At 71.5% G+C, this 114,069-nt stretch carries 100 protein-coding genes and 1 pseudogene (2 of these 101 cut by a window edge); 55 read left to right on the top strand and 46 right to left on the bottom strand.

The features are described 5' to 3' along the window. The 6 genes from OHB01_RS19420 to OHB01_RS19395 form a co-directional block, all read right to left on the bottom strand. Positions 1 to 1,170, bottom strand: the 5' portion of a protein-coding gene (locus OHB01_RS19420; RefSeq protein WP_328855784.1) for a glycosyl hydrolase family 28-related protein. 807 nt of this gene lie to the left of the window's left edge; only the first 1,170 of its 1,977 coding nucleotides appear in the window; its start codon is at positions 1,168 to 1,170; its stop codon lies off the left edge, out of view. Further along, a complete protein-coding gene (locus OHB01_RS19415) occupies positions 1,170 to 2,735 on the bottom strand; it encodes a glycoside hydrolase family 13 protein (RefSeq protein ID WP_142647217.1) in 1,566 nt (521 codons plus the stop codon). The genes OHB01_RS19420 and OHB01_RS19415 overlap by 1 nt, the downstream gene beginning before the upstream one ends. 41 nt (positions 2,736 to 2,776) lie before the next feature. After that, positions 2,777 to 3,754 (bottom strand): carbohydrate ABC transporter permease, encoded by a 978-nt coding sequence (locus OHB01_RS19410; protein ID WP_328855783.1) that lies wholly within the window; start codon positions 3,752 to 3,754, stop codon positions 2,777 to 2,779. A gap of 11 nt (positions 3,755 to 3,765) precedes the next feature. Then, positions 3,766 to 4,692, bottom strand: coding sequence for a carbohydrate ABC transporter permease (locus OHB01_RS19405; RefSeq protein ID WP_142647219.1), 927 nt, complete (start codon positions 4,690 to 4,692; stop codon positions 3,766 to 3,768). A gap of 174 nt (positions 4,693 to 4,866) precedes the next feature. Continuing rightward, positions 4,867 to 6,246, bottom strand: coding sequence for an extracellular solute-binding protein (locus tag OHB01_RS19400; protein ID WP_142647220.1), 1,380 nt, complete (start codon positions 6,244 to 6,246; stop codon positions 4,867 to 4,869). Positions 6,247 to 7,308: 1,062 nt separating this feature from the next. Beyond that, entirely contained in the window at positions 7,309 to 8,319 is a 1,011-nt protein-coding gene (locus OHB01_RS19395) for a LacI family DNA-binding transcriptional regulator (protein ID WP_142647221.1), read from the bottom strand. Positions 8,320 to 8,664: 345 nt separating this feature from the next. On the opposite strand from OHB01_RS19395, the gene OHB01_RS19390 reads away from it, so the two are divergent. Next, entirely contained in the window at positions 8,665 to 11,523 is a 2,859-nt protein-coding gene (locus OHB01_RS19390) for a discoidin domain-containing protein (protein WP_142647222.1), read from the top strand. A gap of 81 nt (positions 11,524 to 11,604) precedes the next feature. On the opposite strand, the gene OHB01_RS19385 is transcribed toward OHB01_RS19390, so the two are convergent. Further along, complete coding sequence (locus OHB01_RS19385; protein ID WP_142647223.1) at positions 11,605 to 12,597, bottom strand: LacI family DNA-binding transcriptional regulator; 993 nt, start codon at positions 12,595 to 12,597, stop codon at positions 11,605 to 11,607. 130 nt (positions 12,598 to 12,727) lie between these two features. On the opposite strand from OHB01_RS19385, the gene OHB01_RS19380 reads away from it, so the two are divergent. Next, a complete protein-coding gene (locus OHB01_RS19380) occupies positions 12,728 to 13,099 on the top strand; it encodes a hypothetical protein (RefSeq protein WP_142647224.1) in 372 nt (123 codons plus the stop codon). 408 nt (positions 13,100 to 13,507) lie between these two features. On the opposite strand, the gene OHB01_RS19375 is transcribed toward OHB01_RS19380, so the two are convergent. From OHB01_RS19375 to OHB01_RS19355, 5 genes are all read right to left on the bottom strand, one after another. After that, positions 13,508 to 13,717: a hypothetical protein gene (locus tag OHB01_RS19375; protein ID WP_142647225.1), complete on the bottom strand. Its 210-nt coding sequence runs from the start codon at positions 13,715 to 13,717 to the stop codon at positions 13,508 to 13,510. A 145-nt stretch (positions 13,718 to 13,862) separates the two neighbouring features. Further along, the gene (locus OHB01_RS19370; RefSeq protein ID WP_142647226.1) at positions 13,863 to 14,090 is read right to left on the bottom strand and encodes a DUF6158 family protein; all 228 of its coding nucleotides are present in this window, start codon (positions 14,088 to 14,090) and stop codon (positions 13,863 to 13,865) included. 12 nt (positions 14,091 to 14,102) lie between these two features. Continuing rightward, entirely contained in the window at positions 14,103 to 14,249 is a 147-nt protein-coding gene (locus tag OHB01_RS19365; RefSeq protein ID WP_168065849.1) for a hypothetical protein, read from the bottom strand. A gap of 121 nt (positions 14,250 to 14,370) precedes the next feature. Next, entirely contained in the window at positions 14,371 to 14,592 is a 222-nt protein-coding gene (locus tag OHB01_RS19360) for a DUF397 domain-containing protein (protein ID WP_030510575.1), read from the bottom strand. Next, positions 14,589 to 15,440: a helix-turn-helix domain-containing protein gene (locus tag OHB01_RS19355; protein WP_142647227.1), complete on the bottom strand. Its 852-nt coding sequence runs from the start codon at positions 15,438 to 15,440 to the stop codon at positions 14,589 to 14,591. Before OHB01_RS19355 ends, OHB01_RS19360 begins: the two co-directional genes overlap by 4 nt. Before the next feature lie 151 nt (positions 15,441 to 15,591). Between OHB01_RS19355 and OHB01_RS19350 the strand changes: the two genes are divergently transcribed. From OHB01_RS19350 to OHB01_RS19285, 14 genes are all read left to right on the top strand, one after another. Then, positions 15,592 to 16,035, top strand: a complete 444-nt coding sequence (locus OHB01_RS19350) for an ATP-binding protein (RefSeq protein WP_142624765.1) — start codon at positions 15,592 to 15,594, stop codon at positions 16,033 to 16,035. A gap of 61 nt (positions 16,036 to 16,096) precedes the next feature. After that, complete coding sequence (locus OHB01_RS19345) at positions 16,097 to 17,536, top strand: MFS transporter (RefSeq protein ID WP_185948958.1); 1,440 nt, start codon at positions 16,097 to 16,099, stop codon at positions 17,534 to 17,536. 121 nt (positions 17,537 to 17,657) lie between these two features. After that, positions 17,658 to 17,789 carry a hypothetical protein gene (locus OHB01_RS19340; protein ID WP_260617211.1) on the top strand — a complete coding sequence of 44 codons (132 nt, stop codon included), beginning with the start codon at positions 17,658 to 17,660 and terminating at the stop codon, positions 17,787 to 17,789. A 216-nt stretch (positions 17,790 to 18,005) separates the two neighbouring features. Continuing rightward, positions 18,006 to 18,845, top strand: a complete 840-nt coding sequence (locus OHB01_RS19335) for an LLM class flavin-dependent oxidoreductase (RefSeq protein WP_328710832.1) — start codon at positions 18,006 to 18,008, stop codon at positions 18,843 to 18,845. A gap of 125 nt (positions 18,846 to 18,970) precedes the next feature. After that, complete coding sequence (locus OHB01_RS19330; protein ID WP_260617213.1) at positions 18,971 to 19,438, top strand: PH domain-containing protein; 468 nt, start codon at positions 18,971 to 18,973, stop codon at positions 19,436 to 19,438. Then, a complete protein-coding gene (locus tag OHB01_RS19325; RefSeq protein WP_205830115.1) occupies positions 19,435 to 21,012 on the top strand; it encodes a PH domain-containing protein in 1,578 nt (525 codons plus the stop codon). The genes OHB01_RS19330 and OHB01_RS19325 overlap by 4 nt, the downstream gene beginning before the upstream one ends. A gap of 42 nt (positions 21,013 to 21,054) precedes the next feature. Continuing rightward, positions 21,055 to 22,068 (top strand): agmatinase, encoded by a 1,014-nt coding sequence (speB, locus tag OHB01_RS19320; protein ID WP_142647231.1) that lies wholly within the window; start codon positions 21,055 to 21,057, stop codon positions 22,066 to 22,068. A 74-nt stretch (positions 22,069 to 22,142) separates the two neighbouring features. Then, positions 22,143 to 23,186 (top strand): hypothetical protein, encoded by a 1,044-nt coding sequence (locus OHB01_RS19315; RefSeq protein WP_205830116.1) that lies wholly within the window; start codon positions 22,143 to 22,145, stop codon positions 23,184 to 23,186. 97 nt (positions 23,187 to 23,283) lie between these two features. Continuing rightward, the gene (locus OHB01_RS19310; RefSeq protein ID WP_168065851.1) at positions 23,284 to 24,318 is read left to right on the top strand and encodes a rod shape-determining protein; all 1,035 of its coding nucleotides are present in this window, start codon (positions 23,284 to 23,286) and stop codon (positions 24,316 to 24,318) included. Between the two features lie 35 nt (positions 24,319 to 24,353). Next, positions 24,354 to 25,127: a rod shape-determining protein MreC gene (gene mreC, locus OHB01_RS19305; protein WP_142647232.1), complete on the top strand. Its 774-nt coding sequence runs from the start codon at positions 24,354 to 24,356 to the stop codon at positions 25,125 to 25,127. Then, entirely contained in the window at positions 25,127 to 25,657 is a 531-nt protein-coding gene (mreD, locus tag OHB01_RS19300) for a rod shape-determining protein MreD (RefSeq protein WP_328855782.1), read from the top strand. Before mreC ends, mreD begins: the two co-directional genes overlap by 1 nt. After that, positions 25,650 to 27,698 (top strand): penicillin-binding protein 2, encoded by a 2,049-nt coding sequence (gene mrdA / locus OHB01_RS19295; protein WP_328855781.1) that lies wholly within the window; start codon positions 25,650 to 25,652, stop codon positions 27,696 to 27,698. The genes mreD and mrdA overlap by 8 nt, the downstream gene beginning before the upstream one ends. Further along, entirely contained in the window at positions 27,695 to 28,861 is a 1,167-nt protein-coding gene (rodA, locus tag OHB01_RS19290; RefSeq protein WP_147943852.1) for a rod shape-determining protein RodA, read from the top strand. Before mrdA ends, rodA begins: the two co-directional genes overlap by 4 nt. A 15-nt stretch (positions 28,862 to 28,876) precedes the next feature. Beyond that, positions 28,877 to 29,920 carry a DUF2293 domain-containing protein gene (locus OHB01_RS19285; RefSeq protein WP_142647235.1) on the top strand — a complete coding sequence of 348 codons (1,044 nt, stop codon included), beginning with the start codon at positions 28,877 to 28,879 and terminating at the stop codon, positions 29,918 to 29,920. A gap of 27 nt (positions 29,921 to 29,947) precedes the next feature. On the opposite strand, the gene OHB01_RS19280 is transcribed toward OHB01_RS19285, so the two are convergent. After that, positions 29,948 to 30,850 carry a serine/threonine-protein kinase gene (locus OHB01_RS19280; RefSeq protein ID WP_142647236.1) on the bottom strand — a complete coding sequence of 301 codons (903 nt, stop codon included), beginning with the start codon at positions 30,848 to 30,850 and terminating at the stop codon, positions 29,948 to 29,950. Positions 30,851 to 30,960: 110 nt separating this feature from the next. Continuing rightward, positions 30,961 to 33,087 carry an N-6 DNA methylase gene (locus OHB01_RS19275; protein WP_142647237.1) on the bottom strand — a complete coding sequence of 709 codons (2,127 nt, stop codon included), beginning with the start codon at positions 33,085 to 33,087 and terminating at the stop codon, positions 30,961 to 30,963. Positions 33,088 to 33,145: 58 nt separating this feature from the next. Here OHB01_RS19275 and OHB01_RS19270 point away from each other — a divergent pair, with 58 nt between their 5' ends. After that, on the top strand, positions 33,146 to 33,880 hold the full coding sequence (locus OHB01_RS19270; protein ID WP_142647238.1) for a PP2C family protein-serine/threonine phosphatase: 735 nt from the start codon (positions 33,146 to 33,148) through the stop codon (positions 33,878 to 33,880). Positions 33,881 to 34,298: 418 nt separating this feature from the next. On the opposite strand, the gene OHB01_RS19265 is transcribed toward OHB01_RS19270, so the two are convergent. The 3 genes from OHB01_RS19265 to OHB01_RS19255 form a co-directional block, all read right to left on the bottom strand. Next, complete coding sequence (locus tag OHB01_RS19265; RefSeq protein ID WP_205830119.1) at positions 34,299 to 34,529, bottom strand: hypothetical protein; 231 nt, start codon at positions 34,527 to 34,529, stop codon at positions 34,299 to 34,301. 80 nt (positions 34,530 to 34,609) lie between these two features. Beyond that, positions 34,610 to 35,350 carry an SDR family NAD(P)-dependent oxidoreductase gene (locus OHB01_RS19260; protein ID WP_205830150.1) on the bottom strand — a complete coding sequence of 247 codons (741 nt, stop codon included), beginning with the start codon at positions 35,348 to 35,350 and terminating at the stop codon, positions 34,610 to 34,612. 141 nt (positions 35,351 to 35,491) lie between these two features. Beyond that, complete coding sequence (locus OHB01_RS19255) at positions 35,492 to 36,034, bottom strand: CGNR zinc finger domain-containing protein (protein ID WP_312845733.1); 543 nt, start codon at positions 36,032 to 36,034, stop codon at positions 35,492 to 35,494. A gap of 98 nt (positions 36,035 to 36,132) precedes the next feature. Between OHB01_RS19255 and OHB01_RS19250 the strand changes: the two genes are divergently transcribed. The 3 genes from OHB01_RS19250 to OHB01_RS19240 all read left to right on the top strand — a co-directional run bounded on the left by OHB01_RS19250 (position 36,133) and on the right by OHB01_RS19240 (position 38,885). Beyond that, the gene (locus OHB01_RS19250; RefSeq protein WP_142647241.1) at positions 36,133 to 36,897 is read left to right on the top strand and encodes a class I SAM-dependent methyltransferase; all 765 of its coding nucleotides are present in this window, start codon (positions 36,133 to 36,135) and stop codon (positions 36,895 to 36,897) included. Between the two features lie 75 nt (positions 36,898 to 36,972). Next, on the top strand, positions 36,973 to 38,091 hold the full coding sequence (locus OHB01_RS19245) for an acetate/propionate family kinase (RefSeq protein WP_142647242.1): 1,119 nt from the start codon (positions 36,973 to 36,975) through the stop codon (positions 38,089 to 38,091). An 11-nt stretch (positions 38,092 to 38,102) separates the two neighbouring features. Then, positions 38,103 to 38,885, top strand: a complete 783-nt coding sequence (locus OHB01_RS19240; RefSeq protein ID WP_147943849.1) for a PhzF family phenazine biosynthesis protein — start codon at positions 38,103 to 38,105, stop codon at positions 38,883 to 38,885. A gap of 139 nt (positions 38,886 to 39,024) precedes the next feature. On the opposite strand, the gene OHB01_RS19235 is transcribed toward OHB01_RS19240, so the two are convergent. Further along, entirely contained in the window at positions 39,025 to 40,032 is a 1,008-nt protein-coding gene (locus tag OHB01_RS19235) for a carboxymuconolactone decarboxylase family protein (RefSeq protein WP_328710836.1), read from the bottom strand. Positions 40,033 to 40,229: 197 nt separating this feature from the next. On the opposite strand from OHB01_RS19235, the gene OHB01_RS19230 reads away from it, so the two are divergent. After that, positions 40,230 to 41,666, top strand: coding sequence for a sensor histidine kinase (locus tag OHB01_RS19230; RefSeq protein ID WP_328710837.1), 1,437 nt, complete (start codon positions 40,230 to 40,232; stop codon positions 41,664 to 41,666). After that, a complete protein-coding gene (locus tag OHB01_RS19225) occupies positions 41,663 to 42,337 on the top strand; it encodes a response regulator (protein ID WP_142647245.1) in 675 nt (224 codons plus the stop codon). The genes OHB01_RS19230 and OHB01_RS19225 overlap by 4 nt, the downstream gene beginning before the upstream one ends. Before the next feature lie 20 nt (positions 42,338 to 42,357). On the opposite strand, the gene metE is transcribed toward OHB01_RS19225, so the two are convergent. Together metE and OHB01_RS19215 are read right to left on the bottom strand one after the other, a co-directional pair. Then, complete coding sequence (metE, locus tag OHB01_RS19220; protein ID WP_328855780.1) at positions 42,358 to 44,586, bottom strand: 5-methyltetrahydropteroyltriglutamate--homocysteine S-methyltransferase; 2,229 nt, start codon at positions 44,584 to 44,586, stop codon at positions 42,358 to 42,360. 112 nt (positions 44,587 to 44,698) lie between these two features. Next, complete coding sequence (locus tag OHB01_RS19215) at positions 44,699 to 45,556, bottom strand: helix-turn-helix transcriptional regulator (RefSeq protein WP_142647247.1); 858 nt, start codon at positions 45,554 to 45,556, stop codon at positions 44,699 to 44,701. A gap of 88 nt (positions 45,557 to 45,644) precedes the next feature. Between OHB01_RS19215 and OHB01_RS19210 the strand changes: the two genes are divergently transcribed. Next, entirely contained in the window at positions 45,645 to 46,454 is an 810-nt protein-coding gene (locus OHB01_RS19210; protein ID WP_328855779.1) for a glucose 1-dehydrogenase, read from the top strand. Between the two features lie 155 nt (positions 46,455 to 46,609). Here the strand turns inward: OHB01_RS19210 and OHB01_RS19205 are convergent, their stop codons facing one another. The 3 genes from OHB01_RS19205 to OHB01_RS19195 all read right to left on the bottom strand — a co-directional run bounded on the left by OHB01_RS19205 (position 46,610) and on the right by OHB01_RS19195 (position 48,439). Further along, positions 46,610 to 46,951 carry an MmcQ/YjbR family DNA-binding protein gene (locus tag OHB01_RS19205; protein ID WP_168065853.1) on the bottom strand — a complete coding sequence of 114 codons (342 nt, stop codon included), beginning with the start codon at positions 46,949 to 46,951 and terminating at the stop codon, positions 46,610 to 46,612. A gap of 171 nt (positions 46,952 to 47,122) precedes the next feature. Further along, the gene (locus tag OHB01_RS19200; RefSeq protein ID WP_168065855.1) at positions 47,123 to 47,275 is read right to left on the bottom strand and encodes a hypothetical protein; all 153 of its coding nucleotides are present in this window, start codon (positions 47,273 to 47,275) and stop codon (positions 47,123 to 47,125) included. Between the two features lie 258 nt (positions 47,276 to 47,533). Then, the gene (locus OHB01_RS19195) at positions 47,534 to 48,439 is read right to left on the bottom strand and encodes a MerR family transcriptional regulator (RefSeq protein ID WP_142647249.1); all 906 of its coding nucleotides are present in this window, start codon (positions 48,437 to 48,439) and stop codon (positions 47,534 to 47,536) included. Positions 48,440 to 48,554: 115 nt separating this feature from the next. On the opposite strand from OHB01_RS19195, the gene OHB01_RS19190 reads away from it, so the two are divergent. The 3 genes from OHB01_RS19190 to OHB01_RS19180 all read left to right on the top strand — a co-directional run bounded on the left by OHB01_RS19190 (position 48,555) and on the right by OHB01_RS19180 (position 52,634). Continuing rightward, a complete protein-coding gene (locus OHB01_RS19190; RefSeq protein WP_142647250.1) occupies positions 48,555 to 49,376 on the top strand; it encodes an SAM-dependent methyltransferase in 822 nt (273 codons plus the stop codon). Positions 49,377 to 50,283: 907 nt separating this feature from the next. Further along, positions 50,284 to 50,529 (top strand): hypothetical protein, encoded by a 246-nt coding sequence (locus tag OHB01_RS19185; RefSeq protein ID WP_328855778.1) that lies wholly within the window; start codon positions 50,284 to 50,286, stop codon positions 50,527 to 50,529. After that, positions 50,508 to 52,634, top strand: coding sequence for an HNH endonuclease signature motif containing protein (locus OHB01_RS19180; RefSeq protein WP_328855777.1), 2,127 nt, complete (start codon positions 50,508 to 50,510; stop codon positions 52,632 to 52,634). The genes OHB01_RS19185 and OHB01_RS19180 overlap by 22 nt, the downstream gene beginning before the upstream one ends. A gap of 231 nt (positions 52,635 to 52,865) precedes the next feature. On the opposite strand, the pseudogene OHB01_RS19175 reads toward OHB01_RS19180, so the two are convergent. Then, positions 52,866 to 53,072: pseudogene (locus OHB01_RS19175) on the bottom strand (S-adenosylmethionine--2-demethylmenaquinone methyltransferase); the annotation flags it as partial. 166 nt (positions 53,073 to 53,238) lie between these two features. Here OHB01_RS19175 and OHB01_RS19170 point away from each other — a divergent pair. The 8 genes from OHB01_RS19170 (at position 53,239) to OHB01_RS19135 (ending at position 59,538) form a co-directional block, all read left to right on the top strand. Beyond that, entirely contained in the window at positions 53,239 to 53,364 is a 126-nt protein-coding gene (locus tag OHB01_RS19170) for a hypothetical protein (RefSeq protein ID WP_328855776.1), read from the top strand. 193 nt (positions 53,365 to 53,557) lie between these two features. After that, on the top strand, positions 53,558 to 54,229 hold the full coding sequence (locus tag OHB01_RS19165; RefSeq protein ID WP_142647252.1) for a class II aldolase/adducin family protein: 672 nt from the start codon (positions 53,558 to 53,560) through the stop codon (positions 54,227 to 54,229). Further along, a complete protein-coding gene (locus OHB01_RS19160; protein ID WP_328710842.1) occupies positions 54,226 to 54,630 on the top strand; it encodes a carboxymuconolactone decarboxylase family protein in 405 nt (134 codons plus the stop codon). The genes OHB01_RS19165 and OHB01_RS19160 overlap by 4 nt, the downstream gene beginning before the upstream one ends. After that, on the top strand, positions 54,627 to 55,613 hold the full coding sequence (locus OHB01_RS19155; protein WP_328710843.1) for an aliphatic sulfonate ABC transporter substrate-binding protein: 987 nt from the start codon (positions 54,627 to 54,629) through the stop codon (positions 55,611 to 55,613). The genes OHB01_RS19160 and OHB01_RS19155 overlap by 4 nt, the downstream gene beginning before the upstream one ends. Beyond that, positions 55,610 to 56,374 carry an ABC transporter permease gene (locus tag OHB01_RS19150; protein ID WP_328710844.1) on the top strand — a complete coding sequence of 255 codons (765 nt, stop codon included), beginning with the start codon at positions 55,610 to 55,612 and terminating at the stop codon, positions 56,372 to 56,374. Before OHB01_RS19155 ends, OHB01_RS19150 begins: the two co-directional genes overlap by 4 nt. 2 nt (positions 56,375 to 56,376) lie before the next feature. Next, positions 56,377 to 57,192 (top strand): ABC transporter ATP-binding protein, encoded by an 816-nt coding sequence (locus OHB01_RS19145; protein WP_328710845.1) that lies wholly within the window; start codon positions 56,377 to 56,379, stop codon positions 57,190 to 57,192. Between the two features lie 12 nt (positions 57,193 to 57,204). Continuing rightward, entirely contained in the window at positions 57,205 to 58,326 is a 1,122-nt protein-coding gene (locus tag OHB01_RS19140; RefSeq protein ID WP_142647253.1) for an LLM class flavin-dependent oxidoreductase, read from the top strand. 24 nt (positions 58,327 to 58,350) lie between these two features. After that, the gene (locus OHB01_RS19135; protein WP_142647254.1) at positions 58,351 to 59,538 is read left to right on the top strand and encodes an Rrf2 family transcriptional regulator; all 1,188 of its coding nucleotides are present in this window, start codon (positions 58,351 to 58,353) and stop codon (positions 59,536 to 59,538) included. A gap of 52 nt (positions 59,539 to 59,590) precedes the next feature. On the opposite strand, the gene OHB01_RS19130 is transcribed toward OHB01_RS19135, so the two are convergent. After that, on the bottom strand, positions 59,591 to 59,767 hold the full coding sequence (locus OHB01_RS19130; RefSeq protein ID WP_222709735.1) for a hypothetical protein: 177 nt from the start codon (positions 59,765 to 59,767) through the stop codon (positions 59,591 to 59,593). A gap of 152 nt (positions 59,768 to 59,919) precedes the next feature. Between OHB01_RS19130 and OHB01_RS19125 the strand changes: the two genes are divergently transcribed. The 9 genes from OHB01_RS19125 to OHB01_RS19085 all read left to right on the top strand — a co-directional run bounded on the left by OHB01_RS19125 (position 59,920) and on the right by OHB01_RS19085 (position 71,869). Further along, complete coding sequence (locus OHB01_RS19125) at positions 59,920 to 60,357, top strand: ester cyclase (protein ID WP_142647255.1); 438 nt, start codon at positions 59,920 to 59,922, stop codon at positions 60,355 to 60,357. A gap of 17 nt (positions 60,358 to 60,374) precedes the next feature. After that, positions 60,375 to 61,271 (top strand): LysR family transcriptional regulator, encoded by an 897-nt coding sequence (locus OHB01_RS19120; RefSeq protein ID WP_168065859.1) that lies wholly within the window; start codon positions 60,375 to 60,377, stop codon positions 61,269 to 61,271. Between the two features lie 556 nt (positions 61,272 to 61,827). Next, positions 61,828 to 62,277, top strand: a complete 450-nt coding sequence (locus OHB01_RS19115) for a DoxX family protein (protein ID WP_142647256.1) — start codon at positions 61,828 to 61,830, stop codon at positions 62,275 to 62,277. A 161-nt stretch (positions 62,278 to 62,438) separates the two neighbouring features. Next, positions 62,439 to 62,975 carry an RNA polymerase sigma factor gene (locus OHB01_RS19110; protein ID WP_328855775.1) on the top strand — a complete coding sequence of 179 codons (537 nt, stop codon included), beginning with the start codon at positions 62,439 to 62,441 and terminating at the stop codon, positions 62,973 to 62,975. Then, positions 62,972 to 63,457 carry a hypothetical protein gene (locus tag OHB01_RS19105; protein WP_328710847.1) on the top strand — a complete coding sequence of 162 codons (486 nt, stop codon included), beginning with the start codon at positions 62,972 to 62,974 and terminating at the stop codon, positions 63,455 to 63,457. The genes OHB01_RS19110 and OHB01_RS19105 overlap by 4 nt, the downstream gene beginning before the upstream one ends. 398 nt (positions 63,458 to 63,855) lie before the next feature. Continuing rightward, positions 63,856 to 66,339: a glycoside hydrolase family 9 protein gene (locus OHB01_RS19100; RefSeq protein WP_147945095.1), complete on the top strand. Its 2,484-nt coding sequence runs from the start codon at positions 63,856 to 63,858 to the stop codon at positions 66,337 to 66,339. Positions 66,340 to 66,352: 13 nt separating this feature from the next. Next, a complete protein-coding gene (locus tag OHB01_RS19095; RefSeq protein WP_328855774.1) occupies positions 66,353 to 69,079 on the top strand; it encodes a glycoside hydrolase family 9 protein in 2,727 nt (908 codons plus the stop codon). A 65-nt stretch (positions 69,080 to 69,144) separates the two neighbouring features. Beyond that, complete coding sequence (locus OHB01_RS19090) at positions 69,145 to 70,995, top strand: cellulose binding domain-containing protein (protein ID WP_328855773.1); 1,851 nt, start codon at positions 69,145 to 69,147, stop codon at positions 70,993 to 70,995. Positions 70,996 to 71,101: 106 nt separating this feature from the next. Next, positions 71,102 to 71,869 (top strand): ribonuclease HII, encoded by a 768-nt coding sequence (locus OHB01_RS19085; RefSeq protein WP_328855772.1) that lies wholly within the window; start codon positions 71,102 to 71,104, stop codon positions 71,867 to 71,869. Positions 71,870 to 71,892: 23 nt separating this feature from the next. On the opposite strand, the gene OHB01_RS19080 is transcribed toward OHB01_RS19085, so the two are convergent. Continuing rightward, the gene (locus OHB01_RS19080) at positions 71,893 to 72,273 is read right to left on the bottom strand and encodes a MerR family transcriptional regulator (RefSeq protein WP_147945098.1); all 381 of its coding nucleotides are present in this window, start codon (positions 72,271 to 72,273) and stop codon (positions 71,893 to 71,895) included. A 93-nt stretch (positions 72,274 to 72,366) separates the two neighbouring features. Between OHB01_RS19080 and OHB01_RS19075 the strand changes: the two genes are divergently transcribed. Beyond that, a complete protein-coding gene (locus OHB01_RS19075; RefSeq protein WP_142647263.1) occupies positions 72,367 to 73,155 on the top strand; it encodes an amidohydrolase family protein in 789 nt (262 codons plus the stop codon). On the opposite strand, the gene OHB01_RS19070 is transcribed toward OHB01_RS19075, so the two are convergent. The 9 genes from OHB01_RS19070 to OHB01_RS19030 form a co-directional block, all read right to left on the bottom strand. Next, positions 73,085 to 73,552: a DUF6247 family protein gene (locus tag OHB01_RS19070; RefSeq protein ID WP_328710851.1), complete on the bottom strand. Its 468-nt coding sequence runs from the start codon at positions 73,550 to 73,552 to the stop codon at positions 73,085 to 73,087. The two genes, OHB01_RS19075 and OHB01_RS19070, sit on opposite strands and share 71 nt — an antisense overlap. Before the next feature lies 1 nt (position 73,553). Continuing rightward, positions 73,554 to 73,979: an aspartate 1-decarboxylase gene (panD, locus tag OHB01_RS19065; RefSeq protein ID WP_142647265.1), complete on the bottom strand. Its 426-nt coding sequence runs from the start codon at positions 73,977 to 73,979 to the stop codon at positions 73,554 to 73,556. 132 nt (positions 73,980 to 74,111) lie between these two features. Then, positions 74,112 to 74,705: a sarcosine oxidase subunit gamma gene (locus OHB01_RS19060; RefSeq protein WP_147945101.1), complete on the bottom strand. Its 594-nt coding sequence runs from the start codon at positions 74,703 to 74,705 to the stop codon at positions 74,112 to 74,114. Further along, positions 74,698 to 77,550 (bottom strand): 2Fe-2S iron-sulfur cluster-binding protein, encoded by a 2,853-nt coding sequence (locus OHB01_RS19055; RefSeq protein ID WP_142647267.1) that lies wholly within the window; start codon positions 77,548 to 77,550, stop codon positions 74,698 to 74,700. Before OHB01_RS19055 ends, OHB01_RS19060 begins: the two co-directional genes overlap by 8 nt. Further along, positions 77,547 to 77,825 carry a sarcosine oxidase subunit delta gene (locus OHB01_RS19050; RefSeq protein WP_142647268.1) on the bottom strand — a complete coding sequence of 93 codons (279 nt, stop codon included), beginning with the start codon at positions 77,823 to 77,825 and terminating at the stop codon, positions 77,547 to 77,549. The genes OHB01_RS19055 and OHB01_RS19050 overlap by 4 nt, the downstream gene beginning before the upstream one ends. Positions 77,826 to 77,842: 17 nt before the next feature. Then, entirely contained in the window at positions 77,843 to 79,090 is a 1,248-nt protein-coding gene (locus tag OHB01_RS19045; protein WP_142647269.1) for a sarcosine oxidase subunit beta family protein, read from the bottom strand. Next, positions 79,087 to 80,352: a serine hydroxymethyltransferase gene (gene glyA / locus OHB01_RS19040; protein ID WP_328710912.1), complete on the bottom strand. Its 1,266-nt coding sequence runs from the start codon at positions 80,350 to 80,352 to the stop codon at positions 79,087 to 79,089. The genes OHB01_RS19045 and glyA overlap by 4 nt, the downstream gene beginning before the upstream one ends. Before the next feature lie 26 nt (positions 80,353 to 80,378). After that, positions 80,379 to 82,817 (bottom strand): FAD-dependent oxidoreductase, encoded by a 2,439-nt coding sequence (locus OHB01_RS19035; protein WP_328710853.1) that lies wholly within the window; start codon positions 82,815 to 82,817, stop codon positions 80,379 to 80,381. A 133-nt stretch (positions 82,818 to 82,950) separates the two neighbouring features. Next, the gene (locus tag OHB01_RS19030; RefSeq protein ID WP_147945104.1) at positions 82,951 to 83,736 is read right to left on the bottom strand and encodes an IclR family transcriptional regulator; all 786 of its coding nucleotides are present in this window, start codon (positions 83,734 to 83,736) and stop codon (positions 82,951 to 82,953) included. A gap of 109 nt (positions 83,737 to 83,845) precedes the next feature. On the opposite strand from OHB01_RS19030, the gene purU reads away from it, so the two are divergent. Then, positions 83,846 to 84,712: a formyltetrahydrofolate deformylase gene (gene purU, locus OHB01_RS19025; protein WP_142647272.1), complete on the top strand. Its 867-nt coding sequence runs from the start codon at positions 83,846 to 83,848 to the stop codon at positions 84,710 to 84,712. A 15-nt stretch (positions 84,713 to 84,727) separates the two neighbouring features. Here purU and OHB01_RS19020 read toward each other — a convergent pair whose 3' ends face one another. The 3 genes from OHB01_RS19020 to OHB01_RS19010 form a co-directional block, all read right to left on the bottom strand. Beyond that, positions 84,728 to 85,378 (bottom strand): response regulator, encoded by a 651-nt coding sequence (locus OHB01_RS19020; RefSeq protein ID WP_142647273.1) that lies wholly within the window; start codon positions 85,376 to 85,378, stop codon positions 84,728 to 84,730. Continuing rightward, the gene (locus OHB01_RS19015) at positions 85,375 to 86,625 is read right to left on the bottom strand and encodes a sensor histidine kinase (protein WP_328855771.1); all 1,251 of its coding nucleotides are present in this window, start codon (positions 86,623 to 86,625) and stop codon (positions 85,375 to 85,377) included. Before OHB01_RS19015 ends, OHB01_RS19020 begins: the two co-directional genes overlap by 4 nt. Positions 86,626 to 86,721: 96 nt before the next feature. Further along, positions 86,722 to 87,081, bottom strand: a complete 360-nt coding sequence (locus tag OHB01_RS19010) for a hypothetical protein (RefSeq protein ID WP_142647275.1) — start codon at positions 87,079 to 87,081, stop codon at positions 86,722 to 86,724. Positions 87,082 to 87,264: 183 nt separating this feature from the next. Here OHB01_RS19010 and OHB01_RS19005 point away from each other — a divergent pair, with 183 nt between their 5' ends. Continuing rightward, complete coding sequence (locus OHB01_RS19005) at positions 87,265 to 88,050, top strand: IclR family transcriptional regulator (protein WP_205830122.1); 786 nt, start codon at positions 87,265 to 87,267, stop codon at positions 88,048 to 88,050. A 7-nt stretch (positions 88,051 to 88,057) separates the two neighbouring features. On the opposite strand, the gene OHB01_RS19000 is transcribed toward OHB01_RS19005, so the two are convergent. The 5 genes from OHB01_RS19000 to OHB01_RS18980 form a co-directional block, all read right to left on the bottom strand. Then, positions 88,058 to 90,355 (bottom strand): FdhF/YdeP family oxidoreductase, encoded by a 2,298-nt coding sequence (locus OHB01_RS19000; protein ID WP_142647276.1) that lies wholly within the window; start codon positions 90,353 to 90,355, stop codon positions 88,058 to 88,060. 18 nt (positions 90,356 to 90,373) lie between these two features. Then, positions 90,374 to 91,465 (bottom strand): aromatic ring-hydroxylating oxygenase subunit alpha, encoded by a 1,092-nt coding sequence (locus tag OHB01_RS18995; RefSeq protein WP_142647308.1) that lies wholly within the window; start codon positions 91,463 to 91,465, stop codon positions 90,374 to 90,376. A gap of 115 nt (positions 91,466 to 91,580) precedes the next feature. Further along, positions 91,581 to 92,666 (bottom strand): S-(hydroxymethyl)mycothiol dehydrogenase, encoded by a 1,086-nt coding sequence (locus OHB01_RS18990; RefSeq protein ID WP_142647277.1) that lies wholly within the window; start codon positions 92,664 to 92,666, stop codon positions 91,581 to 91,583. 126 nt (positions 92,667 to 92,792) lie between these two features. Then, a complete protein-coding gene (locus OHB01_RS18985) occupies positions 92,793 to 93,377 on the bottom strand; it encodes a hypothetical protein (RefSeq protein ID WP_168065861.1) in 585 nt (194 codons plus the stop codon). After that, positions 93,374 to 95,839, bottom strand: coding sequence for an ATP-dependent Clp protease ATP-binding subunit (locus OHB01_RS18980; RefSeq protein WP_328855770.1), 2,466 nt, complete (start codon positions 95,837 to 95,839; stop codon positions 93,374 to 93,376). Before OHB01_RS18980 ends, OHB01_RS18985 begins: the two co-directional genes overlap by 4 nt. Positions 95,840 to 95,945: 106 nt before the next feature. Between OHB01_RS18980 and OHB01_RS18975 the strand changes: the two genes are divergently transcribed. From OHB01_RS18975 to OHB01_RS18960, 4 genes are all read left to right on the top strand, one after another. After that, positions 95,946 to 96,557, top strand: a complete 612-nt coding sequence (locus tag OHB01_RS18975) for a TetR/AcrR family transcriptional regulator (RefSeq protein ID WP_147945490.1) — start codon at positions 95,946 to 95,948, stop codon at positions 96,555 to 96,557. 175 nt (positions 96,558 to 96,732) lie between these two features. Next, on the top strand, positions 96,733 to 97,818 hold the full coding sequence (pdhA, locus tag OHB01_RS18970) for a pyruvate dehydrogenase (acetyl-transferring) E1 component subunit alpha (RefSeq protein ID WP_328855769.1): 1,086 nt from the start codon (positions 96,733 to 96,735) through the stop codon (positions 97,816 to 97,818). A gap of 20 nt (positions 97,819 to 97,838) precedes the next feature. Beyond that, positions 97,839 to 98,000, top strand: a complete 162-nt coding sequence (locus tag OHB01_RS18965) for a hypothetical protein (protein ID WP_187280854.1) — start codon at positions 97,839 to 97,841, stop codon at positions 97,998 to 98,000. 144 nt (positions 98,001 to 98,144) lie between these two features. Continuing rightward, positions 98,145 to 102,893, top strand: coding sequence for a ThuA domain-containing protein (locus OHB01_RS18960; RefSeq protein WP_328710855.1), 4,749 nt, complete (start codon positions 98,145 to 98,147; stop codon positions 102,891 to 102,893). 301 nt (positions 102,894 to 103,194) lie between these two features. Here OHB01_RS18960 and OHB01_RS18955 read toward each other — a convergent pair whose 3' ends face one another. After that, positions 103,195 to 103,488 carry a hypothetical protein gene (locus OHB01_RS18955; RefSeq protein WP_328855768.1) on the bottom strand — a complete coding sequence of 98 codons (294 nt, stop codon included), beginning with the start codon at positions 103,486 to 103,488 and terminating at the stop codon, positions 103,195 to 103,197. Positions 103,489 to 104,285: 797 nt separating this feature from the next. Between OHB01_RS18955 and OHB01_RS18950 the strand changes: the two genes are divergently transcribed. Together OHB01_RS18950 and OHB01_RS18945 are read left to right on the top strand one after the other, a co-directional pair. Then, positions 104,286 to 104,537, top strand: coding sequence for a hypothetical protein (locus OHB01_RS18950; protein ID WP_168066106.1), 252 nt, complete (start codon positions 104,286 to 104,288; stop codon positions 104,535 to 104,537). Further along, the gene (locus OHB01_RS18945; protein ID WP_328855767.1) at positions 104,516 to 107,050 is read left to right on the top strand and encodes a DUF222 domain-containing protein; all 2,535 of its coding nucleotides are present in this window, start codon (positions 104,516 to 104,518) and stop codon (positions 107,048 to 107,050) included. Before OHB01_RS18950 ends, OHB01_RS18945 begins: the two co-directional genes overlap by 22 nt. 227 nt (positions 107,051 to 107,277) lie before the next feature. On the opposite strand, the gene OHB01_RS18940 is transcribed toward OHB01_RS18945, so the two are convergent. Then, positions 107,278 to 108,519 carry a Gfo/Idh/MocA family oxidoreductase gene (locus OHB01_RS18940; protein ID WP_328855766.1) on the bottom strand — a complete coding sequence of 414 codons (1,242 nt, stop codon included), beginning with the start codon at positions 108,517 to 108,519 and terminating at the stop codon, positions 107,278 to 107,280. Further along, on the bottom strand, positions 108,516 to 109,532 hold the full coding sequence (locus OHB01_RS18935; protein ID WP_328710860.1) for an aldo/keto reductase: 1,017 nt from the start codon (positions 109,530 to 109,532) through the stop codon (positions 108,516 to 108,518). Before OHB01_RS18935 ends, OHB01_RS18940 begins: the two co-directional genes overlap by 4 nt. Before the next feature lie 101 nt (positions 109,533 to 109,633). Between OHB01_RS18935 and OHB01_RS18930 the strand changes: the two genes are divergently transcribed. From OHB01_RS18930 to OHB01_RS18920, 3 genes are all read left to right on the top strand, one after another. After that, complete coding sequence (locus tag OHB01_RS18930; protein ID WP_147944863.1) at positions 109,634 to 110,068, top strand: MarR family winged helix-turn-helix transcriptional regulator; 435 nt, start codon at positions 109,634 to 109,636, stop codon at positions 110,066 to 110,068. A 179-nt stretch (positions 110,069 to 110,247) separates the two neighbouring features. Further along, on the top strand, positions 110,248 to 112,044 hold the full coding sequence (locus OHB01_RS18925) for a discoidin domain-containing protein (RefSeq protein WP_328855765.1): 1,797 nt from the start codon (positions 110,248 to 110,250) through the stop codon (positions 112,042 to 112,044). 17 nt (positions 112,045 to 112,061) lie between these two features. Then, positions 112,062 to 114,069, top strand: partial view of a discoidin domain-containing protein gene (locus OHB01_RS18920; protein WP_142649339.1) — the 5' portion only. Its footprint extends 1,493 nt past the window's final position; 2,008 of the gene's 3,501 nt are visible here — the first part of the coding sequence; its start codon is at positions 112,062 to 112,064; the stop codon falls past the right edge of the window.

Below are 114,069 nucleotides of genomic sequence, written 5' to 3'. Positions count from 1 at the left end.
GATGTTGCGCATCGGGCCGTCGAACCACATGCCGACCTTGGTGTGGCGGATGTAGAGCCCGTCGATGGTCGAGTCGCTCATCGCGCCGCCGACGCCGTTGACCTGGTCGGTGTCGATGCGCTCCCGTACGTCGCCCTCGATGGCGAAGCCGGACAGGTGCACGTTGCGGCTGCCGCCGGCCGCGGCGTCCTTGCCATAGAAGCCGACACCGGTGTGCACCGAACCGTCCGGGGCCGGGGTGGCCAGGTCGACCTGACGTCCCTTGATGATCGTGTACCAGCTTCCGGCACCGGTGATCGTCACGTCGTCCACGACGATGTGACGGTTCACCTGGTAGGTGCCCGGCGGGATGTAGACCTTCAGGTGCGTACGCTTCGCGAACGCGATCGCCTTGTCGATCGCCCCGGCGGAGTCGCGCCTACCTGTGGGGTCGGCGCCGAAGAGCAGCACGTTCGCCGCGAGGACCTCGACGCGCGGCGGCCCGACGAGGTGCGAGTCGAGCAGGTCGACGACCGTCCAGGCCGCCTTGCTCCCGGCAGGCACCGTCAGCCGCACCGTGTCGCCCGCCCGGTACGTACGGTCGAGCAGGAGGCGCTGCTCGTCATAGAAGTGGTTCGGGCGGAACGGCTTGGTGATCTCCGGCGTCGGGGTGGTGGCATCCGGCACGCAGGAGCACTCGGTGATCCACCAGTCGGAGTGCAGCAGCCCGGCGTTCGGATCGTTGGAGAACGGATATTGGTTGTAGAGCCAGGCGTACTGCGACGTGAGGGTCATCGTGGCGCGCTTGTGGCCGTTCACCGCGACGTCGAGCGGCGCGGTGATGCCGCCGCCACCGGGCGCGTCCGGGATGCTGTAGCGCACGGTGATCGCGTTGGCCGCCTTGGGCAGCCGGAACTCGACGTACTGCCCGGGGGTCAGCTTGACGGCCTTGCGGCCGGACGCCTCCGCGGGCAGCGTGTAGGCGTCGCGGCCGGGGCCGATGACCGTGCCGTTCGTCGCCGCGTTCTCCGCCTCCTGTTCGGCGAAGTCGACGTCGGCTCCACGTCCGGCGACGAGCGCCGGGTCGAGAGCGGCCCGCGTCACGACCGTGGGCTTCACCGTGGCGGACGCGGGCGTGGATAAGACCACGAGCCCGGTGGCGGCCAGGGCCGCCGCCAGCAGGATTCTCATCAGGCCTCCATGATCCAGATGGCGGTGTCGGACGGCAGCAGGCCGCCGTCGAGGGGGCCACTGGCCAGCAGCACCGAGCCCGTCTCCGGGAGCGCGACCGGCTCGGCGCCGAGGTTGACCACGCACACCAGGCCGGAGTCGCGGCGGAACGCGATCACCTCGTCCCCGTATGGCAGCCAGGTCAGCGTGCCGTCGCCGAGCAGCTCGCGGCGCAGCCGCAGGGCCGAGCGATAAAGGGAGAGCATCGAGTCGGCGTCGGCCTCCTGGGCCTCCACGGTGAGGTCGCGCCACCCGGCCGGCTGCGGCAGCCAGGGCTCGCCGGTGCTGTAGCCGAAGGGCGGCTCGCTGCCCGACCACGGCAGCGGCACCCGGCAGCCGTCGCGGCCGCGGACCTTGCCGCCGGAACGCTCCCACATCGGGTCGTCGATGAGCTCCTCGGGGATGTCCTCGACCTCGTTGAGGCCGAGCTCCTCCCCCTGGTAGACGTAGACGCTCCCGGGCAGCGCCATCGCGAGCAGCGCCGCCGCCCGCGCCCGGCGGCGGCCGAGCTCCAGGTCGGACGGCATGCCGTCGCGGCGCTCCGCGTTGTCCCAGGACGTGACGGCCCGGCCATAGCGGGTGACCGGACGGGCGACGTCGTGGTTCGACAGCACCCACGTCGCCGGCGCGCCGATCGGCACGTGGGTGGCGAGGGTCAGGTCGATGCTGTCGCGCAGCGCGGCCGGCTCCCACGCGCTCGACAGGAAGTCGAAGTTGAACGCGGTGTGGAGCTCGTCGGGGCGCAGATACTTGGCGAACCGCTCCTGGTCGGGCAGCCACACCTCACCGATGAGGATCCGCGCGTCGTAGGAGTCGGCCACCCGCCGCCACTCGCGGTAGATCTCGTGGACCCCGTCGTGGTCGGTGTACGACTCCTCGACGCTGTCGAGGTCCTTGACGATGACGGCGGCCGAGTCGATGCGTACGCCGTCCACGCCCCGGTCGAACCAGAACCGCAGCACGTCGAGGAACTCCTCGCGTACCTCGGGGTTGTTCCAGTTGAAGTCGGGCTGCTCGGGGGCGAACAGGTGGAGGTACCACTCGCCGTCGGGCACCTGCGTCCACGCCGGGCCGCCGAAGATCGACTTCCAGCCGTTGGGCGGGCCGTCGCCGACGCCGGGGCGGAACCAGAACCGCTCCCGGGCCTCCGAACCGGGACCGGCCGCCAGCGCCTCCTGGAACCAGGCGTGCTGATCGGACGCGTGGTTGGGCACGACGTCGATGATCGTACGGATGCCCAGGCCGTGGGCCTCCTCGATCAGCTTCTCCGCCTCCGCCAGGGTGCCGAAGACCGGCTCGATGCTGCGGTAGTCGGCGACGTCGTAGCCGCCGTCGGCCATCGGCGAGGGATACCACGGGTTGAGCCAGATGGCGTCGACGCCGAGACCCGCCAGGTAGGGCAGGCGTGACCGCAGCCCCGCCAGGTCACCCGTCCCGTCGCCGTTCCCGTCGGCGAAGCTGCGCAGGTAGACCTGGTAGATAGCGGCCCCGCGCCACCATTCGGGGGTCGAGGTGTTGCCGGGCATGCTGAATACAACTCCTTACGGGTGTTAGCGGCGGGGGACGTTCAGCCCTTGAGGCTGCCGGCGGTGAGACCGGCCATGATGTGCCGCTGGAACAGGAAGAACACGACGATGGTCGGGATGCTGGCGATCACCAGGGAGGCGACCAGCACGTTCTGCGGCATCTGCGAGGAGAGCGAGGCGATGCCGATGCTCACCGACATCTTGTCGCTGTCCGGCAGGACCAGCAGGGGCCAGACGAAGTCACGCCAGACGTTGACGACGGTCAGGATCGAGACCACGCCGAGGATGGGCCGGGAGATCGGGATCACGATCGACCACAGGATGCGGCCAGGCGACGCGCCGTCGATCTCGGCGGCTTCGAGCAACTCCCTCGGGATCGAGTCGAAGAACCGTTTGAGCAGGAAGACGTTGAAGCCGTTGGCCGCCGCCGGCAGCCAGATCGCCCACGGCGTGTTGAGCAGGTTCCAGTGGAGGAACGGCACGTCCTTCACCGTCAGGTACGCCGGGAGCATGATGACCATGGGCGGGATCATCAGCGTCGACAGCATCAGAGCCAGCACGACCTTGCCGAGCGCCGGGCGGAGCTTCGACAGGGCGTAGGCCGCCGAGACGTCCACCGCCAGGGTCAGCAGCCAGGCGCCGCCGGCGTACAGGGCGGTGTTGCCGAGCAGCGTGCCCAGGTCCAGCAGATCCCACGCCTCCAGGTAGCCGTCCAGGGAGAAGTGCGACGGCAGGAACGTCGGCGGGATCGAGTTGAGTTCCTCGGTGGACTTCATCGCACCGGTGATCATCCAGTAGAGCGGGAAGACGAACGCGGCGGTGAAGCTCACCACCACGACCACCAGCACGATCCAGTAGATGATCCGGCCCCGCGTCGTGTTGAGCTGGTGCGGCGACACGGCAGTGCGGAACTGCGTGTTCATCGGCTTGCGCGGCCGCCGCGGCCCGCGGCGCTCCTGCCGGGAGGAGATGGCCGGCGCCCCGGCCGAACGGTCGGGCATGACGGTGGTGTTCGACATGGTCGCTCCCCTCACACCGTGTTGTCGCGCGAGACGCGCAGGTAGATAGCGGAGAACACCATGAGCACGATCATGAGCATCAGGCCGAGCGCGTTGCCCGCGTTGAGATTGCCGAAGTTGAAGGCGTACTGGTACATGAGGTAGACGACGCTGACCGTGGCGTTCTCCGGGCCGCCGCCGGTGAGCAGGTAGGGCTCGATGAACACCTGCATGGTCGCCACGATCTGGAGCAGCAGCATCACCAGCAGGATGAGCTTGGTCTGCGGGATCGTGACGTGCCAGATCCGCTTGAACAGGCCGGCGCCGTCGAGTTCCGCGGCCTCGTACAGCTCGCTCGGGATCGTCTGCAGGGCGGCGAGATAGATGAGCGTGCCGCTGCCCATGTTCATCCAGGTGGAGACGATGACCAGCGAGATCAGCGCGGTGCTCGTCGAGTTGAGCCACTGCAGGCCGGGCAGGTGCACCAGGCCCAGGACCTGGTTGAACAGCCCGTAGTCGGGGTTGTAGAACCACTGGAACAGCAGCACGCTCACCGCGGGCGGCAGCATGACCGGCAGGTAGACCACGAAGCGCAGGTAGGCGCGTGCGTGCCGCAGCTCGTTGAGGACGATCGCCGTGACGAAGGGGATCCCGTAGCCGCACAGCAGGGCGAGCACCGTGAACAGCGCGGTGTTGAGCCAGGCCGGCCCGAAGGCCGGGTCGCTGACGACGGTGCGGAAGTTCTCCAGCCCCACCCACTTGGGCGGGTCCACGAAGTTGGTCTTCTGGAAGCTGAGGATGACCTCCCGGATCATCGGATACCAGGAGAAGAACGCGAAACAGATCAGAGCGCCGCACAGGAAGCCGTAGGCGGTCACGTTGCGCCGCACGGCGCGCCGTAGTTTCGTCGGCTGCCGCTGCCGCCTGCCGCCCGCTGCCGGAATGCTCGCTGTGGTCATCGTTGTGAATCCGATCTCGACGTGATTGCCGGGGCGCCGGCCGCACACGTACGGCGGCGGGCGGCGCCCCGGGGTTTAGGTCGTGGCTGACAAATCATGGCCCTGCTGCGCGTGGCCCAGGCTCGCGACGGGCGGCGTTTGTCAGCCACTCCCTAGGCCCGGATCATCAGGGCGTCAGCTCTTCGAGGCCAGCAGGGAGTTGACCTTCGACTCGGCATCGGACAGAAGCTGGTCGATGTTCGCGTCCTTGCGGGTCAGCACGGCCGACATCGGGGTGTCGAGGATCTTGTAGATCTCCTGCGCGTACGGCCCGGGCTCGGCCTTGGGCGGGATGCCCTTGGAGCCCTCAACCCAGCCGGCGAACTGGGAAGCGTCGATGTTCGCGTTCTGCTGGCGCAGGTCGTTCACGGCCTTGCCGGACTCGGTGTCCGGGCGGTACAGGTCCGGGTACGGCTGGCCGACGGTCAGGTTCGCGCCCTTGGCCCGCACGTAGTCGAACTGGCCCTTACCGGGGGTGAGGAACTTGTACTCGATCCACTTGAGGCCGGCCTTGATCTGCTCAGGGGTGGCCTTCGGGTTGATCATGTAGCCGGCGCCGCCGTTGAACAGCGCCTTCGCCTCCGGCTGCGCGGTGATGGCGTAGTTCTCGAACTTGCCGCCGAAGTCGTTGCGCAGCGAGATGAGCACGTCGGGCGCGCCCAGCATCATGCCCATCTTGCCGCCGGCCATGGCCTTCATCAGGGCCGGCCAGTCGATGTAGAGCTGGGAGCCCATGCTGTTGTCGACCCACCGCATCTGGTGGAGGTTCTCCAGCACGGCCTTGCCCTCGGGGGTGTTGAAGGCGGCCTTCTTGCCGTCGTCGGTGAGGACCGACCCGCCCCGGCCGTAGAGGGAGGCGGTGAAGTGCCAGCCGCCGACGTTGTTGCCGCTGTACTCGCCGTACCCGACGTAACCGGGACCGAGCCCGGCGATCTTCTTCGCGGCGGCCTGCACCTCGGCCCAGGTCTTGGGCGGGTTGTTCGGGTCGAGCCCGGCCTTGGTGAAGACCTCCTTGTTGTAGACGAGGCCCATGCCGTAGCCGTCGGTCGGCAGGCCGTAGATCTTGCCGTCCTTCTTGAACAGGTCGATCGAGTTGTTGTAGTCCTGGAACGTCTTGATCTCGTTGACGTACGGCGTGATGTCGGCGGCCTGGCCGCTTTCGATCAGACGGGCCACGTTGGGGAAGTTGACGTAGAAGACCGTCTCCAGGTCACCGCTGGCCAGCTTGGGCTCGAACGTGCGCGGGTCGTAGCAGGGGAAGGCGTCGGTGACCTTCGAGATCTTGATGTTGGGGTTCTGCTGCTGGAAGGCCGCAAGGTCCTCCTCGAAGGTCGCCCGCTCCGCCTTGTTCGTCTTCGGCGGCTCGCAGTTGACGCTGATCGACACCGGCCCGGCGTTGCCCGGCGCCGCACTCGCCTTGTCGCCACCGCTACCGCTGTCGTCGGTGCCGCACGCCGCGGCCGCTGCAATGGCAAGTCCCGAGACCAGCAGTATCGAGAGCTTGTGGGATTTCATCCTCGTTCCCTTCTGGAACCGCGCACCACGACCCGTCGAAGCACACGGCTCGGGGCCGACTGGAGCGCCCCGATCCGCTCGGTTGCGAGAAACATACAGAGGCATGCAGGAGTGAGCAATAGTTCGTCATTAACTGTGCAAAAAAGTGACAGTGATCGCTCTGCAACTGGCAGGCCATGATCGGCAAGCTGGCACGACGGCCGCAAGCGCGTTCACGAGCATGCTCGTGAGGCTAGACCCGGCTTGTACGGCTGGTCGTGCTCACGGCTTGTACGGCTGGTTGTGCTCGCGAGCCTGGTTGGTTCCTTGAGGCTCGTGGGCAGGCTTTGCTCTACCCGTCGCTCCACCACTCACGGGCGCACTCACGGGCGGGCTTCGCCCCACCCGTTGCTCCACCCACCCTGTGCTCGACCACATCGCTCCCACCGCTCATGGCCAGGCTTTGCTCTACCCGTTGCTCCAACTCATCCTTTGCCCAACCACATTGCTTCCACCGCTCATGGCCAGGCTTTGCTCTACCCGTTGCTCCACCCACCCTGTGCTCGACCACATCGCTCCACCGCCGCTCACGGGCGGGCGGGTGCTCCGGCCGGCCGTGATAGTTGCGGTCTGGTGAGCCTCGGGAGCGGCCATCGCGGGCGCGGTGGTACAGGGCACGGTCTTACGCCGGCCTCCGCACCCGCCCGCCCCCGCGCTCCGCGTCATCATCGATGTGCCGGGGAACCCCACCACGCTGCCAGAGCACCGGGGTGGAGGGAGCGGAGCGGAAGGGAGCGAGGACCGCAGCGAAGGCCCAGCGGAGCGGGTTTCGCGAGGACCGGAGGTTCCTTCCGGCGCAGTGACCGACTTGCCCAAGGTCCATGCGCTGGCCGGCACCGCCAACATCCAGCACGCTGAACAGCACCGCCAAGGTCCCCCATGCTGACCAGCACGCCCAGGGTCCATGCGATATCCGACCCCACCAAGGTTCATCGCCCTGACCAGCACGCCCAAGGTCCATGCGCTGAACGGCATGGCCAAGGTTCCCCACGCTGACCTGTGGCCAAGCCTGTGCGGCCGGGCTCAGGGGCGGGGGGCGGGGGCGGTGGAGGCGCGGACGACGAGTTCGGGCTCGAAGAGCAGCTCGTCGCCGGGCACCACGGCCGCGTCGATCTGGGCGACGAGCAGCTCGACGGCGGCCCGGCCCATGGCGTCGATGGGCTGGCGGACGGTGGTCAGGGGCGGGTCCACGCAGTTCATCAGCGCGGAGTCGTCGTAGCCGATGACGGAGACGTCTTCGGGCACCGACAGTCCCGCCCGGCGGGCCGCCCTGATGGCGCCGAGGGCGAGCACGTCGCTGGCGCAGATGATGCCGGTCACGCCCGCGGCGACCATGCGCGCGGCGGCGGCGTGGCCGCCTTCCAGCGAGAACATCGTGTGCTCGACGTGGTCGGGGCCGAGTTCCAGGCCGTTGGCGGAGGCGTACGCGCGGAACGCGGCGAGCTTGCGCTGGGACGGCACGTGGTCGGGCGGGCCGAGCAGCATCGCGACCTGGCGGTGCCCGAGCGCCATGAGGTGGGCGAGCGCGATCTCGGCGGCGGCGACGTCGTCGCACGAGACCTGCGGAAACCCGAGATGCTCGACCGCCGCGTTGACCAGCACGGTCGGCAGCTTGCGGTCGAGGACCCTGCGGTAGTGGCTGTGGGAGGCGTCCCCCTGGGCGTACAGGCCGCCGGCGAAGACCATGCCCGAGACGTGCTGCTGGAGGAGCAGGTCGACGTAGTCGGACTCGGAGACGCCGCCCACGGTCCGGGTGCACAGGACGGACGTGAACCCCTGCTGGGCCAGCGCGCCTCCGACGACCTCGGCGAACGCCGGGAAGATCGGGTTCTGCAGTTCCGGGAGGACCAGGCCGACGAGCCGGCCTCGGTCGCCGCGCAGCTGGGTGGGGCGTTCGTATCCCAGCACGTCGAGCGCGGTGAGCACGGCCTCTCTGGTGGCGTCGGAGACTCCCGGCTTGCCGTTGAGGACGCGACTCACCGTCGCCTCGCTCACGCCCACCTTCTTGGCCACTTCCGCAAGCCGTCGTGTCATGGACGCAACTATACGACAGCGCGCGCAAACATTTTCATCCACTTGCGCATGCGCGGAGGATCAGCAGGTCAGGCCACCGTCTTGCGACCGCGGGGCTCCCGCCGCTGACGTGATCGGCACGGGACGAGTCCGGCGATCCTCGGGGTGATATGGGGAGCGTTCCAGGGGCCCGAGTGCTGGGGAGATGTGATGACGTAACGCGCATGTCATCTTGCGAATTCTCGTCGCAATATTGCAGTTGGATGTTCGTCAACTTATCGTGTGGGCCACTCACCTTCTTCGGAGGTGTGGCGGTCCAGCGTCCACGCCGCATCTCCCGGGTCTCGCATGCGGGAAAGGAAGCTCATGAGAAGATCCGGAGCCGCCGTCGCGGTGGCGGGGGCGCTGATCGCCGTGGGGACCGTGGTGGCGTTCCCCGGCACCTCGTCGGCCGCGACCTCGCCGTCGCCCTTCTCCATCCCGGGAAGAGGCGCGACCGTGCCGTTCACGGAGATCGAGGCCGAGGCCGCCGCGACCAACGGCGAGCAGATCGGCCCGGACCGCGTCTACACCCACCTGCCGTCCGAGGCGTCGGGCCGCCGGGCCGTACGGCTCGACGCGCCGGGAGAGTACGTCGAGTTCACCCTGCCCAAGCCCGCCAACGCGATGACGGTGCGCTACAGCGTGCCGGACAACGCGGCCGGAACGGGCATCACGGCGCCGGTCGATCTGCGGATCAACGGGACGAAGCTCAAGGACCTGCAGTTCACCTCCCGGTATGGCTGGTTCTACGGCGGCTATCCGTTCGGCAACTCGCCCGGCGACAAGCCGCACCACTTCTACGACGAGACGCGGACGATGTTCGGGTCCACCTTGGCGGCGGGGACCAAGGTCAGGATTCAGGTGGCCTCCACCTCGACAGCGCCGTGGTTCGTCGTGGACGTCGCCGACTTCGAGCTCGTGCCGGACGCGATCCCCCGGCCCGCCGGGTCGCTGTCGGTCGACGACTTCGGCGCCGATCGCAACGGCACGAGCGACTCGACCGCCGCCTTCCAGGCCGCCGTCGACGCCGGGAAGGCCCAGGGCAAGGAGGTCTACATCCCGGAGGGGACGTACACCCTGTGGGATCACGTGGTCGTGGACGGGGTCACGCTGCGCGGCGCCGGGCCCTGGTACAGCGTGCTCACCGGCCGCCACCCCACCCAGCGCAACCGCGCCGTCGGCATCTACGGCAAGTACGTGAGCGGCGGCGGCTACACCGGCCCGATCCGGCCGCACGAGGCGGGCGGGCCGAGCCGCAACGTCACCCTGCGGGACTTCGCGATCATCGGTGACATCACCGAGCGGGTGGACGATGACCAGGTCAACGCCCTCGGGGGCGCGATGACCGACTCGGTCGTCGACAACCTGTGGATCCAGCACACCAAGGTCGGGGCCTGGATGGACGGCCCGATGGACAACTTCACGCTGAAGAACAGCCGCATCCTCGACCAGACGGCCGACGGCGTGAACTTCCACACGGGAGTCACCAACTCGACGGTGACCAACACCTTCGTGCGCAACAGCGGCGACGACGGCCTGGCGATGTGGCCCGACCGGATCGCCAACGTGAACAACGCGTTCACCCACAACACCGTGGTCGCGCCGGTGCTGGCCAACAACATCGTCACGTACGGCGGCCGGGACATAAAGATCACCGACAACGTGGTGAGCGACACCGTCACCAACGGCGGCGGCATCCACGTCGCCAACCGCTATCCCGGGGTGAACTCCGGTCAGGGCACGGCCGTCGCCGGCACGATCAGCGTCGCCCGCAACACCCTGATCCGGGCCGGCAACAGCGACTACAACTGGAACTTCGGCGTCGGCGCGATCTGGTTCGACGCGCTCAACGAGCCGGTCAACGCCACGATCAACGTGACCGACACCGACGTCATCGACAGCTCCTACGAGGCCATCCAGTTCATCGAGGGCAGCACCCAGACCGTCAACTTCTCGAACGTGAACGTGGACGGCACCGGGACGTACCTGATCCAGGCGCAGGCGGCGGCGAAGGCGACCTTCACCAACGTGAGCGCGGCCCACATCGGCGCGGGCGTGGCCATCCACAACTGCGTCGGCACCGGGTTCGCCCCCGCGTACGGCACGGGCAACTCCGGCTGGAGCCTGAGCTCCACCGTCTGCACCGGCCAGTGGCCCGAGCCCAACTACATCTACGACGGCAGCGGCCCCAGCCCGAGCCCCTCGCCGTCCGCCTCCCCCAGTCCTTCTCCCTCGCCCACCCCGACGACGTGCGCTCCCGGCAGCGGCGACCTCGCCCGGGGCAAGGCGGTCACGGCGACCAGCAGCACCCAGACGTACGCCCCGGCCAACGCCACCGACGGAGACACCTCGACCTACTGGGAGTCGGCCAACAACGCCTTCCCCCAGTCGATCACCGTCGATCTGTGCGCGGTGACCCCGATCCAGCGGGTAGTGCTCAAACTGCCGCCGAGCTCCGCCTGGGCCACCCGCACCCAAACCCTGTCCATCCTCGGCAGCACCGACGGCTCCAACTACACCACCTTGTCCCCCTCGGCAGGCCGCACGTTCGACCCCGCCTCGGGCAACACAGTGAGCATCCCGTTCTCCACCGCCAACGTCCGGTATGTCCGGGTAACGGTCACCGGGAACACCGGCTGGCCGGCCGGGCAGCTGTCGGCCTTCGAGGTGTACGGCACCGGCGCCACCCCCGGCCCGAGCCCCTCGCCGTCCGCCTCCCCCAGTCCTTCTCCCTCGCCCACCCCGACGACGTGCGCTCCCGGCAGCGGCGACCTCGCCCGGGGCAAGGCGGTCACGGCGACCAGCAGCACCCAGACGTACGCCCCGGCCAACGCCACCGACGGAGACACCTCGACCTACTGGGAGTCGGCCAACAACGCCTTCCCCCAGTCGATCACCGTCGATCTGTGCGCGGTGACCCCGATCCAGCGGGTAGTGCTCAAACTGCCGCCGAGCTCCGCCTGGGCCACCCGCACCCAAACCCTGTCCATCCTCGGCAGCACCGACGGCTCCAACTACACCACCTTGTCCCCCTCGGCAGGCCGCACGTTCGACCCCGCCTCGGGCAACACAGTGAGCATCCCGTTCTCCACCGCCAACGTCCGGTATGTCCGGGTGACGGTCACCGGGAACACCGGCTGGCCGGCCGCCCAGATCTCCGAGTTCGAGGCGTACGCCTCGTAACCCGGAACGGGACGCCCGGAGGAGGAGTGGACGCCTCCTCCTCCGGGCTCCCCCACACAGCATGACCCCCTCGGTGGGCCGTCAGGAGACGGGGACGCCGACGCGGCCGGTGGAGGAGCGGACGACAAGCTCCGGCTCGAACAACAGCTCGCCGGTGGCGACGGCGGCGCCCTCGATCTGGCTGACCAGCAGCTCCACCGCGGCCCGGCCCATCGCCTCGATCGGCTGACGTACGGTAGTCAGCGGCGGGTCCACGCACGTCATGAGCGCGGAGTCGTCATATCCCACGACAGAGATGTCCTGGGGCACGCGCCGGCCGGCCCGCCGCGCCGCGCGGATCGCCCCGAGGGCCAGCGGGTCGCTGCCGCAGATGATCCCGGTGACGTCCTGCCGCACGAGCTTCAGCGCCGCCGCGTGGCCGCCCTCCAGCGAGTGCATCGTGTGCTCGACCAGCTCGCCGCCCGCGGCCCGGAACGCCTCCAGCTTGCGGATGGACGGCATGTGGTCGGCGGGGCCGACGACGAGGCCGATCCGCTGGTGGCCGAGCGCGCGCAGATGACCGAGCGCCTGCTCCACCGCGATCGTGTCGTCGCAGGAGACCCGGGGGAAGTCCCAGTGATCGGCGGCCGCGTTGACCAGCACGGTGGGCAGCCGCCGTTCGACCAGCCGCAGGTAGTGCTCGTGGACGACGCCGGTCTGGGTGTAGAGCCCCCCGGCGAAGACCACGCCGGACACCTGCTGCTGCAGCAGAAGATCGACGTAGTCGGCCTCGGAGATCCCACCGACCGTACGGGTGCACAGCACGGGGGTGAACCCCTGCTGGGCCAGCGCCCCGCCGACGACCTCGGCGAACGCCGGGAAGATGGGGTTCTGCAGCTCGGGCAGGACGAGCCCGACAAGGCGGGCACGCTCGCCGCGCAACTGCGTGGGCCGCTCATACCCGAGCACGTCGAGGGCCGTCAGCACGGCCTCTCGGGTGGCCTCGGATACCCCGGCCTTGCCGTTGAGGACGCGACTCACCGTGGCCTCGCTGACCCCGACCTTCTTCGCAACCTCCGCAAGCCGTCGCGTCATGGCGGCAAGCATACGACGCGGAACGGCCGTGCCAAGGATCTTCGATGACACGGTTGCAAGCGGGCTGAAAGCACTGTGAAAGAGGTGATTCCTAGCGTCTGCCGTGTTGCAGATCTCCCAGGAAGGCACCATGAACATCCTCAGGAACAGCCTCGCCGTCGTCGCGGCGTCCGCCCTTCTCGGTCTGACCGCCGCCTGCAGCGGGGGCCAGACGGCCGTCTGCGAGGAGGCGACCAAGGCGTTCACCGACTACAGCTCCAAGGCGGCCGGCGCGGCCGGCGACATCAAGGGCCTCAACGCCGCGACCAGTGATCTGGCCGCGCAGCTCAAGGAGCTGTCGGGCAAGGCCGACGGCGACCTGAAGGTGACGCTCACCGGTCTGGCCGACTCGTGGGGGTCCTTCAAGATCGACCTTTCGGACCCGGCCGCCGCGACCAAGCTCGCGGAGTCGGGCCAGAAGGCCATCCAGGCGACCCAGCAGCTCGCCTCCGCCTGCTCATGATCTTTACGGCCCCGCCCCGCCACGCCGCCGGCGCCTGCGCCGGGGGCGGGCGGGTGCGGAGGCCGGCGTAAGACCGTGCCCTGTACCACCGCGCCCGCGATGGCCGCTCCCGAGGCTCACCAGACCGCAACTATCACGGCCGGCCGGAGCACCCGCCCGCCCGTGAGCGTCGCGGTTGGGCAATGTGGTCGGGCAAAGGATGGGTGGAGCAACGGGTAGAGCAAAGCCCGCCTGTGAACACGAAGCGGAGTGCGGCTACGAATCAAAAGGGCTCTTGAGCACACCCACCTTTGCCGGCCGCGAGCACAACCAGCCTCGGTGTAGCCCTCCGCTTCACGACAGCCTCACGAAGCCCAGCACGCGGCACCCGCCCCGTCCCGCAGCACCACTTCGACGCCGTCCCTGCGCTCAGTATTCGAGCCCCCAGTCGTGGGTGCCGAGGGTGTAGGCGTCCCCTTCCGGCACCAGCCTGCCGCCGTCGGTCAGCGTGCCGAGGCATCGCCGTACGGAGTCTTCGGGAAACCCGGTCATCGCGGCGACGGCGGCGACGGTCGCGGGCCGGTTTTCCATGTTCAGAGCGGCGACGGCCTCGTAGACCGTCATATCCGCCGTCGTCATCTCCTGGACGTCCTCCAGGCTGTCCTCATCAGGCGTCCCGCTCTCCCCGCCAGGCGCCCCGCTCTCCCCACCAGGCGCCCCGCTCTCCCCACCAGGCACCGCGCTCTCCCCGCCAGGCACCGCGTCAGGCGCCGCGCTCTCCTTGTCAGGCACTGCGCTGCCTCGCCCCCTCGCGGAGTCGCTCCGGATCGACCTGCCGGTCCGGGTAGCGTTCGAGGTATTCGCGTTCCAGCTCCTGCATACGCGAGGTGTGGTGCTCCAGCGCGTCGTCCGATCCGTGGAAGAGCGTGTCAGACCGGGTCTCGTGCAGGTGGCGCAGCTCGCGGATCAGGTCCTCGTCGCTCAGGTCCCGCGGGTCGACTCCCATGGTCATGGCGGTCCTCCTTCACACCTCTGTCGGCTTGTCCCAGCGCTCGTCGGGGTTCTTGTCGTCCGGCTCAGCGTTCGGCGGGTCGGTGGCGGACGGAGTCCACTCCTCGGCGAAGTCCGGCTCGCCCTCGGTATCGATGTATCGGTCGTCTTCTCGTCGCATGCCAGGTCTCCTGCCCGGCGAAGCGCCACCCATTCCCACCCGAGCCCCACCGCATCCCCCAGCAAGCCGTACGGCCCGCTCCATCGAGCGACGGAGACGGGCCCTACGGGGACGGGAGTGCTCAGGACAGGTCGAACTCCCCGCCCTTCACCCCTTCGATGAACGCCTCCCACTCCCCGGGGGTGAACATCAGCCGGGGTCCCTGGGGATCCTTCGAGTCGCGCACGGCGACGCCGTCGCGCAGGCGCGCGACCTCCACGCACTGGTTGCCGACGGTGTTCGAGCGCGCCGCCTTGCGCCAGACCGCGCAGGCCAGGTCGTCCGCCGGTACGAGTCCCCTCATCGTCCTGCCATCTCCTTCTCGACCGAGTTGATCATTTCCATGGACTTCTCCGGGCCGAGCGCGGCGGCACGAAGATGATCGAAGACCTGGACGTATCCGCGGATCTCGGCGGGGTCCTCCAGGTAGAGCTCGCCGCTCATGTTCTCCAGGAGCACGACGGCGGCGTCGCCGGGATCGGGGAAGGCCAGGATCGCCGTGGGGTTGCCCATGCCGAGGTAGGCGCCCGCGTCGAACGGCAGCACCTGCACGGTGACGTTCGGCTGGACGGCCATCTCCTGCAGCCTGCGCAGCTGCTCGGCCATCACGGCCGGCCCGCCGACGGGGCGGCGCAGCGCGGCCTCGTCGATGACGGCCCACAGCTCCAGCGGGGTCGGCCCGGTCAGGCGGCGCTGGCGCTCCATCCGGGCCGCCGCCCGGCGCTCGATCTCCGCCGGGTCCTTGACGAGGGCTGCGCCGATGACCGCGCGGGCGTAGTCCTCCGTCTGGAGCAGCCCGGGAACCAGCAGCGGCTCGTAGTTGCGCACCGACGACGCCTCGGACTCCAGCCCGACGTACGGCCCGGGCAGGACGTCGTCGTAGGCGCGCCACCATCCCCGCCGGGCGGCGTCCCTGGCCAGCGCGATCAGCGCGTCGCGTTCGGAGCCTTCGACGGCGTAGAGGTCGAGCAGGTCGCGGATGGTCCGGGCATGCGGGCGGGTGTGGCCGGTCTCGATCCGATAGACGGTGGAGGCCGCCATGCCGAGCCGTCGCGCGACCTCCTCGCGGGCGAACCCCGCTTCGCGCCGCAGCCGCGTCAGCTCGCCGGAAAGCCGACGGAGCCGGACAGTAGGGCCGCCAACTCCCCTCATGGACCGAACTCTCCCTTTCGCCGCAAAAGGAAACTATGCAATCGTGCATTCGCCATATTGCGTAGCCGTTTTGCAAAGTGCAGGATGAACGAAGTCTTGCACGGACCTCGAATCGCCATCCGCAGGCGGGTGCACAGGGAGTTATCACGGGATGACAATTCTCAACCTCACGGGGAGAATCGCGATCTCACACCCCTTCTCGGGAGACCCCTCCCGGGTGCGGGCCGCCCGGCGGTTCGTGGCGAACCGTCTCGGTGACGGCCACCCCTGCCGCGACGACGCCGTGCAACTGATCGGCGAGCTGGTCGCCGAGTCGCTGCGGCACGCCGCCTCGTGCGGGCGCCCGCCGGGGTACGGCGTGTCGGTCCTGGCCACGCCCGCCGCGGCCCGCGTCACGTTGTCGACCCAGGGCTGCGGGTGCTGGACGTCTCCCGAACTCACGCCGGGCCGCGGCGTCCACCTCGTGGACCTGTTCACCCGCCGGTGGGGCGTGTCGGCCAGCCGCACCGGGGTCTCCGTGTGGTTCGAGGTCGGGCACGACGCCGCCGTACCGCCGCCCAGAGGCGTGGAGAGCGAGAGCACGACGACGGCCTGACACGAATTTCTGGCCGGATCCGGGGTAGACGGGCGCCATATCTTCCGGAGAAGGGGACGATATGGCGCAAATAAGCACCGACATTCCCGCGCGGCTGGATCGGCTCCCCTGGGCCCGCTGGCACTGGCTCGTGCTCATCGGACTCGGCACCGTCTGGATCCTCGACGGGCTCGAAGTGACCATCGTCGGGGTCATCGGCCCCCGGATCACGAACCCGGACAGCGGGCTGGGGCTCACCGAGAGCGAGGTCGGGATCGCCGCCGGCGTGTACGTCGCGGGAGCGTGTCTCGGCGCTCTCTTCTTCGGTCACCTGACGGACCGGTTCGGGCGCAAGAAGCTCTTCCTGGTGACGCTCGCCGTCTATCTCGCCGCCACCGTGGCCACGGCGTTCTCGCACGACGCCTGGTACTTCTACCTGTGCCGGTTCTTCACCGGCGCCGGCATCGGGGGCGAGTACGCCGCGATCAACTCGGCGATCGACGAGCTCATCCCGGCCCGCGTGCGCGGCACGGTCGACCTGGTGGTGAACGGCTCCTTCTGGCTCGGCACCGCGCTCGGCGCGCTCATCGCGATCCCGGCGCTCGACACGAGCCTGCTGCCGGCCGGTCTCGGCTGGCGCCTGCTGTTCGGCCTGGGCGCCGTGCTCGGCGTGGCGATCCTGCTGGTACGCAGAACCGTGCCGGAGAGCCCGCGCTGGCTGTTCATCCACGGCCGCGGCGAAGAGGCCGAACAGATCGTGGGGGGCATCGAGAGGAAGGTCCGCGAGGAGAGCGGCAGGGCGCTCGAAGCGGCGCACGGGGAGATCAGGATCAACCAGCGGACCCACACCCCGCTGGCGGAGGTGGCGGCCACGCTGCTGCGCCGCTATCCCAAGCGCACGACCGTCGGCCTGTCGTTGTTCGTCGGCCAGGCGTTCCTCTACAACTCGATCTTCTTCACGTACGCGCTGGTGCTGTCGACGTTCTTCAAGGTGCCGGATGGCAGCACGCCCTGGTATCTCGTCCCGATCGCGATCGGGAACTTCCTCGGCCCGGTCCTGCTCGGCCGGTTCTTCGACACGGTCGGCCGCCGCACGATGATCTCGGGCACCTACGTGCTGTCGGGCCTGCTCCTGCTGGGCACCGCCGCGCTGTTCGACGCGCGCGTGCTGACCCCGATGACCCTCACGGCCTGCTGGATGGTGGTGTTCTTCTTCGCCTCTGCCGGGGCGAGCAGCGCCTACCTGACGGTCTCGGAGATCTTCCCGATGGAGACCAGGGCACTGGCGATCGCGCTGTTCTACGCCGTGGGCACCGGGCTCGGCGGCATCATCGGGCCCGTGCTGTTCGGCCGCCTGGTGGAGAGCGGGGTCGTCGGCAACGTCGTGGTCGGTTATGTCATCGGCGCCGGCCTGATGATGGCGGCCGGGCTGGTGCAGTGGTTCATGGGTGTGGAGGCCGCCCGGCGCTCGCTGGAGGACATCGCCGCGCCGCTCAGCGCCGAGCAGCGCCAGATGGTCTGACCTGGCCCATCGGTACGGCTCGCGTCTTCGAGGCGCGAGCCGCCGGGTGTCTTACTGCCCACTTGGGTATCAACCCCCTCAGATGCGCACATAAGGCGCATCATCGACATTCGGGGGAATCATGGCTGACGACGCTCAGAAGAAGAAGCCCGCGAAGTCCACCGGCAAGGCGAAGAGGATGGCCATCAAGGAAGCCCGCTCGGCGAAGCAGGCGAAGAAGGCCAACCGCCCCGCCGAGGGCGCGGGCGAGTGACGGCCGTACGGCCGGTGCCACCATGATCCGGGCCGGGCCCACCGCGGCCCGGCCCTCCTCTGTTCCCCCTGTGGGACGGGCGAACCACCCGCTCCAGGGCGCTGCCCAGCCGCTCGGCAGCCCGGCCGATTTATGCGGAGCATCCTGGTATGCACTGGTTCCCTCCGTCCTGGATACTCGAAGCCCCTAGAGTCGATCTCTCCTGGAGGGCCGCCCGTGAGGCTTGGAGTCGTCTTCGACCGCGATCTCCCGCCGGAGTCGCTCCCGTCGTTCGCCGCGGAGCTGGACGGGACGACGGTCTCCGACCTGTGGGTGGTGGAGGACCTCGGCTGGACGGGCGCGATCTCCTCGGCCGCCACGGCGCTGGCCGCGACCTCGCGGCTGCGCGTGGGCATCGGCATCACCCCGGCGCCCCTGCGCAATCCGATGCTGCTGGCGATGGAGCTGGCCAACCTGGCCCGCCTCCACCCCGGGCGGCTGGCCGCCGGGATCGGGCACGGCGTGCAGGCGTGGATGCGCCAGGTGGGCGCCGCAGCCGCGTCGCCGCTGTCGCTGCTGGAGGAGACGATCACGTCCGTACGAGCGCTGCTGCGCGGTGAGACCGTCACCCTGCACGGACGCGAGGTCGGCCTGGACGGCGTCCGCCTCGTCCATCCGCCGGCCGAGCCGCCGCCCGTGCTCGCCGGAGTGGTGAACCCGCGCTCGCTGGCCCTGTCGGGACGGGTCGCCCAGGGCACCATCCTCCCCGAGGGTTTCACCCCGGAACGGCTGCGGTCGATGATCGAGGGGATCGGCGCGACCGGAGATCATGAAGTGGTGGCGTTCGTCCATCTCTACGTCGGCGACGACGCACGCGCGGCCCTGCGGAAGGCGGCCGAGGAGCAGGCCGGGTTCCTCCAGGTCGCCCCGGAGGAGGTCGTCATGGCGGCCGGTTCGCCGGAGGAGGCGGCCACCCTGGTCAGGGCGATGTGGCAGGCGGGCGTGTCCACGGTCGCCGTCCGCCCGGTCGGCGCCGACCCGCTCTCGCACGTCCACAAGCTGCTGTCCGCCCTCTGACCCCGCCACGGGGGACATGACATTTGTCCTGGGAAAACCGGGATCGGCCTGACTACGCCATAGCGCGCGCGATCAGGCAGAGTTGAGGCGTGGACACGCCGACCCTCCGATCTCCTCAGCACCGCGTGAGCCGTACCGCCGTCTGGTATTGGGCCGCACGGGCCGCCATCGGCTGGCTGGTCATCCTGGCGGCCCAGGTCGTCTGGCTCGTGACCGACAGCGACGGGACCGGTCTGTCGGTCGCCGGCCATGTGACCGTTCTCGTGCTCACCGCCGTCGTCGCGGTGGCGCACGTCACGATCATGCCGCAATGGCGCTATCGGGTGCACCGCTGGGAGGCCACCTCCGCGGCCGTGTTCACCCAGTCGGGCTGGTTCAAGCAGGAGTGGCGCATCGCCCCGGTCTCCCGCATCCAGACCGTGGACAGCGAGCGCGGCCCGCTGGAGCAGCTCTTCCGCCTGGCCAACGTCACCGTCACCACCGCCTCCGCGGCCGGCCCGATCAAGATCGGGGGCCTCGACCGGGACACGGCCCAGCGCCTGGTCGCCGAGCTCACCGCCACCGCGCAGGCGACGGCGGGTGACGCCACGTGATCGACGTCGCCGATGCGACCCTGGCCTGGCGGCGGCTGAGCCCGCGCATGCTGGTGATCCATCCGGTCCAGGAGGTCGTGCGGGCCGCCCCGGCGCTGCTCGGCCTGCTGATCGCGGGGACGAGCAGCGGCGGGCAGGGCCACTGGTGGAGCCTCGCGGGCGTCGGCCTCATGGTCGTGCTCGGCATGCTCCGCTGGTTCACCACGACCTACCGCATCACCCCTGAGCATGTGCAGGTCCGCCGCGGCCTGGTGACCCGCAAGGTCGTGACCGTGCCCCGCGACCGGGTCCGCACGGTGGACGTCACCTCCCACGTGCTGCACCGGGTGCTCGGCCTGGCCCGGGTCGAGGTGGGAACGGGCACGTCGGAGCGCAGGCACGAGGGCCGGCTCAAGCTCGACGCGCTGAGCGCCGCCGAGGCCGCCCGCCTGCGCGTGGAGCTGCTGCACCGCGCTCCCGCCGCGGCCCCCGCCGCCTCCGCCGCGCCTGCCGTCCCCTCCGGCATGCCGGTCGTGGAGGCCGAACTCGCGCGGATGCGTCCCGAGTGGGTGAGGTTCGGGCCGTTCACGATGTCCGGGCTCGTCACCGTGGGCGTCGTCGCCGGGTTCGTGTCCCGCCTGGTCTCGGAGGGCAACGTCGATCTCGGCAAGGTCGGGCCCGTCCAGGAGACCTGGCGGTGGTTCCGGGAGATGTCGCTCCCGCTGGAGATCGCGACGGTGGTGCTCGTGCTGGTGGTGTTCGTCAGCGTCGCCTCCACGCTCGGCTACGTCCTGGCCTTCGGCCATTTCCGGCTGACCCGGCACCCCGAGGGCACCCTCCACGTGACCCGCGGGCTGCTGACCAGGAGGGCCACCACCATCGAGGAACGGCGGCTGCGCGGGGTCGAGGTCACCGAGCCACTGCTGCTGCGTGCCGTACGCGGGGCCCGCCTGTCCGCGGTGACGACCGGCCTGCGGGCGGCGCAGGGCGCCCAGCGCGGCGGATCGTTGCTGCTGCCGCCCGCGCCACGCGCGGAGGCCGTGTCGGTGGCCCGGCTCGTGCTCCCCCGTGTCTCCGGAGCCGCCTCCGCAGGCTCCGATGCCTCGCCGGTCACCACGCCCCTGATCCCCCACGGCCCAGCCGCGCTGCGCCGCAGGTTCACCCGCGCGTACGGCGTGCACGCGCTGGTGCTGGCCGTGCTGCTCGCGCTGTGGTGGTGGGCCGGGCTGCCCTCGTGGACGTGGCTCACGGCCGCCGCGCTGCTGCCGCTGACCGCCCTGCTCGCCGCCGACCGCTACCACTCGCTCGGCCACGCTCTGACGTCCGGATATCTGGTCACCCGCTGGGGCTCGTTCTCCCGTCGCCGGGTGGCGCTGGAGTGCGACGGCGTCATCGGCTGGAACATCGAGCGGTCGTTCTTCCAGCGCAGGGCCGGCCTGGCGACGCTGACGGCGACCACGGCGGCGGGCAGGCAGGGCTACCACGTGCTCGACGTGGAGCTCGCCGAGGCGCTGCGTCTGGCCGCCGCGGCCACCCCGGGCCTGCTCGATCCGTTCCTCACCGAGATGCGGCCCGTCAGCTCTGTCGGCCAATAGCATGTGGTGTCCGATAAGGCCGGTTTGATCCCAGGAGTCAGCGTGTCCCGCTACGGCCAGATGTTCGGCCCCGACATCACGTTCCTCGGCGTCGAGCGGTGCGACCTCGACGATCCGGCCGGCTACGCGGACGCCGACGTCGTCATCCTGGGCGCGCCGTTCGACGGCGGCACCTCCCACCGGCCGGGCGCACGCTTCGGCCCGAACGCCATCCGGCAGACCTGCTATCTCCCCCACGACGGCTCCCGCCCGAGCCTGGCGCTGCGGGTGGACGCCCTCAAGGACCTGCGGGTGCTGGACGCAGGAGACGTGGAGACCTACGCCGGGGACATCGAGGGCAGCCTGCGCGCGATCGAGGACGCGGTCGCCAGGATCGCGGCCTCCGGGGCGATCCCCGTCGTCCTCGGCGGCGACCACACGATCGCCCTGCCCGACGCGACCGGCGTCGCCCGCCACCACGGCTTCGGCCGGATCTCCATGCTCCACTTCGACGCCCACGCCGACACCGGCGACATCGAGTTCGGCCACCTGCACGGCCACGGGCAGCCGATGCGGCGGCTCATCGAGTCGGGGGCCATCCGGGGCGACCGCTTCCTGCAGATCGGCCTGCGCGGCTACTGGCCGGGGCCGGAGATCCTCGACTGGATGGCCGGGCAGCGCATGCGGTCGTACGAGATGACCGAGATCGTCGCCAGGGGCCTCGACGAGTGCCTCACCGAGGCGTACGCGATCGCGCTCGACGACTGCGACGGGGTCTACCTGTCGGTCGACGTGGACGTCTGCGACCCCGGCCACGCGCCGGGCACCGGCACGCCCGAGCCGGGCGGCCTGTCGGCCCGCCAGCTCCTCGACGCCGTACGCCGGACCTGTTATGAGCTGCCCGTCGTCGGCCTGGAGATCGTCGAGGTGGCCCCGCCGTACGACCACGCGGACATCACGGCCTACCTGGGCAACCGGGTCGTGCTTGAAGCGCTGTCGGCGATCGCCCGGCGGCGCAGGGACGCCGCCGACGGCACCCGCTGGGATCCGAAGCAGCCCCTCCTCGACGGCCGCTGACCCCGCTCCGGACAACCGGCGCTTGCCGCATATTTCCCCCCGCGGCCGGGAGCCGATCTGGTAGGCATGGCCGGATGAAGCGATCGAGAACCGCCGCCGTCCTGGCCGTCGCCGCCGTGCTCCCGGCGTTCCTGACCGGCTGCGCGGCGGAGGGCAACGCCACGCGCTCGGCGCGCGCGGCGGCCACGCGATCCTCGGACGGCGCCGCGACGGCGGCCGGAACGACGATCCCGGCCGTGCAGGGCGCGCGGTCCCCGGCCACCTCGCCGGATCCGGCCGGTTCCGCCGGGCGCGGCGCTGGAGCGACCAGGGACGCGTCGGCGGGCCGTCCGGTGCGGTCGCCGGTGAAGCCCGTACAGGTGCCGGCCGGGGTGACGGCGGGATACGCCGTGGTCGACGTGACCACGGGCAAGACGGTCGCCCAGAAGCAGGCGCACCACCGGTTCCGGTCGGCGTCGGTGGTGAAGATCCTCATCGCCACCGACTATCTGGAACGGCACAAGGGGAAGATCCCGGCCCGGGACATGGCGCTGCTGACGCCCATGCTCCGCGGCAGCGACGACGATGCGGCGACCGCCCTGTGGCGGCGCGGCGGCCAGGGCGAGATCGTACGGCGGATGGCGCGCAGGATCGGCCTGACCGAAACCGCCCCGCCGCCCGCCGCGAAACCCGGCTTCTGGGGCTACACGGCCATCAGCGCGGCCGACATCGCGCTCGTCTACCGGTATCTGCTGCGGCGGGCCGAGCCCCGCGTCCGCGACTTCGTCCTCGGCAACCTGCGCAAGGCGTCGCAGTGCGCCCGCGACGGCTTCGACCAGTTCTTCGGCATCCCCCGCGCCGTCCCCCGGCCCTGGGCGATCAAGCAGGGCTGGTCCGGATTCGGCGCGGTTCCTCCCGTCAAGTGCACCCGCGCGAAGGCGACGTCGTACCGTATCGGGGCGATCACAATAAGCGGCAACCCGGTTGATTTCGGCCGTCCGGTGCTCCACACTACTGGCGTGATCGGCGACCGGCTGATCATGGTGGTGCTCACCCTGCAGCCCTCGGGGGCGTCCTTCACGCAGTCGGCCCAGCGGGTGACGAAGCTGGCGAGAGACCTCTATCTCAGCGTCGCCTAGCCGTCCGGTTCGTACGGGAGGGACCGTTCTGTTTAGAGGCAGGGCCGCCGGGCAGCGATCACGCGTGCTCTCCCTCCTTTCTGAAAGCTGGTCGGCGATGGGTTTCCCGTGGGGATTGCTCGGCCGGGACATGGCGGTCGATCTCGGCACGGCCAACACGCTCGTGTACGTACGCAAGAAGGGCGTGGTCCTCGACGAGCCGTCGGTGGTGGCGGTCAACCTGCACACGGACAGGATCGTGGCGGTCGGGACGGCGGCGAAGGAGATGATCGGGCGGACCCCGCCCCACATCGCCACGCTGCGCCCGCTCAAGGACGGCGTGATCGCCGACCTCGACGCGGCCGAGCGCATGCTGCGGCACTTCATCCAGGTGGCGCACAAGAACCGCTACCTGGCCAAGCCCCGGGTCGTCGTGGCCGTGCCGAGCGGCACCACGAGCGTCGAGCAGCGGGCGGTCAGGGAGGCGGCGTACGAGGCGGGCGCCCGCCGCGTCCACATCATCGAGGAGCCGATGGCCGCGGCGATCGGCGCGGGGCTCAACGTGGGCGACACGACCGGCAACATGGTCGTGGACATCGGCGGCGGCACGACGGAGGTCGCGATCGTCTCGCTCGGCGGGGTGGTCGTGTCGAAGTCCGTGCGGGTCGGCGGCGACGAACTCGACGAGGCGATCGTCAACTACGTCAAGAAGGAACACTCCCTGATGCTCGGCGAGCGTACGGCCGAGCACGTCAAGATCAAACTGGGCAGCGCGCGGCCGGGCGGCGACGAGACCACACCGATGCCGATCCGGGGCCGCGACCTGGTGACCGGCCTGCCGAAGACCGCGACGATCAACCGCGCGCAGGTCAGGGAGGCGATCGAGGACCAGGTGCAGACGATCATCGACGCCGTGCAGAGCACGCTCGACCAGTGCCCGGCCGAGCTGGCGGGCGACCTCATCGACAACGGCATCGTGCTGACCGGCGGCGGCGCGCTGCTCGACGGGCTGGACGAGCGGCTCGAAAAGGCCATCGGCATGCCGATCAACCTCGTCGACCAGCCGCTCCAGTCGGTGGTGCTGGGCGCGGGCCGGTGCGTCGAGCGTTTCGACGAGATGCAGGACGTGTTCCTCCCCGAAACGCGTCGATGAGATCCTCCGGTCGCTCCTCCGGTCGCCGGGCGCCCGTGTTGCTCGCGCTCGTCTCCGCCGCCCTGATCGCCGCCGACACCGTCACCCCGCTCGAACCGCTGCGGGCGTTCGGGTCGGCCGTGTTCGGCGGGCTGGAGGACGCGGCGTCCGCGGGCGTCCGCTGGGCGTCGGGCGAGCACCGCCTGGCGGAGCTCGAACGCGAGAACGCCCGGCTGCGCGCCGACCTGCTCGCCGCCCGGCGCACGACCCCGTCCCCCGCCCAGGCGGACGGCTACCAGGTCGTGCCGGCCCACGTCATCGGCTTCGGCCGGGACGGCACGGTCACCGTCGACACCGGCTCGGAGGCCGGCGTGACCCGCGACATGACCGTGTTCGACGGCGACGGGCTGGTCGGCCGGATCCTGCGCTCCGGCCCCGGCACGGCGACGGTGCAGCTCGCCACGGCCTCGGGCGCCTCGATCGGGGCCCGATTGGAGGGCTCGCGTGAGGTGGGCCTGGTGACGGGCGTCCCCGAGCACGGGCTGCTGCGGCTGAGCCTGCTCAACGCCTCCGCCGAGGTGAAGCCCGGCGACCGGGTGGTGACGCTGGGCTCGCGCGACATGCGGCCGTACGTGCCGGACGTGCCGATCGGCACGGTGGTCACGGTCGAGCCCGCGCCGGACGCGCTGACCAGGACGGCGCTGGTGCGGCCCTTCGTCCGCTTCACCGCGCTCGACCTCGTCACCGTGGTGCTGGGGCCGCTGCCGGACGCCGCGGCCGTGGACGCGCCGGTCGGCCGGGGCGCAGACGCCGCGAAGAAGGGGGCGTGATGAAGGCGGTCGTCGCGTGCGTGCTCGTCGTCCTCGTCGCGCCGGTGCTCCAGGTCGCCGTGGTCAACGGTCTGTCACTGCCCGGCGGCGGGCCCGACGTCGTGCTGGTCGCCGTCGTCGCGCTCGCGCCGCTGCTGCGCCCGGGAGCGGGAGCGTTCCTGGGGTTCGCCGCGGGCCTGGCCGCCGACGTCGCGCCGCCCGCCGACCACACCATCGGACGGCTCGCCCTGGTCATGTGCCTGGCCGGGTGGGTGTGCGCGCGGATCACCGCGGACGGCTCGGCCGGGCGGCGCGCCGCCGTCGCCGCCGCCGTGGCCCTGGGCACGACGCTCGCCGGTGGCGTGCTCGCGGCCCTGCTCGACGGCACGCCGTGGGGCACGGCCCTCGCGCCCGGCGCCGTCGCCTGGACCGCCGGACTGGCCGCGTTCATGGCGGCGGCGCTCGCCCTGCTGCCCCGTCGCCGGTCGTTCGGGCGGGTGCCCAGAGACTCCTCACGCGATCGGTACGGCCGGGGGAGGCGGCTTGCGTAGGACCGTCCACCGGGGCCGCCTCACGCTCGTGTTCGTCGTGGTGACCGCGCTCATGCTGACCCTGCTCGGCCGCCTGTGGTATCTGCAGATCGTCACCGGCCCGTCGTACGCCAGAGCGGCCACGGAGACGCGGGTCCGCTCGGTCGTCCTGCCGCCGGTGCGGGGGCGGATCCTCGACGTACGCGGCCGGCCGCTGGTGGCCAACGAGACCAAACCGCAGGTGTCGGTGGACTACATGGCCCTCATCCACCAGCCCGACGGCGGGAAGGACGTGCTGACCCGGCTCGCCCGGGCCCTGGGCCGCCCCTACCAGGAGATCGCCGACCGTGCCCGGCTGTGCGCCGCGGACGTGCCCCGGCCGTGCTGGCCCGGCTCGCCGTACCAGCCGATCGTGGTCACGGACGACGTGAGCGTGCGCACGGCGCTGTGGATCGCGGAGCGGCAGGACGAGTTCCCCGGCGTCAGCACGGCGTTGCGGCCGGTCAGGACCTATCCCCTCGGCTCGGCCGCGGCGCACGTGCTCGGCTATCTGCAGCCGCCCTCCCCCGACGACCCCGAGGGAGGCCCGGAGCTGATCGGCCGCGACGGCCTCGAAGCGCAGTATGACCGCGAGCTGGCCGGGCGCACCGGGATCAGGCAGGTGGCGGTGGACAGCACGGGCACGGTCACCGGCCTGATCCGCGAGGAGGCCGCCGTGGCCGGAGACACGCTGGTGACCAGCATCGACGCGCGCATCCAGGAGGTGGCCGAGCGGGCGCTGACCCGGGCGGTGACCGCCGCGCGCAAGCGGGGCGAGCCCGCCGACAGCGGCGCGGCGGTGGTGCTGGAGGCGAAGACCGGGCGGGTGACGGCGATCGCCGACTATCCCACCTACGACCCGAGCGTGTGGACCGGTGGCATCTCGCAGCGCGACTACGAGGGCCTGCCACTGGTCAGCGCGGCCGTGCAGGGGCAGTGGCCGCCGGGCTCCACCTGGAAGGTGACCTCGACGGCCGCGGCGGCGAAGGCGGGCTACCCGCTGCGAGGCTCCTACGACTGCCCGGGCGGCTACACGATCGGCGGCCGGGTGTTCCACAACTTCGAAAGCGCCGCACTCGGCCGGATGGACATGCACCGGGCGCTGGTGGTGTCATGCGACACGATCTTCTACCGGTTCGCCGACCGGATGTGGCGGCGCGACGGCGGCCTCAAGCCGGTCGAACACCCCAAGGACCCGATGCAGAAGATGGCGAGGGAGTTCGGGTTCGGCACGCCCACCGGCATCGATCTGCCGCACGAGGCGTCGGGACGGGTGCCCGACCGCGCCTGGAAGAAGGCCAACTGGGAGCGGACCAAGGCGGACTCCTGCCGCCGCGCCAAGACCGGCTATCCGGAGATGTCCGACCGCAAGCGGGCGGCCTACCTCAAGGCGCTCGCCACGGACAACTGCCGCTCCGGCGGGGTGTGGTGGGCGGGCGACGCCGCCAACTTCTCGATCGGCCAGGGCGACGTGCTGGTGACGCCGCTCCAGCTCGCCCGGGGATACGCCGCGCTCGCCAACGGCGGCACGGTCTTCAGCCCCAGGATCGGCAAGCAGCTCGTGGGCCCCGACGGCACCGTGGTCCGCACGATCACCCCGCCCGTCGTGGGAAAGATCGACGCCTCGCGCAAAACGCTGCGGTTCATCCGCGACGCGCTCGCCGAGGTGCCGCGCACCGGTACGGCCGCGGGCGCCTTCAAGGGCTACTCCTTCAAGCGGCTGCCCGTGGCTGGGAAGACCGGCACCGCCGAGGCGTACGGCAGGCAGGACACCTCGTGGTTCGCCTCCTTCGGCCCGGTGAAGAAGCCCAAATATGTGGTCGTGGTCGTCGTCTCGCAGGGCGGCACGGGCGGGACCACCGCGGCCCCCGCCGCCAGGGAGATCTGGGAGGGCATCGCCGCCCTCACCCACGACGGCGAGAAGAAGCACGACACGAAGAAGCACACCAAGGAAAGCGGCAAGGGGACGCGGGCCGCCTCCCTGTCGCCGGTCGCGTTCTCCAGGGCGGGTGGCGCGCGGTGACGACACTCGGTCCCTTGTCCGTACGGCTGCCGTCGCGCCGGGCGACCAGGCGCAGGTCGTGGGCACGACTCGCGGTCTTCCCCGCCTGGGGCCTGGTGCTGCCCGCGGCCGCGTTGTCGGCGATCGGGCTGCTGCTCGTGTGGTCGGCCACCCGCAACGACCCCGGCTCGACGCTCCTGCAGCGGCAGGCGCTCAGCGTGGGCATCGGATTCGCGCTCCTGTGGGCCGTCTCGCGGATCGACCTGCGGATGCTGCGGGCCTACGTCCCGGTGCTGTACCTGCTCGGGCTGGCCGGGCTGATCGCCGTGCTGACCCCACTGGGCCGTACGGTCAACGGCTCGCACGCCTGGATCGTGCTCGGCGACGGGCTGCAGTTCCAGCCGTCCGAGTTCGCCAAGGCGGCCACGGTGCTGGCTCTGGCGACGGCGCTGGGCGAGCCGCGCGACGGCGAGCGCAGGCCGGGCGCCGGGGCCGTGCTGCTCGCCCTCGGCCTGGCCGCGCTGCCGGTCGGGCTGATCGCGCTGCAGCCCGACTATGGCACCGCGCTCGTCTTCCTCGTGCTGACCACCGGGACGATCGTGGTGTCCGGCGCGCCCAAGAGGTGGTTCGCGGCGTTCGCCGCCGCCGGGGCCGCCGGTGTTCTCCTGGTGTGGCGACTCGACCTGATCCGGCCCTACCAGCTCCAGCGCCTGATGGTGCTGGCCGACCCGGACGCCGACCCGATGGGCATGGGCTACAACGCCACCCAGGCCAGGATCGCGATCGGTTCGGGGGGCCTGCTCGGCAAGGGCCTGTTCCACGGCGAGCAGACGGCGGGCCACTTCGTGCCCGAGCAGCACACCGACTTCATCTTCACGGTCGCGGGCGAGGAGCTCGGCTTCGTCGGCGCGGCCTGCGTGATCCTGCTGATGCTCGCCCTGCTGTGGCGCGGCCTGTGGATCGCGGCCAAGAGCCCCACGCCGTTCGGGACGGCGGTGGCCGGCGGTGTGGTGTGCTGGCTGGCGTTCCAGACGTTCGTGAACATCGGGATGACCATGGGCCTGCTGCCGGTCGCGGGGCTGCCCCTGCCGTTCGTGTCGTACGGCGGGTCGGCCACCATCTCCAGCCTGGCGGCCGTGGGGCTGCTGGCCGCCGTGAACCGGCGTACGCGCACCCCGGCATAGGGCAGTCTTGGAGGAATGCGCAGCAAGCTCGGCGGACGGGTCGCCCAGGCGGCGGAGATCGCCCTGGCCACCCGCAAGTACGTGACCCCGATCGACGTGCTCACCGGCCTGCGGTGGCTGCACGACCGCCACGTGGAGACCTGGCGGCAGGGCCGCACCGGCAACCTGGAAGAGCTGGCCGCCGTGGACGCCGGCCGGATGGCGGAGGCGCTGTCGCATCTGCGCGCGTGGGCCCTGTCGAGGAACCTGCTGGAGAGCGAGGCGACATACACGGCGGGCACCCGCGACCGGCGGCCGCTGCGCTTCACGGCGGCGGGCGACGACGACCTGGAGCGCGCCTTCCGCGTCCACTGGCTGTCTCCGGAGCTGAGCGAGGCACGGCGGCGGCAGATCACCGACCGGCAGAGCAAGGCCCCCGACCTCGTGGCCGTGGCGCCGCTGGACGCGTGGACGTGCGCCGGGTGCGGGGACACCGGGCCTTACCTGATCATGGAGGATGATCAGCCGCACTGCCTGACCTGCGCCGACATGGACCACTTGTGCTTCCTCCCGGCGGGGAACGCGGCGCTGAGCCGCCGCGCCAAGAAGGAGAGCGGGTTGTCGGCGGTGGTGGTCCGCTTCAACCGGCGGCGCAAGCGATACGAACGGCTCGGCGTGCTGGTCGAGGAGGACGCGCTGACGCGGGCCGAGGAGCAGTGCCTTGCCGACGAGGAGGCGCGGCTGCGCCGCCGCGAGCGCGACCGTGAGCGCCGGGCCGATGAGGACGCCGAGTTCCAGACCCGGATGGCGGAGCGGATCCGCCGCCTGTTCCCCCGCTGCCCGGCCGAACGGGCCGAGGCCATCGCTGCGCACGCCGCCGTACGCGGGAGCGGGCGGGTGGGCCGCACCGCCGCCGCCCGGGCGCTGGACGAGAACGCCATCACGCTCGCCGTGATCGCAAGCGTGCGCCACCTGGACACCGACTACGACGAGCTGCTGATGGCCGGAGTGCCGAGGATGACGGCCCGCGAGCGGATCCGCCCCCGGGTCGAGGAGGTCCTCGCCGCCTGGCGCGGCTGAGCGCTCCCGGCCGACCTTGAACGGACCTCAGCGGACGCGGCCGACCATCTGGGCGTACATGCGCCCGGGGCTGGGGACCGACGACGGATTGAGGAAGCCGGGCAGCGGGGGCAGGTCGACCGCGAACGGCTGCAGCCGCTCGAACAGCGTGTGCGCGTCGGGCGGCCGCTTGTCGGGGTCCTTCTCCAGCAGCTCGGCGATGAGGCCGTCGAGCTCGGCGGGAACCCCCGGCACCCGGGGCGGCTGCTCCTTCACCTGCTTGTCGAACACGGCATATTCCGTGGGCCCGGTGAACAACTGGTCGCCGGTCAGCATCTCGTGCAGCACGCACCCGAGGGAGTACAGGTCGCTCTTCGGCCCGGCGACGCCCCGCTGGATCTGCTCGGGCGACATGTACGCCGGGGTACCGAGGATCTGCCCGATCCGGGTGAACTGCGCCGTCCGCCCCGCGACGTCCGTCTCACGCAACATGGCGAGCCCGAAGTCGAGCAGCTTCACGCTGCCGTCCGGGCAGAGCATGAGATTGGTCGGCTTGAGGTCCCGGTGGCAGATCGACAGCTCGTGCGCGGCGGTCAGCACGGCGCACGCCTGCGCGGCGATGGCCGCGGCCCACGGCACCGGCAGCGGGCCGTGCTCGCTCAGCAGGTCGGCGACCGTCACACCCTCGATGAACTGCATGACCTGGAAGAGCCGCTGCTCGTAGGTGCCGAAGTCGTAGAGCACGGGCGCGCCCGGGTGATCGAGCTTCGCGAGGATCCGCGCCTCGCGGATGAACCGGCGCTGCAACTCCTCGTCGGGGCCGTCGGGCAGCCGCAGGAACTTCACCGCCACCTTGCGGTCGAGCCGCCGGTCATGCCCGCCGTATACGGCGCCCATGCCGCCCTGCCCCAGAGGGAGGTCGTCCAGCTCATACCGGTCGCCGATGACCATGCGCCCCTCCCGTCGGCCTTTCGGGGAAAAAGCTACCGGATCCGTCCGTGATGCTCGGGCTCGGTGACGGGGTGAACAGGACTCTCTCCCCGGGGGAGCCGGCCGCCGCGTCACCCACGGGGACGGAGGCGTCCGTCGATCAGGCCCTCGACGCCGAGCCGCGTGAACGCCTCGCCCGCCGCGGCCACCTCGCGCAGCCCGTCCTCCAGCGCGAGCAGCCGCCGGAAGGCCGTGCCGTACGTCCGCTGGACGGCCAGGGGAAGCTGGGGCACGCGGGCCCGGCGGGCCTCCACCCGGCTGCTGCCGAGGTGGGGCCGGCCGCCGCCCGCGGCGTAGCGCAGGAACCCTGCGAGGAACTCGGGATCCACCTTGCCGGGATCGACGCGGAAAAGGCTGAGATGGGGGCCGAGGACCGCCCCCTCCCCCACGACCACCCGGGCGGTGACGGCCGACGCGACGACGTCGCCCTGCCGTACGGCGAGCAGGCCGGAAGCGCGCGGAATCCGCCGCGACGGCGCCGTCCCTGCCGCGATGTCGTCGGCCGTCAGCACCGGCACTCCGCCCTCGGGTGCTCCCTCCTCGGCCGCCCCGCGACCGGGAACATCGGGAACGTCGGCGGGCAGCGCCCGCATCGTCGAGTGCCTGATGGTGACCAGCCCGGATCTGGCCATCTCGGCCACCGTCGCCCACGACGCGTCCCAGCCCGCGGCGCCGCCGGTGAGCACCTCCAGGTCGGGCATGTCGTCGGCCAGCGCCGCGACCGCCTCCCGGAAGCGCGCGCCGGCCGCGGGAAAGCCCCGTGTGTCGACCCGGGGCGACAGGTGCCGCGCGGGGCTCACGTCCACCTCGTCGTCGAGGATGTCGATGATCCTGACCGTGCGGCAGCCGGGCGGCAGCTCGGTCTGCGCGAGGTGGGCCCGCCAGGCCGCTTCGACGGACGCCGGGTCGTCTCCCGCGTCGGCCACGAGGATCGCGCCGGGCTGGCGTTCCCCGGGCTCGGGGCGGCGCAGCAGCCACAGGTCGGGGCCGCCGGGCATCAGTGTGAGGACCGCGCGCAGCGCGCCCGTCCGTAGGAGGTTCGCCCGGATGCGGCGTCCCGGGCGGCGGCTCGCCGCGGCGCCCGGCATCAGGATGGCCACCAGCCCGCCGGGCCGCACGTGGGCGAGGCAGTGCTGCACCCAGGCCAGCTCCGACTCGCCGCGCGGGGGCATGCCGTACTGCCAGCGCGGATCGCCGACGAGGTCTTCGTGGCCCCACGCCCGCTCGTTGAACGGGGGGTCGCACACGACCGCGTCCGCGAGCACGTCCTGCGGCGGGTCGGGCGGGAACGCGTCGTGCCGCAGCGCGTCTCCCGGGACGACCCGGGCGTCCCGCCCGCGCAGCAGCAGCCGCAGTGCCGCGAGCAGCGCGACCGTCTCGTTGGCGTCCTGGCCGAGCAGCCGCACGTCGCCCTGCGCCGCCGTGGCCCCGGCTGCCCCGGCTGCCCCGATGGCCCCGGCGGTCTCGTTGGCTCCGTTGGCTCCGGCCGCCAGCAGGAGCGTGCCCATGCCGCACGCGGGGTCGAGCACCGTGCGCGCCCCAGGGCAGGCCAGCCGGGTCATCAGTGCGGCCACGTCGGGACGGGTCAGCGCCAGCCTGCGGCTGTGCGCCTCGGCGTACCGCTCGCAGAGGAACTCGAACGCGCCGGCCGCACCGCTCCGCTCGGCCATCCCGGCGACGAGCCGGAGCAGGCCGGGCTCGACCTGCGACACGTCCCCGGGTCGCGGGGGCAGGTCGGCGGTCGCCTCCGCCACCGCACGCGGGAGCCGTACGGCGAGGTCGGGGGCGGCGGACAGCAGCTTCCAGCCGTCGGGGTCGCGGAGCGTGTAGAGCAGGAACGCCCCGACCTCCCCCAGCACCTCGCCCAGGCGCAGGTCGTCGGCCGACGCGCGCAGCCGCTGCCAGACACGGTCGCCCTGCGACACCTCGAACGACTTGCCGTTCCTGCGCAGCCACGCCTCCACCTCGGGAAGCGAGAAAAGCGGGCTGGAGGCGGTACCTCCGACCGGCTGGGGGAAGTCCTCGTAGCGGCGGCGCCAGTTGCTGACCGCGGCCCTGCCGACGTCGGCGAGCCGGGCGATGTCGCCCGCGTTCACGGTCGCTTCGACCGCCGCCTCGACGGCGGCCTCGAGCGGGCTCGCGGCGGCCGGGCGCGCGGTCGTGTCCGCCGTGGTGTCCGCCTGGGCGTCGTGGCTCATGAACAGGAGCCTAGCACTGTGCTTGTGAAGTGACTCAACCAATGGTTTACTCAAAACCATGACGCACAACCGTATTCGGTACGCCGCGGGGTCGGACGTCGGGCGCTCGCGTGCCAACAACGAAGATTCGGTGCACGCCGGCGAGCGCCTGCTCGCCATCGCCGACGGGATGGGCGGACACGGACACGGCGAGGTCGCCAGCGCGGCCGTCATCTCCACACTGGCCAAGCTGGAGGACGGTCCGGCTCCCGCCGACGTCGCCGCCGCCCTCGCGGACGCCGTACGGGAGGCGGGGCAGCACCTGGGCGACCTCGCCGCGCAGGACCCGGCGCTTGAGCGGATGGGCACCACGATCACCGCGATGCTGTGGGACGGCCACGGGAAGTTCGCCCTGGCCCACGTGGGCGACTCACGGGCGTACATGCTGCGCGACGGCGCGCTCTACCAGATCACGCGCGACCACACGCTGGTGCAGTCGCTGGTGGACGACGGGCGCATGAGCCCCGACCAGGCCGCCCGCCATCCGCGCCGCTCCCTGCTGCTGCGGGCGCTGGAGACCAGCGGCCTGGCCGAGCCCGACCTGTCGCTGCGCGAGGCCTACCCGGGCGACCGCTACCTGCTGTGCTCCGACGGGCTCACCTCCGTGCTCGAACCCGAGGCGCTGCACCACGTGCTCACCACCGTGGCCGATCCGCAGGAGACGGTCACCCGGCTCATCGAGCTGGCCAACGAGGGCGGCGGCCCCGACAACATCTCCTGCGTCGTCGCCGACGTCGAAGCCCCCGACGCCTGAAATCTCATCCGCCCGCACCGCGAGAGCGCACCTGTTCGCCTTCGAGATTCCGCAGAAACTTGTACATGCCCGACGATGGGTTGTCGTGCGGAAAGACCGTGCCATTTTCGGCGTGACGCGCGTCAAGGCGCTCCGCGTAGCGGGCGGCATTCATCCGCAGCGGCACTCATCGATCTCCGGATCGCTCGCGCATTCCACGGCCTTCCTGACCAGCGTGACCGGCACGCCTTGTCCGGGATGAATCTGTATGTTCAGCGCGGTGTTGCCTGCTACGTGCGGCAGTCGCTTCAGGCCGTTGATGTAGTCGGGTTCCGAGCTCCGGCCCTCACAGAAGACCATGATCGTGCGAAGCTCGGGGCGATTCCCGGCGGTCCTCTTCAGCGGCCTTCCGCCTCTCTTCGTCGTCCGTTGGGAGCCATCAGCCGATCAACCCGAGCGCACGCAGGAGGGGGGTCTGATCCACGTGCGGGAGAGCACCGAACCTGCCGTGGAGGTAGGCGTTCTCCAGGTTCTGCGACTTGCGCACGCGCTCTCCGGCGAAGTCGGCAAGCGCGCCGAGGCGGGCCGAGCCGTCGGCGCGTTTTTCGGTCAGCCAGACCTCATCGAGATCGGGGGTGTACGTGCAGGCATGCCGCGCGCAGACCTTCACACGTGAGGACCATCATGCGAGTCGCGGCCCGCTGCCCGCGGCCCGATCACGTGGCCGGGCCGCTAGGGCCCGGACTGGGGTCAGACGGCCCAGCCGCCGTCCACGTTGATCGTCGCTCCGGTGATGTGGCGCCCGCCGTCGCCCGCCAAATGGGCCACGGTCTCGGCGATGTCGCCCGGCTCCGCGTAGCGGCCGAGGACCGTCAGGCCCCGGATCGTGTCCGCCATGGGGCTGTCCGCCGGGTTCGAGGCGGTGTCGGTCGGGCCGGGGTTGACGAGGTTGACCGTGATGCCGCGCGGCCCGAGGTCGCGGGCGAGCCCCTTGGTCATTCCGGTCATGGCCGTCTTGCTCATCGCGTAGAGGGCGAAGCCCGGGAAGACGGCCCGCTCGGCCACGTTGCTGCCGATGGTGATGATCCGGCCGCCCTCGGACATGTGCCCCGCCGCCGCCCGCGCGGCCAGGAACGGCCCGCGCACGTTGGCTGCGAGCGTACGGTCGACCTCCTCCGGTCCGAGGTCCTCGATGGGCGCGACGTGGAAGACCGCCGCGTTGTTCACGAGGACGTCGAGCCGGCCGAACTCCGCGGCGGCCTCGTCCACGGCCGCGGTGACCGCCGCCGCGTCGCCGTTGTCGGCGCGGATGACCAGTGTCCGCCTGCCCATCCCCTTCACCTTCTCGGCCACGGCGGCAGCGCTGTCCTCGTCTCGCTCGTAGGTCAGCGCCACGTCCGCGCCGCGCTCGGCCAGCCTGAGTGCGACCGCCGCGCCGATCCCCCTGCCACCCCCGGTGACCAGGGCCGCCTTGCCGTTCATGTCGTTCATCTCGTTCATGGGATCGAGCATGGCGGTGGCGCCGCCGGGAGGTCCGGCGGCGATCGGACCTCGCGTTCCGCCCGCTCCAGCCCGGCGTACAGCGCGGCGGACAGCGCGGCGGACAGCGCGATGGAAAGGGCGGCGGAGCGGTCAGGCGCCGCGCGCCCGGAAGGCGGCCGTCTTGACCCGGTTCTGGCAGGCCGTGGAGCAGAAGCGGCGGGTGCCGTTGCGGGAGGTGTCCACATACACGCGGTCGCAGTGCGGCGCGGTGCACACGCCGAGCCGGTCGTGCAGCTCGCTGCCGAGCACCACGGCCAGGCCGGTCGCGCAACCGGCCGCGTAGTTGCCGGCCAGGGTGCCGCCCGCGCCGTGGAAGTGCAGGTGCCAGGGCTCCCCGTCGTGCCGGTCGAGGTGCGGGCGGGCGTCCGTCTCGGCCAGCAGTCCGTTCACGGCGAGCGCCGCCGCGTCCACGTCGCCACGCGTCACGGCCTCGAACACACCACGCAGCCGCCCCGCGATCTCCGTGAGCGCGTCCGCCTCCGCCTCGGAGACCTCGGGCGCCCGCCTGTCGCCGGTCGCGAGCACGTCGCCGACCGCGGCGGCCCGCGCCTCACCCGTCGGAAGCGCGTACGGCCGGCCCCGCGCCTCCCCCTCGGTCAGCGCGTTGACGAGGCCGACCGCGATGCCCACCACGGCATCAGTGTGACTGTTGAAGTTCACTTGACCAGTTACGCCCTTGCCTTCTACGTTGTAACTGCCGAAATGATACACGCCAGTTACAAGGAGACGGCATGATCACAACCGACGTGGCCACCCGGTGGATCGACCGTTGGGACCGCCAGCAGGAGGGCTACCTTCCCGACCGGGAGGAGCGCTTCACCGCGCTGATCGACGCCGTCGAGGCGGGCGCCGGCCGTCCGGACCCCCTGGTGATCGACCTCGGCTGCGGCCCCGGCTCGCTCTCGGCCCGCCTGCTCGACCGTCTTCCCCGCGCCACGGTCGTCGCGGTCGACGCCGATCCTCTCTTACTGTCGCTCGCCCGGGCGGCGTACGGCGACCGTGACGGCCTGCGCCTCGCCGACCTGGACCTGCGCGAGCCGGGATGGGGTGAGGCGCTCGGCCTCGACCGCCCGGCGGACGCGGCGGTGAGCACGACCGCGTTGCACTGGCTGGCCGAGCCCCATCTGCGAGCCGTGTACGCCGAGCTCGCGACCGTGCTGCGGCCGGGCGGGCTGTTCCTCAACGGCGACCACTTCAGCTCCGAGGACACCTCGCCGACGCTGGCGCGGCTGGAGCGGGCCGTGCACGAGAGCGAGGAGCGGCGGCGCTTCACCGACGGCCGTCCCGAGGACTGGCGTCAGTGGTGGGACGCGATCGCCGCCGACCCCGAGCTCGCCGGTGTCGCGGCGCCCCGGCCGGCCACCGCGGCACACCACGGCTCGGAGTCGCTCCATCTGTCCACCCATGTCGAGGCCCTGCGGGCGGCGGGCTTCGCCGAGATCGGGACGCTGTGGCAGCGCGGCGACAACCGCCTGCTCTGCGCCGTGCGTCCGTAATCCTCCCGGCCCGCGCCATCCTCTCCGTCGGCCCGCCGGGGGTTTGCCCGCCGGGCCGCCGGAAAGACGGAGGCCATGACACCGACCGTGCTCACCGTGAACGCGGGCTCCAGCAGCCTGCAACTGCATCTGGTGCGGGACGGCCGCGTGCTGCGCACCGAGCACAGCGAGCACGGCCCGGACCCCGCCACGGCGGAGCGTACGCTGTCGGACTTCCTGTCCGGGGCGGGCACCGAGGTGACCGCCGTCGGCCACCGGATCGTCCACGGCGGCGAGGCCGTACGCGCTCCGATGGTCGCCGACGACGACCTGGTAGAGGCCGCACGCGGTTACGCGGACCTCGCGCCGCTGCACGTGCCGCCCGCGCTCGCGCTGGTCGAGGCGGCCCGGCGGGTGCTGCCGTCCGTGCCACACGTGCTGTGCCCCGACACCGCCTTCCACGCGGGGCTTCCGGCCGTCGCCGCGACCTACGCCCTGCCCGCCGGGTGGCGGCGGCGCTGGGGCCTGCGCCGCTACGGCTTCCATGGGCTGTCGTACGCGTGGGCGGCCCGCCGGGCGGCCGAGCTGCTCGGACGCCCGGCCGGGAAGGTCAGCCTGGTCCTCACGCATCTCGGCGGCGGATGCTCGGTCTGCGCCGTGCGCGGCGGCCGGAGCGTGGACACCTCGATGGGGTTCACTCCGTTGGAGGGCGTGCCCATGAGCACGCGTTCCGGCAGCGTCGATCCCGGCATGCTCCTGTGGCTGCTGTCCGGCGCACGCCTCACGCTGGACGAGCTGCGCGACGGGCTGGAGCACGGCTCCGGGCTGCTCGGGCTCTCCGGGGGCCTGTCCGGCGACACCCGCGACCTGGTCGCCTCGCCGGAGGCGGCCGCCGCCCTGGCGCTCGACGTGTTCGCCTACCGGGTGAGCCGGGAGATCGCCGCCGCCACCGCCGCACTCGACCGGCTCGACGCGCTCGTGTTCACCGGCGAGATCGGCTGGGACCAGCCGGAGGTGCGCGAGGCGGTGTGCGCCAGGCTGTCGCTGCTCGGCGTGGAGCCGCCCGCCGTGACCGACGCCGACCGGGATCTTGTCGTCAGTCCGCCGGGCGCCCGCGTGCCGGTCCTCGTCGTACGGCCCCGCGAGGAGCTCCAGATCGCCCGGGAGACCCTGGCCGCGCTCGGCCGTCCCGGTGGCCGAGACGGGCGGCCGTAGAATCCGCAGACATGCGCATCTTCACCGTGGACTCCTTCACCGAGCGGCCGTTCCGGGGCAATCCCGCCGCGGTCTGCCTCCTCGACGAGACCGTGCCGGACGAGTGGATGCAGGCGGTGGCCGCCGAGATGCGCCATTCGGAGACGGCCTTCGTGCTCGGGCGGGGTGAGGGGCCGTGCTCGCTGCGCTGGTTCACCCCCGCGGTCGAGGTCGCGCTGTGCGGGCACGCCACCCTGGCCACCGCGCACGTCCTCTACTCCCTCGGGGAGTCCGGACGGCTGGAGTTCGAGACGAAGAGCGGCATTCTCGCGACCGAGCAGGCGGACGGCGGGCTGATCGCGATGGACTTCCCGGCGAAGCGGGCCGCGCAGTGCCCGCCGCCGGACGGCCTCGTCGAGGCCCTCGGCGTCACGCCGGTGTGGACCGGCCGCAGCGAGTTCGACCTGCTGGTCGAGGTCGGCTCGGCCGATGAGGTCCGGGCCGCCGAGCCCGACATGGCGCGGCTGGCCGAGGTCGAGGCCCGTGGCGTCATCGTGACGGCGTCCGGCGAGGGCACCTCCGCCGACTACGTCTCCCGGTTCTTCGGCCCCCGGGTGGGCGTGCCCGAGGACCCGGTCACCGGGTCGGCCCACTGCGTGCTCGCGCCGCACTGGTCGGCCAGGCTCGGCCGGGACGCGCTCGTCGGCGAGCAGGTGTCGCGGCGCGGCGGAACCGTGCGCACGACCCTGCGCGGCGACCGCGTCGAGCTCGCCGGCCACGCCGTGACCATCTGGTCCGGCGAGCTGGAGGTCTGACCTCCGACGACCGCGCCCCGGACACGGAGGGCCGCGCGGAATCCTCGTGGGCGGCCGGCGTGCGATGTCGGCGGGCGGGCGCGCGCCGTCAGGACGCTCGCGGCCTCAGGAGGCGGGAACGGCGGTCGGAGGCGCTGTGTCAGGAGGCGGGGACCGCGAGAGCGGCCTCGATCCGGCGGACGGCGGTGATCGCCCCGAACGCCAGCAGCCGCACGAGGTCGGCGTCGGACCGTCCTCCCCCGGCCTCCCGCCAGGCGGCCACGTCCGCGTCGGCCACCCGATAAGGCGCGAGGGCCGCCAGCAGGGCGAGCTTGGCCGCCGGGCGCTGTGCGGGCGCGACGTCCTCCAGCGGGCCGGACGGCCAGCCGGTCAGCGGCGGGTGCCCGCCGTCCCAGACCGCGACGGCCTCCACGACCGCCTCCCTGGCCGAGTCGCCCAGCAGGTGGCCGCCCTCCCCAGCCGCCGCCCGCAGCGCGGCGAACGCCACCCCGGCCGGGGCACCCGCCGCCCAGGCCGGGGCCGGGCCCGAGGGCAGCCCGTGCAGCAGGGGCAGCGCCTCACCCCGTGGCCGCCTGCGGCGCACCGTCTTTGCGAGGGCCCTGCCGCCCAGGCCGCGTACGAGCCGGGAGCGTTGCAGGCCGGCCGGCAGAAGGTCGTCGGTAAGCAACGACGACACCATCCGGTTGATGAAATGGAAGGCGAGGGCCGTGCCGATGTGCTCGGCCGCGTGATCCTCCGGACACGGCGGCGCCTTCCCGGACGTGGCCGTGCCGAACGCCCAGGCGAACAGCCGGGCGTGTTCGGGATCGGACGGCCTCTCCCCACGCGCGACGGTCTCGGCCAGCTCGTGCTCACCGGTCGCGTGCAGGAGCACGGTGTGCGCGTCCACGCAGAACGGGCACTTGTTGGCGAGAGAGACCCCGGTTGCGACGACCTCCTTGGCCGCCCTCGGGGCCTGCCCGGCGACCAGCGACTCACGCAGCATCGCCCACGTGGCGGCGAGCACCTCGGGGGCCGGGGACAACGTCAGGAACAGCGGCATGCGGGCCAGGCCGAAATCACGGGTGATCTGCGCGTAGACCTGGGCGATCAGCCCGGCCGCCGCCTCCGTGGGCACCGGGGTCACATATCGGTAGCGCGTCGGCATCGCGGCCTCCTCATCGGTGGTGCTGTCATGCGAGCCGATCCTGCCGAGCGCGGTCGCCCACGTCGTCGTACGGCGGAATGCGTTTCCGGCCGCTCCCCGCGCGGCTGCGGGGCGACGGCCGTACTCCGGGGGGAGTAGTGCGGGATCGGTCCGCCGGGAGGAGGCGGGCCGAATCGTCCTCGGTCTACTCTGCTGACATGGACGGCGATCGCGGACGGCAGGCCTCCTCCAGCCCACGGAAGTCTCAGCCACCGGTGATCGTGGACATGCCCGCGCCGCCCGAGCCGCGGGCACTCGCGGAGCCTGCTCTCCCGAAGGACCCTGCTCTCCCGAAGAACCCGGGCCGCGCAGATGAACCGGCGGCCTCGAAGGGATCGGTCCTGTCGGACGGACCGGCCCTCCCGGAGGAACCGGAGGGATCGGATGAACCGGCCGTCTCGGACGACGGGGCGGAGGCCGGGCGACGCCCCCTCCCCCGGTTCCACCTGTCGGACGCCGTGCTCGGGGTGGTCGTAGCGGTGGCGCTCGCGGGCGGCACCCTGCTTCCCGGCTCGCCGAACGGGCCCGCGCAACTGGGGGTGGTGGGCTACCTGCTCCTGATGGTCGGGTCCGCCGCCCTGGCCGTGCGGCGGGCGATGCCGGTGACGGCGCTCGTCGTCTCCGCGGCCTGCATGCTGGTCTACGCCCTGCGGGTGCAGCCGGAGACCGCGACCGCGTTCCCCCTCCTGATCACGGTGTTCTCGGCGGCCGCCGCGGGCCGTCGCGTGTGGGCGGTCGCGGGCAGCGCCGTCTACCTCACCGGTGTCCTGCTGGTGCAGTTGTCGGACCTCGGCGGCGGGACCCCGCGCGAGGTGGTCGACCGGGTGGGCCTGCTCGTCGGCTGGTTCGTCGCCGCCAACGTGGCGGGGGTCGTCTCCCGGCAGCGGCAGGCGTACCTGCGCCAGGCCGAACAGCGGGCCGTCGAGGCGGAGCGCACCCGCGAGGAGGTCGCGCTGCGCCGGGCCGGCGAGGAGCGGCTGCGCATCGCCAGGGAACTGCACGACTCGCTCACCCACAGCATCTCGATCATCAAGGTGCAGGCCGGGGTGGCCGTCCATCTGGCGCGCAAGCGCGGCGACGAGGTGCCGCCCGCGCTGCTGGCGATCCAGGACGCGAGCGCGGACGCCATGCGCGAGCTGCGCGCGACGCTTGAGGTGCTGCGCGAACCCGGCCCCGACGACGCGCCCGGCGCGGCCCGGGCCGACAGGATCGGCGAACTGGTCGAGCGGGCCCGGTCGGCGGGCGTGCCGGCCACGCTGTCGATCAGCGGCACGCCCCGCGCCCTGCCGCCCGAGGTCGACCTGACCGCCTACCGGATCGTGCAGGAGGCGCTCACCAACGTGGCGCGGCACGCGGGCCCCGCCTCGGCGTCCGTGCAGGTCCGCTATCTGCCCGGCGCCCTCGTCGTACGCGTCGAGGACGACGGCAGAGGAACCGCGACACCGAACGAGTCCTCTCATGTGGGCGTCGGGCTCACCGGCATGCGCGAGCGGGTGTCCGCGCTCGGCGGGCGGCTCCACACCGGTCCGGGCGCGGACGGCGGCTTCACCGTGCACGCCGAGCTGCCCCTCCCGGTGCGGGAGGGAGCGGCGTGATCAGGGTGCTGCTGGTGGACGACCAGGCGCTGATCCGGGCCGGATTCAAGGCGCTGCTCGACGCCGAGGACGACGTGGAGGTGGTCGGCGAGGCGGGCGACGGCAGCCAGGGCCTGGCACTGGCCGAACGGCACGTGCCCGACGTCGCGCTCGTGGACATCCAGATGCCGGTGATGGACGGCATCGAGACCACCCGCCGCATCGCCGACGATCCCCGCCTGGCCGCCACCCGGGTGGTGATCCTGACCAACTACGGGCTCGACCGCTACGTGTTCGACGCGCTGCGGGCGGGCGCGAGCGGCTTCCTGCTCAAGGACACCGATCCGGCGGAGCTCGTCCAGGCGATCAGGGTCGCGGCGCGCGGCGACGCCCTGCTGTCGCCCGCGGTCACCCGGACGCTCATCAGCGAGTACGTCTCCCGCCCGCCGGACGCCGTGCCGACTGCCGCCCTGGAGCAGCTCACCAACCGCGAACGGGAGGTCGTCGCCCTGGTCGCGCGCGGCCTCACCAACGAGGAGATCGCCGCTCACATGGTGATCAGCCCGTTCACCGCCAAGACCCACGTGAGCAGGGCGATGACCAAGCTCGGCGCGCGCGACCGGGCCCAGCTCGTCGTCTTCGCCTACGAGTCCGGCCTGGTGATCCCCCGGGGTGCCGCCAGGCCCCGCTGAACCGTTCCCCAGGAAAGCGGTCAGAAGAGGCGCTCGCGCAGGCGGGCCGCCGCCTCGACCACATTGGCGAGCGCCGCCTCGACCTGCTCGTACGTGCGGGTCTTCAGCCCGCAGTCGGGGTTGACCCACAACCGCTCGGCGGGCACGCTCCGCAGCGCCTCCGCGAGCAGGTGCTCCACCTCGTCGGCGCCCGGTACGCGCGGCGAGTGGATGTCGTACACGCCCGGCCCCAATCCCCGGGGGAAGGCGCCGACCGCGCCGAGCATCCGTCCCCGCGAGCGCGCCGACTCGATGCTCGTGACGTCCGCGTCAAGGGCGTCGATCGCGGCGAGGATCTCGTCGGCGTCCGAATAGCACAGATGCGTGTGGATCTGCGTGTGCTCGCTCGCTCCCGAGGTGGCCCATCGGTAGGCCGCGACCGCCCACTCCAGGTAGGCGGCCTGCTCGGCGCGCCGCAGCGGCACCAGCTCGCGCAGCGCGGGCTCGTCGACCTGGATGACACGGATGCCCGCCTCCTCCAGGTCGCCCACCTCCTCACGCACGGCGTCGGCGACCTGGAACACGACCTCGCGCAGCGGCAGGTCGTCGCGGACGAACGACCAGGCCACGATCGTCACCGGGCCGGTGAGCATGCCCTTGACCGGCTTGCTCGTCAGCGACTGGGCATACCGCGCCCACCGCACAGTGATCGGCTCCGGCCGCCGCACGTCGCCGTACAGGATGGGCGGGCGGGTGCAGCGCGAGCCGTACGACTGGACCCAGCCGTGCCGGGTGACGGCGAAGCCGTCGAGGTGCTCGGCGAAATACTGCACCATGTCGTTGCGCTCGGGCTCGCCGTGCACGAGGACGTCCAGCCCCAGCCGCTCCTGCAGCGCGATGACCTGCTCGATCTCCGCGCGGACCATGCTCTCGTAGGCCGCCTCGCCGATCTGCCCGGCCGCCAGGGCCGCCCGGGCGCGGCGCAGCTCACCCGTCTGGGGGAAGGAGCCGATCGTGGTGACCGGCAGGAGCGGCAGCTTCAGGTGCTCGGCCTGCGCCGCCGCCCGTATGGGGTAGGGGGCGCGGCCCTGCTCCGTACGGGCCGGGAACGCGTGTGGGCGCTCCGGTGCGGCGGGCTGTCCGGGCAGGTCACGCGCGGGTGTGGCCGCGAGCCGGGCCGCCAGGTCGACCACCTCGGCGACCTTCTGCTCCGCGAACGCCAGCCGCTCCCGCAGCGCGAGGTCGAGGCCGGTCTCGCGCTCCACGTCGTAGGGCACGTGGAGGAGCGAGCACGACGTGCTCACCGCGACCCGCCCGGCACGCTCCCGTACGGCGAGCAGCGTGGCCAGCGCGCGGTCCCGGTCGGTGCGCCACACGTCGCGTCCCGAGACCACGCCGACGACGACCGTCTTGCCGCGCAGCGCCTCCACATCCAGCGTCTCCACGCCCTGGGCCGCGCCCCGGACGAGGTCGAGGGCGACGGCCTCGACCGGCGCTCCGGCCAGCACGGGCAGCGCGTCGCCGAGATCCCCGAAATAGGAGGCGACCAGCAGCGCGGGCCGATGCTCCAGCCGTCCCAGCCGGTCGTACGCCGCCTCGACCGCGGCCAGCTCGGCGGTGGTGCGGTCGGCGACCAGGGCGGGCTCGTCCAGTTGCACCCAGCCGACGCCCTCGGCGGCCAGCTCGGCCAGCAGACGCGCGTACACCTCGACCACGTCGTCCAGCCGGTCGAGCGGGGCGAAGCCGTCCGGGCTGTCCGGGGCGGCCTGCGACAGCAGCAGGAACGTCACCGGCCCGACCAGCACGGGCCGGGTCTCCAGCCCCAGCGCGCGGGCCTCGCGCACCTCGCCCAGCGGCTTGGCGGCGTCGAGCGAGAAGACCGTGTCCGGGCCGATCTCGGGAACGATGTAGTGATAGTTGGTGTCGAACCACTTGGTCATGCGCAGCGGGGCGATCCCCTCGGCGCCCCGGGCCATCGCGAAGTAGGTCGCCAGGTCGTCGTCGTGCCGGTAACGCCCCGGCACCGCGCCCAGCAGCACCGCCGTGTCGAGCACCTGGTCGTAGTAGGAGAACGTGTTCGACGGCAGGCCCTCCAGCCCGAGCGCGGCGAGCCGCCGCCAGGTGTCCTCCCGCACCCGCCGCGCGGTCTCCTCCAGGTCCGTACGGCTGGAACGCCCCTCCCAGTAGGACTCCAGCGCCCGCTTCAACTCGCGATCCGGCCCGATCCGCGGATAGCCCAGCACGGTCGATGCGGGAAAGGACGACGTCATCACCACTCCTCAGATGTCGAACGGGACGCCCCGCATCCTCCCCTCGTCCCGTCCTGGTGTGGCGGATCTATTGACCCCGCTTATGGATCAGTTCGGCGGGTCACTCCGCCGGTCACCGGGGGGCGTCCATGCGCTGCGTGCCGATGACCGACAGCAGCCGCAGCGCCTGATCGGACGGTGAACCGGGGACGGCGGTGTAGATCACCATCTGCTGATCGCGGTCGGCGATGTCGAGGACGTCGCAGTTGACGGTGATCGGGCCGACCATCGCGTGGTGGAAGGTCTTGGAGAGTGTGGGCCGGTCCGTGACGTCGTGGGAAGCCCACAGCCGGGCGAACTCCGGGCTCTTCGCGAGGAGCTCGTCCACCAGCCCGGTCACCTCGGGCGCGTCGGGATAGCGGGCGGCGGCGGCGCGCAGCCGCCGGGCCGCGTGCCGGGCGAAGTCGTCGGCGTCGGCCATGTTGATTCCGTACAACGGCCGTCTCTCGGGGTGGGGGGCGAGGAACACGCGGCGCACCAGGTTGCGGTCACGCGGCGACAGGGCCGAGAAGTCCTCCATGAGTGCCGCCGCCAGCTCGTTCCAGGCGAGCACCTCGAACGTGGCGGACGTCACGAACGCCGCGGCCTGCGGCAACCTCGCCAGCAGGTCCAGGATGCTCTGCCGGACCTCCCGCGAGGGCCCCGGCGGCGGGGCGGGCGAGGCGCCGGCGAGGTAGTGGAGGTGGGCGCGCTCGGCGTCCGACAGGCGCAGGGCCCGGGCCAGCCCGGCCAGCACCTCACGCGACGGGCGCGGACCGCGGGCCTGCTCCAGCCGCGTGTAGTACTCCGTCGAAATGAAGGCGAGCTGCGCCGCCTCCTCACGCCGCAACCCCGGCGTACGACGCCTGGGCCCGGCGGGCAGCCCCACGTCCGCAGGGCTGATCCGCTCGCGCCTGCTGCGCAGGAAGTCGGCCAGTTCTCGTCGGTCCACGCCTCCAGTGTGCACGCGACGCCGCAGGCCGAGCCAGGTACCGCCGATGCCTGGATAGGCCCGCGCCCACCGGCGCAGGCTCACTGCCATGGACAACACACCGAACATCGACACGACCACCCCCACCACACCCGGCGCTCCCGGCCTGCTCGACGGCAAGGTCGCCTTCGTCAGCGGCGCCGGACGCGGCATCGGAGCCGCGGCGGCGCGGCTGTTCGCCCGGGAGGGCGCACGCGTGCTCCTCGCGGCCCGGACGGAGGTGCAGCTCAAGGCGGTGACCGAGGAGATCCGCGCGGCGGGCGGCACCGCCGACTACGTGGTGTGCGACCTGGCCGACGCGGCGAGCGTGCGCGCCGCCGTGAACCGCGCCGCGGACCTGTACGGCCGGCTCGACGTCGCCTTCAACAACGGGGCGATCGGCCAGCAGCCCGGCCCGTTGGACCGGATGCCCGAGGCCGAATTCGACAGCGTCTACGCCGTGAACCTCAAGGGCGTCTGGCTGGCCATGGTCGCCGAGGTGGAGGTGATCCGGGGCACCGCGGGCACGGGCGCCATCGTCAACAACTCGTCCGTCGGCAGTTGGGGAGGCAACCCGGAGCTGCCGGCCTACGGTGCGATGAAACGGGCGGTCAACAGCCTCACCGAGTCGGCCGCCGTCACCTACGGCCCCGAAGGCATCCGCGTCAACGCCATCGCTCCCGGCAACACGCTGACCGAGATGATCCTCGCCTGGGAGGCGCAGTCCCCGGGTCTCCAGGAGCGACTCACGGCCGTGACACCGCTGCGCCGCGGGGCCGACCCTGCCGAGATCGCCGAGGCGGCCGCCTGGCTGCTGAGCGACCGCGCATCCTTCGTGACCGGAGCCGTCCTGCGCGTCGACGGCGGCGCCCGGGTCTGACCCCTGGGCAGCGCTCCCCCGCCCCGAGGGCCCGGGCCGCCGGCCCGGATTCATCGACCACGCTTATAAATCAGGCTCCGGCCGTGCCGCCTGCCGACGCCTTGCACCGCCACTCGGCGGGCCGGGCCGGGCCGGTGGCGGGGTCAGGTGGCGGGTCAGGTGGCGTCGTAGGCGGCGGCGACGCGTTTGGGCACGACCATGCGCCAGGCGTCGACGACGAGCTCCCGCATCTCGGCCTCGTCGATGGCCGCCATCCTGACCCGGACCCAGTTGTAGCGCTCGTCCGAGGGAACGGGCATGAGGAACTTCTCCGGCTCGGAGGCCACGAGCGCCGCCCGCTCCTCCTTGGGGAACCCGAAGCCCATCAGGGTCTCGTCCGGGGAGATCGAGGCGTACACGATGCCCCTGACCCGGAACTTCACGTAGTCGCGCACCAGTGCTTCCTCGGTGCGGGGCAGTGTCAGCGCGACCCGCCGCACGTCGTCGGCCGTGACCATCAGACGCCGTCCTCGGCGCGGACGGCGCCCGCCGCTCTCGGCGATGAAAGATCGAACATCGTCACGGACGCACCATAGCCCCGGCCACCGACATTCCGGCCGGTCCCGCCGCACGGGTTCCGGGCGGGTGCCGCCCGGAACCCCGGCGGGGACGAGCATTCACGGGCCTGCTCATGGGCGCCGCGCAGCGGCCAGGAACATGGGCACAGCGAGGAACAGCCGACCCCGCCGCGCCCGGCCGGTCTGCTCGGCGATCCAGTCGTCGGCCTGCCGCCGGGTGACCGCCCTCGCCGCGTACGCGCCCTCGGCCACGCCGGTGACCATCGGCAGGAGCGAACCGTCCGTGAAGACACCCGTACGGACCTCGACGGCGACGTCCTCGAAGCCCGCGTCGAGCAGGGCGGCGCATCGAACAGGCCCGGGCGGCCCTGGAGGTGGTCGAGTGCGCGCTGGGCTGCGACCACGACGACATCACCGGCTGCGCGCACTTCCAGCAGGCCGTGCTCGACCGGATCGGCCCTCCCGCATCGCTCGCCGACGCCCGATGACCGATGGCCGGTGACTGATGACTGATGACCGGCGCTACGGGTGAGCGCGCAGGGCGGCGAGGAGCCAGGCGAAGTCGTCTGCGTGGGACGGCTTGGGCTCCCGGCCGTTGATCACGGCCATGAGGTGCCGGTAGCGGTCGGCCTCGGCGAACAGGCCGGCCTCAAGACGCTGCGCGACGGCCGCCCGGGCGTCGGCGTCCATGTCGCCGAGCAGGCGGTCGACGACCTCGACGGCCTCGGGTGATTCGGGGCTCACCCCGTTCTGCCGCGCCTCGCCCACCTGCCAGGCGACCTTCTTCGCGAACCACATGAAGGCCCCGGGCTCCTGCCCGGCGCGGTTGCGCGTGTTGTGCTCCACCATGTCGCGCATGCGCTGCCGGAAGCCCGGGTCCCGCACGAGCTCGGCGAGCTCCACCCAGGCGTCCACCTGCTCCGGCGTGGGGTCGTCGGGCAGGGCGATCTCGGTGTGCCCCAGCCGGTTCCTGAGCTCCGGATCGGCGTCCTGCCCGCCGAAGACCTCGTCCACGAAGTTCTCGATGATGCGCCGCCGCTCCTCGGCGGACAGCCGTGCCAGCTCGTTCAACAGTTTCGTCTCCTCTGTTCCGGCCCGCCGCTTCGCGACGGTGCTGAGCACCGCGCGCCGGAGCCGCAGGGTGCGGATCTGCGCGTCGAGTGCGTTCACATGGACGGCGGCGACGTCGGCCAGGGTGACCTTCCGCTCCAGCACCCGCCGTACGTCGTCCAGGCCGAGCCCGAGATCCCGCAGGGTCCTGATGAGTTCGAGCCGGGCCACGGCGCCGGCGTCGTAGAGCCGGTAGCCTCCCTCGCTCCGCTCCACAGGCGGCAGTGCGCCGACGTCCGACCAGTATCGGATCGTGCGCACCGGCATCCCGGTGCGGCGGGAGAGCCATCCGATGGTGAACAGCTCGTCGTCGTCCATGACGCCGAGTCTGGTCTCTCCACCGGCTGGAGACTCAAGGGGCGTTTCGCACCGCTATGCCAGGGGCCGGGAAATCTCTAAGGTTGAGCGTGATCAGTGACGGCAGGAGGACCGGATGAGCGAAGGCTCGGCGGACGGCTCCGGCGAGGAGCACCGTCCCAAGCTCGACACCAGCGTGCCGCACTCGGCGCGCATCTGGAACTACTTCCTGGGCGGCAAGGACCACTTCACCGTCGACCGTGAGCTCGGCGAGCAGATCCGGCAGGCGTACCCCGGCATCGTCGACATCGCCCGCCAGTCGCGGGGCTTCCTCGGCCGGGCCGTACGGCACCTGGCCGGAGATGTGGGCATCCGGCAGTTCCTCGACATCGGCACCGGCCTGCCGACCGCCGACAACACCCACCAGGTGGCGCAGCGGGTGGCCCCGGAGTGCCGCGTCGTGTACGTGGACAACGACCCGCTCGTGCTGGTGCACGCGAACGCCCTGCTGATCAGCAGCCCGCCCGGCGCGACCGACTACATCGAGGCCGACGTACGCCGGCCGGACGAGATCCTGAGCGCCGCGTCGAAGACGCTCGATTTCGGCGAGCCGGTGGCCCTCATGTTGCTGGGGATCATGGGCCAGGTGCTCGACGACGAGGAGGCGTACGGGATCGTGCGCCGGCTCATGGACGCCCTGCCGTCCGGCAGCCACCTGGTGTTCGAGGACGGCACGAAGGTCGTCCTGCCCGAGGCGGCCGACGAGGCGGAGCGCATCCGCGCCGAGGGCGGCGACCCCTACCGGCTGCGTACGCCCGAGCAGTTCGCGCGCTTCTTCGACGGCCTGACCCTGCTGGAGCCGGGGGTGGTGTCGGTGTCGCGGTGGCGACCAGACCGCAGCCAGTTCGGGGAGGCGCCCGAGGTCGACGCGCTCTGCGGGGTGGCCCGCAAGGACTGACCCGCCGAGGCGCCACCGTCACCGCCCAGCACCCGCCACGGGCTGCGCCTCCCCCGGCGAACGTGCCGCCGTCACTGCGCCGCCGTCCACTGCGTCTCCGTCCACTGCGCGCGCCCTCTCGCGCTGGTACCTCACCAGCATCGACAGGGTTCGCACCGGTGCCCCATACCGGACGTGATCGCCGACCGCGCCGTTCAACTCGACCGCGCCCTGCGCGCGGTCGAACACGCCGTCGCCGCCTTCTGAGCAGCCCTGTCACCGTTTTCTGGGCCTTCGCCGTTCTGGGCCTTCGCCGTTCTGGGTCTTCGGCGCTTTCCGAGCAGCGCCGAACCACTTCCTGGCAGCGCCGTCCCCACTCTGTGAGCGGCGGCGTTCCACTTTCTGGTAGCGCCATCGCAGGTTTCCGGGCTTTCGATGCTTGCTGGGTAGTGCCTTCGACGCTTGGCGGTAGTGCTTTCCGCGTTCTCTGAGCGGCTCCTTGGCTTCCTTTCTGGGCCGCCCCTTCGGTGGCCGGCACGCCCTGTTTTCGGGTTGACCTGCGGCTCCAACCCTTCGCTTCGGACGGTTGCTGTTCATTCACGGAGTGTGAGAGAATCCATACATCAGTTCGAATCAAGTGAGGAAGGCGCGATGGATATGTTCGACATCGATCCTGAGCGCCTTCGCCGTTCGAACGATGATGACGGCGAGTGGTGGGACCGTCTGATCGCCAATTCGCCGCTGTGGTCGTCCGACGGCTCGTCCGCCCGTGAGCCCTTCCCGATCATCAACTTTGGGCCCCGGCAGCCCGCCGACACGCTCGGCACCCAGACCACGGACGCCCCAGGGACGGACGTCCCAGGCACCGACACCGACAGCGCAGACAGCGACGACGCGAACGCCGTGCGTGGGGCTGCCATCGGTGCGAATGCCGCTGGCACGGACGGCGCTCGCGCGGACGCCGCCCGTGGGACTGCCGATGGTGGGGCTGCCGATGGCGCGGACGCTGCTGACGCGGATGCTTCTGGCGCGGATGCTTCTGGCGCGGATGGCGCCCGTGGTGATGCCGCTGACGCGGGTGCTTCCGGTGTGGGTGGCCGCGGTCGGGGTCGTGTGCGGTCGTCGTGGGTGGTGGTGGGGTCGGTTCGTGAGGTGGCCCAAGAGCTGGCGCTGACCCCGCTTCCCGATGACGTGGATGTGTGCCTGGCCGAGGCGGAAGAGCTGCTGTTCGCCCGCGACCGGATCACCAGCGCCCTGGCCGACCGCGTCGGCCGGGTCCACCGAGCAGGTCAGGCCAGGCAGCACGGCCATGCCTCCACCCGCTGCTGGCTACGCACCAGTGGGGGGATGACCATTGGCGGAGCTGGCCGCCTGCTCACCCTCGGCGCGGAACTACCCCGCCTCCCCACCGTGCGGGAGAAGTTCGCCACAGGGGAGCTGGCGGCGGGGGTGGTGGAGGCCATCTGCGCCGCCGTCGCCGGACTAACCGACGAGCAAGCCGGCCTGGCGGAGCCGATCTTGGTGGACCTGGCCGGCAAAGCGGGGGCGGCGGAGGTCGCCAAGGCCGGCCGCCATCTGCGGGCGGTGCTCGACCCCGATGGGGAAGAGCGGGATGAGCGGGCCGATTACGGGCGGCGGTTCCTGCGGGTCCGCCCGGGCAAGGGCGGCGGCGTGGAAGGAGAGTTCTACCTGCCGCGTGAGGCCGGCGCCCGGTTGATGGCCTTGTTGCAGGCGTATGCCAAGCTGAGGGCACAGGGTGATGACCGCCCGCTGACGGTACGTCAGGCGGACGCGCTGATCGCGCTGCTGGAGCAGAAGATCGCCACCGAGCTCCTCGTCGTGGTCAGCGCCGAATCCCTCCCCACCGACCCCGAAACCACCGCAGACCCCGAAAACACCGACGACCCATACCCCGCCGACCCGGCCACCCAAGACACCGCCGCCGACAACGCGAGCGACCCCGCTCCTGGCGAGGCCGACGGCCCTGCTGACAGCGAGGCCGGGGCAGATGCCGGTGCGGAGATTACCGATGACACCGGCGACCCTGCGCCCGCCGAGGCCGAAGACACCAGCGACTACTCCCACGACGCCACTGGAAGCGCCGAGACCCTGAGCAAGACTGCGGATGGCACCGACGACTCCGACGCCCTGGACGAGCTTGACGCTGCCGATGCGGATACCGGTGCAGGAAGCGATGCCGCTGCCGACGGCGCTGCGGACACCGGTGCCGATGAAGATGCAGCCGCCGACGACGCTTGCGCTACCGCAGACGCCGGCATCGGTGACGTGCGCGAAGCCGAGGCCGACCCTGTCACCAATCCCGCCACCGCCCCTGCCCCTGCCCCTGCCCCTGGATCCGGTAACGCCACGGCCGGGCTTCCCGTTGAGGAGTCTCGCGGCTGCGGGATCGATAAGCGCGGGACCGGTGAGCGGCGGCCCGGTGAGTGCGTGCCGCGCGACACCGCGAGCACCGCCTCTGCCGACTGCGACATAGCACCCTCGGAGGCGGCGCAGCCGGATCCTCCTCCTGAGGACGCCTCCACACGCCACACCCACGCCGGGCCTCGGCCTGCGGGGGACTGCCGGCATGGCCAGGGCACGTGCCCGTGCGACGGCCAGGCGCGCTGCTCGCGTGCGACGCCGACACCGGGGGCACCGGGGCCATCGGGAACGGCGCCCGGCGGGCCGGGACCGGAGCCGGAGACACCACCCGGGAGGGCATCGGGAACAGCACCGGGAGCCGGGCGAGGGACACCGGGGACGGCCCAAGAAGCGGCGCAAGGAGCGGCGCCGGGTGCAGCTCCGGGAGCGTCGGCAGGCATGCCGCCCGGGGCGTCGCTGAGGCCAGCGTTGGGGGCATCGTTGGGGATGGTGCCGGGGTTGTTGCTGGCGACCGGGCAGGTGCTGCCCGTCTCCAGCGTGCACCGGCTCGCCCGGACCTCGACTCTGGTGCGGATCGTCATGAACGCCGACGGGCAGGTCCTCGACATGGGCCGCAAGGTCCGCCTGGCCACCCCCGCCCAACGCCGGGCCATCTTCGCCCGGTACGCCACGTGCTGGATCGACGGCTGCCCCCTCCCGGCGACCATGTGCCAGATCGACCACGCCGACAACTGGAGCACCGGCGGCCTGACGGACCTGAAGCGCCTCGGCCCGGCCTGCCAGTTCCACAACCGAGACCGCTACCAGCACCCCGACCGCTACACCCGCCGCAAAGAAGGCACCGACCGCTGGGCCTTCACCTACCACCGGATCGGGAGCAGGCGGCCGCGCGAGTGAGGCGGGGGCACGGAGAGGTGGGCCGACGCGCGGACAGGGGCCGGGCGGCTGCGGGAGTGAGGCGGGAGGCACGGTAGGCACCGCGCAGGCAGGCTCGGGCACCGCGCAGACAGGTCGCGTCGGACTGCAGGCGCGGGAGGCACAGGGGGCGACGCACAGGCAGGTCCGGGGTGGCGTTGCGAATAGCCGCCCGGGGAAGCTCAGGCGTCGAGGCGGTGGTCGCTGACCAGCGATGCCGTCCTCGCTGTAGAGCCACGCGCCCGGGACGAAGGTCACGTCGCCGAAGCTCACGGGGACGTCGATCTCTCCCTGGCCGGTCTTGGCGCTCCTGCGCGCGTTGGCGCCGAGCGCCTTGATGCCGAGATCGAGACCGGCTAGGGCGGCCGTGTCCCGTACCGTGCCCTCGACCACCAGCACCCGGCCCCCTCTGTGCACGGCCCAGGCACGCGCTCATGCTCGACTGCCGCGGCGGGCTCTCGTCCCAGGTGCCGTTCGACCCGACCGCCGCCGGGCTGAGCCTCCTGGTGGTCGACACGCGCGCTTCGCAGCCCTGACGGGCGGCGAGTACGGCCGGCGACGCGCCGAATGCGAGGAGGCCGCGTCCATGGTGGGCGTGGCCGCGCTGCGCGACTTCAAGGACCTGGCCGCCGCGCTGGCGGCGGTGCGCGACCCGATGCTGCGCCGCCGCGTTCGTCCCGTCCGACGACGCCCGCCGCATCACGCCCTCTGAATGCCCCGAGCCCCGGGTGCGGGCGGCGCCGCACCCTTGACTCTCTATATTCTCTACTGGTTTAGTATAGAAATACAGCGCCCTTGACCGCCGATACGGCCGTCTTCTGCTGCGATCATCGTCGATCCGCTGCCGTCCATTGCCCTCGATCCGTCACCACGTCCGTGCTGACAGTCACCGGAGATTGCTTCAGATGTCACAGGCACTGCAGACCACCGATCCCCTCCCGCTCGCGGACCCGGGCGTCACCGCGGCGCGGGACGCACTGCTCGGCGCGGTGCGGAACCTCTTCACCTCCGACGTCATGTCCAAGAGCGGGCACGGGAACGCGAGCGTCCGCCTGCCGGGCGACCCCGGCCACATCCTGCTGACCTCCCGCGGACTGCTCCGTGACCTGGGGACGGAGGAGTTCGCCGTGGTCACCCTGGACGGAGACCTCGTCGCGGGGTGGCTGGCCCCCGAGAATGAGGAGATCGTCCGGATGCACACCGAGGTCTACCGGGCCCGGCCCGGCACAGGCTCGGTCATCCACACCCACTCGCCGTTCGCGACCGCATACGCCGTCGCGGGACGGGCGCTGCCGGCGCGGTACGAGTCGCTGCTGCGCGCGGGGCAGTCCGAGGACGTCCCCGTCGCCCCCTACGGTGCCCGGGGCAGCGGCCGGGCTGTCTCCAACATCGTCGACACGTTCACCGCGCACCCGCGCAGCGGCGCCGTCCTGCTGGCCAACCACGGCGTGCTGGCGACCGGCGCCGACGCCGCCGGGGCGAGCAGGCTCGCGGTCGCGCTAGAGGAGACCGCGCAGGTCACGCTGGGCGCGACGGCGCTCGGCGGCGCCATCGCGATCGAGGACGGCTCCCGGTGACCACTGGACCCGACACCGGCGCCTACGAGGAGACCTATCTGACGTTGTTCGGCCACGTCCCCGACGCCGTCCGGGACCGGTGGACGTTCAGCGCCGAGCACGGCCGCTTCACCGCCCCCGGCCTCCTGGAGGAGCTGCGCCGAGAGGTCATCACCCGCAGCCCGCTCGGGCTGAAGGTCCAGCAACTCGTCCAGTTCGCGCAGCTCGTGGCGCTCGGACGGGCCGACGCCGCCCGGCACCACGCCCTCGGCGCCGTCCGCGCCGGAGCCGGCGAGCGGGACCTCCTCGCGGTCGCCGAGACCACTCTCATCACCTCGGGCGTTCCCGGATATTCCCTCGCCCTCGCGCTGGCCCGGGAAGCGCTCGCCACCACCGACCAGCACCCAGAGAAGGAATCATGACCCGTCGTCCCCCGTCCCGGCTGCGCGCCCTCACGGCTGGCCTGGCCGGCCTCGTCATCGCCCTCGCCGCGGCGGGTTGCGGCGGCGGTGAAGCCGACGGCGGCGCCACCGTGCTGCGCGTCGGCACCACCAAGACTTTCGGGTGGGTGCCGACGTTCCCGGCGCACGGCGACGATAAGGCCGGCAACGTCCACATCGAGGTCGTGGACCTCATCGGCGGCTCCAACGCCATGATCGCAGCGCTCAAGGCCGGCAAGATCGACGTCGCGGAGCTGGGCGAGGTCGGCCCCGTGGTGGCCCAGGCCGGAGACGTCCCCTTCAAGATCATCGCGTCCACGACCCCCTGGCCGAAGGGGCAGGGCATCATCGTGGACGAGAAGTCCCCGATCAGGTCGCTCGCCGACCTGAAGGGCAAGCGCATCTCCTACGTCCGCGGCACCAACTCGCACTGGACGCTGCAGCAGGCCCTCGCCTCGGTGAACCTGACGATGGAGGACGTGAACCTCGTCCAGCTCCCGGACGGGACCAACGCCCAGCAGGTCTTGCGCAGCGGCCAGCTGGACGCGGCGACAGTGATCGACCCGACGCTGACGACGTTCCTGTCGTCCGGCAGCCGCCTGCTCACCGACGGCACCGGGATCAACGCCAACAACCCCCTGTTCTACATCGCGAGCGAGGACGCCCTCGGCAAGAAGAAGGAGGCGGTGGGCGCTTTCGTGTCGCAGCTCGCGAAGCACGTCGCCTGGGCGAAGTCCAACCCGGAGAAGCGCGCCGCCGCCGTAGCCGAATTGAACCGCATTCCGCTGGAGGTCGCCCTCAAGGCCGAACGCAACCGTCCCGACGGGCTGCACCCCATCGAGGACGCGACCGTCCGCAACAACCAGCGCATCGCCGACTTGTTCTTCGAGCAGGGCGTCATCAAGAAGGAGATCAAGGTGGACAGCGTGTTCACCACCGAGTTCAACGCGCGGACGAAACCATGACGGCCCCTCGGGCCCTTCGCAGGACCGCGGTACCGGCCGGGCTCGTCGCCCTCTGGCAGCTGCTGGCTGAGACCGGCGCCATCGACGCGCGCATCACGTCGTCCCCCTGGGAGATCGTGACGTCGCTGAGCGAGATGATCGGCTCCGGCGAGCTGGCCGAGCACCTGGAGATCTCGCTGTTCCGCGCCGTCGTCGGCCTCGTCCTCGGGGCGGCGCTGGCGACCTTGGCGGGCGTCGCCGCCGGCCTGTCCCGGCTGGGTGAGGACGCCCTGGACTCCACCATCCAGGCGATCAGGACCATGCCCTACCTCGGCATGGTGCCGCTGTTCATCCTCTGGTTCGGGCTGGGCGAGGCGCCGCGGATCACGATGGTCGCGCTCGGCAGCTTCTTCCCCGTCTACCTGAACGTCTTCAAAGGCATCCGGGACGTCGACGACCGGCTCATCGACCTCGGCCGCGGCTACCGGGTCGGCCGGTGGGAGCTGATCCGCGACGTCATCCTGCCGGGGGCGATGCCGTCGGCGCTCGTCGGCCTCCGGTACGCGCTCGGCACCGCGTGGATGAGCCTCGTTGTCGCCGAGCAGATCAACGCGCAGTCGGGGCTGGGCTACCTGATCGTCCAGGCGAACACCCTCGCCCAGACCTCGGTCATCATCACGGCGCTGGCGGTCTACGCGGTCATCGGCATCCTGGCCGACGCGATCGTCCGGCTCATCGAGAAGCGGGCGCTCCGGTGGCGGCGCGCCTTCGAGGGAGCGTGACCATGACGGACTCAGGCCACGACGCCATCAGGCTGCGCGGCGTCGGCCGGACCTTCGGCGACCGGGCCGTGCTCGCGGGGATCGACCTCGCGGTCGCGCAGCACGAGTTCGCCGTCCTCGTCGGTGCGAGCGGCTGCGGGAAGTCGACGCTGCTGCGGATCGTCGCGGGCCTCGACTCCGACGCGACCGGCGAGGTCCACGTCGGGGGCGAGCACGCAATCGTGTTCCAGGACGCCCGGCTGCTGCCGTGGCGGACGGTCTGGCGCAACGTCGTCTTCGGCCTACGTGGATCGCGCGCTGACCTGCGCGCGCGGGCCGACCGTGCGCTGGAGGAGGTGGGGCTGCCCGGCCGCGGCGACTCCTGGCCCCTGACGCTGTCGGGCGGCGAGGCCCAGCGGGTGGCGCTCGCCCGCGCCCTCGTCCGCACGCCCGACCTGCTGCTGCTCGATGAGCCGTTCGCCGCGCTGGACGCCCTGACGCGCCTGAAGATGCAGCGCCAGGTCGCCGGGCTGTGGCGGCGCCACGAGATCACCACACTGATGGTCACGCATGACGTCGAGGAGGCGTTGCTGCTGGCCGACCGGGTGCTGCTGGTCGACGGCGGCCGGATCGCCGACGAGATCCGCGTCGGCCTCCCCCGCCCACGCGACCCACGCGACCCCGAGTTCGCCGCGCTGCGGTACCGCCTCCTGCTGAGCCTCGGCGTTGACCTATCCGGCGGGACCGGCGCCGAGCCTCGGCCGGGCGCCGAACCGGACAACGCGCCCACGCTGGCCGCCGTCACCGGCAGGCCCGACCACGCCGACACCCGCGCCTGAAAGGAGCGACCGATGGAATTCCACTGGTTCCTGCCGACCTACGGGGACGGTCGCAACATCGTCAGCACCGACCGCTCCGGGCGGACCGCCGAGGAAGGGCTCTACGCGCGCGTCCGCGAGTCCGACCCGTACTACCTCGTCCAGCTCGGCCGCGCGGCCGAGCAGGCCGGCTTCTCCGGCGTCCTCCTACCGACGGGATTCAGCAGCGAGGACACCTTCGTCACCACCGCGAGCGTCGCCCAGGAGACGCGCACGCTGGAGTTCATCGTCGCGTTCCGCGCCGGCCTGACCCTGCCGGCAATCACCGCGCAGATGACCGGGACGCTGCAGCGCGCCACCCGCGGGCGCGTCCGGCTGAACATCACCACTGGCGGCAGCCCCGCCGACCAGCGCGCGTACGGCGACTTCCTCGACCATGACGACCGCTACCGGCGGACTGACGACTTCCTCACCGTCCTCGACCTGCTGTGGCGCGGCGAGCCGTTCGTCCACGAGGGCCCGTACTTCCGCAACGCCGTCGAGAAGCCCGCCGACTTCGGCCTCCGCCCGCCGATCTACTTCGCGGGCTCCTCCGACGTCGCGAAGGACGTCGCGGCACGCCACGCCGACGTGTACCTCATGTACGGGGAGCCGCCGCCAGCGATCCGCACGCGCGTGGACGAGATGCGCGAGCGCGCCGCCGCATATGGCCGGACTCTCAGGTTCGGCGTGTTCATGCACGTCATCACGCGGGAGACGGAACGGGAGGCCTACGCGGAGGCCGCCCGCCACCTCGCCACCATGACCCCGGAGGCGGTCGCCGCGACACAGCGGGCCCTTAAGGCCATGGACTCGGTGGGCCAGGCGCGCGTCCGTGGCCTGCATGGCGGCAGGCACGGCGCCGTCGAGGACCTACTCGTCCACCCGAACGTGTGGGCCGGGATCGGGCTCGTGCGCGGCGGCGGCGGGACGGCGCTGCTCGGCAGCCACGCGCAGGTTGCCGAGCGCATCGAGGAGTACGCCGACGCCGGGCTCGACACCCTGATCCTCAACGGCTACCCGGCACTGGAGGAGGCGTACCGCGTGGGCGAGCTCGTCCTGCCGCGCGTCGGGGGCGCCGCCCGGCGGGACGTCCCCGCCCACGCCGCGTCCTGACCGCCCAGATCCGCAAGGAGCACCATGTCACGAACCATCGACGACTCCCCGCGCGCCACCGCGCCGGAAACGGCGCGGTGGGCGCCGGGCGGCCCCTCTCGGGGCACCGTCGTCCTCCTGCACGGCCGCGGCGAGCACCCCCGGCTGTACGACCGGCTCGGCAAGCGCCTGAGCGGCGACGGCTACACCGTCGTCGCCCCCGCCCTGGACGCGGGGCCGCCCGACCTCAGCGCCCTGTTCGGGCCGGACGACACGGCCCCGCGCGTCCTCGCTGGCTCCGACAGCGGCGCCCTCGCGGCGGCGCGGCTCGCCGAGCACCGCCCGGCCGCGATCGCCGGGCTCATCCTGGCGGGCCTCCCGCTCGGCCCGCCGGACCGCCCGCCCCTCGACCAGGACGCCGAGCTCACCGCCCGGACCGCGTGCGGGGTGCACACCGCCCTGCTGTCCCGCGACCCGGGGTTCCGCTGGGGCGCCCTGGACGAACCGCTCGACCCGCCGCCGCCCGCGTGGCGGCTCCCGCGGCTGCCGACCCTGGTGCTGCACGGCGAGGCCGACATGATCGCGCCCGTCCGCCCCGTGAAGGCGCTCGTCCGGCGGCACCCGTCCGCGACCCTGGTGGTCACCCCGGGCGGCGCGCACGACGTGCTGAACGACAAGGACCACCGCAGCGTCGCGGCCCGCATCGTCCTGTTCCTCGAATCGCTGGGCGGGCGAAGCACCCCCGCCCAGCGCCCCCAGCGCGCCGCGTCGGGCGCGTGGCGTCCGAGCGTCATGAATATCTCCGCCCGTTCCGACTACGCCGTCCGCGCCGCGATCCACCTCGCGGGGACGGGCGACACCCCGACCAAGTGCGAGACGATCGCCAGGGCCCAGGACATCCCGCTCACCTTCCTCAACGGCTTGCTCGGCTCGCTGCGCCAGGCAGGGCTCGTCCACAGCCAGCGCGGATGCGAGGGCGGCTACTGGCTGGCGCGCCCCGCCGAGTCGATCTCGGTCGCCGACGTGATGCGGGCGGTGGAGGGCCCGCTGGCGGCCGTCCAGGGCGGCGCCCCCGGCGACCTCGCCTACACCGGCGACGCCCGACCGCTGCGGGACGTCTGGGTCGCCCTCCAGCGGAGCCTCGAATCGATGCTGGAGCAGGTCACCCTCCGCCACCTGCTGGACGGCGACCTGCCGGACGACCTCCTCCGACACATCAAGGGCGCCCCCTAGGCGCACGGGGCAGAGCCTCGGACCGGCGCGGTCCGGGGCTCGTGCCGCCGCTTCAGTTCCCTTCGAGCGCCGACCTGATGTCGGCGTGCAGACGGGCGGCCTCTTCGGCGGCGTCGATCTCGTCGAGGGTGGTGAAGCCGTCCGCGGCGTCGTCGTCCAGGCCCGGCAGCGCCTCCTCGGCGGCCTCCAGATGGTGGCCTGTGGACAGGTACACCGCGGCCAGGTCCACCCGCAGGTGGACGGCCTGATGGTGCCGATGGCCGTGTTTCCCCGAGCAACCGTTGCGTCAGGGCAGCGTACGGCCCCCGCCCCGGTGCGCTGTGGGCCTGCGTCGCCACCCGTTCCCGCGGGTAGGAGTTCCAGGACGGGAATGGGAGGCGTATGACCGAGATCAGCGCGCTGCTCGACGCGCTCATCGACGCGATCAGCTCCCAGGACGAGGAGCGAGTGCTTCGCTGCTACAGCCCGGGGGCCGTGTTCGTCACGCCCGCGGGGGTGCTGGAGGGGCACGAGCAGATCGGCTGGTACTACCAGCAGCTCTTCACGGCGTTCCCCGACACGCACAACGAGACCACCTCGCGGGCCGCCCTCGGCGACACCATCATCACAGAGTGGACGTTCAGTGGCACCCACACCGGGGTGCTGCAACTGCCGGGCGGCGCGGAGGTCATGGGCACCGGCCGCCGCGTGATCCTCCAGGCGGCGGCCGCCTACACGCTCGACGACGACGGCCTGTTCGCCAGCGGGCGGATCTACTACGACCAGCTGGCGTTCTACCGTCAGACGGGCTGCCACCTGCGTCTGCGCAAGACCGCCTGATCTCCCCATACTGGAGCGTGGACTCCGGCCCGCCGCTGCGCGACATCGGCTGCTTCGCCCTCGTCGCCCGGCATCTCAGCTTCTCCCGCGCCGCCGCCGAGCTGGGCGTCTCCCAGCCCGCCGCGAGCCAGGCCGTCGGCCGTCTCGAACGCGCGCTCGGGGTCCGCCTGTTCGAGCGGACCAGCCGGGAGGTCCGCCTGTCACCGGCCGGCAAGGCGCTGCTGCCGTACGCCGAGGCGCTGCTGGAGTCGGTTGCGGCCTTCTCGGCCGAGGCGAGGCGGCTCGCGTCGCCGGAGGGCGCCGCCGTCCGCCTGGCCTATCCCCCGCCGGCCGGCGGCCTCGCGGCGCGGATCGCCCGCCGGATGGCACGCCATGATCCCCCGGCCGAGGTGGAGCTGCGCCCGGCCGGCCGGGCCGCCGCCCTGGCCGCCCTCGCCGCCGGCGAGGTGACCGCGGCCATAATCGCCGCTCCCTTCCCGCGCGAGCTGACCACCGCCGCCCGTTTCCACGTGCCCGTCGGGCATCTGGCCGTGCCGGCCGGGGACCCGCTCGCCGGCCTGCCCCGCCTGCAGCCCGAACGGCTCGCGCGCCACCGCGTCCTGCTGCCGCGTGAACGCCCGCCCGGCGGGATGTGGGCGCGGCTCGCCGCCCGGATCGGACCGCACCGGCAGCACGTGGTGGCCGACGAGATCGACGACTTCGCCGCCGCGCTCGACCTCGTCGCGGCGGGCGTCGGCCTGCTGCCCACGCCCTCCCTGGTCGTGGCGTCCGTCCGCAGGGACGACGTCGCCTTCGTCCCTCTGGACGCGGGCGACCTGCGCCTGACGTACGCGCTCGCGTGGCGGGGCGAACGGCTGTCGGCCGGGTTGATGGCACTCGTGCGCACGGCGCAGGAGTGCCTCTGGACGAGGTAGCGCCGACGGGTTCCCGGCGGATGCGAGAAAGTTTCATGCCGCCTCTCGCAGCCGGACCGTCCGCGTGCCCGGAGAACCGGCAGGTGACCGGGGTGGCGTCGCGGATTCGACCACATGCTGTCGCCGTTTCCTGACAGAGGATTACTTGAACTCTTGACTTGTCAGATCCCGGTCAGCATTCTTGGGACTGCGCCGCCAGCGCGTATTCGCCGTTGAATAAGCGTGGCGCGGCCACGTGGCCCACGGGCGAACCGCCGAAGCCGTCAGCGACGACGCTGCTTATCTCGGCCTTTTTACCAGCGGTTCTGGGTCCTTTGCTCGCACAACCGCGCGGCTTCGCGCTGCCGGACGTCCAATCCGCCGACAATGTGAGCCACGGAACGCAGGAAATACCGGCCTATTTACTTCGCCATGACTGCGAATAGGCGGCGGCCGGAGTTTCCCCTTTCCCTTTCGCCGGGTCCCGGTTTTCCGGCGCGTTCCCGTCGGCCGGCCGGATCACGTCCGCGCGCATGCGGCGCGGCCCGTACGGCCGACACGACAAGAAGGTGATCAGATGAAAACGGACCAGTTCAGGGGACCAGTCCTCTCGCTTTTCCGCATCGTGATGGGACTGCTGTTCGTCTGCCACGGCGTGGCGACGATCTTCGGTGTGCTGGGCGGCAACCGCGGCACCGGTCAGGCCCTGGCGTTCGGCACGTGGCCGGGCTGGTGGGCGGCGGCGATCCAGCTGGTCTTCGGGACGCTCGTCATCGTCGGGCTGCTCACCCGCGTCAGCGCGCTGCTGTGCTCCGGCTCGATGGCGTACGCGTATTTCGTCGTCCACGCGCCGCAGGGCCTGTTCCCGATCCTGAACGGCGGCGAGGCGGCGGCGATGTTCTGCTGGTCGTTCTTCCTCATCGTGATCTTCGGACCCGGCGCCTGGGCGCTGGACACGCTGATCCACCGGATGCGGCACCAGGAGACCGAGACGTACGCCCCCGCACCGGCGCAGGCCCAGGCGTAGCCGCTTCGCGCCACCGCCCGTAGGGCGAACTCGACGCGCCGGGTCCCGGCACGACCCGCGTGCGTGATCACTCGCGGCCGGATGTCACGCAGGCGTCCGGCCGCGACGGCGTGAACCTGCCTGGCCTCTCGTCCGACTGTGCAGTAAGACGGGAGGACGAGATGACCGACGAGCTGCTGGTGGTGCGCGCCCAACTGGGCGAGCGCGCGGCCCTGGCCGAGCTGGTGGCCCGCTGGCGGATGCCCGTGTGGACCTACGTGCGGCGCATGCTCGACGCCGAGCGGGCCGACGACGTGACCCAGGAGATCTGGCTGGCCGTGATCCGCGGCCTGCCCCGGTTGCGGGAACCCGCCCGGTTCGCGCCCTGGCTGTTCACCATCGCGCGCCGGTCGGTCACCGACCGCCTGCGCGGCCAGTACGCCAGGGAACACGAGCACGCGCACGAGGCCCTGGCGGCCGGCGACGTGATCGTCGACGACCCCGTGGACGCCGCGGTGGACCGCGCCGAGCTGGTGAGCCTGCTGTCGGGCCTGCCCATGCCGGAGCGGGAGATCCTCGTCCTGTTCTACCTGCAGGACCTCTCGGTGGAGGACTGCGCGCAGATCTGCGAGATCCCCGCCGGGACGGTCAAGTCGCGGCTCAATCGCGCCCGTCGCCTGTTGCGCGCGCACCTGGAGAAGAAGGGATACCGGCCATGACCGAGGAGCCGCGGCTGTCGGCCCGGGAGCTGATCGAGCGACTCGAACCCGCGTTGTCCCCCGCCAGGCGCATCCGCGCGGTGACGGCGCTGCTGACCGGGCTGTCCGGCACGGTCTTCATGGCCGTCCTGTGGGGCGGCGAGCCCGGCCCGCTGCCCGGCCGTACGCAGGCGATGTTCGCCCTTCTCACCGTCGTATGCCTGGCCTGGGCGGTCTACGGCGGATGGCTGCTCACGCGCCGGGTGCCGCTGTTCGCCACCGACCGGGTGATCGCCGCGTGGATCGCCCTGGCCGCCTCACTGGTCACCACCGCCGCACTCGCCGCGCTGGCGGTGCGGCGCGGCACCGGCCTGGCCTCCGTGCTGTCGGTCGGGGGCCTGTTCGTGGCGACCGCTCTGGTGCTGGCCGTACGCGCCCATGCCCGCCGGGCGGCGCTGCTGCGCCGTGCCCGCGAACTCCGGACACACACGTCGGAAGACTGACCCGACGAGGCGAAAGGCGCTCTCCATGGCACACAACCCGAAACTGATCCGCCGCCGGTTCGGCAGCACCGCGTTGCTCGTGGTGACCCTGGTCGTCGCCGCGATCCTCCTCGTGGGGGTGCTCATGCTGCTGCTGTGAACGCACAGCGCGAATGAAAGCGAGGCGGGTGAGAGCGAGGCGGAGCCGAAAAGCGGCGCGGGGCCTGAAATTTTCAACGCCGCGACCTGCCACGACCCTCCTGAACTGGACATATCACTCCGTGACCGGAGCGTGCTTGGATCGCGCCCCTTCATGTACGCACCATCCGGGCGGGAGCTCTCCCGAGATCGTCCCGCCCGTCTCCGGGGCGGCCCCGCACGGCGGGGCCGGCCCGTCGTCCTTTTCCGAGGGGCACGTGATGCGACTACCGCGACGGCTGCTGAGCGCGAGCACGGCGACCGCACTGGCCGGCGCCCTGCTGGCCGTCACCTCGACTTCGACCCCCGTTGCCGCCGCCTCCTTCAACTACGGTGAGGCGCTGCAGAAGTCGTTCCTGTTCTACGAGGCGCAGGAGTCGGGGCACCTCCCTTCCACCAACCGGGTGACCTGGCGGGCCGACTCGACCGTCAACGACGGCAAGTCCGCCGGGGTGGACCTGTCCGGCGGCTTCTACGACGCGGGCGACCACGTGAAGTTCGGCTTCCCGATGGCGGCCATGACCACCACGCTGGCCTGGGGCGGCGCGGACTACCGGTCGGCCTACGAGCGCTCGGGCCAGCTTCCCTACCTGCTGAACACGCTCCGGCAGGCGGGCGACTACTTCATCAACGCCCATCCCGAGCCGAACGTCCTGTACGTCCAGGTCGGCGATGGCGGCGAGGACCACTCCTACTGGGGCGCACCCGAGACCGTCGAGGCCAAGGGCCACAAGCGGCCGGTCTACAAGATCACCGCGTCGTGCCCGGGCACCGACGTCGCCGCCGAGACCGCCGCCGCGATGGCCGCCTCCTCGATCGTCTTCCGGCCCACCGACCCCTCGTACGCCGACACGCTGCTCACCCACGCCAAGCAGTTGTTCACGTTCGCCGACACGACCAAGGGGACGAACGGCCGCGACACGGCGTACGTGAACTGCGTCAGCGCCGCGCAGGGGTTCTACAACTCCACGGGCGAGGGCGGGCAGGTCGAGGGCGCCACGAAGATGTACTGGGACGAGCTGGCCTGGGCCTCCGTCTGGCTCTACCGGGCCACCGGCACCACGAGCTACCTCGACCGGGCGCGTGAGTTCTACCCGAAGATGGGCACCCAGGAGGACCCGGGCAGCAACGGGCAGCAGGTGCCGGTCTTCAACTTCGGCTTCGGCTGGAACGACAAGCAGTACGCCGTCTACGAGCAGATGGCCGAGCTGACCGGCGAGCAGAAGTACAAGGACGACGTCCAGCGCTATCTCGACTACTGGACGGTCGGATACAAGGGCAAGAAGGGCACGATCACGCCCGGCGGCCTGGCGTACATCTTCTACTGGGCCTCGCTGCGCATGGCCGCCAACACGGCCTTCGTCGCGCTGAAGTACGCCGACTTCCTCGGCTCCGGCGACCCGCTGTACTCCCGCTATCACGACTTCGGCAAGCGGCAGATCGACTACGCGCTGGGCGACAACCCGCGCCACTCCAGCTACATGATCGGCTTCGGGACCAACCCGCCGCGCAACCCGCACCACCGCGGCGCGCACGGCTCCTGGACCAACGCCGGTCCCGACGGCGAGCCCGCCGTCAGCAGGCACATCCTGTACGGCGCGCTGGTCGGCGGCCCCGACGGCGCCGACGCCTACACCGACAGCCGCGGCGACTACGTGAAGAACGAGGTCGCGCTCGACTTCAACTCCGGCATCACCAGCTCGCTCGCCGTGCTCTACGGCGAGTACGGCGGCACGCCCCTGGCCACGCTGCCCACCGAGACGCCCGACGGTCCGGAGTTCTACCTGGAGCCGACCATCACCCACACGAGCCGGGAGACGGCGGCCAAGACGTTCGTCATCAACAAGTCGGCCTGGCCGGCGACCGTGCTCGACAAGGCGAAGTTCCGCTACTACTTCACCCTGGACGGCTCGACCACGGCGAGCCAGGTCACGGTGAGCACGTCCTACACCCAGTGCAAGCAGCCCACCGGGCCGCACCTGCTTGAGGGACGCACCTACTACGCCGAGGTCGACTGCACCGGCACGCTCATCTTCCCCGGCGGCCAGTCGGAGTATCGCCGCGAGGTGCAGCTCCGCATCAGCGTGGCCGACGGCGCGACGTGGGACCCGTCCAACGACTGGTCGGCCAAAGGCGCGGACCACATGACGCTGTACGGCAACGACGGCCGCCTCATCTGGGGCACGGCGCCCGGCGTCGAGCCCTCCCCCAGCCCGTCGCCGTCCGCCTCGCCGTCGGTCTCCCCGTCTCCGTCCCCGTCGGCGTCCCCCTCGGCGTCCCCCTCCGCGTCCCCCTCGGCGTCCCCCTCCGCGTCGCCGTCGCCGTCGCCCAGCCCGTCCGCCTCGCCAAGCCCGTCGCCGTCGCCGTCCCCCTCGCCGTCTCCCTCGGCCGGGGGGGCGTGCAGGGTGTCGTACACGACCAACGACTGGGGCGGCGGGTTCACCGTGACCGTCACGATCACCAACATCGGCACGACGCCGCTCGACGGCTGGACCCTGAGGTTCACCTTCCCCGGCAACCAGCGGGTCACCCAGGGCTGGTCGGCCACCTGGACCCAGAGCGGAGCGAACGTGACCGCCGCCAACCTCGACTGGAACAGGACCATCAACCCCGGGCAGTCCATCCAGATCGGCTTCCAGGGCACCTACACCGGATCCAACGTCAGCCCGGCCGTCTTCACCGTCAACGGCATCACCTGCTCCTGAGACGAGGCCATCCATGAGACTCCTGTCCCTGGGCGGGGTGGCCGCTATTCTGGCCGCCCTGCTCGTCCCGGGCCCGGCGCCCGCCCAAGCGGCGAGCACGTACAACTACACCGAGGCCCTGCAGAAGTCGATCTACTTCTACGAGGCGCAGCAGTCGGGCAGAAAGCCCGACTGGAGCCGGGTGGAGTGGCGCGGCGACCGCACGCTGAACGACGGGAAGGCCGCCGGGGTCGACCTGTCCGGCGGCTGGTACGACGCGGGCGACCACGTCAAGTTCGGCTTCCCGATGGCGTTCACCACCACGATGCTGGCCTGGGGCCTGGTCGAGAACCGCACCGGCTACGGAACCCAGCTCACGCCCATGCTGAACAACCTCAAGTGGGCCACCGACTACCTGATCGCCGCCCATCCCGAACCTGAGACGCTGTACGTCCAGGTGGGCGACGGCAGTGTGGACCACGCCTACTGGGGCCCGCCCGAGGTGATCGACATCAAGGGCATGGCGCGGCCGGTCTACAAGATCACGCCGACGTGCAAGGGCACCGACGTCGTCGCCGAGACGGCTGCGGCCATGGCGGCCTCCTCGATGGCCTTCCGGCCGGCCGACCCGTCGTACGCCGACACGCTGCTCACCCACGCCAAGCAGCTGTTCACGTTCGCCGACACGACCAAGGGCTCCAACGGCCAGGACACGGCGTACACGAGTTGCGTGCCGGGCATCTCCGGCTACTACAACTCGACCTGGGAGGGCGGCGCCGACCACCCGGGCGCGACCAAGATGTACTGGGACGAGCTGGCCTGGGCGGCCGTGTGGCTCTACCGGGCCACCGGCACCGGGAGCTATCTCGACAAGGCCCGCGAGTTCTATCCCAAGATGGGCAGCGAGCCAGACGTGGGCCAGGGCGCGGGCGGGACCACGGTGCCCGCCTACACCTTCGGCCTCGGCTGGAACGACAAGGAATACGGCGTCTACGCGCTGATGGCCACCCTGACGGGCGACCAGCAGTACAAGGACGACGTCCAGCGCTACCTCGACTACTGGACGGTCGGATACAAGGGCAAGAAGGGGCCGGTCACCCCCGGCGGCCTGGCGTACATCTTCAACTGGGCGTCGCTGCGCATGGCGCTGAACACCGCGTGGGTGGCCCTCGTGTACGCCGACCACCTCGGGCCCGACGACCCGCTCTACGCCCGCTATCACGACTTCGCCAAGCGGCAGGTCGACTACGCCCTCGGGGACAATCCCCGCCATTCCAGCTACATGGTCGGTTTCGGGACCAACCCGCCGACCCACGTCCACCACCGGGCGGCCAGCGGCCAGTATCTCGGCTACATGAGCGACACCACCGGCCCGAACCTGCACGTCCTGTACGGCGCGCTCGCCGGCGGCCCGGACCAGACCGACGCCTACACCGACAGCCGTACGGACTACGTGCGCAACGAGGTGGCCATCGACTACAACTCCGGCATCACCAACGTGCTCGCGCGGTTCGCCAAGGAGTACGGCGGGACGCCGGTGGCGAACTTCCCCGCCCCGGAGGAGAAGTACGACGAGATCCGCGCCGAGACCGGCAACGTCTACACCGGTGTGGACGGAACCTCGATGACCGTCACCATCACCAACACGTCGAACTGGCCGCCGCGCGTCCTCCAGTCGGGCAAGGCGCGCTACTACTTCACGCTCGACGGCTCCACCTCCGCCTCCCAGGTGAAGGTGACCGGCGGGGACAGCAACGGCTGTGCCGTGACCGGGCCGACGCTCGCGCAGGACCGCACCTACTACGCCGAGGTCGACTGCACGGGCAAGCCCATCTATCCCGGCGACGCCCAGCTCTACAAGCGCGGCACGCAACTGCGGATCTCGGTGCCGAACGGCGCGACCTGGGACCCGTCCAACGACTGGTCGGCGTCGGCGGCGTCGCACGTGCCGGTGTACGACGGGAACACGCTGGTGTGGGGCACCCCGCCCGGCGGCACGCCGTCGCCGTCTCCTTCCCCGTCGCCGTCCCCCTCGCCGTCGCCGTCGCCGTCGCCTTCGGGGTCGGCGGACACCACGCCGCCGAGCGCGCCGACCGGGCTGTGGGTCTGCGGAGCGGACTTCACGAACGCGGTGCCGATGTGCTGGACCGCCTCGACCGACGACACCGGGGTCGCGGTCTATGACGTGTACATGAAGCAGGGCGCCGACTTCGTCAAGATCGGCTCGACGACCAAGACCCTCTACATCGCGGAGGGGCTGGTCGCCGGCACCAGCTACACGTTCTACGTGGTGGCAAGAGACGCCGCCGGCAACACCAGCGAACCCTCCAACACGCTCACCGCCACCGCCCAGTCGGGCCTGCCCACCCCCAGCCCCTCACCCAGCCCCTCACCATCCCCGTCCCCCTCGCCCAGCCCATCACCGTCCCCGTCGCCGTCTCCCGGCGGCGGCTGCAAGGTGACGTACGCGCCCAACGACTGGGGCGGCGGGTTCACCGCGACCGTCACGATCGCCAACACCGGCACCACCGCGATCAACGGCTGGACGCTGGCGTTCGCCTTCGCCGGCAACCAGAAGATCAGCCCGCCCGGCTGGTCGGCCACCTGGACGCAGAGCGGCGCGAACGTCACCGCCACCAACCTCGACTGGAACAGGACCATCAACCCGGGCCAGTCCGTCGAGATCGGTTTCCAGGGCACCTACACCGGATCGAACCCCACGCCCACCGCCTTCACCCTCAACGGCACCACCTGCTCGTGATCCCCGATCCGTGGTCCGGCGCACCCCGGTGCGCCGGACCACTTCTCACAGAGAGGTGCACTTCCATGTCCGTCCGAGGACTCCCCAAAGCCGGAGCCGTAAGAGCCGGACTCCTGGGAGCCGGTCTCCTGGGGGCCGGCCTCGCCCTCGCCGCGTCGACCCTCCCGCCGGCCTTCGCGGCCGCCTCCGCAGTGGCCGGGGACACCACCCCGCCCAGCGCTCCAGGAACGCTGTATCACTGCCCGCTGCCCGCCCCGCCCGGAGCGGATTTCGGCATCGGCGTCTCGCTGTGCTGGGGCGCCGCGACCGACGACGTCGGCGTAACCGGCTACGACATCCAGGTGAAGCAGGACGGCGCCTTCACCACCATTCGCACCACGACCGGCACGGGTCTCCCCATCAGCGGCCTCACCCTGGGGCAGTCGTACACGTTCCGGGTTATCGCCAGGGACGCGGCGGGGAACGCGGGCCCGCCGTCCAACGAGGTGACGCAGACCGCGAACTATCTCAGCGGCGCGCCGCCGACCAGTCCTCCGCCCAGCCCGACGCCGATCGACCGGACCCCGCCGACCCGTCCGGAGGGGCTGGGGCCGTACAACGTCTACCTCAACGGCGCCGCCGGCCTGACGTGGACCCGCTCGACCGACAACGTGGCGGTCACCGGCTACGACGTGTACGCCTGGATCGACGGCGCCTTCCGTAAGGTGCCGGCCCAGGTCTCCGACCGGCCCGACGGCAGCGTCCTCGCGATCGTGGGCGACCTCACTCCCGGACGCGACTACCTGTTCTACGTGGTGGCGAAGGACGCCGCGGGCAACCTCAGCGCACCCTCCGACCTGGTCCGCCAGCGTGCCATGGTCGAGCCCCCCTCGCCCAGCCCGAGCCCCGGAACCGGAACGGACACCATCCCGCCCGGCACCCCGACCGGGCTGACCGCCGCGAGCGGGATGCCCATCCCCGGCGGGATCTTCCTGACCTGGAACGCCGTCAGCGACGACAGCCGCATCCCGCCGAAATACGACCTGTTCCGGCGGACCGACCACGGCTACGCCTACGAAGGCGAGAACGCCACTCCCCGCGACATCGTCGTCGGCCTCGAAGGCGGCAAGTCGTACACCTTCCAGGTCGTCGCCCGCGACGCCGCCGGCAACCTGAGCAACCCGTCGGCGCCGTACACCGCCGTCGCGACGCCCGACGGAACCTCCTCGCCCAGCCCGTCGCCGTCGCCTTCGCCTTCGGGGTCGGCGGACACCACGCCGCCGAGCGCGCCGACCGGGCTGTGGGTCTGCGGAGCGGACTTCCAGAACGCGGTGCCGATGTGCTGGACCGCCTCGACCGACGACACCGGGGTCGCGGCCTATGACGTGTACATGAAGCAGGGCGCCGACTTCGTCAAGATCGGCTCGACGACCAGTACCCTCTACATCGCGGAGGGGCTGGTCGCCGGCACCAGCTACACGTTCTACGTGGTGGCAAGAGACGCCGCCGGCAACACCAGCGAACCCTCCAACACGCTCACCGCCACCGCCCAGTCGGGCCTGCCCACCTTCAGCCCCTCGCCGAGCCCCTCGCCGAGCCCCTCGGTGTCTCCCTCGTCCGGCATCCGGTGCAAGGTGACGTACGCGGCCAACGACTGGGGCACCGGGTTCACCACGAACATAACGATCAACAACACCGGCACGACCACGATCAACGGCTGGACACTGGCGTTCACCTTCGCCGGCAACCAGAAGATCAGCCCGCCCGGCTGGTCGGCCACCTGGACCCAGACCGGAAACAGCGTCACCGCCGCCAACTTCGACTGGAACAAGACCATCAAACCCGGCGAGTCCGTCCAGATCGGTTTCCAGGGCACCTACACCGGATCGAACCCCACGCCCACCGCCTTCACCCTCAACGGCACCACCTGCTCCTGAGCCACCCCGAGCGGCCCGGCCGTCCAGCGGACGCGCCGGGCCGCGTGCGCATGTCTTACCACGCGTAGCGGCCGACGGGGCGGCGGGTGCCTGGGATGATACGGGGATGACCGACGCCTTGCCCGGGCTTGAGCCCGGTTCCGAATCCCGCACCACGCCCGTGGCGTCCCCGAGGCGGGTGGCCGGATACGAGATCGAGGACGAGCTGCGTGCCGCGGGGGCGGTCCACATCGCGGGCGTGGACGAGGTGGGCCGCGGCGCGTGGGCGGGCCCGGTGGTGGTCTGCGCGGCCGTCACCGCCTTCGGCCCGCCGCCCGAGCTGCCGGGACGCGGGGAGCGCACGATCAAGCTGACCGACTCCAAGCTGCTCGGCCCGGCCCAGCGGGAGGCGTTCGCGGCGGTCCTGCCGGAGTGGCTCATCTGTCACGCGTACGGCGAGTCGAGCCCCGAGGAGATCGACGAGGCCGGCATGACCGAGGCGCTGCGCCGGGCCGCGTGCCGGGCGCTGGAGGCCCTGCCGCTGCGGCCCGACGTGGTGCTCCTCGACGGCGCGCACGACTTCCTCGGCCGGCCGTGGCGGGTGCGGTGCGAGGTCAAGGCCGACCAGCGCTCGGTGTCGGTGGCCACCGCGTCGGTGCTGGCCAAGGTGCACCGCGACCGCATGATGGCGGAGATCGGCGAGGAGCACCCGGCGTACGGCTTCGCCGCCAACGCGGGCTACCCCTCCCCCGTCCACCAGCAGGCGCTGGCGGAGACGGGGCCGACCCCGCACCACCGGCTCTCCTGGTCGTACCTCGACGACCTCCCGCAGTGGCGGCACCTGCGCAAGCACCGCGACCCCCTCGCAGGCTCCGGCCAGATGACCCTCCTCTGACACCCTGGCACCGGGCCCACGAGCTATCGAGCGGGAGAGGCGGCGCTCTCGGTGGCGGCGCTCTCGGTGGCGGCGATCGTGCGGCGCAGCAGGTCGCGGGCGTCGGCCAGCTCGGCCGTACGACGGTCGAGGACGTCGAGCTGGGCACGCAGCAGGTCGAGGACGCCGGGACACGGGCGCAGACCGGTGCGGCCGTCGGCGCACGGGAGCACCTGGCGGATGACCCGCGTGGGAAGGCCGGCGGCGAGCAGGGCCCGCACCCGCCCCACCGTCTCGACGGTCGCGTCGGCGTAGTCGCGGTAGCCGTTGGGGAGCCGTTCCGAGCGGATCAGCCCGATGCGCTCGTAATAGCGCAGAAGGCGTTCGCTGACCCCTGTCCTGCGTGCCAGCTCCCCGATCAGCATGGCGTCCGTCTCCTCCTGGTTTGACCTTCCAACGGTGTCAACCGCAACAGTGAAGCGCGCTGGTCACATTCCGGACCGCTCTAAGGAGACAACGTGATCATCGATGCGCACAGCCATGTCCACGACCCGGTCGCGGACCACATCGCACTGCTCGACGACGCCGGAGTCGATCGCGCGGTGCTGTTCCCCACGCGGACGCACCCGGAGCGGGCCACCGACCTGGAGTCGCTGCGCGGGGAGATGGCCGCTCTCGACGAGGCGATCGGGGGCCGCGCCAACGGACCCGGCCGATACCAGGCCGCCTACAGGGAGCTGGACGCGGCGCTCGCCGCTCACCCCGACCGGTTCATCGGTTTCCTGAGCGTGCCGCTGGATCTGCCGCCGGAGCACGTCGCCGAGTGGATCGACCGGGAGGTGGCGGGGCGTGGCCTGCGAGGGATCGGGGAGCTGACGCCCCCGCCGGGGCAGGCCGGCCTGATCGAGCCCGTGCTGCGCGGGGCGGCCGACCACGGCGGGCTGCCCGTGGTCGTCCACGGCTTCGCGCCGACCACGGCGGACGACCTGCGGACGCTGGCGGAGCTGGCACGCGCCTATCCCTCCGTGCCCCTGGTGATCAGCCAGCTCGGGGGTCTCCATTGGATGGACGCGATCGCGCTGGTCCGGGACACGCCCAGCATGTTCCTGGAGCTGTCCACGGCATACCTGATCTTCGCCGTACGGCTGGCCATCGCGGAGATCCCCGACCGCACGCTCTTCGGCTCGGACGCCCCGTACGGCGACCCCGCCCTCGCCCGCGCGACCGTGGAGCGGGTCACCGCACCCGGGGAGCTACGTGACCGGGTGCTCGGAGGAACGGCCGCCCGGCTTCTCGGCCTCGCCTGACGTATCCCCAGCGCGGCGGGACGGCGGAGCGGCGGGCGATCAGCTCTATGGGCCCGTCGAGCACCTCGGCGACGCTAGCGACGAAGACCGTGGTCGGCGGCTCGGGTGCGGCGAGCACCCCGGCCCTCCGCACCCGGCCTTCCCACTCGGGCGGGGTGTAGCGCGTGAACATCTCCGTACGGTCCTGGAGCGCGTCCTGGACGGCCTCCTCGTAACCCGGGCGCGCGTAAGCGATCGCGCGCAGCCGCCACTGACGCAACAACGCCTGCACCTGCTTGAGGCGGGCCAAGTCGTGTGCGGCGTCCAAAGCCTCGTCGTACTCCGCCCGGAACCAGGCGCGGTGGGACGGCGGGAGCGCCTCGAAGATCGCGGACGGGTCCTCAGGCTGCGCGGTCATGTCAGGTGGTGGAGGGTGGAGTGAGGTCGCCGGGGGTGAGGCCCATGCCGTCGGGGACGGCGGCGGGGTCGGAGCCGACGTGCAGCGGCTTGTTGTCCTTGTCGACGAAGACGACGCGTGGCTTGAGCGCCTTGACCTCGTCCTCGGCGACCAGCGCGTACGCGATGATGATCACGAGGTCGCCGACGGAGATGAGCCGGGCGGCGGCGCCGTTGATGCCGATGACGCCCGAGCCCGCCGGGCCCTCGATGACGTAGGTGGACAGGCGGTTGCCGTTGTCGATGTCGACGATGTCGACCTTCTCACCCTCGACGAGGTCGGCCTCGGCCATCAGGTCCGCGTCGATCGTCACCGAGCCGACGTAGTGCAGGTCGGCCTGCGTGACGGTCGCGCGGTGGATCTTCGACTTCATCAACGTGCGGAACATGGTCTCCCACCGGGGTGCGGACTGCCCTCCTTATGAGCGCCCTCGATGCTATGTCACACACCTGACCGGCAGGACCGCGGCCCGGCTACAGCGATCAATGACCGCCGCGGCCGGGCCGTTCCGGCGCCCGTGTCAGGCCGCGGGCCCGACGTATTCGACCGACGCGTCGAGCAGCCATTCCGCGACGTATCCGGCGAAGGACGAGCGGACCAGCAGGCGGAAGCCGTCCGCACCGGCGACCAGGACGACTCCGGCCCTGGCCAGCGTGGTCTGGGCGCAGCGGCCCGGGCCGAAGACCCGGGGGTGCAGGTCCAGCGTGCAGCCGTGGGCCAGGACGTCCCGCGCCCGGTCACCGGCCACCACCAGGGTGGTGCGCTGGGCCGACACGTCGACGACCGAGACGTGCTCGCCGCCTGCCGCCTCGGTGAGACGCGCCACCAGGCCGGGTGCGGCGCCGTCCGGGGCGAGAAGCACCCACTCGTCCGGCCCGAGCCAGAGCACTTCGAGGTCGCCGCCGCCCGCGACCGTGCCGGGCTCCACCGGCAGCGGCACGCCGATCGCGGTGCCGATGCGCTCGGCCGCCGGGCTCTTGGGGTCCACCCGGAGGTTGATCTGGGTCAGGAACGGGATCTCGGCCAGGCGCAGGCCGCCGCCCGCGCTCGCCGCCTCGAACCTCGCCGCGAACGCCGCGGCCGGACTCCTGCGCACAACCGTCGGCTCAGCCATCGCGGCGCGCTCCTTCCGGGTCGTACAGAACGTGGGAGGTCACGGTGACGGGCACCAGGTCCGCCCCGACCGGCGCGAACAGCCGCTCGCCGATCCGCTCGCGCCCGCCGCTCACCAGCGCGAGCGCGAACGTACGGCCCAGCGCGGCGCTGCGGTAGCTGGAGGTGACGAAGCCGAGCGTCGGCACCGGCGGCTCGGGCAGCGCCGAGGTCGCCACGAGGTGGGCGCCCTCGGGCAGCAGCACGCCGGGGTCCTCGGGCAGCAGGCCGACCAGGTGTTTGCGGTCGGGCCGGGAGGTGTCCGCCCGGGCGAAGGACCGCTTGCCGACGAAGTCGGCCTTCTTCTTCGAGACGATCCACTCCATGCCGAGGTCCTGCGGGGTGACCGTGCCGTCGGTGTCCTGGCCGACGATGGGGAACCCCTTCTCGGCGCGCAGCACGTGCATGGTCTCGGTGCCGTACGGCGTGACCTCGCCGGACGCCATGACCGCCTCCCACAGGGCGAGCCCGAACCAGGACGAGACGTTGATCTCGTAGGCCAGCTCGCCGGAGAAGCTGATCCGGCAGACGCGCGCCTCGATCCCGGCGACCTCGGCGTCCCGCCAGGTCATGAACGGGAAGCTGTCGTTGTCCACCGCCAGGCCGGGCGCGAGCCGCGCCAGCACCTCGCGGGAGCGCGGCCCGACGAGCGCCACGGTCGCCCACTGCTCGGTGACCGACGTGCAGTGCACCCGAAGGTCCGGCCACTCGGTCTGCAGCCACTCCTCCATCCAGTCGAGCACCGCCGCCGCGTTGCCGGTGGTCGTGGTGACGAGGAAGCGGTCGTCGGCCAGGCGGATGACGGTGCCGTCGTCGAAGACCATGCCGTCGGGGCGGCACATCACGCCGTAGCGGATGGAGCCGACCTTGAGCGTGCTCATCATGTTCGTGTAGAGCCGGTCGAGGAGCACCGCGGCGTCGGGGCCGACCACGTCGATCTTGCCGAGCGTGGAGGCGTCCATCGCGGCCACGTCCTCGCGGGCCGCCCGGCACTCGCGCAGCACGGCGGACTCCATGTCCTCACCCGCCTGCGGGTAGTACCAGGGCCGCTTCCACTGGCCGACGTTCTCGAACAGCGCACCGCGCGCGACGTGCCACTCGTGCATCGCGGTGACGCGCACCGGGTCGTGCAGGTGCCCCCGATCGCGGCCCGCCAGCGCGGCGAACGAGACCGGCGTGTACGGCGCGCGGAACGTCGTGGTCCCCAGCTCGGAAACGTCCACGCCGAGCGCGTGCGCCACGACGCCGCTGGTCAGCAGGCCGGACGTCTTGCCCTGGTCGTGGGCCGTGCCCGCCGTGGTGTAGCGCTTGACGTGCTCGACCGAGGTGAGCCCGGCGCCCGTCGCGCGCAGCACCTCCGCCACGGTGACGTCGCGCTGCAGGTCCACGAAGTGGGCGTCGTAGTCGTCGCTTTCCACAAGCCACAGGTGCTCGGCGGGCGCGGCGGCCGGTTCCTCCTCCGCGGACGGCAGAGCGATCTCGGCCGGTACGGCGAAGCCGGCGGCGGCCAGCGCGCGGCGGCCCGCCTCGGCGCCGTCCTCCAGGCATTCCCGCAGCGTGCGGACCCCCCGGGCGAACCCGGCGGCCTCCACCGCCTGACGGGTCTCGCCGGGCGTGAACGCGCCCAGCTCCTCGTCGTAGCGCAGCGTGCCCCCGGCCTGGCTGAACAGGTGCACCACCGGCGTCCAGCCGCCGGACACGAGCAGCAGGTCGGCGGCGATCTCGCGGGCCTCGCCGTCACCCCGTGGGGCGACCTGGACCGAGGAGACCTCGCCCTCACCCTTGGCGGCGGTGACCACGTGGCCGGTCAGCAGCTCGATGCCGCGCTCGGCGCAGCGGGCCGCCCACGTCTCGCCGGGAGCCTGCCGTACGTCGGCGATCGCGGCGATCTCGACACCGGCGTCGGCGAGGTCGAGCGCCGCGGCGTACGCGCTGTCGTTGGTGGTGAACACGACCGCCCGCGACCCCGCAAGCACGCGGTAGTGGTTCGCGTAGGTGCGGGCCGCGCCGGCCAGCATCACGCCGGGCAGGTCGTTCCCGGCGAAGGCGACGAACCGCTCGTGGCCGCCGGTGGCCAGCACCACACGCCTGGCCCGGATGCGCCAGACGCGCTCGCGCGCCACGTCGGCGGGGGCCGCCGCGCCCAGGTGGTTGGTCCGGCGCTCCACCGCGATGACGTAGTTGTCGTCGTAGTGGCCGACGACCGTGGTGCGGCGCAGCACGCGTACGTCCGGCAGGGCGGCCAGCGCGGCGACCTCCTCGGCCGCCCACTCGCGGCCGGGCGCGCCGTGGAGCGTCTCGGTCGTGCCGAGGAGGCTGCCGCCCGGCTCGGGCCGCTCGTCGGCGAGGATCACCCGCGCACCGGCCCGCGCCGCCACGCTCGCGGCGGCGATGCCGGCCGGTCCCGCGCCGACCACGAGCACGTCGCAGTGGGCGTGCACCGCGTCGTAACGCGCCGGGTCGGGCCGGTCGGCCAGCCTGCCCTGTCCCGGCAGGCCGGAGGCGACCAGGCCGTCGTACAGCTCGACGGTCGTGGCGGTGAGCATCGGCTCGGGGAAGGGCTCCTCGATCTGGACGAGCGCGTTCGGCTCCTCGCAGCCCGCGGCGTAGACGCCGCGCGGACGGCCGAGCTTGATGCTGCTCGCCACCGCGCGCACGCCGTTGGCGAGCAGCGCCGAGGCCAGCGTGTCGCCCTCAAGGCCCTCGTAGTCGCGGCCGTCGAACCGGAAGCGCAACGTCGTGCCCGTCGCCCCCTCGCGACGGTACGGCTGACCGGCCCTGCTGGTCTGCTCGCTTCGCTCGCTCATGCGCTCACCGGCCGCGGCTCGCCCACGCGGTAGACGGCGTGGATCTCGTTGGTGGCGGTGTCGCGTACGGCGTTGAACCAGCGGCGGCACCCGGCCGTGTGGCTCCACCGCTCCGCGAACAGGCCCTTGGGGTTGTCGCGGAAGAACAGGTAGCGGGCCCACTCCTCGTCGGACAGGGCGGCCGGGTCCTCCGGATAGGCGACGTGGGCCTGCCCCCCGTAGTGGAACTCGGCCTCGTCCCGCGGCCCGCACCACGGGCAGGGAATCAGCAGCATTCTGTCTGTCTCCGGTGTTAGTGCGCGACGGCGGCGGCGCCGTGCTCGTCGACGAGCTTGCCGGTCGTGAACCGGTCGAGCGAGAAGGGTGCGTTGAGCGGGTGGGGCTCGCCGGTGGCCACGGTGTGGGCGTAGCACCAGCCGACGCCCGGGGTGGCCTTGAACCCTCCGGTGCCCCAGCCGCAGTTGACGTACAGGTCCTCGACGGGGGTCAGGCCGACGACGGGCGAGGCGTCGGGGGTCACGTCGACCACACCGCCCCAGGTCCGCAGCACGTGCGCCCGGGCGAAGACCGGGAACAGCTCCAGCGCCGCCGACATCTGCCGCTCGATGATGTGGAACGCGCCGCGCTGGCGGTAGGAGTTGGCCGCGTCGATGCCCGCGCCCATGACCAGCTCGCCCTTGTGCGCCTGGCTCACGTAGACGTGCACCGCGTTGGACATGACCACGGTCGGATGCACCGGTTCGAGCAGCTCCGACACCAGCGCCTGCAGCGGGTGGCTCTGCAGCGGCAGCGACACCCCGGCGTAGCCGGCGACGACCGAGGAGTGCCCGGCGGCGGCGAGCGCGACCTTCTTGGCGGCGATCGGGCCGCGGGTGGTCCGCACGCCGGTCACCCGGCCGTCGCGTACGTCGAGACCGGTCACCTCGCAGTGCTCGATCATGTCGACCCCGAGGTCGGCCGCCGCCTTGGCGAAGCCCCACGCGACGTAGTCGTGCTTGGCGATGCCCGCCCGGGGCTGGTAGGTGCCGCCGAGCACCGGGTAGCGCACGTCGGGCGAGATGTCGACGATCGGGCAGACCTCCTTGACCTGCTCCGGCGTCAGCCACTCGGCGTCCACGCCGTTGAGCCGGTTGGCGTTGACCCGGCGCACGCTGTCGCGCACGTCCTGCAGGCTGTGGGCGAGGTTGAGCACGCCGCGCTGGCTGAACAGCAGCGGATAGCCGAGGTCCTCCTCCAGGCCCTCCCACAGCTTCAGCGCGTGCTCGTAGATGCCCGCGCTCTCGTCCCACAGGTAGTTGGACCGGATGATCGTGGTGTTGCGGGCCATGTTGCCGCCCGCGAGCCAGCCGCGCTCCAGCACGGCGACGTCGGTGATCCCGTGGTTCTTGGCGAGGTAGTAGGCCGTGGCCAGGCCGTGCCCGCCGCCGCCGACGATCACCACGTCGTACGCGCGCTTGGGCTCGGCCGAGCGCCACAGGCGGTCGGGGTGGTCGGGCAGGTCGGCGCCCGGCGTCCTGCGCCCTTGGGTGTGCGGGCTCACTGGGCGGCTCCGTTCAGGCCGGGGTAGAGGGGGTGCTTGGCGGCGAGGGCCTCGACCCGGGCGCGTAGCGCCGTCAGGTCCGCGTCCGGACGCAGCGCCTGGGCGATCACGTCGGAGACCTCCTCGAACTCGGCGCGGGCGAAGCCCCGGGTGGCCAGGGCCGGGGTGCCGATCCGCAGCCCCGAGGTGACCATCGGGGGCCGGGGGTCGAACGGCACCGCGTTGCGGTTGACCGTGATCCCGGCCTCGTGCAGCCGGTCTTCGGCCTGCTTGCCGTCCAGCTCGGACTCGCGCAGGTCCACGAGCACCAGGTGGACGTCCGTCCCGCCGGACAGCACCCGTACGCCCGCCTCGGCGGCGTCGGGGGCGAGCAGGCGGTTCGCGAGGATCTGCGCGCCCTCCAGCGTGCGGCGCTGCCGGTCGCGGAACCACTCGCCCGCCGCGATCTTGAACGCGACGGCCTTGGCCGCGACGACGTGCTCCAGCGGGCCGCCCTGCTGGCCCGGGAACACCGACGAGTTGATCTTCTTGGCCAGGTCCTCGGTGGACATGATCACCCCGCCGCGCGGACCGCCGAGCGTCTTGTGGGTGGTCGTGGTGACGACGTGCGCGTGCGGCACCGGCGAGGGGTGCAGCCCCGCCGCGACCAGCCCGGCGAAGTGCGCCATGTCCACCATCAGGTAGGCCCCGACCTCGTCGGCGATGCGCCGGAAGGCGGCGAAGTCGAGGTGGCGCGGGTAGGCCGACCAGCCCGCGATGATCAGCTTGGGCCGGTGCTCGCGGGCCAGCCGCTCGACCTCGTCCATGTCCACGAGGCTGTCGCTCTCACGCACGTGATAGGCCACGACGTTGTAGAGCCGGCCGGAGAAGTTGATCCGCATGCCGTGGGTCAGGTGGCCGCCGTGCGCGAGGTCGAGACCGAGGATCGTGTCGCCCGGCTCCAGCAGGGCCGACATGGCCGCCGCGTTGGCCTGCGCCCCCGAGTGGGGCTGCACGTTGGCCGCCTCCGCGCCGAACAGCGCCTTCACCCGGTCGATCGCCATCTGCTCGATCACGTCGACGTTCTCGCAGCCGCCGTAGTAGCGCCTGCCCGGGTAGCCCTCGGCGTACTTGTTGGTGAGCACCGAGCCCTGCGCCTGCATCACCGAGACGGGCGCGAAGTTCTCCGAGGCGATCATCTCCAGCGTGGTGCGCTGGCGGCGCGTCTCCTCACCGATCGCCGCCGCGACCTCGGGGTCGGTCTCGGCGAGCGGCGCGTCCATCACCGAATCGTTCACTTCAGTCCTCACTAGCTGCGCAGCCGTTCCATGGCGGGGTCGAACAGGGGCTCCTCGGCGACCACGGCGGTCACCCGCCGGTCGAAGTAGCCGATCTCCAGCGTCCGTCCCGGCGTGGCCAGCTCGGTGGGCAGCCAGGCGTAGGCGATGCCCTTGCCGATCGTGTAGCCGAAGGCCGCGCTGGTGACGTAGCCGACGGCGCTGTCGCCGTCGTACACCGGCTCCTTGCCCATCACGACCTGGGCGGGGTCGTCGATGGTGAGGCAGGTGAGGCGGCGGCGCACGTTCTCCTTGCGCCGCTCCAGCGCCTCACGGCCGATGAAGTCGCCCTTGTCCGGCTTCACCGCGAACCCGAGCCCCGCCTCGTACGGGTCGTGCTCGTAGGTCATGTCGGTGCCGAAGGACCGGTAGCCCTTCTCCAGCCGCAGGCTCGCGAACGCGCCGCGCCCGCCGGCGATGATGCCGTGCTGCTGCCCGGCCTCCCAGAGCGTGTCCCACAGCTTCGCGCCGAGGTCGGCGGTGGTGTAGAGCTCCCAGCCCAGCTCACCGATGTACGACAGCCGCAGCGCGGTGACCGGCACGGTGCCGATGTACGCCTTCTTCGCCCGGAAGTAGCGGAAGCCCTGGTTGGAGAAGTCGGCGTCGGTGAGCGGCTGGACGAGGTCGCGGGCGCGCGGGCCCCAGACGCCGAGGCAGCAGGTGCCGGCCGTGATGTCGCGGACCATGACCGAGCCGTCCGCGGGCAGGTGGCGGTGGAACCAGTCGAGGTCGAGGTTGCCGTTGGCGCCGACCTGGAACACGTCGCGGCCCAGCCGGGCGACCGTCACGTCGCTGCGGATGCCGCCGTCGGTGTCGAGCAGCAGGCAGTAGGTCACCGAGCCGACCGACTTGTCCATCTGCCCGGTCGTCAGCCGCTGGAGGAAGGCGAGGGCGCCGGGGCCGGCGACCTCCAGCCGCTTCAGCGCGGTCATGTCGTACAGCGCGACGGACTCGCGGGACGCCTGGGCCTCCGCGCCGACGATCGGCGACCAGTAGCGGGCCGCCCAGTCGTTGGGCGTGGGGATGTCGCGCCCCTCCAGCAGGCGGGCGTTCGCGCCGTACCACTGCGGCCGCTCGTAGCCGACGGCCTCCAGGAAGAACGCGTCCAGCTCGCGCTGCCGGGTGTGGAAGGGGCTGAGGCGCAGCGGCCGCGGCTCCTCCATCGGCTGGAGCGGGTGGATGATGTCGTAGACCTCGACGAAGTTCTGGCAGTCGCGGGCCATCACGTAGTCGGGGGCGAGCTGGTGCGGCTCGAACCGGTTGACGTCGCATTCGTGCAGGTCGAATGACGAGCAGTGGCCGTCGACCAGCCACTCGGCCATCGCCCTGCCGACGCCCGCGGAGTGGGTCACCCAGACCGCCTCGGCCACCCAGAAGCCCTTGACCTCCGACGACTCGCCCAGGAGGGGCATGTGGTCCTGGGTGAAGGAGAAGACCCCGTTGATTCCCTCGTCGAGCTTGGCCGCGCGAGTGCCGGGCAGCAGCCGCTGGGTCTCGGTCCAGGCGTCCTCGAAGTCCTCCGGCGTGAACGTCAGCACCGAGGGCATGACCTCGGCCTCGTCCACCGGCAGCAGCTCCTCGGGCTTGACCGGCATGGGCCGGTGGCCGTAGTAGCCGATGCCGACGCCGTCGAACCGCTGGCGATAGTAGAGGTCGGCGTCCTGGTGGCGCAGGATCGGCAGCGTCGCCTCCTCCTCGCGTCCGGCGAGGTCGGGCACCTGTCCGGTCCAGGCGAGCTGGTGGGCGAGCGGGGTGAGCGGCAGCGGCATCCCGACCATGGCGGCCACCTTCGGGCCCCAGATGCCGGCGCAGCAGACCACGATGTCGGCGGGGATCTCACCCTGATCGGTCACCACGGCGGCCACCCGGCCGTCCTCGGTGCGGACGTCGAGCACCTCGTGCCGGTCCAGCACCCGCACGCCGCGCGACCGCGCCCGCCTGAGCTGCGCCTCGACCGCGCGTACGGCCTTGGCGAGGCCGTCCTTCGGAATGTGCAGGCCGCCGAGCACGACCTCGGGGTCGATCAGGGGGAAGAGCTCGGCGCATTCGGCGGGGGTGAGCAGGCGCGACTCGACGCCCCAGGAGGTCGCCCAGCCGTGCCGCCGGTGCAGTTCGGCGAGCCGTTCCGGGCTGGTCGCGACCTCCAGTCCGCCGACCTGGAGGAAACAGGGCTCGCCGTCGACGTCGAGCGAGCTGAGCTTCTCGACGGTGTAGCGCGCCATCTCGGTCATGGTCTTCGACCCGTTGATCTGGAAGACCAGTCCCGGGGCGTGCGAGGAGGAGCCTCCGGTCGCGGGCACCGAGCCCTGGTCGACCACGGTGACGTCCGTCCAGCCCCGGGCCGACAGTTCGTCGGCGAGCGCCGCACCGACGACGCCTGCTCCGATGATGACGACGCGCGGGCCCGTCATACCCACCTCCGTTGCTGCATATTTTGTTGCACTATTCGCAACATTATGCGTTTAACGCAACAAGCGTGACGCGTCACATCCCGGGTGTCAAGCATCAAAAACCGGACAAAACCGCACCCTCGGGAGGGCCGGTTCAGCGCCGGGCGGGGCCGAACCAGCCCATGCGGGCGGACACCTCCTGCGCCGCGGCCATGACCTGCTCGGCCACGGCGGGGATCGCCGCCTCGGGCATCCGGAAGGTCGGGCCGGACGCGCTGAGCGAGGCGACGACGGAACCGTCCGCGCCGAGGACGGGCGCCGCGACCGCGCTCAGGCCGTCCTCCAGCTCGTCCACCGCCGTCGCATACCCACGGCGGCGCACCTCGGCGAGCTCCGCGCGCAGCCGGGCGGGATCGGTGACGGTCCGCGTGGCGAGGACGGGCAGCCCGGCCGCGATCACCTCCTCGCGCAGCGCGGCGGGCGCGTGCGCGAGCAGCACCTTGCCGTTGGACGTCGCGTGCAGGGGGATCCGCTGCCCCACCCAGTGGTGGAGCTGGAGCGCCGATCGTCCGGCGACCTGGTCGACGTACAGGGCCTCGCCTCCGGACAGGACGGCCACGTTGACGGTCTCCCCCACCGCGCGGGCGAGCGCCGGCGTGACGGCCCGGCTCTCGCGCACCAGGTCGAGCCGCGCGCTGGTCGCCCCCGCGAGCCGCACCAGGCCAACGCCGAGCCGATATCTGCCGCGATCGTTGTCCTGCTCGACCAGGTCGTGGCTCTCCAGCGTCGCCACCAGTCGGAACGCGGTGGACCTGTGCACGCCGAGGGTGGCCGCGAGCTCACTGACGCCGAGCTCACCGTCGCGGGCGAGCAACTTCAGGATGGTGAGGGCGCGGTCGACGGACTGTACGTTCGCACCCTCACCGGATTCGTTGCCCATGACACAACTGTACGCGTAATGCGCACCAAGCTCTTGACCTGATCGACGCGACGGGTCACGCTGTTGCGTATACGACACCATGTTGCGTATGACGCACTCTGGAGGCTCCATGTCCGCTCGCCCGGGTCGCGAGTTCGTCCTCACGTTCTCCTGCGTCGACCGGCCGGGGATCGTCTACGCGGTGAGCGGCTTCCTCGTCCAGCACGCGGGTGACATCCTGCAGAGCCAGGAGTTCAACGACAGGACGAACGGCCACTTCTTCATGCGGGTGCACTTCGGGGTGCCCGAGGGCCGCGGCGACATCGACGAGCTGCGCCGCGGCTTCTCCCACGTCGGCGACTCCTTCCGGATGAACTGGCAGATCAAGGACGCCGTGACGCCCACGAGGACGCTCGTGCTCGTGTCGAAGTTCGGCCACTGCGTCAACGACCTGCTCTACCGGCAGCGGCTCGGCGCACTGAACGTCGAGATCCCCGCGATCGTCTCCAACCACCGCGACCTCGAACCGCTGGCCGAGTTCTACGGCGTGCCGTTCCACCACGTGCCCGTCACGCCCGACACCAAGCCCGAGGCCGAGCGGCGCGTCCTGGAGCTGGCCGAGGAGCTCGACACCGACCTGGTGGTGCTCGCCCGCTACATGCAGATCCTGAGCGACGACATGTGCAAGCGCCTGGAGGGCCGGGCGATCAACATCCACCACTCGTTCCTGCCGGGGTTCAAGGGCGCCAAGCCCTACCACCAGGCGCACGACCGCGGGGTCAAGCTGATCGGCGCCACCGCGCACTACGTCACGGCCGACCTCGACGAGGGGCCGATCATCGAGCAGGACGTCGAGCGCGTCGATCACTCGCTCGACCCGGACGCGCTCGTCACCGTGGGCCGCGACGTGGAGGCCCGGGTGCTGGCCAGGGCCGTGCGCTGGCACAGCGAGAACCGCGTCCTCCTCAACGGCGACCGCACCGTCGTCTTCCGCTGACTCCCCATACTGCGTTCACGGACGCTCGGGCGCACCGAGCAGGCCGCGGTCGTACCCCTCCGCGACCGCGGCCGCGCGGTCGTTGACGCCGAGCTTCGCGTAGATGTTGAGCAGGTGCGTCTTGACCGTGGCCTCGGTGATGAACAGACGGGCGGCCGCCTCCCGGTTGGTGTTCCCTGCCGCGACCAGGCGCAGCACCTCCAGCTCGCGCCGGCTCAACGGGCCGGCCGGCGGCGCCGGGGTGCGCAGCCGGCTCATCAGGCGGGCGGCGACCGACGGAGACAGCGTGGCCTCACCGCGGGCGGCAGCGCGTACGGCGCGCAGCAGTTCGTCTCGCGGCGCGTCCTTGAGCAGGTAGCCGGTGGCACCGGCCTCGATCGCGGGCAGCACGTGGCTGTCGGTGTCGTAGGTGGTCAGCACCAGCACCCGGGCGGGCACGCCGCGCCGGGTCAGCTCTGCGATCGCGGTGACGCCGTCCATGCCGGCCATCCGCAGGTCCATCAGGATCACGTCCGGCCCGAGCGCCTCGGCCAGCCTGATCGCCTCGGCCCCGTCCGCCGCCTCGCCGACCACGGTGAACTCGGGATCGCGGGCGAACATGCTGCTCAGCCCGTCCCGCACCACCGGGTGGTCGTCGGCGATGAGGAGCTTGATCGGGTCGCTCATGGACGCACCTCCGGTGCCCCGGCCGGCAGACAGGCCGAGATTCCCGTCCCGTGCCCCGGCTCCGATTCGATCTGCAGCGTGCCCGACAACGCCTCGATCCGCTGCCGCATCGCCACCAGCCCGAAGCCCCCGTCGCGCTCGGCCCGGGCGGCCGGGTCGAAGCCGCGGCCGTCGTCGCGGACGTCGAGAGCCACCTGCCTGTCCATGTAGGAAAGGGTGAGACCGACGCGGGTGACGGGGCAGGCGTGCTTGGCGACGTTGGCCAGAGCCTCCTGGGCGACCCGGAACAGGGCGACCTCGGCCTCCGGGCGCAGCGTGCGGGGTTCGCCGGTGACCGTGACCTGGGCCGGGACGCCGTGGCGGGCCGACCACCCGGCCGCCACCTCGGTGACGGCGTCGGCCAGCCGGCCGGTCTCCAGCGGCTCCGGGCGCAGCTCGTTCACCGAGCGCCGCGCCTCGGTGAGGCTCTCCCGCGCCAGCGCGGTCGCCGCCGCGTGGTGCCGGCGCCACGCGGCCGGGTCGTCCGCCGCGTGCTCGGCGGCCTGCAACTGGGTGACGATGCCGGTCAGGCCCTGGGCCAGCGTGTCGTGGATCTCCCGGGCCATCCGGGCCCGCTCGTCCAGGACGCCGGCCGCGCGGGCCTGCTCCACCAGCCGTTCCTGCAGCGCCGCGTTCTCGGCCAGTGCCGCGGCCAGCCGCGTGTTGGCCTCCCGGGCCTCGCGCAACGCCGCCTCCCGGCCGTCGTAGTAACGCCCGCCGATCTCGCCTATCCAGGCCAGCAGGCACATCGGCGCGATGTTGACGACCAGGATCCCCAGGTATTCGAGGCGGCCGGCCCACGAGCCGGTGTCCACGCCGGCCGACTGTGCCGTGCCGGCCACCACCGCGACGCCGGCGATGAAGTACAGCTCGCGCGGCCAGCCGATGATCCGGTAGGCGTAGAAGTACAGCACCGGCGTGTACACGCCGAACCACGGGTCGCGCAGGACCATGACCAGCCCGAACACGATCAGGCCCGACAGGAAGACGCCCATCACGGCGCTCCGGTCGCGCCACTGCGGATGCAGCGTGAACAGTGCCAGGCTCCACACCGCGGCCGCCGCGCAGAGCACGAGGTCGACGGCGAGAGAGCCGGGCCGGTCGTGCTTCAGGGCGATGGTCAGGGCGGCCATGACGGCCAGAGCCACGTAGGGGACCACGGTGACCATGGGCAGGAACCGTTGGTCCCAGCCCGCCGGCCTGGCCATCTGCCAACTCCGCATCGCGCACCTACCCCCAGCGGAACAACCTAGCCGCCGCCCCGGCCGCCCGCGGGAGCGGCGTGAGCGGAGCGCGCTCAGTGCTCACGGCCGGATCGCCGGGCGCCGGTTGATCCGCACGACCACGGCCAGCAGGAGCAGGCCGCAGACACCCTGTTCGAGCTTGAACCACAGCGGGAAGACGCCGGGCAGCGCGATGATCACCACGATCGCGACCAGCATGATCGCGGTGACGACACGCAGCCGCACCAGCATCCGGCGGTCGCCGCGGGCCGCCCGGACCGCGAAGAACAGCGTGAGCAGTGAGCCGGCGGCGACGAGCGTGCCGCGGACCCAGACCTCGGTGGTCACCATCGTCGCGTCCTGCCGAAACACGATCATCGCCACCAGTGTCAGCACGCTGACCGCGGCGTACCCGCCGATCAGCCAGACCACGTCGCGCATTCCGTACGCCTCCGTCTTCTCGTTCTCCGACGGGAATCAGCGTCGCAACGGAGGCACTCCGTACGGATCGCCCGATCTTCCGAGCCGGCGGTGGAATCGGCGGCTCATCCACGCGGTGGAGCGGCTCCACCGATCGGTGGATTCAGGGCGTTGATCCAGGACAAGGAACGCTACAGTCCCGATATGGACAACGACGCTTCCGGCAGGACCGAGGCCAGCGGCGGCGGCGTGCAGTCCGTGGACCGGGCGATCAGCATCATGGAGATCCTCGCCGCCCGCGGGGAGGCCGGGGTCACCGAGATCGCGGCCGAGATCGAGGTCCACAAGTCGACCGCGTTCCGCCTGCTGGGCGCCCTGGAGGCGCGCGGGCTCGTGGAGCAGACCGAAGACCGCGGCAAGTATCGCCTCGGCTTCGGGCTCGTCCGCCTCGCCGGCAACGTCTCCATGCGATTGGACGTCACCCAGCAGAGCAGGCCCGTCTGCCAGCGCCTGGCGGAGGAGATCGGCGAGACCGTGAACATCGCCGTCCTGCGCTCGCACTACGCGGTCAACCTCGACCAGGTGCGCGGCCCCTCCGCCGTCACCGCCTACAACTGGGTGGGTCAGCTCACGCCCCTGCACGCGACGTCGAGCGGCAAGGTCCTGCTGGCGTACGTGGACCGGCAGCGCCGCGACGACCTGCTGCGTGCCGCGGGCCTCCAGCGCTACACGCCCAACACGGTGACCTCGGCGGATGACCTGGAGCGGGAGCTGGCGACGGTGCGCGAGCGCGGCTACGCGCTCACGGTGGAAGAGCTCGAAGTGGGCCTGAACGCGCTCGCCGCCCCCGTACGCTCCTTCGGCGGAGAGGTCGTGGCGGCGGTGAGCGCGTCGGGGCCCGCCTACCGGTTCAGCGAGAGCCGCATGCGGGAGCTGGCCCCCGTCCTCGTCCAGGGCGCCGAGGAGATCAGTCACCGCCTCGGCGCCTAGCCCTTCCTTACGACCCGGCCGCGCGCCGCAGCCGTACGACGACGCTCTTGGACGTGGGCGTGTTCGACGTCTCGGCCACCGAGTCCAGGGGCACCAGCACGTTGGTCTCCGGGAAGTAGGCCGCGCAGCAGCCCCGCGCCGTCGGATAGGCGACGGCCCGGAAGCCCTCGGCCACGCGCTCGCCGTCCGGCCACTCGCTGATCAGGTCGATCATGTCGCCGTCGGCGAGACCACGCTCGGCCAGGTCGTCGGCGTGGACGAACACGACCCGCCGCCCGTTGTGGACGCCGCGATAGCGGTCGTTCAGCCCGTAGATCGTGGTGTTGTACTGGTCGTGGCTGCGCACGGTCTGCAGCAGGAGGCGGCCCGGGGGCACCCGCAGCACCTCCAGCGGGTTGACCGTGAAGTTCGCCTTCCCCGTGGCCGTGGGGAAGCGGCGCTCGTCGCGCGGCGCGTTCGGCAGGAGGAAGCCGCCCGGCGTGCGCGCCCTCGCGTTGAAGTCGCCGAACCCCGGCACCACCCGCTCGATGCGCTCCCTGATCGCGTCGTAGTCCGCCTCGAACTCGGCCCACGGCACGTGGGGGTCGTCGCCGAGCAGCTCACGGGCCAGCCGGCACACGATGGCCACCTCGGACAGCAGCGCGTCGGACGCGGGGCTCAGCCGCCCGCGCGAGGCGTGCACGGCGCCCATCGAGTCTTCGACCGTGACGAACTGCTCGCCGCCGGCCTGTACGTCCCGCTCGGTGCGGCCGAGCGTGGGCAGGATGAGCGCCTGCTCGCCGCACACGGCGTGCGACCGGTTCAGCTTGGTCGACACCTGCACGGTGAGCCGGCAACTGCGCAGGGCCGCCTCGGTCGCGGCGGTGTCCGGCGTCGCCGAGACGAAGTTGCCGCCCATCGCGAAGAACACCTTCGCGTCGCCGTCGCGCATGGCACGGATCGCCTCCACGGTGTCGTGGCCGTGCTGACGCGGCGGCGGGAAGCCGAACTCCTTCTCCAACGCGTCGAGGAACTCCGGCTTGGGCTTCTCGTAGATGCCCATCGTCCGGTCGCCCTGCACGTTGGAGTGCCCGCGTACGGGACACACCCCCGCGCCGGGCCGTCCCACGTTGCCGCGCAGCAGCAGGAAGTTGACGATCTCCCTGATCGTCGGGACCGACTTGCGGTGCTGGGTGAGGCCCATCGCCCAGCAGACCACGACCGACTTGGCGGCCAGCACGTCGCGGGCCGTCTCCTCGATCTCGGCGCGGGTGAGCCCGGTCGCCTCCAGCACCTCGTCCCAATCGAGGCCGCGTACGTGCTTCTCCCAGGCGTCGAACCCGTGCGTGTGCGCCTCGACGAACGCGCGGTCCACCACCGTGCCGGGCGCGGCGTCCTCGGCCTCCAGCAGGAGCAGCGACAGCGCCTGGAACAGCGCCAGGTCGCCGCCGAGACGGATCTGCAGGAACCGGTCGGACAGCGCCGTCCCGGCGCCGACGACGCCGGAGGGCCGCTGCGGGTTCCGGAACCGCAGCAGCCCGGCCTCCGGCAGCGGGTTGACCGCCACGATCCGCGCGCCGCCCCGCTTCGCCCGCTCAAGCGCGGTCAGCATGCGCGGATGGTTGGTGCCCGGGTTCTGGCCGACCACGAAGATCAGGTCGGCCCGGTGCAGGTCTTCCAGCAGCACCGTGCCCTTGCCGATGCCGAGCGTCTCGGTCAGCGCCGAGCCGCTCGACTCGTGGCACATGTTGGAGCAGTCGGGCAGGTTGTTGGTGCCGAACCGGCGGACGAGGAGCTGGTAGGCGAACGCGGCCTCGTTGGAGGTGCGGCCGGAGGTGTAGAAGACGGCCTGGTTCGGGTGGTCGAGCGCGCGCAGCTCGCGCGCGACGACGCCGAACGCGTCCTCCCACGAGATCGGCTCGTAGTGGTCCGAGCCGGCCGGCTTGTACATCGGCTCGGTGAGCCGGCCCTGCTGGCCCAGCCAGTAGTCGCTGCGCCGGGCCAGCTCGTCCACCGGATGCTCGGCGAAGAAGTCGCGGGTGACCCTGCGGAGCGTCGCCTCCTCGGCCACCGCCTTCGCGCCGTTCTCGCAGAACTCGGCGGGACTGCGGTGACCGTCGCCCTCGGGCCATGCGCATCCCGGGCAGTCGAAGCCGGACTTCTGGTTGACCCGCAGCAGGGTCAGCACCGTCCGTCCCGCGCCCATCTGCCGATAGGCGGTGCCGAGCGCGTGACCGACCGCCGGGACACCTCCCGCCCAGGTCTTGGGCGCGCCGATCTCCAGGCGCTCATCTCCGACGTCATCCCGGGGGGCCTTACGTGTCACGCCGCGTCTCCTTCGAACTCACTCGCCGAGCTTGCCACGCACCCAATCATGGAACAGGCCGATGTGGTGCTCGCTCGGCACCAGCACGCCGCCCTTGGCGTACGTGCGGGAGCTCATCGACGGCTGGGTGCGCTCGCAGGCGTCGAAGTCCTGCTCGTTGACCCGGTGGAACAGCTCCACCGACCGGCTGATGTCCTTGCCCGAGGCCACGACCTCCGGCAGGTAGAGCCAGTCGCACTCCACGACCGTACGGTCGACGGCGAGCGGGAACATCCGGTGGATGATCACGTGGTCGGGCACCATGTTGACGAACACCTGCGGCTTGATCGTGATGGCGTAGTAGCGCCTGTCCTGATCCTCGCTGATCGTCGGGATGCGGTCGAGCCCCTCGGAGCCGTCGACCGTGAACCCCTGGATGCCCTCGCCGAACAGCGCGCCGTGGCCCACGTAATACTGCGCCGCGTAGCCGTCGGCGAACTCCGGCAGCACCTCGGTCAGCTCGGGGTGGATCGTCGCGCAGTGGTAGCACTCCATGAAGTTCTCGACGATGAGCTTCCAGTTCGCCTTCACGTCGTACGTGATCCGGCGGCCCAGCGCGAGGTTGGCCACGTCGTAGTTGTCGAGCGAGGCCACGTCGCCGAGGCGGGTGCGCACCTCGCCGAGCACGGTGTCCTCGAACGAGGGCGGCTCGTCGGCCAGGCAGACCCACACGTAGCCCAGCCACTCCCGCACCGCGACGTTGACGAGGCCGTATTCGACCCGGTCGAGGTCGGGCATCTTGGTGAGGTTGGGGGCGGCGATGAGCTTGCCCTCCAGGTCGTACGTCCAGGCGTGGTAGGGGCACTGGAAGGCCCGCTTGACCTCGCCGGAGTCCTCGGTGCAGATCCGGGCGCCGCGGTGGCGGCAGACGTTGTAGAACGCGCGGATCGAGTTGTCCCGCGCCCGCGTGATCAGGATGCTCTCGGTGCCGACCTGCACGGTCTTGAACGCCCCGGGCTTGGGCAGGTCGGCGGCCCGGACCGCACAGAACCACATCGACTCGAAGATGCGCTTCTGCTCCTGCGCGAAGACCTGGGGGTCGGTGTAGTGCTCGCCCGGCAGCGTGGCCATCAGACTGGGGGGCAGGCTGGGGGGCAGGCTGGGGGGCAGGCTCGTGGTGCTCACTTGTGGCTCCTGAAGGTCGTACGTCGCACGTCGGAGATCGAGATGATCAGGGGAAAGCCGGTCACAGGACCACGACGGAGCGCAGCACCTCGCCGTGGTGCATCTTCTCGAAGGCCGCCTCGACGTCCTCGAGCGCGATCGTCTCGGTGACGAACGCGTCCAGGTCGAGCCTGCCCTGCTGGTAGAGGGAGACGAGCATGGGGAAGTCACGGCTGGGCAGGCAGTCGCCGTACCAGGAGGACTTGAGCGCGCCGCCGCGGCCGAAGACGTCGAGCAGCGGCAGTTCGAGCCGCATCTCCGGCGTCGGCACGCCGACCAGCACGACGGTCCCGGCCAGGTCGCGGGCGTAGAAGGCCTGCTTGTACGTCTCGGGGCGGCCCACCGCCTCGATCACGACGTCGGCGCCGAACCCGCCGGTCAGCTCGCGGATCGCCTCCACCGGGTCGGTCTCCCGGGAGTTGACCGTGTGCGTGGCGCCGAAACGGCGGGCCCATTCGAGCTTGGTGTCGTCCACGTCGACCGCGATGATCGTGGTAGCGCCGGCCAGGTGGGCACCCGCGACCGCCGCGTCGCCCACGCCGCCGCAGCCGATGACGGCGACCGAGTCGCCGCGGGTCACGCCGCCCGTGTTGATGGCCGCGCCGAGGCCCGCCATGATCCCGCAGCCGAGCAGGCCGACCGCGACCGGCGACGCGCTCGGGTCGACCTTCGTGCACTGACCGGCCGCGACGAGCGTCTTGTCGGCGAACGCGCCGATGCCGAGCGCCGGGGACAGCGGGGTGCCGTCGGCCAGCGTCATCTTCTGCGTGGCGTTGTGGGTGGCGAAGCAATACTGCGGGCGCCCGCGCAGGCAGGCGCGGCACTGCCCGCACACCGCACGCCAGTTGAGGATGACGAAGTCGCCGGGGGCGACGTCGGTCACGCCCTCGCCGACGGCCTCGACCACGCCCGCCGCCTCGTGCCCGAGGAGGAACGGGAAGTCGTCGTTGATGCCGCCCTCGCGGTAGTGCAGGTCGGTGTGGCACACCCCGCAGGCCTGCACGGCCACGAGCGCCTCACCCGGACCCGGGTCGGGGACGACGATGGTCTCCAGGCTGACCGGCTGTCCCTTGCCCCTCGCCACGACCCCGCGGACTTCGTGCGCCATGTTTCTCTTTCCCTCGATCAGTCAGCGTGCTTTAGTTGTGCAAGACGAAACACATAGCACTATGCGCAACAGACTGAGGCCGTGCAGGGCCAGTGTCAAGAGGTGAAGAGAGTTGTCGCCCTCCGGTCAGCGGGGGCCCTGCTCCAGTTGGGTGACGACCGGGGCGAGCAGGTCGTTAAGCTCGCGTACGAGGACCACGAGCGCGCGGTGGGCCGTCTCGGCCAGATCATCAGCCGGCCCGTCCGGCGCGGGAGGCAGGTCGTCCAGCGGCACCGGGGCGTCCACGACCAGGGTCGGACGCAGGTAGGGGACCTTCGCGAGGTCCTGCTCGGCAGGCTCGACGAACTGGCCGAAGATCTCCGGCCAGTCCCGCCAGCCGCGGTCGCGCCACCAGTCGCGCGACACCGTCAGCGCGGCCGGCGGCGGGGAGACGATCGTGACGTGCGCCGTCAGCGACCCGTCCCAGGTGTTGCGGTCGCAGGAGGCCGACAGGATCCGCCGGTGCCAGCGCACGAACCCTGGCGAGGTCAGGGGCGGGGTGGCGATCCGCCAGGCCGCGCACGCGAACGCGACCGGGGCGATGTCACCCCACACCCCCTCGAACTCACCGATGTTCTCCCACACGCGCTCCGAGTAGTGGCTGACGCCGCTGTAGCGGACGCGCTCGCGGTCGGACCGGCCGTCGATCCAGAACGCCTGCTGGGCGGTCATACGGCGGCGGGCGCGGTCTCGCCGGTGAAGGTGAACGTGGCGGCCTCGCCCTCGCCCTCGATGTCGATCTTGACGACCTGGCCCGGCCGCAGCTCGCCGTAGAGGATCTTCTCCGACAGCGTGTCCTCCAGCTCGCGCTGGATCGTGCGGCGCAGCGGACGGGCGCCCATCACCGGGTCGTACCCCCGGTCGGCGAGCACCTGCTTGGCCGCCGCCGACACCTCAAGGCCCATGTCGCGGTCCTTCAGGCGCTCGGCCACCTGGGCGAGCATCAGGTCCACGATCTGGATGATCTCCTTGGGCGTGAGCTGGTGGAAGACCACGATGTCGTCGACGCGGTTGAGGAACTCCGGCCGGAAGTGCTGCTTGAGCTCCTCCTGCACCTTGACCTTCATCCGCTCGTACGTGCTCTCCTCGTCGTTCGCCTTCGCGAAGCCCAGCCCCACGGCCTTGGAGATGTCACGGGTGCCGAGGTTGGTCGTCATGATGATGACGGTGTTCTTGAAGTCCACAACCCGGCCCTGGGCGTCGGTCAGGCGACCGTCCTCCAGAATCTGCAACAGGCTGTTGAAGATGTCCCCGTGCGCCTTCTCGACCTCGTCGAACAGGACGACGGAGAACGGCTTGCGCCGCACCTTCTCGGTGAGCTGACCACCCTCTTCGTACCCGACGTAGCCGGGCGGGGAGCCGAACAGCCGCGAGACGGTGTGCTTCTCCATGAACTCCGACATGTCCAGCATGATCAGCGCGTCTTCGTCGCCGAACAGGAACTCCGCCAGCGCCTTGGACAGCTCGGTCTTACCGACACCCGACGGGCCGGCGAAGATGAACGACCCACCCGGACGCCGCGGATCCTTCAGACCGGCCCGCGTACGCCGGATCGACCGCGACAGCCCCTTGATCGCGTCGTCCTGACCGATGATCCGCTTGTGCAGCTCGTCTTCCATCCGCAGCAGCCGCTGCGACTCCTCCTCGGTCAGCTTGAACACCGGGATACCGGTGGCGGTGGCCAGAACCTCGGCGATCAGCTCCTCGGTCACCTCGGCCACGACATCCATGTCGCCGGCCTTCCACTCCTTCTCCCGCCGCTCCCGCTTGAGCTGCAGCTGCTTTTCCTGATCCCGCAACGCCGCGGCCTTCTCGAAGTCCTGCGCGTCGATCGCGGACTCCTTCTCCCGCCGCACATTCGCGATCTTCTCGTCGTACTCACGCAGGTCCGGCGGCGCCGTCATCCGGCGGATCCGCATCCGCGACCCCGCCTCGTCGATCAGGTCGATCGCCTTGTCCGGCAGGAACCGGTCACTGATGTAACGGTCGGCCAGCGTCGCCGCCGCCACGAGCGCACCGTCGGTGATCGACACCCGGTGATGCGCCTCATACCGGTCCCGCAGCCCCTTGAGGATCTCGATCGTGTGCGACAACGACGGCTCGGCCACCTGGATCGGCTGGAACCGCCGCTCCAGCGCCGCGTCCTTCTCGACGTGCTTGCGATACTCGTCCAGGGTCGTCGCGCCGATCGTCTGCAGCTCGCCCCTCGCGAGAGGGGGCTTCAGAATGCTCGCGGCGTCGATGGCGCCCTCGGCGGCGCCCGCGCCCACCAGCGTGTGCAGCTCGTCGATGAACAAGATGATGTCGCCCCGGGTGCGGATCTCCTTGACGACCTTCTTCAGGCGCTCTTCGAAGTCACCGCGGTAGCGGGAACCCGCCACCAGCGCACCCAGATCGAGGGTGTAGAGCTGCTTGTCCTTCAGCGTCTCGGGCACCTCACCCTTGACGATCTTCTGCGACAACCCCTCCACCACGGCGGTCTTGCCCACACCGGGCTCACCCACCAGCACCGGGTTGTTCTTCGTCCGGCGGGACAGCACCTGCATGACCCGCTCGATCTCCTTGTCCCGGCCGATCACCGGGTCGAGCTTGCCCTCCCGCGCAGCCTGCGTCAGATTCCGCCCGAACTGATCCAGCACAAGCGACGTCGACGGCGCCGACTCCTGCGGCCCGCCCGCCGCCGCCGGCTCCTTGCCCTGATACCCGTGCAGCAACTGGATGACCTGCTGACGCACCCTGTTCAGATCAGCGCCAAGCTTCACCAGCACCTGCGCCGCGACACCCTCACCCTCCCGGATCAACCCCAGAAGAATGTGCTCGGTGCCGATGTAGTTGTGCCCGAGCTGCAACGCCTCGCGCAGCGACAGCTCAAGAACCTTCTTGGCCCGCGGCGTGAAAGGAATGTGACCCGAAGGCGCCGACTGCCCCTGGCCGATGATCTCCTCGACCTGCTGGCGCACCCCCTCGAGACTGATCCCAAGACTCTCCAGAGCCTTGGCCGCCACACCCTCACCCTCATGGATCAAACCAAGAAGAATGTGCTCAGTGCCGATGTAGTTGTGGTTGAGCATCCGAGCCTCTTCCTGGGCCAGGACGACAACCCGCCGCGCACGGTCGGTGAACCTCTCGAACATCAGCACTCCTCGCTGCGGCGTGACCTACAATCGGAGTCTCCACTTCGGTTACAGGCTATGAAGCGGCGAATCCGGATGTCAATCGAGGCGTGGGGAGAGCCGAGGGATGCCGAAGGACCAGCGCGTTCCCGAGCAGGACGCCTCCGGAACGCCGGCCAGGACACTGCGCGCCGACGCCCAGCGCAACCGTACCCGCATCCTGGAGGCCGCGGAGACCGTCTTCGCCGCCAAGGGCCCCTCCGCCTCGACCGAGGAGATCGCCCAGAAGGCCGGAGTCGGCATCGGGACCGTCTTCCGGCACTTCCCCACCAAGGAGTCCCTGCTCAAGGCGATCATGCACGCGGTCGCGGTCAGGCTGGCCGACGAGGCCCGGGCGCTCGCGGCCGAGGGCGATCCCGCCACCGCCTTCTTCGCCTTCTTCACCCGCACGGTCGAGCAGGCCGCGGAGCAGAAGACCGTCGTCGACCTGCTCGCCCAGGCCGGCATCCCGGTCACCGTCGCCAAGCCCGTGCTCGCGCTGCGCGAGGCCGTCGAGGTGCTCGTCGGCAAGGCCCAGCAGGCCGGTGCCGTACGGCCCGACGTACGGGTGCCGGAGATCATGGCCCTGCTCGTCGGCGTGTGCCAGGCGTCCCTGCACACGCCGTGGGAGCCCGATCTGCGGGCCCGTACGCTCGCGATCGTCTTCGCGGGCCTGCGCCCCGCCGACGCGACCGGCTGACCCCCGTCTCAAGGTGGTCACACAAAACCGCAGCTCATCGGCATGGCGGGCACGTCGTGTGAACCCTTGCACCTGACAACCGCAATGATTGGCTGCGCACGGTGCGGACGGACCCGTCGATGGGGAGGGGTCGGAGGCGCCGCGCAGCGGTCACCGCTGTCAGAGAGGAGACGACGTGCGGCGCCAGGACGAGACCGAAGATCTGGTCCAGCTGCTCACGCCCGAAGGCGAGCGTGTCGCGCACCCCGAGTATGACCTGGACCTGTCGAAAAGCCAGTATCGGGGGCTGTACCGCGACATGGCCCTCGTACGCCGGATCGACCGGGAGGCCTTCGCTCTCCAGCGCCTCGGCGAGCTGGGAATGTGGATCCCCTGTCTGGGGCAGGAGGCCGCCCAGATCGGGTCGGGCCGGGCGCTCGCCCCGGACGACCACGTGTTCCCCTCCTATCGGGAGCACGGCGTCGCCTGGTGCCGGGGCATCCCCCCTCTCGACCTCATGGGCATGCTGCGCGGCACGACGAACGGCGGCTGGAACCCCCGGGAGACCCGCTTCCACCTCTACACGATCGTCCTCGGCGCGCAGACCCTGCACGCCGTGGGATACGCCATGGGGGTGCGCAGGGACGGCGACGACTCGGCCGTCGTGGCCTACTTCGGCGACGGCGCGGCGAGCGAGGGGGACGTCAGCGAGGCGTTCAACTTCGCGGCCGTGTTCGACGCGCCGGTGGTGTTCTTCTGCCAGAACAACCAGTGGGCCATCTCCCACCCGGTCGGCCGGCAGAGCAAGGCGCCGATCTACCAGCGCGCGCGGGGCTACGGCTTCCCCGGCGTACGAGTGGACGGCAACGACGTGCTGGCCTGCCTCGCCGTGACGAGGGCCGCCCTGCGGCACGTACGCTCCGGGGGCGGGCCGTTCCTCATCGAGGCGCACACCTATCGGATGGGCCCGCACACCACCTCCGACGACCCGGGCCGTTATCGGCCGGCCGAGGAGGTGGAGGAGTGGCGGCGGAAGGACCCGATCGCGCGCATGCGGGCCTACCTGCTGCGGGAGGGCATGGCCGACGAGGCGTTCTTCGCCGAGGTCGACGAGGAGGGCGACCGCCTGGCGCTCGAACTGCGCGACGGGGTCATCTCCATGCCGGATCCGCCGGTGGACGCCATCTTCGAGCACGTCTACTCCGACCGGCACGCGCTGGTCGAGGAGGAGCGCGCCTGGTACGCCGCCTACCTCGACCGCTTCGAGGAGCCCGGCGCCTGAGAACCGCAGGGGGCGCTGACATGACCGACCCGCCCGTACGCCTGTTCCCCGGTCGTGACGGGGCGGAGCTCGCCTATCGCGAGATCGGGGACGGCCGTCCCCTCGTGCTGTCCACGGCTTCGCCGCCGACGGGCTCCAGTGGCTGCGTCCGGGTCCCGCGGCCGACTTTCGTCACGAACTAGCAAAAGTTACGTCGTTTCGCGCGAACTATCTTCACAACTCTCAAAAAGAAGCTTACCTTCGGGGCGAATCACCGCCAGAGCGGCGGGTTTGTGAAGCGCGCGCGTGCCGAACACGCGGGCCCTCGAAGGAAAGGAAGCTCCGCCATGCCCCCCAGGCGGCCGACCGATCGCGCCAGAAAACGGATCGCGCAGACCTGCGCCCTACTCCTGGCCTTCACGGGCGTGACCGTGCTCACCCCGGCCGCGCCCGCACAGGCGCACGCGGCGCCCATCGAGGCCGCCGACTACCAGCGCGTGGAGCTGGCCAAGGGCGTCGCCGAGATGGGCGAGCCGATGACGATGACCGTGCTGCCCGACCTGTCGGTGCTGCACACCGCGCGCGAGGGTGTCCTGCGGCGCACCGACGCGCGCGGCGACACGACCGTGGTCGGCACGCTGAACGTCTACACCCACGACGAGGAGGGGCTCCAGGGAGTCGCCGCCGACCCGGGCTTCGCGACAAACCGGTTCATCTACCTCTACTACGCGCCCCGGCTCGACACGCCTGACGGCGACGCTCCGGCCACCGCGTCGGACTTCTCCGCCTGGAAGGGCGTGAACCGGCTGTCCAGGTTCACCGTCAAGCCCGACTGGACGCTCGACAAGGACAGCGAGGTCAAGATCCTCGACGTGCCCGCCGACCGCGGCATCTGCTGCCACGTGGGCGGCGACATGGACTTCGACGCCGAAGGCAACCTCTATCTCTCGACCGGCGACGACAGCAACCCCTTCGACTCGTCCGGCTACGCCCCGATCGACGAGCGGCCCGACCGCAACCCCGCGTACGACGCCCAGCGCAGCGCGGGCAACACCAACGACCTGCGCGGCAAGATCCTGCGCATCAAGGTCAAGCCCGACGGGACCTACGACATCCCCGAGGGCAACCTGTTCCCGCCGGGCACTCCCGGCACGCGGCCCGAGATCTACGCCATGGGCTTCCGCAACCCGTTCCGGCTGAGCGTCGACAAGGCCACGGGCGTCGTCTACGTCGGCGACTACGGCCCCGACGCCGGCACCAGCGACCCCAACCGGGGGCCGAGCGGCCAGGTCGAGTTCAACCGGGTCACCCGGGCCGGCAACTACGGCTGGCCCTACTGCACGGGCACCAACACGCCGGCCGAGACCTACAACGCCTTCACGTTCCCCTCCGGCCCCTCCGGGGCGAAGTACGACTGCGCCGGCGGCCCGGTCAACGCCTCCCCGCGCAACACCGGGCAGCGTACGCTGCCGCCCGCCCAGCCCGCGTGGATCAGGTACGGCGGCGACGCCGGCTCGCCGCCCGAGTTCGGCAGCGGCTCCGAGTCGCCCATGGGCGGGCCGGTCTACCACTACGACCCCGCGCTCGACTCGGCGGTCAAGTTCCCGCAGGACCTGGACGGGCACCTGTTCGCGGGCGAGTTCGGCCGCCGGTGGATCAAGGCGATCGACGTGCAGGCCGACGGGACGCGCGGCGACATCGCCGACTTCCCGTGGACCGGCACGCAGATCATGGACCTGGCGTTCGGTCCGGACGGCGCGCTGTACGTGCTCGACTACGGCACCGGCTACTTCAACGGCGACGCCAACTCGGCGCTGTATCGCTTCGAGTACATCAAGGGCCGCGACCGCTCCCCCATCGCCGTGGCCAAGGCCGACAAGACCTCGGGCAAGACGCCCCTCACCGTCACCTTCTCCTCGGCCGGCTCCGCCGACCCCGAGGGCGCCGCGCTCACCTACTCCTGGGACTTCGGCGACGGCACCAGCTCCACCGAGGCGAACCCGGTCAAGACGTACGACGAGGACGGCACGTTCACCGCGACGCTGACCGTGCGCGACCCCGCGGGCAACAGCGGCAGCGCGAGCGTGGTCGTCACGGCGGGCAACACCGCGCCGACGGTGACCATCGAGACGCCCGTCGAGGGCAGCCTGTTCCAGTGGGGCGACTCTGTCCCGTTCACGATCAAGGTCACCGACCCTGAGGACGGCGACGTCGACTGCGCCAAGGTCAAGATGACGTACGTGCTCGGCCACGACAGCCACGGCCACCAGATCAGCTCCAAGAACGGATGCTCGGGCGAGCTGACCATCCCCGTGGACGGCGAGCACGACGACGCGGCGAACATCTTCGCCGTGTTCGACGCCGAATACACCGACAAGGGCGGGCTGACCACCCACGCCCAGCACATCCTGCAGCCGCGGCACCGCCAGGCCGAGCACTACACCGCCTCCCAGGGCGTCAACCCCATCAACAAGGCGCCGGCGCACGGCGGCAGGACCGTGGGCGACATCGACAACGGCGACTGGATCTCCTTCAAGCCCTACACGCTGACCACGGCCAAGGGGATCGCGGCCCGCGTCTCCTCCGGCGGGAGGGGCGGCACCATCGAGGTCCGCGCGGGCTCGCCGACCGGCACCCTGCTGGGCAAGGTGAGCGTGCCCGTCACCGGAAGCTGGGAGACGTTCACCGACGTCTCCGCGCCGCTCGCGAACGCCCCGGCCGGGACGACCGAGCTCTACCTCTACTTCAAGGGCAACGACGGGGCGCTGTTCGACGTGGACGACTTCACGCTGACGGCCGAACCGCCCACGGGCGGCAGCCCCGGACCGATCGTCAACGCCGGCGGCCTGTGCCTCGACGTCGCGAACGCCGACCCGGCCAACGGCACCAAGGTGCAGCTCTACCAGTGCAACGACACCGGCGCGCAGGTCTGGAGCGTCAACGGCTCCACGATCCGCTCGCTCGGCAAGTGCCTCGACGTGTCCAACGGCGGCACCGCCGACGGCACGCGGGTGCAGATCTGGGACTGCGTCGCGAACGTCCCCGCGCAGATCTGGACGATCGGGACGGACGGCACCATCAAGAACCCGCAGTCGGGCAAGTGCCTCGACGGCTCGAACACCGGGCAGATGGTCATCAAGACCTGTGACGGCAGCAACGCGCAGAAGTGGACGACCTCGACGGCCCCGGGCAGCGGCGAGGGCGAGGTCCTGGTCTTCTCCCGTACGGCCGGCTTCCGGCACGACTCCATCCCGGCCGGCATCCAGGCCATCAAGGACCTGGGCTTCAGGGTCACCGCGACCGAGGACCCGGCCGTCTTCACCACCCAGAACCTGGCGAAGTACAAGGCCGTGGTGTTCCTCAGCACCACGGGCGACGTGCTGAACGACGCCCAGCAGGCGGCCTTCGAGTCGTACGTCAAGGCGGGCGGCGGCTACGCCGGCATCCACGCGGCGGCCGACACCGAATATGACTGGCCGTTCTACGGCGGCCTGGTCGGGGCGTGGTTCGCCTCGCACCCCGCCGTACAGCAGGCGACCGTGAAGGTGGAGGACCGGGCCCACCCGGCGACCGCCCACCTCGGGACGGCGTGGACCCGCACCGACGAGTGGTACGACTACCGCACCAACGCCCGCAGCACCGCCCACGTGCTGGCCACGCTGGACGAGAAGTCCTACTCCGGCGGGAAGATGGGCGAGGACCACCCGATCGCGTGGTGCAAGGAATATCAGGGCGGCCGGTCGTTCTACACGGGCGGCGGCCACACCGCGGCGTCCTTCTCCGAGCCGGCGTTCCGGCAGCACCTGCTCGGCGGCATCCGGTACGCCATGGGCGACCTCAAGGCCGACTGCCGTCCCGAGACCGGCTACACCACGCTCTACGATGGCGGCACCACCGGCTGGGAGCAGGCCGGGCCGGGCGGCTTCACCGAGACCGACGGCACGCTGACCTCGCACGGCGGCCTGGGGCTGTTCTGGTACAAGGCGAAGGAGTTCCACTCCTACTCGCTCAAGCTCGACTGGAAGATGAACGGCGACGACAACTCGGGCGTCTTCGTCGGCTTCCCCGCCTCGGACGACCCGTGGTCGGCCGTCGACAACGGCTACGAGATCCAGATCGACGCCACGGACGTGCCGGAGAAGACCACCGGGTCGGTCTACGGCTTCCAGTCGGCGGACCTCAAGGCCAGGGACGCCGCGCTCAACCCGCCCGGCCAGTGGAACACCTACGAGATCCGCGTGGAGGGCGAGCGCCTGCAAGTCTTCCTGAACGGCGTGAAGATCAACGACTTCGTCAACACCGATCCGGCGCGGTCCCTCCAGCAGGGCTACGTGGGCATCCAGAACCACGGCGACGGCGACGAGGTGTCGTTCCGGAACATCCGCATCAAGGAGCTCGGCCCGGCGACGGGCGACGTCACCGTCCAGGCCGAGAGCTGGACCGAGGCGAACGGCGTGGACACCTACCCGCACGCCCCCGCGCACGGCGGCACCGTGCTCGGCTATGTCAACCCCGGCGACTGGGCGGCGTACGACGGGATCGACCTGACCGGCGTCACCCGGTTCACGGCGCGGGTGGCCTCGCCCAACCCGAGCGGCGGCTTCGAGATCCGGACCGGTTCCCCGACCGGCCCCGTGCTCGGCACCGTCACCGTCCCCAACACCGGCGGCTGGGAGTCGTACGAGGACGTCTCCACGCCGCTCACGAACGTCCCCTCCGGGACGGCGAAGCTCTACCTGGTGTTCACCGGGGCCGACTTCGACGTGGACGACTTCACGCTCGTCCGCGACCCGAAGGACGGGCCGAAGGTCGAGCTGACCGTGACGGCCGAGTCCCGCTGCGTCGGCACCTCGGCGCACCTCGCCGTGACCGCCGTGAACGACGGTGACGTGCCCGCGACGGTCACGCTGACCACGCCGTACGGCGCCAAGACGGTGAGCGATGTGGCCCCGGGCAAGAAGGCCTACCAGTCCTTCAACACCCGGGCCGGGCAGATCGACGCGGGCACGGTCACCGTGACCGGCACCGCCACGATCGACGGCACGGAGGTCACCTCGTCGTACGACGCGGCCTACACGGCGGCCACCTGCCGCTGACCGTACCGCTGAGCCGCACTGGCCGGCCGGTTTGCGGCCACCCGGGGTGCCCCGCGACGCGAGTCGCGGGGCACCCGCTTCGTTTCCGGCCGGATACTCCCGGCGCAGTAGCCGTACGCCGGACGGAGCAGGGCCGAGGTGCCTGTGGCCGGACAACGCGATGCGGGCACGGCCCGGCCTGACGTTGCGAGGCGTCAGCCAGCCTCGGAGGGAAGGCCCCGCATGGCCGCATCGCACACAGCGTCTCCGACTGGGCCACCCACCGGGTCACCCACCGGGTGCCACTGGGTCGCCCACCGGGTTAGCCGCAGCGCCCGCACCCGCCTTCGCCCGTCCGGCCGCCCCGGGTCACCCGAACGGCTGGATCGCCGACCTCGGCTTCGCCGTACTCACCGTGGTCGTCTTCGTCGCCGTCGCCCTCGCCGTCGCCCTCGCCCTCGCCCTCGCCCTCGCCCTCGCCCTCGCCACGGGAGTGTGCAACCCGTGGGACGGGGTCGTCCCCCTCGCGCTGGTCCTCGGTGCGCTCCTGCTCGTCCGGCGTCGATGGCCGATCGCCGTGCTGCTGCTGTCGGTCACCGCGGTCTTCGTCTATCACCTGGGGCATCCCTCCCCCGCCGGGTGGATCCGGCCCGGCGCGGTGGCGTACTTCACCGCAACCCGCGTCTCCCCACCCGCCCGCGACCCGACTGCCCGGCCAGGCGTCCCGGCCCGGCACGGTGGCGCATTTCACCGCAACCCGCGTCTCCCCACCCGCCCGCGACCCGACTGCCCGGCCAGGCGTCCCGGCCCGTCGCAGCGGCGTACTTCACCGCAACCCGCGTCTCCCGACCCACCCGCGACCCGACTGCCCGGCACAGTGCTCCCGCCCGACCGCGACGTCCTCCGCGCACAGCGCCCCCGACGTCGCGTGTCGGGAGATCGCCGAGCGCCCGGCCGTCTGCCTGCCGACCGCCGACCGCCGACCGCCGACCGCCGACCGCCGACCGCCGACCGCCGAAACCTACGTCAGGACCGTTGCTGTCCCCGACCTGTGATTCCAAGAGATTGCTAGTTGATCTTGAACTAGCCCCAAGGACGCGAGAGAATTAATACAAGTTTTCGAATCACTCGATGGAGGTGCCATGGATCTGTTCGATGACGATCCTGAGCGCCTTCGTCGTTCGAGCGATGCCGACGGTGAGTGGTGGGACCGTCTGATCGCCAACTCGCCGCTGTGGTCGTCCGACGGCTCGTCCGCCCGTGAGCCCTTCCCGATCATCAACTTTGGCCCCCGGCAGCCCGCCGGCACGCCCGGCACCCAGACCACGGACGCCCCAGGGACGGACGTCCCAGGCACCGACACCGACAGCGCAGACAGCGACGACACGAACGCCGTGCGTGGGGCTGCCATCGGTGCGAACGCCGCTGGCACGGACGGCGCTCGCGCGGACGCCGCCCGTGGGACTGCCGATGGTGGGGCTGCCGATGGCGCGGACGCTGCTGACGCGGATGCTTCTGGCGCGGATGCTTCTGGCGCGGATGGCGCCCGTGGTGATGCCGCTGACGCGGGTGCTTCCGGTGTGGGTGGCCGCGGTCGTGGTCGTGTGCGGTCGTCGTGGGTGGTGGTGGGGTCGGTTCGTGAGGTGGCCCAAGAGCTGGCGCTGACCCCGCTTCCCGACGATGTGGACATGTGCCTTGCCGAGGCGGAGGAGTTGCTGTTCGCCCGCGACCGGATCACCAGCGCCCTGGCCGACCGCGTCGGCCGGGTCCACCGAGCAGGTCAGGCCAGGCAGCACGGCCATGCCTCCACCCGGTGCTGGCTACGCACCGCCGCCGGGATGACGGTGGGCGGTGCGGGCCGCCTGCTCACGTTGGGGGCGGAACTGCCGCGCCTCCCCACCGTGCGGGAGAAGTTCGCCACAGGGGAGTTGGCGGCGGGGGTGGTGGAGGCCATCTGCGCCGCTGTGGCCGGACTAACCGACGAGCAGGCCGGCCTGGCGGAGCCGATCTTGGTGGACCTGGCCAGTAAAGCGGGGGCGGCGGAGGTCGCCAAGGCCGGCCGCCATCTGCGGGCGGTGCTGGACCCCGATGGGGAAGAGCGGGATGAGCGGGCCGATTACGGGAGGCGGTTCCTGCGGGTCCGCACCAGTAAGGGCGGCGGCGTGGAAGGGGAGTTCTACCTGCCGCGTGAGGCCGGCGCCCGGTTGATGGCGTTGTTGCAGGCGTATGCCAAGCTGAGGGCACAGGGGGATGACCGCCCGCTGACGGTACGTCAGGCGGACGCGCTGATCGCCCTGCTGGAGCAGAAGATCGTCACCGAGCTCCTCGTCGTGGTCAGCGCCGAATCCCTCCCCACCGACCCCGAAACCACCGACCCCACCGCCGACGACCCGGCCACCCAAGACCCCGCCGACCCCACCGACCCCACCGACCCCAGCGACGACAACCCATACCCCGCCGACCCGGCCACCCAAGACACCGCCGACCCTGCCGCCGACGACGAGGTCAGCGACCACTTCGCAGACCTCGGCGACAGCACCCCCAGCGACTACGTCCCCGACCCCGCCGCAAGCACTGACGAGCCGAGCCAGGCCGACGACACCACCGACCACGCCGAAAACGCGCGGGATGCCGGGGGCTTCGAGGAAAGCCGGGACGACACGGGCGACTCTGCTCCCGGCGAGGCCGGGGCAGATGCCGGTGCGGAGAGCGCCGACGACACCAACGCCTACGCCCCCGACGCCACCGGAAGCGCCGACGACCCCAGCCAGGCCGACGACGCCGTCTCCGACGTGATGGGCGATCCGGGTGCTGCGGGCGGCACCGGCGGCCCCGAGACCCCGGACGAGCTCGACACTGCTGAGGCTGTCCCCGCCACCGACCCTGCCGCTGGCTCCGGCGACGTCGCGACCGGACTTCGCGATGAGGAGCCTTGTGGCTGGGGAGCGGGTGAGTGCGGGGCCGGTGAGCGGCGGCGTGGGGAGTGCGAGCCGCGCAGCACCGCGAACACCGCCTGCGCCGAGGGCGACCACACCGCGAACGCCGACTCCGCCGAAGACGACGACACCGCGAGCACCCGCTCTGCCGAGAGCGACACGACCGCGCCTGCAGAGGGCGATGACTGCGATCGCGGCGCGGCCCAGTCCGGAGCAACCCACGCCCGGCGGGGTGCGTCAGCATGGCCTGCTCACGGTGGCGGGCATTCGCACACAGCCCCTTCGCACGCTGCCCCTTCGGGCACAGCCCCTTCGGACACAGCCCCTTCGGACACAGCCCCTTCGGGTGCGACGGCTTCGGATGCGCCGCCATCGCAGGCAGCGCCATCGCAGGCAGCGCCCTCGGAGGCAGCGCCCTCGGAGGCAGCGCCTTCGGAGGCGGTGTGGCCGGATCCTCCTCCCGAGGATGTCTCCGCTCATCACACCCACGGTGGGCCTCGGACTGCGGGGGACTGCCGGCATGGCCAGGGCACGTGCCGGTGCGGCAGCCAGGGCGCGTGGCGGTGCAGTGGCGACGCGCGGTGCTCGTGCGCGACGCAGGCAGCGGGAACTCCGGGAACAGCAGCGGGAGCCGGGCGAGCGACGCCGGAGACGGCGCAGGAGGCATCGCAAGGAGCCGCACAGGGGGCATCGCGGGGAGCGGCGCAAGGTGCGTCACCGGGATCTCCGGGTGCGTCGGCGGGCGCGATGCCCGGGGCGTTCTTGGGGTCGGCGTTGGGAGCGTCGGCAGGCACGTTCCTGGGGGCGTCGTTGGGGATGGCACCGGGGACCGCGCCGGGGTTGCTGCTGGCGACCGGGCAGGTGCTGCCCGTCTCCAGCGTGCATCGGCTCGCCCGCACCAGCACGTTGGTCCGGATCGTCATGAACGCCGACGGGCAGGTCCTCGACATGGGCCGCAAGGTCCGCCTGGCCACTCCTGCCCAGCGCCGGGCCATCTTCGCCCGGTATGCCACGTGCTGGGTCGACGGCTGCCCGCTCCCGGCGACCATGTGCCAGATCGACCACGCCGACAACTGGAGCACCGGCGGCCTCACGGACCTGAAGCTGCTGGGCCCGGCCTGCCAGTTCCACAACCGCGACCGCTACCAGCACCCCGAGCGCTACACCCGCCGCAAAGTCGGCGAAGACCGCTGGGCCTTCACCTACCACCGCCTCGGACAAGCCCGACGACTACACGAGTAAGGCCGAAGGCACGGGGGTGAGCGATGCGCAGCGCAGGCCCGGGCGGCGCGCGGACAGGCCCAGCGGCTGCGGGCGTGAGGCGAGAGCAGGCACCGGACGACGTACAGTGCAGGGCCGCGCGATACGGCCAGGCGGCCGGGGGCCACGGTCAGGGCCGCGCGATACGGCCAGGCGGCCGGGGCCCACTCAGGGCCGCGCGGTACGGCCGGGCGGCTGAGGGGCCGTGGTCACGGCGTCGTGACCACGGACTCGATGCTGCGGTGCCGTGCGGCGCCGTGCGCGAAATCGGGCACACCCGAGGCGCCACCCGAGGTCCCGCCCGAGGTGTCGCCGAAGGCGCTGGAGCCGCGGCCCAAGGCCTGGCCCAAGGCGCTGCCCGAGGCGCTGCCCGAGGCGCTGCCTGAGCCGCCACCCGAGATGCCGCCCTCACGCAGGTCGTCAAAGAACCGCTGGTAGGCGTGCGAGACCGCGAAGGCAGGCGCGTCGGCGCGGGGGTCCAGCCCGGGGACGCGGATGTAGGACTCGGGCACCGTCAGGGGAGCGAGCCCGGTGGATGCCCCGCGGCTGCCTTCGATGGTGATCGGGCTGAGCTGGAGATGGCCGATCGGGGCGGTGACGACGAGGTCGCCCTCGGTGCCGTTGATCTCCCAGCGGAAGTTGGTGCCCCGGGAGACGCCCCCGCGGTAGTGGACGGCGAGCACCGCGCCGCCCGGCAGCCGTCCCGAGGCCACCACCTGGTCCGGCGCTGTCATGGGCACGGGCCGTCCGGTCCCGGTGTCCACGGCCGACGTACGGCGGGACGCCAGGTCGATCCGCAGTTCCTCGGGCTCGCCCAGGACGGACGCGAGCCCGTCGAGGGTGTGCGCGAAGGGGATGGTCAGCAGCGTCATGCCGTTGGCGGCGTCGAGCACGTGGTGGTCGCCGGGGCCGACGGTGCCGCCCCACGCGCCGCCGGAGCCGACGACGGTCGTGGACAGCACCTCCCCCACGTAGCCGTCGGCCACGAGATCCCGCAGGTAGGCCAAGGCCGGGTGCGACCGCGCCTGAAGCCCCACGATGGTCGGCACCGCGCGGTCGCGCGCCTGCCGTGCCATGTCCTCGGCCTCCGCGAGCCCGTTGCCGAGCGGCCACTCGCACAGCACGCTCTTGCCGGCGTCGAGCGCGGTCCGCACCAGCTCGCGGTGGTGCGGCACCTTCACCGCCACGACCACGAGGTCCACCTCGTCGCAGGCGGCCAGCTCGGCGGCCGTCCCGAAGGTGCGCGACACTCCGTGCTTGTGCCCGGAGCGCTCCGCCGATTCCTTCGAGCTCGTGCTCAGGGCCCGCAGCTCGTATCCCGGGACGGCGCGCAGGGCGGGCAGGTGGGAGCGCTCGGCCCAGCTTCCGTTCGCCCCGAGTCCGATGATCCCTACGCCGACGGGCGTGCCTGACCTGGCCAGCTCGGCGAGGCGTGACGTGGAGGTGTTCATGATGTGTGACCTGTCCTTTCGCTGTCCAGCAGGGTCATGAGGGGTGCGGCGTACCGGGTCCCGGCCACCGCGCCGGCAGGGACGGCCTCGTCGATCGCGCGGAGGTCCGCGTCGGTCAGGGTGACCTCGGCCGCGGCCAGGGCCTCCTCGATGCGACGCGGACGGCGGGCACCCAGGACGGCCACGATGGTGCCGCGCTCGCGGTTCTGCGCGACGACCCAGGCGGTGGCGAGTTGCGCGACGCTGATGCCGTACGCGCCGGCGAGTGGCCGCAGCCGGTCGACGAGGGCGAGGTTCGCGGCGAGATTGCCGGGATGGAAGCGGGGCAGCCAGTGGGCGCGCGGGTCGCCTCCGGCGGGCTGCCGGTAGTCGCCGGTGAGCAGGCCGTGCGCGAGCACCCTGTAGGCGGTGACGCCGATCCCCAGCTCGCGGCAGGTGGCGAGGATGCCGTTGGTCTCGGGGTCCCGGCTGAACAGGGAGTATTCGATCTGCACATCGCAGATCGGGTGTACGGCGTGGGCACGGCGGATGGTCTCCGGCCCCACTTCGGAGAGCCCGATGTGGCGCACGTACCCGGCCTGGACCAGCTTGGAGATCGCGCCGATCGTGTCCTCGATCGGGGTGTCGGGGGCGAGGCGCGCGGGGCGGTAGACGTCGATGTGGTCGGTCCCGAGGCGGCGCAGCGAGTAGGCGAGCGCGTTCTTGACGTGGGCGGGCCGGCCCTCGATGCCGACGAAGGCTCCGTCAGGGCCCCGCAGAGCGCCGAACTTCACGCTCAGGAGCGCCTTGTCGCGGTCACCGGGGCGCAGCGCGCGGCGGATGAGGTCCTCGTTGTGGCCCATGCCGTAGAAGTCGGCCGTGTCGATGAGGGTGACGCCGGCGTCGAGGGCCGCGTGGATCGTGGCGATGGCGTCGGCCTCGTCGGCGGGGGCGGTGTGGTCGGACATGCCTGCGCAGCCCAGGGCGATGGGGGCGACCCGAGGGCCGCCGGTTCCAAGAGGTCGGGTGTGCATGGACCCTCCTGCGGGCGGGAGATGTGGACGCGCCGACAGGGCCGCGATTACGGCCGTCTGTTAGCGTTGACATCTCAACATTAGGTCAGAGGAGTGTTGATATGTCAACATCGGATAGACAGTCCGCCGACGGCGAGTCGGGGCCCGTCGACTTCTGGGTCGCCTTCAAGCGCGCCCATGAGGTCGTCCGGGCCCGGGTGATCGCGGACACCGCCGAGGCGGCAGGCCTGTCCGAGCCGGACCTGACGATCCTCGTCACCCTCGGCAAGGCGGGCGGCGCCCTGCGCCAGAGCGAGCTCGCCGCGTCGCTCGGCTGGGATCGCACCCGCGTCTCCCATCAGCTCACCCGCATGAGCGGCCGCGGACTCGTCACCCGCGAGCGCGCGGGCGGCGTCATGGTCGCCCTCACCGACGCCGGGCGCGCCGCCATCAACTCCGCGCACCCCGGCCTGGACGCCGCCGTCCGGCGCCACTTCACCGACAAGCTCTCCCCACAGGAGATCGAGACGCTGGCCGCCGTGTTCGACCGGCTGTAGGCCCGGAACACCGGCACCCTGACACCGACACCTACACCGGCACCGGCACCGGCACCGGCACCGGCGACCTCATGATCATTTCCTTGCATACTAAATTCAAGTATTGACCTAAGTGTCGAAGGCGATCATCCTCTGGGGCAGGGCTCGCTCCCTTCACCCCCCGAAGAGGAATCGCCATCATGAGCAAGCGTTCGACGATCCATCCCGCGCGACGCGCCCTGACGGCCGTGCTCAGCGCACTGGCCCTGGTCGTGGCCTGCGTCGTCGCGGCGGCGGCCGGATCAGCGCCGGCCACGGCCGCGCCCGCGCTGCTGTCGCAAGGAAAGACCGCGACGGCGTCGTCCACCGAGAACGCCGGCACTCCGGCGTCGGCCGCCGTCGACGGCGACACCGGCACCCGCTGGTCCAGCGCGTTCAGCGACCCGCAGTGGCTCCAGGTCGACCTCGGCGCCTCGGCGACGCTGAGCCAGGTCGTGCTCGCCTGGGAGGCCGCCTACGCCACGGCCTTCAGGATCCAGGTCTCCGACAACGCCACCACCTGGACCGACATCTACTCCACCACCACCGGCACCGGCGGCACACAAACCCTCAACGTGACCGGCTCGGGCCGGTACGTCCGGGTCTACGGCACCGCCCGCGCCACCCCCTACGGCTACTCGCTGTGGGAGTTCCAGGTGTACGGCACGACGTCCGGCACCGCGTGCGGCACGGCCGACGCCGCCCAGGGCAGGCCGGCGACCGCCTCCTCCGCCGAGAACGCCGACACCCCGGCGTCGGCGGCCGTCGACGGCAACGGCGCGACCCGCTGGTCGAGCGCGTTCAGCGACCCGCAGTGGCTCCAGGTGGACCTCGGCTCGTCCAGGACGATCTGCAAGGTCGTCCTGACCTGGGAGACCGCGTACGCCACCGCCTTCAAGATCCAGGTGTCCGACAACGCCACCACCTGGACCGACATCTACAGCACCACCACCGGCACCGGCGGCACACAAACCCTCAACGTGACCGGCACCGGCCGCTACGTCCGCGTGTACGGCACCGCCCGCGCCACCGCCTGGGGCTACTCGCTGTGGAGCTTCACGGTGAACACCACGGGCGGCTCGACCGACCCGACGACCGACCCGACGACCGATCCGACGACCGGCCCGACCACCCCGCCCGACGCCTTCTGGGGCGACACCTCGAACATCCCGGCCGCCCAGAACGTCGTCATGGTCAAGATCCTCAACCGGACCAACGGGCAGTATCCCGACTCGCAGGTCTACTGGAGCTACAACGGCCAGGTCCACTCGATCGCCGAGCAGCCCTACTTCGACATGCCGGCCAACACGGCGGGCCGCATGTACTTCTACCTCGGCTCCCCCAACAGCCCTTACTACGACTTCATCGAGTTCACGGTCGGGCCCTCGGTCTTCAACGGCAACACGACCCGGGTGGACGCGTTCGGCCTGAAGCTCGCGATGCGCCTGCACGCCCGCGACGGCTACGACGTGGCGGTCGGCGAGGACTACGCCACCTTCGCCGAGTCGCGCGCGGCGACGTTCCAGCGGTTCATCGACGAGGTGCCGGCCGAGTTCAAGCCGCTGGCCCAGGTGGAGGCGCCGTACCGCATCCCGGCTCCGGGCAGCGCGTCGATCTTCCAGCCGGGCGGGGCGTACGCGAACTACTTCACCGGCTACGCCGCCCAGCAGGGCGTGACGGCGACGACCTCGCAGGTCACCGGGTGCGCCGGGCCGCTCTCGGAGGCGCCGCAGATGTGCGCGGCGCTCAACCGGCACGTCGCCGGGCTGTCCGACGCCCAGCAGTCGGACCCGTCGAACTACTACAAGGCCGCGCCGGCGAACTACTACGCGAAGTTCTGGCACGACCACGCCATCGGCAAGCTCGCCTACGGCTTCCCGTACGACGACTACGCGGGCCAGTCCTCGTTCATCTCGCACGGCGACCCGCAGTGGCTGCTCGTCGCGGTCGGCTGGTAACGCAGGCAGGAGACGCCATGAGACATCCCCTCACGTTCCGGCGCGGGCTCTCCCTGATCCTGGCCGCGGCGCTCGCGCTGGTCGCGAGCGTCGTCGCCGGGCCCGCGTACGCCGCGCCCGTCCTGCTGTCACAGGGCAAGACGGCGACGGCCTCGTCCGCCGAGAACGCCGGGACACCCGCCTCCGCGGCGGTGGACGGCGACACCGGCACCCGCTGGTCCAGCGAGTTCGCCGACCCGCAGTGGCTCCAGGTCGACCTGGGCACCTCGGCGACGCTGAGCCAGGTCGTCCTCAACTGGGAGGCCGCCTACGCCACGGCGTTCAAGATCCAGGTGTCCGACAACGCCATCACCTGGACCGACATCTACAGCACCACCACCGGCACCGGCGGCACACAGACCCTCAACGTGACCGGCTCGGGCCGGTACGTCCGGGTCTACGGCACCGCCCGCGCCACCGGCTGGGGCTACTCACTGTGGGAGTTCCAGGTCTACGGCACGACCGGCACGTCGTCGGGCTGCACCGCCCCCAACGCCGCGCTGAACCGGCCCGCGACCACCTCGTCCACCGAGAACGCCGGGACGCCCGCGTCGGCGGCTGTGGACGGCGACCCCGGCACCCGCTGGTCCAGTGAGGCGGCGGACCCGCAGTGGCTCCAGGTGGACCTCGGCTCGGCCAGGACGATCTGCAAGGTCGTCCTGACCTGGGAGACCGCGTACGCCACCGCCTTCAAGGTCCAGGTGTCCGACAACGCCACCTCCTGGACCGACATCTACAGCACCACCACCGGCACCGGCGGCACACAGACCCTCGACGTCAACGGCACCGGCCGCTACGTCCGTATGTACGGCACCGCCCGCGCCACCGGCTGGGGCTACTCACTGTGGGAGTTCGCCGTCCACGCCGACGGCGGCGGCCCCACCGACCCCCCGCCGACCGACCCGCCGACCGACCCGCCGACGGGCACGCCGATCTCGGCGTACAAGCAGGTGACGGCGTCGTCGTGGGAGGGCGGCAACGCCCCGGCGGCGGCGCTCGACGGGCGGACGACGACCCGCTGGTCGAGTGAATACTCCGACGACCAGTGGCTGCGGGTGGACCTCGGCGGCGCCGCCCACATCACCGGCGTCACGCTCAACTGGGAGTCCGCGTACGCCACCGGCTATCGGATCGAGGTGTCGGCCAACGGCACGTCATGGACGCCGATCTACACCACGACCAGCGGCAAGGGCGGCGTCGAGAACCTGAGCGTCACCGGCGACGGCCGCTACGTCCGCTTCGTCGGCACGGCGCGGGCGACGGGCTACGGCTACTCGCTGTGGGAGTTCCAGGTCTTCGGCACCGTGGACACGGCGGCCACGACCGCTCCCCTGCTGTCCCCGCCTGCCAAGGCCCCGGCTACCACCGGCCAGTTCGCGCTGTCGGCTCCCGCCGACAAGGCCATGATCACCGACACCCGGCGGCCGGCGTTCTCCTGGGCGGCCGTCTCCGGCGCGGTGCGCTACGAGGTCTGGCTGAACGTCAGCCGCACCGACTACGACTTCACCGCCTCGGGCAACCTCATCGACCTCTACACCAAGGTCGCCGAGCCGACCGGCACCACCTACACGCCCACCTGGGACATCCCCGACCGGTGGACGTACAAGTGGTACGTCGTCGCGGTGAGCGGCTCGGGCGCCAGGACGACCTCGAACATCCGCACCTTCAGCCTCTATCTGCCCGACATCGAGCAGGTCGCCGACGGCGTCCCGATCGTCCAGGGCGCCCGTGACCTCAACAAGAACGGCACGATCGAGCCGTACGAGAACTGGCGGCTGCCGATCGAGACCCGCGTCAACGACCTTCTCGGCAGGATGACCCCCGAGGAGAAGGCGTACCAGATGTTCTACAACGCCCAGACCTACCCGCTGTCGGGGTGGCACTTCGGCCCGGCGCTGCCGAACGACCTGCACGCCGTGCTGCTGGCCGCGTCGGGGACCCGGCTGGGCATCCCGCCCGTCTCGGCGGGCGACACCATCGCCGGAT

It is taken from the genome of Microbispora hainanensis, assembly GCF_036186745.1.
In the GTDB taxonomy this organism is placed as follows: domain Bacteria; phylum Actinomycetota; class Actinomycetes; order Streptosporangiales; family Streptosporangiaceae; genus Microbispora.
This window is presented reverse-complemented; position numbering and strand designations above follow the sequence as displayed.

Excerpts from the sequence above, each read along its gene's own strand:
- OHB01_RS19415 (WP_142647217.1), bottom strand. The coding sequence starts at position 2,735 with ATGCCCGGCAACACCTCGACCCCCGAATGGTGGCGCGGGGCCGCTATC.
- OHB01_RS19410 (WP_328855783.1), bottom strand. The coding sequence starts at position 3,754 with ATGTCGAACACCACCGTCATGCCCGACCGTTCGGCCGGGGCGCCGGCC.
- OHB01_RS19405 (WP_142647219.1), bottom strand. The coding sequence starts at position 4,692 with ATGACCACAGCGAGCATTCCGGCAGCGGGCGGCAGGCGGCAGCGGCAG.
- OHB01_RS19400 (WP_142647220.1), bottom strand. The coding sequence starts at position 6,246 with ATGAAATCCCACAAGCTCTCGATACTGCTGGTCTCGGGACTTGCCATT.
- OHB01_RS19395 (WP_142647221.1), bottom strand. The coding sequence starts at position 8,319 with ATGACACGACGGCTTGCGGAAGTGGCCAAGAAGGTGGGCGTGAGCGAG.
- OHB01_RS19390 (WP_142647222.1), top strand. The coding sequence starts at position 8,665 with ATGAGAAGATCCGGAGCCGCCGTCGCGGTGGCGGGGGCGCTGATCGCC.
- OHB01_RS19385 (WP_142647223.1), bottom strand. The coding sequence starts at position 12,597 with ATGACGCGACGGCTTGCGGAGGTTGCGAAGAAGGTCGGGGTCAGCGAG.
- OHB01_RS19380 (WP_142647224.1), top strand. The coding sequence starts at position 12,728 with ATGAACATCCTCAGGAACAGCCTCGCCGTCGTCGCGGCGTCCGCCCTT.
- OHB01_RS19375 (WP_142647225.1), bottom strand. The coding sequence starts at position 13,717 with ATGACGACGGCGGATATGACGGTCTACGAGGCCGTCGCCGCTCTGAAC.
- OHB01_RS19370 (WP_142647226.1), bottom strand. The coding sequence starts at position 14,090 with ATGACCATGGGAGTCGACCCGCGGGACCTGAGCGACGAGGACCTGATC.
- OHB01_RS19365 (WP_168065849.1), bottom strand. The coding sequence starts at position 14,249 with ATGCGACGAGAAGACGACCGATACATCGATACCGAGGGCGAGCCGGAC.
- OHB01_RS19360 (WP_030510575.1), bottom strand. The coding sequence starts at position 14,592 with ATGAGGGGACTCGTACCGGCGGACGACCTGGCCTGCGCGGTCTGGCGC.
- OHB01_RS19355 (WP_142647227.1), bottom strand. The coding sequence starts at position 15,440 with ATGAGGGGAGTTGGCGGCCCTACTGTCCGGCTCCGTCGGCTTTCCGGC.
- OHB01_RS19350 (WP_142624765.1), top strand. The coding sequence starts at position 15,592 with ATGACAATTCTCAACCTCACGGGGAGAATCGCGATCTCACACCCCTTC.
- OHB01_RS19345 (WP_185948958.1), top strand. The coding sequence starts at position 16,097 with ATGGCGCAAATAAGCACCGACATTCCCGCGCGGCTGGATCGGCTCCCC.
- OHB01_RS19340 (WP_260617211.1), top strand. The coding sequence starts at position 17,658 with ATGGCTGACGACGCTCAGAAGAAGAAGCCCGCGAAGTCCACCGGCAAG.
- OHB01_RS19315 (WP_205830116.1), top strand. The coding sequence starts at position 22,143 with ATGAAGCGATCGAGAACCGCCGCCGTCCTGGCCGTCGCCGCCGTGCTC.
- OHB01_RS19310 (WP_168065851.1), top strand. The coding sequence starts at position 23,284 with ATGGGTTTCCCGTGGGGATTGCTCGGCCGGGACATGGCGGTCGATCTC.
- mreD (WP_328855782.1), top strand. The coding sequence starts at position 25,127 with ATGAAGGCGGTCGTCGCGTGCGTGCTCGTCGTCCTCGTCGCGCCGGTG.
- OHB01_RS19285 (WP_142647235.1), top strand. The coding sequence starts at position 28,877 with ATGCGCAGCAAGCTCGGCGGACGGGTCGCCCAGGCGGCGGAGATCGCC.
- OHB01_RS19280 (WP_142647236.1), bottom strand. The coding sequence starts at position 30,850 with ATGGTCATCGGCGACCGGTATGAGCTGGACGACCTCCCTCTGGGGCAG.
- OHB01_RS19275 (WP_142647237.1), bottom strand. The coding sequence starts at position 33,087 with ATGAGCCACGACGCCCAGGCGGACACCACGGCGGACACGACCGCGCGC.
- OHB01_RS19270 (WP_142647238.1), top strand. The coding sequence starts at position 33,146 with ATGACGCACAACCGTATTCGGTACGCCGCGGGGTCGGACGTCGGGCGC.
- OHB01_RS19260 (WP_205830150.1), bottom strand. The coding sequence starts at position 35,350 with ATGAACGACATGAACGGCAAGGCGGCCCTGGTCACCGGGGGTGGCAGG.
- OHB01_RS19250 (WP_142647241.1), top strand. The coding sequence starts at position 36,133 with ATGATCACAACCGACGTGGCCACCCGGTGGATCGACCGTTGGGACCGC.
- OHB01_RS19245 (WP_142647242.1), top strand. The coding sequence starts at position 36,973 with ATGACACCGACCGTGCTCACCGTGAACGCGGGCTCCAGCAGCCTGCAA.
- OHB01_RS19240 (WP_147943849.1), top strand. The coding sequence starts at position 38,103 with ATGCGCATCTTCACCGTGGACTCCTTCACCGAGCGGCCGTTCCGGGGC.
- OHB01_RS19235 (WP_328710836.1), bottom strand. The coding sequence starts at position 40,032 with ATGCCGACGCGCTACCGATATGTGACCCCGGTGCCCACGGAGGCGGCG.
- OHB01_RS19230 (WP_328710837.1), top strand. The coding sequence starts at position 40,230 with ATGGACGGCGATCGCGGACGGCAGGCCTCCTCCAGCCCACGGAAGTCT.
- metE (WP_328855780.1), bottom strand. The coding sequence starts at position 44,586 with ATGACGTCGTCCTTTCCCGCATCGACCGTGCTGGGCTATCCGCGGATC.
- OHB01_RS19210 (WP_328855779.1), top strand. The coding sequence starts at position 45,645 with ATGGACAACACACCGAACATCGACACGACCACCCCCACCACACCCGGC.
- OHB01_RS19205 (WP_168065853.1), bottom strand. The coding sequence starts at position 46,951 with ATGGTCACGGCCGACGACGTGCGGCGGGTCGCGCTGACACTGCCCCGC.
- OHB01_RS19200 (WP_168065855.1), bottom strand. The coding sequence starts at position 47,275 with ATGGTCACCGGCGTGGCCGAGGGCGCGTACGCGGCGAGGGCGGTCACC.
- OHB01_RS19195 (WP_142647249.1), bottom strand. The coding sequence starts at position 48,439 with ATGGACGACGACGAGCTGTTCACCATCGGATGGCTCTCCCGCCGCACC.
- OHB01_RS19190 (WP_142647250.1), top strand. The coding sequence starts at position 48,555 with ATGAGCGAAGGCTCGGCGGACGGCTCCGGCGAGGAGCACCGTCCCAAG.
- OHB01_RS19185 (WP_328855778.1), top strand. The coding sequence starts at position 50,284 with ATGCCGCTGGCACGGACGGCGCTCGCGCGGACGCCGCCCGTGGGACTG.
- OHB01_RS19170 (WP_328855776.1), top strand. The coding sequence starts at position 53,239 with ATGGTGGGCGTGGCCGCGCTGCGCGACTTCAAGGACCTGGCCGCCGCG.
- OHB01_RS19165 (WP_142647252.1), top strand. The coding sequence starts at position 53,558 with ATGTCACAGGCACTGCAGACCACCGATCCCCTCCCGCTCGCGGACCCG.
- OHB01_RS19155 (WP_328710843.1), top strand. The coding sequence starts at position 54,627 with ATGACCCGTCGTCCCCCGTCCCGGCTGCGCGCCCTCACGGCTGGCCTG.
- OHB01_RS19150 (WP_328710844.1), top strand. The coding sequence starts at position 55,610 with ATGACGGCCCCTCGGGCCCTTCGCAGGACCGCGGTACCGGCCGGGCTC.
- OHB01_RS19145 (WP_328710845.1), top strand. The coding sequence starts at position 56,377 with ATGACGGACTCAGGCCACGACGCCATCAGGCTGCGCGGCGTCGGCCGG.
- OHB01_RS19140 (WP_142647253.1), top strand. The coding sequence starts at position 57,205 with ATGGAATTCCACTGGTTCCTGCCGACCTACGGGGACGGTCGCAACATC.
- OHB01_RS19135 (WP_142647254.1), top strand. The coding sequence starts at position 58,351 with ATGTCACGAACCATCGACGACTCCCCGCGCGCCACCGCGCCGGAAACG.
- OHB01_RS19125 (WP_142647255.1), top strand. The coding sequence starts at position 59,920 with ATGACCGAGATCAGCGCGCTGCTCGACGCGCTCATCGACGCGATCAGC.
- OHB01_RS19115 (WP_142647256.1), top strand. The coding sequence starts at position 61,828 with ATGAAAACGGACCAGTTCAGGGGACCAGTCCTCTCGCTTTTCCGCATC.
- OHB01_RS19110 (WP_328855775.1), top strand. The coding sequence starts at position 62,439 with ATGACCGACGAGCTGCTGGTGGTGCGCGCCCAACTGGGCGAGCGCGCG.
- OHB01_RS19105 (WP_328710847.1), top strand. The coding sequence starts at position 62,972 with ATGACCGAGGAGCCGCGGCTGTCGGCCCGGGAGCTGATCGAGCGACTC.
- OHB01_RS19100 (WP_147945095.1), top strand. The coding sequence starts at position 63,856 with ATGCGACTACCGCGACGGCTGCTGAGCGCGAGCACGGCGACCGCACTG.
- OHB01_RS19095 (WP_328855774.1), top strand. The coding sequence starts at position 66,353 with ATGAGACTCCTGTCCCTGGGCGGGGTGGCCGCTATTCTGGCCGCCCTG.
- OHB01_RS19090 (WP_328855773.1), top strand. The coding sequence starts at position 69,145 with ATGTCCGTCCGAGGACTCCCCAAAGCCGGAGCCGTAAGAGCCGGACTC.
- OHB01_RS19085 (WP_328855772.1), top strand. The coding sequence starts at position 71,102 with ATGACCGACGCCTTGCCCGGGCTTGAGCCCGGTTCCGAATCCCGCACC.
- OHB01_RS19080 (WP_147945098.1), bottom strand. The coding sequence starts at position 72,273 with ATGCTGATCGGGGAGCTGGCACGCAGGACAGGGGTCAGCGAACGCCTT.
- OHB01_RS19070 (WP_328710851.1), bottom strand. The coding sequence starts at position 73,552 with ATGACCGCGCAGCCTGAGGACCCGTCCGCGATCTTCGAGGCGCTCCCG.
- panD (WP_142647265.1), bottom strand. The coding sequence starts at position 73,979 with ATGTTCCGCACGTTGATGAAGTCGAAGATCCACCGCGCGACCGTCACG.
- OHB01_RS19060 (WP_147945101.1), bottom strand. The coding sequence starts at position 74,705 with ATGGCTGAGCCGACGGTTGTGCGCAGGAGTCCGGCCGCGGCGTTCGCG.
- OHB01_RS19055 (WP_142647267.1), bottom strand. The coding sequence starts at position 77,550 with ATGAGCGAGCGAAGCGAGCAGACCAGCAGGGCCGGTCAGCCGTACCGT.
- OHB01_RS19050 (WP_142647268.1), bottom strand. The coding sequence starts at position 77,825 with ATGCTGCTGATTCCCTGCCCGTGGTGCGGGCCGCGGGACGAGGCCGAG.
- glyA (WP_328710912.1), bottom strand. The coding sequence starts at position 80,352 with ATGGACGCGCCGCTCGCCGAGACCGACCCCGAGGTCGCGGCGGCGATC.
- OHB01_RS19035 (WP_328710853.1), bottom strand. The coding sequence starts at position 82,817 with ATGACGGGCCCGCGCGTCGTCATCATCGGAGCAGGCGTCGTCGGTGCG.
- OHB01_RS19030 (WP_147945104.1), bottom strand. The coding sequence starts at position 83,736 with ATGGGCAACGAATCCGGTGAGGGTGCGAACGTACAGTCCGTCGACCGC.
- purU (WP_142647272.1), top strand. The coding sequence starts at position 83,846 with ATGTCCGCTCGCCCGGGTCGCGAGTTCGTCCTCACGTTCTCCTGCGTC.
- OHB01_RS19020 (WP_142647273.1), bottom strand. The coding sequence starts at position 85,378 with ATGAGCGACCCGATCAAGCTCCTCATCGCCGACGACCACCCGGTGGTG.
- OHB01_RS19015 (WP_328855771.1), bottom strand. The coding sequence starts at position 86,625 with ATGGCCAGGCCGGCGGGCTGGGACCAACGGTTCCTGCCCATGGTCACC.
- OHB01_RS19010 (WP_142647275.1), bottom strand. The coding sequence starts at position 87,081 with ATGCGCGACGTGGTCTGGCTGATCGGCGGGTACGCCGCGGTCAGCGTG.
- OHB01_RS19005 (WP_205830122.1), top strand. The coding sequence starts at position 87,265 with ATGGACAACGACGCTTCCGGCAGGACCGAGGCCAGCGGCGGCGGCGTG.
- OHB01_RS18995 (WP_142647308.1), bottom strand. The coding sequence starts at position 91,465 with ATGGCCACGCTGCCGGGCGAGCACTACACCGACCCCCAGGTCTTCGCG.
- OHB01_RS18990 (WP_142647277.1), bottom strand. The coding sequence starts at position 92,666 with ATGGCGCACGAAGTCCGCGGGGTCGTGGCGAGGGGCAAGGGACAGCCG.
- OHB01_RS18985 (WP_168065861.1), bottom strand. The coding sequence starts at position 93,377 with ATGACCGCCCAGCAGGCGTTCTGGATCGACGGCCGGTCCGACCGCGAG.
- OHB01_RS18980 (WP_328855770.1), bottom strand. The coding sequence starts at position 95,839 with ATGTTCGAGAGGTTCACCGACCGTGCGCGGCGGGTTGTCGTCCTGGCC.
- OHB01_RS18975 (WP_147945490.1), top strand. The coding sequence starts at position 95,946 with ATGCCGAAGGACCAGCGCGTTCCCGAGCAGGACGCCTCCGGAACGCCG.
- OHB01_RS18965 (WP_187280854.1), top strand. The coding sequence starts at position 97,839 with ATGACCGACCCGCCCGTACGCCTGTTCCCCGGTCGTGACGGGGCGGAG.
- OHB01_RS18960 (WP_328710855.1), top strand. The coding sequence starts at position 98,145 with ATGCCCCCCAGGCGGCCGACCGATCGCGCCAGAAAACGGATCGCGCAG.
- OHB01_RS18940 (WP_328855766.1), bottom strand. The coding sequence starts at position 108,519 with ATGAACACCTCCACGTCACGCCTCGCCGAGCTGGCCAGGTCAGGCACG.
- OHB01_RS18935 (WP_328710860.1), bottom strand. The coding sequence starts at position 109,532 with ATGCACACCCGACCTCTTGGAACCGGCGGCCCTCGGGTCGCCCCCATC.
- OHB01_RS18930 (WP_147944863.1), top strand. The coding sequence starts at position 109,634 with ATGTCAACATCGGATAGACAGTCCGCCGACGGCGAGTCGGGGCCCGTC.
- OHB01_RS18925 (WP_328855765.1), top strand. The coding sequence starts at position 110,248 with ATGAGCAAGCGTTCGACGATCCATCCCGCGCGACGCGCCCTGACGGCC.